Source organism: Haliea sp. (assembly GCF_040221975.1).
Lineage (GTDB): Bacteria > Pseudomonadota > Gammaproteobacteria > Pseudomonadales > Halieaceae > Haliea.
Map to the genome: position 1 here is coordinate 1 of NZ_JAVJWR010000019.1, position 114495 is coordinate 114495.

A 114495-nucleotide genomic window follows, 5' to 3' on the forward strand; every position below is an offset into this window, starting at 1 on the left:
AACCAGGGATCGGAAATGCCGAGGATACGTTCATAAAGGGTAACTTCGTCCATCGCCCAAAATAGAAAAAGGAATGATGGATAAACCATACCCAAGATGGGAGGGGAACACTACGTTTCCACACGATTCGGGGAAGACCCACGCCGAGACTATCCTGGCCAAAGTGAAGAGAGCCAAAGATGCATTACCTAATTAACCGCATGGCCCACTAGTGACAGTTCGCGTTGCGGAACTGTCTGGATTTATAGGCTGAGCACTTGCAGCGGGCTGAAGACCAAAAACGTCTTGTCAACAGACAGATATAGTGATAATTGGTTGTTAGCGTAAGAGATGCGCTAGCGAGATGCAAGAGGTTCATAGCCGTGTTTGAACTACCGAGGTCTTTGTCATACTGGGTCCTGACGGTCCTGTGGATGGCAATTTTTGCATTTTTCCTCAGTGCTTGGCGTCGCGCGAAGTTTGTCGAAAACACTGTCACGATACTGGTGACGATTCTTTCTATCGATGCATTCCGCACGCTCTTCGAGAGCGCTTACTTGGGTCCTTACTTCAATTCACTCTATGGTCTTGCACCTCCTGCAGTCATTGATGTGCTTGGCCAACCACAATGGGTTCTCGTTCCGAAAGGTGTCACCCTACTCGCGGGATTGATTATCCTGTTTATTCTGATTCGAAGCTGGCTCCCGGCGAGCTTAAGAAATAAGCAGGTGGCTGACGAAGAACTCCAGCTGGCAGCAAACGTATTCGTTCACTCGAATGAGGGTATTGTCATCCTTTCGCCAGAGGGCATGACCTTGGATGCCAACAATGCGTTCACGACGTTCAGTCGCTTCAGCAGCAAAGAATTGCTCGGCCGCAGTATTAATATGCATAGATCTGGAGAACACTCGGATAGTTTTTATGCAGATCTCTTGGATGCAGTACAGAGGAATCGCTCTTGGTCAGGGCAAATTTGGAACCGAAGCAAGAGCGGACTGGTCCATCCCGCACGATTTGATGTGTTGACAGGTTTACCGAACAGGAGCCTCCTGGCTGACCGATTATCTCAAGCGAAGCTGCAGAGCAAGAGACGCGGCAGTTCTCTCGCGGTGTTGTTTATCGATCTCGATGGTTTTAAACAGATCAATCACGATTATGGCCATGCGATTGGAGATACAGAGAGTGCGTTCGCCTACATATCACCGGCTACTTCGCGTAGTTTCTGAGAAGGGATTCGTCAGATGACACATGGCTCTTCGAAGCCGTCGTTACCGAGTGTTATCACCACCCCATTGCACCGCGTGGGCAAACGGGTGTTCGCCTATGCGATCGCGGGCTTGCTCTTTTTTGTCGGCGGTGTGGCTATCTACACAGGCATTGAATATCGGAGGAAAGTCCAAGTCGAGACTGAGCGAGTGGACCAGCGCCTCGCAGTCGGAGCACAAGCGCTCTATAGCATACTTGGGTCCGAGTATTTTGAGCGAGCCCGCCAGCCTGATTCCGTCAGTACTGAAGAAGATTGGGACAATATCCGCAAGCTCAGCGATTTCAACGAGACAGCCGGTCTGGCCTTCATTTATTCGGCAGTACTGGTAGGCAATGACATTCACCTCACCTCATCAAGTGCAACAGCGGAGGAAGTGGCTAACGGAGTTGAAGTACGCTATTTTGACCGCTACGACACGGCCAGCGCTTCCCTTCATCAAGTTTTTCGCACTCCTGAAAGAAAATACGCCAACTACACCGATAAATGGGGGACTTTTCGAGCTCTCTATGTGCCCCATAAGCTGACAAACAATGCCACCGCCGTGCTTGTCGCCGAAGTTGAGCTCCACGAGCTGACGACCCTGCGCAGGCAACTTATCCGCAAACACGTTTTGGAGGCATTCATCTTCCTGGCTTTCGCGATGCCGTTGTTCGGTGCAGTCGTTTACACGCAACGCAACGCGAATGCTGCCCTCCTTCGACAAAATCGGACAGATGCCCTCACCGAGCTGGGTAATCGTTCCTGCTTTTTAGAAGCGCTTGCGCAAGCAGTTACCGTCGGCGCACGAAATCAGGCAACCTTTGGGCTGCTATTCCTGGATCTGGATGGGTTCAAAGAAATCAATGATGGCTTTGGGCACTTAACCGGTGACCGGATGCTAGTCGCAGTCACGCGGGTGTTGCAAAGCAAGCTTGGGCCCCATGACCAGCTGTTTCGGGTAGGCGGAGACGAGTTTTGCGTTCTGGTACAAGGCGATCGCCATCGCTGCGAGGATCTGGCGGAGAGAATCAACCATGGATTCAAGCAGAGCATTTGCGTCAATGACTATGAGCTCTTTCTCACCTGCTGTGTAGGCATCAGCCTTTTCCCGGAACACGGCAAGGATACGACTGAGCTGCTGAAGCGAGCCGACCTAGCAATGTATGCCGCAAGAGGTCTCGGCCTGAATCAGTACAGCGTGTATTCCGAGAGCATGTCTGGGCAAGCCGAGCGCCATGCCATTCTGCGCCAACAGCTCGAGGCCGGGTTGATCCAACAAGAGTTCTTTTTTCTCTACCAGCCACAAGTTCAGATTGCGACGGGGCGAATTGTCGGCGTCGAAGCTCTATTGCGATGGCGGCGGGGAGCAGATGAGTACATGGTGCCACCGGAAGAGTTCATTCCTTATGCCGAAACTACTGGGTTGATAGACGATATCTTCGAGCGGACTTTGGGATCGGCTTTGGCCAACGCTGCTCGCTGGAATCGGGCGACGGTCCAGCCATTCAAGGTCAGTATCAACTATGCCTCTCAGCAGCTCTTTCGACCGAGTTTCGACGACATGCTAATAGCAAAACTGGCTGAATACCATTGCGATCCCCATTGGTTGGAGCTGGAAATTACTGAGCGTTCCATTGTGCGGCGGAGCGATAATCTACTGCAGTTACTACAGCGTCTTCGCGACCGCGGAATCACTATTTCGGTCGATGATTTTGGCACCGGATATTCATCGCTGTCGTATCTCAAAGACTTACCTGTCGACAAAATCAAGATCGACAAATCGTTCGTCGACAACTTGCCCTACGACCAGGGGGCTGTGGCCCTGACGCGGGCGATCGTCGAACTCAGCCTGGGTCTGGGGTTATCGGTCATCGCCGAAGGCGTGGAACGACCAGACCAAGCCGATTTTCTGGCCAATATCGGCTGCCCCTATGTGCAGGGCTACGTTTTTTATCGCCCCTTATCTGCCGCCGAAATCACAAATCTGGTTGACGCCGGGCAATCGAAGTAACACTGACCCGGTAGGCCTCTCTCAGAGCAAATGTAGTGGTCAACTAATCCCGGACAGTGAGTTACGTTTTTCTTCTGCTATCGCGGTGGCCAGGCCATCGTCAGTTGGGTTAAGCCATGTTGCTGGAAGGTTATTTGGCGAACGGCAGGATTTGAATTGCAGGCCTACACCGAGGGTCAATGTAGTAATACAACTCCTCCAGGTCCCGAGAAATGGACCCCGTAAATTGGACAGCCGGATAAGTGCATCCTCGGGTCATGCCGCCAGCCTGGCAGCGTCCTCATAGTACACATTGTCCGGCGTGCGCCGGTCAAGAGACTGGTGCCTCCTTTTCGAATTGTAGTAAGTAAAGTATCGGCCCAGGGAAGCCCGTGCGGCACCGATGCAGTCGTACGCCTTCAGGTAGACCTCCTCGTACTTCACGCTGCGCCACAGTCGCTCTACGAAAACATTGTCGACCCAGCGCCCCTTGCCGTCCATGCTGATCCTGATGCCGTGTTGCTTGAGAACGTCGGTAAAATCATCGCTGGTAAAGATACCGCCAGAGGTACCGTCAAATTGTCGGTATCTAGTCAGATGGTACCGGACGGCGGCAGACAGAGTTGTGCAGAAAAGCGGCCCATCCCCCGTTAAGTGGGTAGAGCCCCTATGTGACCGGTAAGGACCAGTAAAATATGGTCGGGACGGCAGGATTTGAACCTGCGACCACCACACCCCCAGTGTGGTGCGCTACCAGGCTGCGCTACGCCCCGAGAACTCGCTTTCGCGAGGGCGGCATTATACTGAATGGGGCCCTGAAGACAAACCCTATTTGCCGGGAGCCAGGACCTTCAGCACATCCTCCAGCTCCTCGATGGTTTCCTTGATCACAGCCTGCATGTCCAGCTGCAGGGGGTCCGGCTCTTCCGTGGTCATGCGCTGGCGGGCGCCGCCGATGGTATAGCCCTGGTCGTACAGCAGGGCGCGGATCTGGCGAATGGTGAGCACGTCTTCGCGCTGGTAGTAGCGGCGATTGCCGCGGCGCTTGACCGGTTTCAGCTGGGGAAATTCCTGCTCCCAGTAGCGCAGGACGTGCGGCTTGACTGCGCACAGTTCGCTGACCTCACCGATAGTAAAGTAGCGCTTGCCCGGGATCGCCGGCAACTCGTTATTGTGACTCGGTTCCAACATATTCTTCTACCCGCGCTTTCAGCTTTTGCCCCGGGCGGAACGTGACCACCCGCCGTGCAGAAATTGGAATCTCTTCCCCGGTCTTGGGGTTGCGACCGGGACGCTGGCTCTTGTCCCGCAGGTCAAAATTGCCGAAACCGGACAACTTGACCTGCTCGTTGCCCTCCAGGCTGGCGCGTATTTCCTCGAAGAACAGCTCAACAATCTCCTTGGCTTCCCGTTTGTTGAGTCCGAGCTCTTCAAACAGGCGCTCGGCCATTTCGGATTTTGTGAGAGCAGCCATCGTATCTACAGTGCCTGGTTCCTGAGCTCAGCGTTATAGTTTTTTTCCAAGGAATCAATCACTTGATCCATGGCCTGGTTCACTACATCGTCGCTTAGAGTGCGCGATCGATCCCGGAATGTCAAACCAAATGCGAGGCTTTTTCTTTTAGGATCAATGCCTTTCCCCTCATAGACATCAAACAACCTTAACTCACGCAGGTAAGCCCCCGCCGCTGCTGTGACATTCTCCATCAGGGTGGCTGCGGGCACACTTTTATCCACCACTATCGCCAAATCCCGGCGAATCTCGGGGAAGCGCGACAATTCAGTGAATGCGGGCAGCTCACCCTCCAGCAGTGCTTCCAGGTCCATTTCGCAGACCAGTACGGGACCATTGATGTCCAGCGCTGACAGCACCGCCGGGTGGAGGGCGCCGATATGGCCTACCACCTGCCCCGATCGGCTTATCTCGGCGGTCTGGCCGGGATGGAGGGCGGGATGCCCGGCCGCGCGGAAGGCAAACTCGCTCTGGCAGCGCCCCAGCCCCAGCACGCTTTCTAGATCGCCCTTGAGATCGTAAAAATCCGCAGCGGCGGATGCCACAGACCAGGACTCGGCGAAACGCTGGCCACTGATGATCATGGCCAGGGTGGGCACTTGCCGCAGCTCCGCCAGACCCGCTCCCGGAGCACCGGGGACAAAGCGCAGCCCGGTCTCGAACAGGCGCACCCGGCTCTGCTGGCGATGGGCGCTGCGCTGGACCGCACTGGCCAGCCCTGGCAGCAGGCTGCTGCGCATCACCGCCATCTCCGCGGAGATCGGGTTCTCCAGCGCGACCGGCTCTACCGCGGGCTCAAACAGCCGCTGCAGCTTGGGGTCGATAAAGCTGTAGGTGATCGCCTCGCGGTAACCGCGGGCACAGAGGTGACGACGCAGGCTGCGCAGCGACAGGCGTGCCTCGGGCTTGGGCGGAATCACCAGATCGGCCTGGATATGGCTCACCGGCAGCCGGTTATAGCCGTACACCCGCGCCAGCTCTTCCAGCAGGTCGGCCTCAATACTGATATCGAAACGCCAGCTGGGAACACTGCACAGCCAGCCGTCGGCGCTTGCGGTCACCCCGAGACCCAGCCCGGACAGGATCCGCTCGACATCCGCATCCGCCAACTCAAAACCCAGCAGGCGAAGAATACGCGCGCGACGCAGCGCCACATCCGGGCGCACCGGCAACTCCGCTTCCGCCACTGCTTCGATAACCGGACCAGGCTCGCCGCCAACAATGTCCAGCAACAGACCGGTGGCGCGCTCCAGGGCCCTGCGTTGCAGCCGGAAGTCCACACCGCGCTCAAAGCGGTGGGAGGAATCCGTGTGCAACCCGTAGCTGCGGGCCTGCCCCGCCAGGGGGCCCGGCGCGAAAAATGCAGACTCCAGGAACAGATGGCGGGTGCCCTCAGCCACCGCCGTCGACTCGCCACCCATGATTCCGGCCATGGCTACCGGGCCATTGTGATCGGCAATCACCAGCGTGTCATCGCGCAACTCGGTGGTCTGGCCATCCAGCAACGCCAGACTCTCGCCCGCCCGTGCGGTACGTACCACGATCCCGCCCTGCAGCCGATCAAGATCGAAAGCGTGCATGGGCTGACCCAATTCCAGCAGTATGTAATTGGTGACATCCACCACCGCGTCGACGCTGCGCAGGCCGCAGCGGCGCAGTTTTTCCTGCAGCCACAGGGGTGACGGGCGCGAGATGTCAATGTTGCGGATGACTCGGCCGACGTAACGCGGGCAGCGCTCCGGAGCATCCAGTTGCACCGGCAAGGTGTCCTCGATCACGGCGGCCAGTGGCTCGCAGCTGACCTCATTCACCGGCAGCTTGTTCAGCAGGCCGACCTCGCGGGCAATACCGGCGATGCCCAGGCAGTCCGCCCGGTTCGGCGTGAGGCCGATTTCAATCAGATGGTCATCCAGCTGCAGGTAATCGCGCAGGTCGGTTCCCACCGGCGCTTCCGTAGGCAGCTCCATCAGGCCGGCGCTCGCATCGGACAGGCCAAGCTCGGCCTCCGCGCAGAGCATGCCCTGGGACTCGACCCCGCGCAGCTTGGCCTTCTTGATCTTGAAGTCGCCCGGCAGTACCGCGCCGACCCGGGCCAGCGGCGCCTTCAGCCCGACACGGGCGTTGGGTGCGCCGCAGACAATTTGTACGGTTTCCGCACCCGTGTCGACCGTGCAGACGCGCAGCTTGTCCGCATCCGGGTGCTGTTCGGCATGGGTGATTTCCGCTACCACTACGCCGCTGAAGGTGCCGGCCACCGGCTCCAGGGCATCGACCTCCAGACCGGCCATGGTGATCTGGTGGGCCAGTTCGTCACTGGACAGGGGGGGATTTACCCACTCGCGCAGCCATTGTTCGCTAATTTTCACTGATCGGTCTCCGTGGTCTGCTAGAACTGCTCGAGGAAACGCAGGTCATTTTCAAAGAACAGGCGCAGGTCATTGACGCCATAGCGCAGCATCGCCAACCGCTCCACCCCCATGCCGAAGGCAAAACCGGTGTAGCGCTCGGCATCAATGCCGGAGGTCTCCAGCACCCGCGGATGCACCATCCCGCAGCCCATGACTTCCAGCCAGCCGGTCTGGCTGCAAACCCGACAGCCGGCACCACCGCAGTTCACGCACTGGATGTCCACTTCCGCGGAGGGTTCGGTGAACGGGAAATAGGAGGGTCGGAAGCGCACTTCCAGATCCTTCTCGAAGAACACCCGCAGGAAATCCTCGATCAGGCCCTTGAGGTCGGCAAAGCTGGAACGCTCGTCCACCAGCAGCCCCTCTACCTGGTGGAACATCGGCGTGTGGGTCAGGTCCGAGTCACAGCGATATACCCGCCCGGGGCAGATCACCCGCAGCGGCGGCTGGTTGTTCTCCATTACCCGCACTTGTACCGGCGAGGTGTGGGTGCGCAGCACCGTGGTGGGGTCGACATAGAAAGTATCGTGCATGGCCCGCGCCGGGTGATGGGCGGGAATATTGAGGGCCTCGAAATTGTGGTAGTCGTCCTCGATCTCCGGACCCTCCACCACCTCGAAGCCCACTGCGCCGAAGAAGTCCTCCATCCGCTCAATGGTACGGGTCACGGGGTGGATGCCACCGGTGCTCTGGCCGCGGCCCGGCAGGGTAACGTCGAGCGTCTCCCGCGCCAGCTTTTCGGCTACCGCCGCCGCTTCCAGCACCGCCTTGCGCTCCGCGATCAACTCCTGCAGCTCCTGCTTGGCCACGTTGATCTGGGCACCCGCCGCCGGGCGCTCCTCGGCGGACAGCTTGCCGAGGCCCTTGAGCAACTCGGTGACGCGGCCTTTCTTGCCCAGGAAGTCGACCCGCAGCTGTTCCAGCGCGGCGCTGTCGGTGGCGGCCGCAATCGCGGCCCTGGCTTCCTCGGCGAGGGGTTTCAGGTTTTCCATCTGTTCTGCTTCCGCCTTTTTCTGCCGGTACTTATTTAAGGACCGGAGCTCTGTTCACGCCCGCAGTGACGGGATGGGGGTTCCGGGACACGCCGTGAACCCGTCCATGGGGGCTTGTGTTCGACATCCATGTCTCACACAGTCCCGGAACCCCCATCCCGCCCCTTCGGGCTCGATTTGGTGCCTCATCCGCAACTGAAATCTTCCGCTCGCAGCCTGCCACCCTCGCGCCAGCCCCACCACCCCGGCAACTTTTTGTTTGGTGCCTGCTCAGTGCGCCGAAGGTAGTCCGGTGCGTGGCTGCAGGGGTTGCCCGGACCGTCGGCGGCCAAGGACGGCCGCCGCCGAGCCTACACGGACGTACTTGCGGCGTGTCCGGGCAAGCCCTGGAGGCACGCGCCGGACGAGAATCACCCACCGAACCAAAGCCAAACAAAAAAGGGAAAGAGCTGTGCCCTTTCCCTTTCGTGGTCTTGCAAATGTAGCCAGCGATCCGCGCCAAGGCGCGGCCAGGGTGGGCTCAGGCCAGTGCGGCCTTCGCTTGCTCCACAATCGCTGCAAAAGCCGGCTTGTCATGTACCGCCAGGTCGGAAAGGACGCGACGGTCCAGGCCGATATCGGCTTTCTTCAGGCCATTGATCAGGCGGCTATAGCTGAGGCCGTTGGCGCGGGACTGGGCGTTGATACGCGTGATCCACAGCGCCCGGAACTGGCGCTTGCGCTGGCGGCGGTCGCGGTAGGCGTACTGACCGGCCTTGGTAACAGCCTGCTTGGCAACACGAAACACACGGCTGCGGGCACCATAGTAACCCTTGGCCTGCTTCAGAATTTTCTTGTGACGGCGATGCGCCGTTACACCACGTTTTACGCGGGGCATAGTCTTCTCCTAATTCTCGATAATAACCGTCAGCAGGCCCGCAACATGCGGTCTACGTGCACTTTGTCACTGGCGTGGACCAGGGAGGTCCCACGCAGTTGACGCTTGCGCTTGGTGGTCATCTTGGTCAGGATGTGGCTCTTGTAAGCGCTCTTGCGCTTGTAGCCACCAGCCGTTTTCTTGAAACGCTTGGCAGCCCCGCTGTGAATTTTTGCTTTTGGCATCGTCAGATACTCCGCATTGGCATCAATAAAAGTGAAGGGAAAGGGCATTCACGGGCCCTAGCTCTTCTTCTTGGGTGCGATCACCATGGTCAGCTGTCGCCCTTCCATTTTCGGAAATTGCTCGACAGCGCCCAATTCGGCCAGATCGGCTTCTACCCGCTTGAGTAGCTCCATGCCGATTTCCTGGTGAGCCATTTCACGACCGCGAAAACGCAGCGTGACCTTGGCCTTATCGCCTTGCTCCAGAAAACGCACCAGGTTGCGTAGCTTGACCTGGTAGTCTCCTTCCTCCGTCCCTGGACGAAACTTCATTTCCTTTACTTGTGTTCGCTTCTGCTTCTTCTTCTGCAGATTCTTTTGCTTCTTGGCCTCGAACACGTGCTTCCCGTAGTCCATAACCTTGCAGACCGGGGGCTCTGAATCAGCAATCAACACGAGATCCATGGTGGCCGCTTCCGCCGCCGCCAGTGCCTCTCGCAAAGACACAATGCCTACCTGTTCACCGTCGGCGCCGATGAGGCGCACCGGGTCTGACGTAATCTGGTCATTGATCAGGGCTTTCTTGGAGGCGCCCTTGCCGATATCTTTCTTAATGCTGATTCTCCAATACAATACGGCCGTGACGTGCCACATCGTCCGCGAGCAGCGCTGCCAGCGCATCCAGGCTCACTGAACCCAGGTCCTCGCCACGACGGGCCCTCACGGCCACAGTCTGTGTTTCCACCTCTTTGTCCCCCACCACCAACAGGTAGGGAACCTTCTGAATAGTGTGCTCGCGGATTTTAAAGCCGATTTTCTCATTTCTCAAGTCCGAATGGACCCGAAAGCCTTTGTTTTTCAACGAATCTTCCACAATACCGGCATATTCGGCCTGTTTGTCGGTAATATTCAACACAACGGCCTGGTTCGGTGCCAGCCAGGTGGGGAACACGCCCTCGTAGTGTTCGATCAGGATGCCGATGAAACGCTCGAAGGATCCGAGGATCGCCCGGTGCAGCATCACCGGTACCTGGCGCGAACCGTCTTCGGCCACGTACTGGGCGCCGAGGCGACCGGGCATCGAGAAATCCACCTGGATCGTGCCCAGCTGCCAGACGCGGCCGATGCAGTCTTTCAGGGAAAATTCAATCTTGGGGCCGTAGAAGGCGCCCTCCCCCGGCAGTTCCTGCCAGGGCAGGCCGTGAGCATCCAGAGCATCCGCCAGGGCTTTTTCGGCCCGGTCCCAGTCCCCGTCGGAGCCCACCCGCTGCGCGGGCCGGGTAGAAAGCCGATAGATCACCTCGGTAAAACCGAAGTCCGCATAGACCGCATGCAGGAAGTCGATAAAGCTGGCGACCTCGGATTGGATCTGGTCTTCGGTACAGAAGATATGGGCGTCGTCCTGGGTGAAACCGCGCACCCGCATGATACCGTGCAGGGAACCCGAGGGCTCGTTGCGGTGGCAGCTGCCGAATTCCGCCAGTCGCAGTGGCAGGTCCCGGTAGGACTTCAGGCCCTGGTTGAACACCTGCACGTGGCAGGGACAGTTCATCGGCTTGACCGCGAACTGGCGTTCCTCTGACTTGAGGGTAAACATGTCATCGCCGAACTTGTCGGCATGGCCGGAGCGCTCCCAGAGGGACATGTCCACCAGCTGCGGGGTGCGGATCTCCCGATAGCCATGCGCGCGCTGGGCCTGACGCATGTACTGCTCGATCACCTGGTACAGGGTCCAGCCATCCGGGTGCCAGAACACCATACCCGGCGCTTCTTCCTGAGTGTGGAACAGTCCCAGTTTCTTCCCGATCCGGCGGTGGTCGCGCTTCTCCGCCTCCTCAATACGGGTGAGATACTCCTGCAGCTGCTTTTTGTTGGCCCAGGCGGTGCCGTAGATACGCTGCAGCATCTCGTTGCTGGAGTCGCCGCGCCAGTAGGCGCCTGCGACCTTGGTCAGCTTGAACGCCTTGAGCTTGCCGGTGCTGGGCACATGGGGGCCGCGGCAGAGGTCCATCCAGGGGCCCTGCTGGTAGATGGAGAGTTCCTCGCCCTCGGGCAGGTCCTCTATAATCTGTACCTTGTAATGCTCGCCCATGTTGCGGAACAGCTCTATGGCGCGCTCACGGCTCATGACCAGGCGCTCTACTGTCAGGTCGTCCTCGACGATCTGCTGCATGCGCTGCTCGATCTTCTCCAGATCTTCCGGGGTGAAGTGGTGGCCACTGGCGAAGTCGTAATAGAAGCCGTCCTCGATCACCGGGCCGATCGTCACCTGGGTACCGGGAAACAGCTCCTGCACCGCCATCGCCAGCAGGTGGGCGGTGGAGTGACGAATCACCTCCAGACCAGCGTCGTCGCGCTCGGTGATGATCGCCAGACTGGCGTCCTGCTCAATGACATGCGAGGTGTCCACCTCGCGACCGCTAACCACACCCGCCAGGGCGGCCTTGGCGAGGCCGGGGCCAATGGCGGCGGCCACCTCGTGCACGGAAACGGGCTGGTCAAAGTGGCGTTGACTGCCGTCAGGCAGGGTAATCGCGGGCATGCGCTTTCCTTGTGTCAGTGGTGGCCCCTACCAAAGGCCACGTGAGTCAGCTGCAATCAGAGATCGGGGGCTGAGGTTCGTTGTTGTCCCGAACCGGTCAATTCAGGGGCGCGTAGTGTAGCACAGCTGTCAGCTCAGGTGACAAGCACGCTTACCAGCAGCAAACTGACCAGGCCGATCAGGAGCAGCACGAGATAGCAGAGGCCCAGACAAAAGCCCTTCCACAGTGTCATGCGCCAGGATTGACCGTAGACCACCCGCAGCGACAGGAGGAAATGGGCCGGCACCCAGAACAACAGCAGGACTTCCAGCAAGCCCAGCAGATGGCCCAGCCACTGCAGGGAAAGGCTGGCGGATGCGGACAGCCGCGTATTGCCGAAGTCCAGCCCTATCACCAGCAGCACCACCAGGAACAAAAAGGCGTGGCCGTACAGGGCGTGAATCAGATGCTCCACGTAGTAGCGGCCGGTGAAGAGATAGGCCAGCTTCATCAGTAGGGCAAACAGTGGCACCAGCAACAAGGTGGTTTGCGGAATGTTTTCCAGCACGTCGTTGGCGAAGTCATTGGGGTCGCTGCGAATTTTGTCTACACTCTTTTCCAGCCGCGCCTCCAGCTTGCCGGTGTCTTCCTCTGACAACCCGGGCAGCGCGAGCGACAAACCCTCTTCGGTATAGGTGGCGCTCACAATTCCGGGGGCCGACGGCTCCGTATTTCCCGCTTCCGCAACAGAAGACTCCGCCTTGCCGCCCTCCAGCGCATTTTCCAGCCGCGCCAGACGCGCCTCCAGCTCGGCGCGCTCGGCTGGCTCGAGTTGCTCCAGCTCGACTCCCGAGATACGCTCCAGTATCTGCCGGCGCTGCTCAGGGGCCAGCTCACCGTTCTCCGTGGTCAGTTCACCGGGGCCTACGACCAACTCCCGTTCACCGGTGATATTGAGCAGCCAGATCGCGAATATGCAAACCAGGCTGGTAAAGAGAAACAGGCGTAACGGCGGCACATAACGTTTGCGCTGCCCCCGCAGGTAGGCATTGGTGAGAAATCCGGGGCGTGCCAGCAGGGCGACCAGGGTGCGCATGGCACGGGAATCCAGGCTGATCGTTTCCTGCAGAAATTCCACCACCAGCGCCCCAAAGGACCGAACCACGGGCGCGGCTGGCTGCCCACAGTGGTGGCAGTAGGGCCCCATCAAACTGGCCCGACAGTTCTGGCACTGCGCCTGCGCGCTGGCCGATTCCTCCCCGGTCATCTCCCGCCCCCGTGTTTTTCTGGCCTAACATACACGATCCGAATACCTATGGGGAAGACGAGGCTGGGGCAGCGATTGCAGGCGGAGTGCGCTATAGTCATACTCCGGCACATTCGACAGAAGGAGAGCCCATGAGCACCTGGCTACTTGTCGCCAACGCCAGCCGCGCCCGCCTGTTTGCAACCCAGGCGCGCCCTCGCACCCTCACCTTGCTGGAGGAATTCAGCCACCCCCAGAGCCGGGAGAAAAACGAGGACCTCAGCTCAGATCGCCCGGGGCACTTCCAGACCACATCCCAGGGCATGGATGGCGCCAATCGCGGCGCCTTCGCGGAGCCTACCAACCCGAAGGACTACGAGCACGAGCGCTTCGCCGCAGAGCTTGCGGAGCACCTGAACGAGGGCCGCACCAGCAACCGCTATGACAACCTGATGCTGGTTGCCTCACCACATTTTCTCGGGCTGTTGAACCAGCAATTGAACGAGCACGTTGCCAAACTTGCGACGGTGCATGTCAGCAAGGACTATACCGCCCTGGATGAGGCGGCATTGGTCAAGAAGCTGGACCCGCTGGCATGAGTGACTGGCGGCCGCGACGCCGTTCCGGGCGAGGCAGCGACCTTGGCCACTGAACCGCTCCCGGAGCAGTACCGGCAAGAAGAGTTCCTTGAGGCCCTGTTCGAGGCCATGCCGGATCTTTACTTCCTGCTCGAGCACGACGGTGTGATCCGGGATTTCCGCGGCCATCAGTCAGAGGAACTGCGTGTACCCCCGGAACGTTTCCTGGGCAAGCGCATGGCCGATGTACTGCCCGTGGATATTGCCGCCAGCTTCACCGCAGCGATGGAGCAGGCAACGGCCTCGGGCGAACTTGTCACCCTCGAATACCAATTGCAGATCAGGCAAAGCATGCCCTGGTACGAAGCCCGTATCGCTCCGATCCGCGACCACAATCAGCTGGTGTGCCTGGTGCGCAATGTCACCGAACTGCATGTTGCCCGCCTGCAACTGGAGGCCGTGGCCCACTACGATCCCCTGACGGGTCTGGCCAACCGCAGTCTGCTGGACAACCTGCTGGAACGCAGCATCCTCACCGCCCGGCGTAATTGCAAGCGCCTGGCCGTCATGTTCATTGACCTCGACCGGTTCAAGGAGGTGAATGACACCCTTGGTCACGCAACGGGTGACGAGCTGCTGCAGCAGGCTGCCCAGCGCCTGCAGGCCGCGCTCAGGGACAGTGACATTCTGGCGAGGATCGGTGGCGATGAATTTATCGCCGTGCTGGATGAACTGGAAAACACCGATGACGCTTCAGCGGTGGCCTGCAAGCTGATGGACAGCATTTGCAGCCCGTTTCATATCCATGACACCGAGGTCTTGCTCAGCTGCAGTATCGGCATCAGTGTCTACCCGGATGATGCGGAGACCGCCACCCGGCTGCTGGGCTACGCGGACACTGCCATGTACGGCGCCAAACAGGGCGGTCGCAACGACTGGCGTTTCTATACCGCGGACATGACCCAGGCCGCCATGGAGCACATGGCGCTGGTTGAGGCTTTGCGGGCAGCGCTCGATAGCGGCTCCCTGACCCAGGTCTACCACCCGCAGATCGATTTCGTGAGCGGCAGGTCAGTCGGTTTTGAGGCGCTCGCGCGCTGGAACACTCCCGATTCCAGCACTGTTCCTCCCAGCCGTTTTATCTCCCTCGCAGAGCAGGCGGGGCTAGTGCGGCGGCTCGACCTGTGGTCCCTCAGGGCCGCCTGCTGTCAATTGCGCGAGTGGCTGGATGAGGGCCTGGACCCCGGCCAGGTCAGTATAAACATCAGCACTCACTCGCTGCATGGCGGCAGTTTCCCCGAGGAACTCGCACAGGCAATGAAGGAGTACCAGTTGCAGCCGCACATGCTGCAGGTGGAAATCAAGGAACTGGCGCTGCTCAGCAGCCGCCCCCGTGTACTGGAGCGCCTGAGCACCATCATTGAACTTGGGGTCGATATAGCCGTGGACGACTTCGGCGCCGGTTACGCTGCTCTGGAATACCTGGGCAAGCTACCCGTCAGCACGCTCAAGATAGACCCGGCGTTCATGCAGCGTGTTCCCGAAGATAACGAGCAGACGATCATCGCCGACAGCGTAATTGCGATGGGCCGCGCCCTCGGGCTGAAGGTCGTCGCCAAGGGCATTGAAAGTGTGGCTCAGGCCGAGTTTGTACGCAGTCACGGCGACATCCTGGGCCAGGGCTTTTATTTCAGTCAGCCGCTGGCAAGCGACGAACTGCGTCATTTGCTTGGGCCATAGACCACCCGCGCCGAGACCAGATAGCGCAGCGGCCCGTTCGTCGCCACGCTGACAAAGGGGTAGCAGGTCACCAGCAACAGCTGCGGGCCACCTGCGGCTGGCGGATCCAGACTCTCGCGACGACTGTCCACCACCCGCGTTGACTGCACCTCGTACTCCAGCAATTCCCCATCGGGCCGTTCCAGCGACACGAGCATGCCTGGCAGCAGCGCCCGGAGGAAGCCGAAATGGGTGTCGCGATGCCCGGCCAATACGGTCCAGTTGCGAGCGCCCCCGGCAAACACCTCGTGCATCCCAGGCCCAAAGGCCAGGGCCTGGCCACTGGTGCCCGCCAGCACATACTGCTCGACCTGCAAACCCGGCACCCGCAGCACGGCGACCGGCCAGGTGTCCGCCCAGGGCCAGGGTTTTTGCGCAACACCCGTGGCCGCGGATTCCAGCCAGGCCCGGGCGAGCAGGTGCTGGGCCAGCATCGCCTTGACGTGTATCCACCCGGCACCCGCCAGCTGCCAGCCCGCCAGCAGCAACAGCCCCGTGAGCGCGAGGCGACGCATGCGCCTACTGGCGCGGATCGGGAGCACGGTCCACCTCCGGGCCCCGCATGACCCAGAACAAGAGGGCGACAAACAGCAGCAGGCAAGCCAGGAACAGCTTGGCAGCGGCAGTGGTGGCGGTTTGCGGGTAGGCGAGTGCCTGTGGACTCTGGCCCCGCGGCCGGGTGCCGGGGACCGCGACTGCCCGCAGGGGCAGGTCCCGGGCACGCGACACTGCCTGTTCCACGGCAACGAAACTGGTAAAGGGGCTCAGCAGTCGGTGTCTCAATGCCAGCGACAGCACCTCGGCGCGCACGCTGTCCTCGTGCAGGCCCTGATGGCGTTGCTCGAGGATCTGCTCCATGCGTTCCCGCGCCCAGAGGCTGGCCACGCCGGGCGCGCTGGCGCCACCGGAGCCGTCAGTACCAAGAGCAAGCTCCTGTTGCCAGGGCACCCCGGCCAGCTCCCCCGAAACCCTGATCACACCTGGCTGGGGTGGGGTATTGAAGCGCACCAGCCGCAACAAGGGTGCACCCGCGTACAGGTCGGGGACCGGACCGCCGGCAGCCACCACGGTCTGCGGCCAGTCCACGCGGATATCAGTCAGCATCGGCGCGGACAGATAGTCCAGCAGGGCCGCGACCCGGGCGCTGATCTCGGACTGGTCGCCAATGTGCAAATGGCGGCCCCGTCCAAGCTGCGCCACCTTGCGCAGGAACCAGCTATTGGGTGCGGAGCCCAGACCGAGAGCGAACAGGCGGCTGTCGCCGACTTCCGCGGCGATGGTATCAATAATGGCATGCTCATTGCCCACCGCACCATCGGTCATGAAGATCACCTGTCGCAACCGGCCGCCACTGTCGCCGGCAGTCGACACTGCCAGCGCGCGTCGCAGGGGTGGCAGCATTTCGGTGCCACCCGCTGCGCGAATCTGGCTGATAAATGCGCGGGCCTGCTGCAACGTACGCGGACCGACCGGCATGGCGTCGGCAAACAATGTCCGGTAACTCTGATCAAAGGCAATGATGTTGAAGCGGTCCCCGGGCCGCAATCCATCCAGTGCCGCCACCAGACTCTGTCGCAGCTGCTGTATCGGCACCCCGCCCATGGAGCCCGAGGTGTCGACCACGAACACCAGCTCGCGGGCCCGGATTTGCGGGCTTTGGGTCAACGCGGGGGGCACCACCAGCAACAGCCCGTAGTGCTCCCCGGCCACCTGTTCCGTGAACAACGCGGCCCCGGGCTGGCTGCCGGTAGCCGGCTCCCAGTGGAGTACAAAATCCCTGTCCATTTCACTGCTGCCCCGCGCCAGGCGCAGCTGGTAGCGGTTGCCGTCCCGACGCAGGTGCATCTCGTGGTAGGGGGTATCAACCCGCGCCAGCGGCAGTCCCGCGTTGAGATCCACGACAATGGTGAAAGGATTCAGCGGCGCGGCATCAGAGCCGGCCCGGAAGTGCTGCAGCGTCGCCAGCAGGGGCGCATCGGGGACCTCGTCCGTGGCCGGGAAGTAGCGCAGATAGTCGGGTATCGACAAGGAACTGGCGCTTGCAGCGAGGGGCCGACCCGGAATGTAGCGCGGCGTCAGGGTCATGGGAAGGCGCAGACCAAAGACCCCTTCGGCATAGGTCACCGGTTGCACAAACTCCAGCTTGACCGCGACGGTTTCGCCAGGGCCCAGGTTGGCGATGCGGTTGCTGAACAAATTGGGCCGCTGCTGCACTACCAGGCTGGCCTTGCGGCCCGTATCCCGGGCCGCAGCGTACACCGCCTCCGCTTCCTCCCGTTCGCGGATCTCGCCGATGATCCGCCGCTCACCGACGCGCATTTCCAGGGCACGGACTGCGGCCTGCCCCGGCAGCGGAAATACGTAGACCCCCTCCACCCACTGTTCGCTGTTGTTGCGAAACGTCTGTTCCAGCGTCACCACCGCCACCATGCCGGAGACACTGACCTGGACCGCGCTATGCTGCATGACTGCAGGTACGGGCGGCAGACCGGGGCCCTGCAGCAGCAGATTTCCCGCGCCCGGGGCAGCAGCGTCTGCCGCCCGCGCCACGCTGGCATTCAACAGGATCAGGCCCAACAGAAAAGCGATCAGTGCCGGCAACACGCGGAAACAGAACCACAGGCCCGTCACGACCTCGCGCTGGTCGGGCAAATCGCTGATGCTGGATGTGTTGGTATTCACGCTATTCTCCTGCCGTTGAAGGTAGGAGTATTGAAGCGCGCCGGGCTGGCATTCCGGTGGCGCAACTGTGGCAGGGTTCTGCGCAATCGTGGCGAATTGTGGCAGCAGCTTGAGTGCGGCCCGGGATTCTGGAACCATGGCCGCTTCCCGGCTCCCGGTAATACCCTGCATGCCCCACCATATCGCCATCGTCGAAGATGAAGCCGCTCTGGCGGCAAACTACCGCGATGCCCTGCAGCGCCAGGGATTCCGGGTCTCAGTCCACCGGGACCGTCAGAGCGCCAGTGCGGCCTTCCTGCGCCAGCTGCCTGATCTCGCCATTATCGACGTTGGCCTCGGGGACGATATCGAAGGCGGATTCGAGCTCTGCCGCGAACTGCGCAGCCTGTCACCGGAACTGCCCATCGTCTTCCTGACCGCCCGGGACAGCGAACTGGACATCATCTCCGGGCTGCGACTCGGTGCCGACGACTACCTGACCAAGAACATCAGCCAGACGCACATGCTGGCACGCATCGTGGCCCTGTTCCGCCGTGTCAGGGCACTGCGAGAGCCGGAGCTGCGCGAGCATGTGATTGCGCAGGGAGCACTGACGCTCAACCTGGAGCGGATGACCGCACAATGGGCGGGGCAGCCGGTGCCTCTGACGGTCACCGAGTTCTGGATGGTGCACACCCTTGCCCGTCACCCCGGCCACGTCAAGAACCGGCAGCAGCTCATGGAGAGCGCCAACGTGGTCCTGGACGACAACACCATCACCTCCCATGTCAAACGGATCCGGCGCAAGTTCGAAACCCTCGACGCCACCTTCAGTGCCATCGAAACCGCCTACGGCATGGGCTATCGCTGGCGCGGGGACTGACGCTTGAGCCTGCGCCGCCAGCTGGTCCTGGTCAGCCTGTTGCTGTTGACCCTGCCCTGGGCGGGGTGCCAGTTCCTGCGCGAGATGGAGGGTGCCCTGCGCGAAGGTCAGGGCCGCGCTATCGCCGCCACCGCCGATGCCATCGCCGCCAGCCTGTCGGACCAACCGCTGATGCTGTATCCCGACCCCCAACGCCTGCGCACCGCCGATGACCTGGGCAGATCGATCTATGCCCCGGCACTGGCATACGAGCCAGTGCTGGACGGCTACGAGGACGGCTGGGCGGAAACCATCCAGGGCAGCTTCGAGAACCTCGATACCCGAGTCCCCGCATTGCGCTACCGCGCCGGTGTGCGCGACGGCAGCCTGTACCTGATGCTGCAGATCAGGGATGACAGTGTCACCTACCACGACCCGGGCCTGAGCCCCGAACCCAATGGTGACCGGCTGCTCCTGGTGACCTGGCTGGATGGCCGGCGACAGGAGTACGTGATAGCGACTCCCGCTCCGGGTAGCGTGGTCGCCCAGTACGCCGGCAGACGTCACCCGCAGGTAAACGCCGGCAGGATACGGGGCTATTGGCAGGATACCGCCGAAGGCTACGCCATTGAGCTGGCCCTGCCGCTGGCACTGACCGGCGGGCGGCTGGGCCTGTACGCAGTCGATGTGGCCGACCATCGCAGTCGCGGCTGGCGCACCGCGGGCAACACCGGCCCCCTGACCCAGGCAGCACCACCCTGGCTGATTTATCCACCGGCGGAGCTGGAGGCACAGCTGGCGCGTTTTGCAGGCGGCGGGCAGCAGTTGCTGGTAACCGACCGGCATACCCGCCTGCTGGCTACTGTCGCGCCCGCTGCCGACGATACCGCTGCCCCGGCAACGTTCTGGCTGTTGCGGGCGCTGTACCGGCGCATACTTGCGGACCCGGACCTGGATACCCTGCCGGAGCCGGCGGCAAGCGGTACTGTCGACGGTGAGGAAATCAGCGGCGCCCTCCGCGGCCACCCCGAGCGACGCTGGTATCGTACCAATACCCCCGGCCGCAGAACGCTGTCTGCGGCGGCACCGATACGCAACCGGGGTTCCGTGATCGGTACCGTGGTCGTACAACAGGGCAGCGAGCAATACCTGTCCCTGACTGACCGCGCTTTCAGTCGCCTGCTGGGCTACAGCCTGCTGGCCCTGGGCGCGGCTGCACTGGGCCTGCTGGGGTTCGCCAGCCTGCTGTCCTGGCGCATTCGCCGGCTCAGCCGCGCCGCCGACCGGGTACTGGGCCATCAGGGCATGGAGCTGGACAACTTCCCCCGCAGCCGCGCCCGGGATGAAATCGGCGACCTGTCCCGCAGCTATGCCCGCCTGCTGGATGAACTGCATGACTACAATGAGTACCTGCGCACCCTGAGCCGCAAACTGTCGCACGAGTTGCGTACACCCCTCGCCGTGATCCAGTCATCGCTGGACAACCTCGGCTCCGGGGCAGGTAATGCAGCGGACAATGTCTATGTCAGCCGCGCCCGGGAGGGGCTGGAGCGGCTCAGCCATATCCTGAACTCGATGACGGAAGCGAGCCGGCTGGAGGAAACCATCGGCCAGCGCGAGCACACGGTAATTGACCTGAGGCCGCTGTTGCAGGAAGTGTGCGCGGCGTATCGCGACATCTATCCCGGACACCGGCTGCTGCTCCACTGCCCGCCCGGCCCCGCCCGGGTCCACGGGGCCGCCGACCTGCTGGTGCAGGCACTGGACAAGCTGGTTGACAATGCCGCGTCATTCGCACCGGGGGGCAGCGATATCATGATCAGCCTAACACCCCGGGGCCGCGACTGGGCACTGGCTGTCAGCAACACCGGGCCGCCACTGCCCGCGGACCTGCAGGGGCGCCTGTTCGAAGCCATGGTATCGCTGCGGCAGCGCCAATCCGCCGACTCAGTGCACCTGGGGCTGGGGCTGTATATCGTCAAGCTGGTCGCGGACTACCATCACGGCAGCGTCCGCGCCGACAATCGCGATGACGGCAAAGGAGCGGTATTCACCCTGCTCCTGCCCGCCGCTAATTAAGGAAGGCCAGTTGCCGCACCTGCGCCAGTTGGTCGCGCATGGCCGCTGCCTGCTCAAACTCCAGATTGCGGGCATGTTCCTGCATCTTTGCCTCCATCTGCTGCAGTTTGCGGGCCAGGGCCGCGGGGCTGAGATTCGCAACCTCGGCGCTGTAGGCGAGTGACTCCTCCGCCACCTTGCGCCCTTTGGCTCTGGCTTTGGTAGGCATGCGCCGGGCGCCTTCCATGATGTCCTGAACCGACTTGAACACGCCGGCGGGCGTTATCCCGTGCTCCAGGTTGTAGGCGACCTGCTTCTCGCGCCGGCGGGCGGTCTCCGCCATCGCCCGCTCCATGGAACCCGTGATCTTGTCCGCATAGAGAATTGCGCGGCCATTGAGATTCCTGGCCGCCCTGCCAATAGTCTGGATCAGGGAGCGATCGGAGCGCAGGAAGCCCTCCTTGTCGGCGTCCAGAATCGCGACCAGCGATACCTCGGGCATGTCGAGCCCCTCCCGCAGCAGGTTGATGCCCACCAGCACATCGAATTCACCCAGGCGCAGGTCGCGGATGATTTCCACCCGCTCCACCGTTTCAATATCCGAGTGCAGGTAGCGCACCTTGATCCCGTGCTCGGCCAGATACTCGGTGAGATCCTCGGCCATGCGCTTGGTCAGGGTGGTCACCAGCACGCGCTCGCCCAGCGCAATGTTCTTGTGGATTTCCTGCAGCAGATCGTCCACCTGGCTGCTGGCCGGGCGTACTTCCAACTCGGGATCGATGAGGCCGGTCGGGCGCACCACCTGTTCCACCGTGCGCCCCGCGTGTTCCAGCTCATAGGGACCGGGTGTCGCCGAGACAAACACCGCCTGGGGCACCAGTTGCTCCCACTCCTCAAAACGCAGCGGCCGGTTGTCCAGTGCGGAGGGCAGACGGAAGCCGTACTCTACCAGCGTCTCCTTGCGTGAGCGGTCGCCACGATACATGCCCCCGATCTGGGGAATGGTGGCGTGGGATTCGTCGATAATCACCAGGGCATTGTCGGGCAGGTATTCGAACAGGGTTGGTGGCGGCTCGCCGGAGTCGCGACCGGACAGATAGCGTGAGTAGTTCTCCACCCCGTTGCAGTAGCCCAGCTCGCGGATCATCTCCAGATCATAGCGGGTGCGCTGCTGCAGGCGCTGCGCCTCTACCAGTTTCTCATTGTCCTTGAGCTGCTGCACCCGCTGCTCCAGCTCCACCTCGATCTGGGCGACCGCGTCGAGCATGACGTCCCGCGTCGTCACGTAGTGGCTCTTGGGGAAAATCGTCACCCGCGGCACCTTGCGCTCGACAGCACCGGTCAGCGGGTCGAAGAAGTAGATGTTTTCGATTTCCTCATCGAACAATTCCACCCGTACCGCCTCGTGCTCGGAATCCGCCGGGAAAATATCGATCACATCCCCCCGCACCCGGTAAGTGCCGCGATGAAAGTCGACATCATTGCGGGTGTACTGCAGCTCCGCCAGATGCCGCAGCACCTGGCGCTGGTCGATAATTTCTCCCCGGGAAAGGTGCAGGATCATCTTGAAATAGGATTTGGGATCACCCAGGCCATAGATTGCGGATACGGTCGCCACCACCAGGCAGTCCTCCCGCTCCAGCAGGGCCTTGGTCGCGGACAGGCGCATCTGTTCAATGTGCTCGTTGACCGAGGCATCCTTCTCGATGAAGGTGTCGGAGGACGGCACATAGGCTTCGGGCTGGTAGTAGTCATAATAGGAAACGAAGTACTCGACCGCGTTGTCCGGAAAGAACTCCTTGAACTCGCCGTATAGCTGGGCGGCAAGGGTCTTGTTGTGCGCCATGACAATAGTCGGCCGCTGTATCTGCTCCACCACGTGGGCCATGGTGAAGGTCTTGCCCGACCCGGTCACGCCCAGCAGGGTCTGCGACGCCAGGCCCGCGTTGATCCCCTCCACCAATTCGCGAATGGCCTTGGGCTGGTCCCCCGTCGGGGAATAGCTGGAATGAACCTTGAACCGTTTTGCCATGGACTGGGGACCTGCTCTCTGCAACCAACCGCGTATTATGGTGCAGTGAGCCCGGAAATGCAGCCGCGGAGCCGCCGCCGAAGCCTGCGCTCGATTAATCGGCACAGTTGCAGCATTTGACAATGGCTTCGCGTACTGTACCTGCGAAAAATACCGCACCGACGGTTGACCTGCCCGGGGCTCATCATTAATATACGCGGCCTCGGTTGACACCATTCCGCCTTAGCTCAGTTGGTAGAGCAATTGACTGTTAATCAATGGGTCGCTGGTTCGAGCCCAGCAGGCGGAGCCATATTTAGATGGAAATCAAGGGGTTACAGGAATGTGGCCCTTTTTTTTTGGTCTGTTGGGAAGTGGGCAGACGACGAGCGGGCCAGGGCATTGCCGGGGGCCTGAGGGCACAACCGGGACTACGGGCAACCACCCCTGAACTGACGTCAGTCACTTACCTAACCAAACAACAGACAAGGATACTATGCTCACAGCCAATAAGCTTGAAGCCATCATGGAACTGGAGAGCAATCTCCGCGACCAGTACCAGGAACAGCTCGACACCAAGACCGCCGAGATCGACCGCCTCAGCGCCAGGGAGTCAGAACTCCAGGCCGCCATCGACAAGCAACTCGAAACCATCACCGAGCTGACCAGCAAGGCGACAGACAGCCAGAAGGCCGAGCAGCGCGCCCGTGAGCTGCACAACCGCAGCGAGCGGCTGGTGGCGGAGATCGCCGAACTGAAACAGCGGATAAAAAGCCTGCAGAAGGACCTGGCTGCGGTGCGCGAGGAGAACAAGACCCTCACGCAGTTCGACCCAGTGCGCATGAAGAAGAACCTCGACGCCAGCAAGAAGAAGCTGGCGGACAAGACCAGCGCGGCCGACCTGTTGCAGAAGACGCTCAGCGAGACCAAGAAAGAGAATGCGGAATTGCAGCGGAAGGTCGCTGAGCTGGAAGCGAAAGTCGCTGAGTCTGAGGCTGAAGCCACCGATGCGCCTGAAAGCGAGGCCAAGGAAGAGTCGGCGGCTGCTTGATCTGCCAGCCGGAGCAAGCCTGGTCGGGCCGATAACCGTCAGATCAGGTTGCGACTGTTACATCTAGGTAGGCCAACAGACCGTGTTACGTCCACTTTCTTTTGCGCGATACAGTTGTTTGTCTGCCGCCTCGACCAAGTTCCTGGGAGATTGATTCGAATTCCTTTTAGCATCGATACAAGCTACACCGGCGCTGATCGTTAGTTTCTCCGGGGCGGCCCCAGCGACAGGACGGAAAGCAAGGGCCTCGACTGCAACACGCGCCCGTTCAGCGATCTGCAACGCGGCCGCCAAATCTGTATTACCAAGTACAATCGCAAATTCCTCGCCGCCATATCGCGCCGTGAAATCATTTGGGCGAAGTGCTACCGAACTGAGTGTTTCAGCTATTTTACGCAGGCAATCATCACCAGACAGGTGGCCATTGGAGTCGTTGTAGATTTTGAACAAATCGATGTCTAACATTATCAGCGATATAGGCTGCTCAAATCGGCAAGCACGCATATATTCATTGTTCAGAAAATCATCGAAAGCTCTTCGATTGGGAATTTCTGTCAGGGCATCCACCATCGCCATCTGTTCTGCAGCAAGTTCAGCGAGCTTTCGGCCAGTTATATTCTCGTGGACAATGGTAAGGTGACGCCCACCACTCCACTCGATTGGTCGAACGTGCATCAAAAACCATCTCCACTCCTCCGGACTATGGCAGGGGTACTCGTGCGTGAATTCGTCCAAGTCGCTACAAAGCACTTGTCGAATTCCGTCTAAGGCAGACTTGGCATAAGGTTCGTCACTTACTACTGCTGAACTACAAATTTCCAAGTAATTAATACCCGCCCATTCTTTGTCTTGCATACCTCCGTTATCGCGAGAAAAAATTTCCCACGCCTGGTTTACCCAGTCAATATAGCCTCGATCATCAATGACTGCTATTTGCTCATATAATGAGTCGAGAATAGCCTCGTAAAAGTCATTTGGTTTGGGCTTATGTTTAACAGGTTTCGTCATTTTTCTCGATTAGTAATCTACGGAGCAACATGAGGATTTCTTTGTACCGTGGAGCATGTGGCGTGTATTACCTTGTTTATAGGAGCGCTCGCCCATCTGACTTTTGTCGAATATCCATTCCACCCGACTAATCCTCCGCTGGCGAACCCGCTGATGGTGTTCATTAAAGTGCCTGCAAAACCTGGATAGAACCCGTGTGCAACCATAGGTAAGCAAGCTACAACTCAACAAAAAAGCAATTTCTTGGCATGGGTCAGCGCTTCTTATAGCGAATAATAATTGCTCAATGTACCTCGAATGTACGGCCCGCTCAATACATGTTGGCGAGAAGGTCGCAGTTCGCATACCGTTGTATTTACCTGATGCTCTTTACCTAAAGCGTTAACAAAATGCCCATGGAATTAACTGTGGACGCTCACTTATCTGACATCGTCGCCAAATTAATGGCCGCCCATCACGAGTTAACGCTGGAAGATAAAATAGATATGGATGCGCCTCTATCGCAGTTTAGTTTAACTACCCCTATCATCACGACTACATAGTGAAATGATGCATGACCATCAGAATCAGCAGCTCAGGGCATGTCTAGTCGATGAAATATCGAACCCTACGGCTCGCTGATTACAAAACCCTGTTCCTTGAATATTCTCTGACAGGCAGCCGCCACATGCTCATCATAAAGCTTTCCTGCACCCTTGTTGATCTCTTCAAGTGCGGCGTCAATTCCCAGACTGGCACGATAAGGGCGGTGAGATGACATCGCCTCTACCACATCAGCGACCGCTAAAATTCGTGCTTCCAGAAGTATGTCCTCTCCCTTCAGCCCCCGGGGGTAGCCACTACCGTCCATTCTTTCATGATGTTCCCAGGCAATTTCTGCCACGGGCCACGGAAACCGGACGGCCCTGAGGATGTCGTAACTGGATTGTGCGTGGGTTTGGATGAATTGCAGTTCTATTGGTAACAGGCGGCCAGGTTTCGACAATAACTCTGAAGGAATAGAGATCTTGCCAATATCGTGGAGAAGTCCGGCAATGCCGATACCCTCTATGCGTTCTTCATCGAGACCCATTTCAGTAGCAATGGCCACAGCAATTTTGGAGACCCCACGTTCGTGACCCGTCGTATAGGGGTCGCGCATTTCGCCAACGGACATGACAACGTCGACTGTACTCATAAACGCAAGTTTAAGTTGCTCAACGTATTTGGCGATTTTTACATCCGCGCGATGTTTCTCGGAAATGTCTTGCATGACACCAAGCAATACAGCTTTGCCTTCATGCTGAGCTAGCGATCCCTGAGCACCAACACGAATCTTTTCGCCCGAATTCTGAACGGCATCGAACTCAAGGTTCGCCTTGGAATTTTCGCCAGAAATAGCTGCTCTTATCTCTTCGAATATCGCGGTAAGCTCGTTTGGACCAATAAACGCTTCAAGATCAACAGCCTCGAAATTCCCTTCCGGCAGGCCAAGGATTTGCGCCGTACGTGGATTGGCGTACAGCAGTTTCCGCTCATCAAGCATAAATATGCCTGCCACAGACTGCTCAACGAGATGCCTAAATTTCTCTTCGGCCTCGGCAAGCTGCAAGAGTGACTGCTTTCGTTCAGTCACATCTGCTGCCATACTCATCACCATTCGTCGTCCATCAGTGAGACTACCCAGAGCAACGGAGCTAAAGTCCCACGTCCTGATTTCCCCATTCTTACAGCGAACAGTGAACTCTCCTTCGTCTTTCCGACCGTCCAAACGATACAGGGAATTGATTTCTTCGCGCACCACCGCCCGACTTTCGCCGTAAGCCAGCATGGTCCACTCGGCAATTGTGGCCATTTCATCCAGAGTATAGCCCGTAATCTCAAGCCATGACTTATTACAAATGAGCACCTCACCATCTTCAGCATGGATAAGGATGGGGAATGGGGCTTCCTGAATTGCACTGCGGAACTTCTCCTCACTGGCTTCCAGAGAGCGTTGGGACTCAAGACGAGATTGTTGTTGCGCGAGGTTATCCAAAGCAAAGCCGATGTCGAATGCCATTTCATCTAATAGGGAGATTGCGTCTTCGGAAAAGTATTCAGGTCCTTGGGCATAGACACAAAAGACGCCGAAAACACCGTTCGAATCAACGATTGGGAAACTGGCAAATGCCTTGACACCACGGTCCAGCAGTGACGTTTTCCAGGGGACAGCCGTTTCATCATGTTCCACGTCACGCACAATAAAGTGTTTTCCTGTGCGAACTGCATGACCAGCTGGACCATCGCCCTGGGGATTTCCCTGATTGCTTGAAACATTGACACTTTTGACGTAGCCGTCATCGCTGCCATACATCGATACGGGTTTCACAGTTTCCGACTCGGTATCCAACTCTCCAATCCATGCATACAAAAAGCCCGCGTGCTCAACAGCGGCCTGGCAAATATTATGAAAAACTTCCTGCCGACTATCCGATCGACCGATTGCGTGGTTGGATGCCGATAATGCTGCATATAGATTTTTCTGTAAATTGAGCGCTTTCTCTGAATACTTGCGTTCGGTGATGTCCTCTATGGTCGCCAGGAAAAAGTCGATTTCCCCAGATGATTTCCGAATCACTCTGACATCTATTGTAGCGTATATTATTGTCTTATCGGGTCGAACAAAACGTTTGTCCATGCGATAGCCTTCCGACTCACCTGCCAGAATCTTGTTAAAATTACTTAGATCGGCACCAAGGTCGTCAGGGTGAGTAATGTCCGGCCAAGACAGTTTTTTCAGCTCGTCTCTTGGGTAGCCAAGAATCTCGCAGAGACGATCATTGACCCGAACCCATACCTTGCTCTCCAGTGAGGTGATGGCCATTCCCACAAAAGGAAGTTCAAAGAAAAGGTTCAGCATCGACGAGTCTTGTCGGGCCTGAGTGACATCCGTCAGATATAGATCACAGTCCCCATTAGGTTTTGAAACAGCAGAAACCAGCAGAACCTTATCCTGAAGATTAAGCTCGCTGGTACCGGATTTTGACTGACCCGAAATACGCACCAGTTCTGTTCTAAGTTTCTGCAGTTCGGGCGAGGCTTTCAATGAATCAAGCAACCGCACTGCAGACGGATTGAGAAACGTATAGTTGCCCTCTGGAGAGAGCCTGAGGACTGGGTTGATATTGTTCATCGGGAAGCTAGCTAACATGGTCACTTCTTTTTCAAGTGATTCGCTGGCTCTGTACTGTCTTCCAAGCAAATAGAGGATACCAAACAGCAGCAGCGACACACCGAAATATCCGAACAAGCTGGCGTTGACGATCGCCTGAAAAGCTTCAATACGGCCTTCGAGTGGTATTTCAACAATCACTTTAAAGCCTGGAAATGATTCAAGGTGCACAGCGGCTACCAGACTTAATTCCCCCTTCGTATTCTCGGCTCTGGTTATCGAGGGTTTGTCTGTTGTCAGTGCAAGCGAACTAATGGTGTTTTCGGTTAGGCGATGACTGCCTGAATTGCTGAGCAGTATGTCGTTTTCCTTATTCAGCAAAGATACGCCTACCATTCCATGGTCCGCTGGTAGTTGCCAAAAATCGGCAAACTTCGCCTGATCCAATGCCGCACAGGCAACCCCTAGAAACTTTCCATCGCTATCCCTTATTGCACGTGAGGCAGAGACAAAATGAGAGCCTGTAGCGCGACTGAGAATAGAACTGCCAATAAACAGGCCGGTGTTGCCGTTTGTTGCGTGATGGATAAAGTATGCTCTATCGGAGGAATCGGTTCCGATATTCCCGGTATCGGAGGTTTCAAGGATTATCCCATTTTCACCGATCAGCCAGATGTCCCGAACATAGTCGTCTGCTAACCGCTGGAGTCGCCTGAGTTCGGATTCAGGCACGTTGACATTCTGGCGTCTGTTCTCGACTGCCTCGTGCAAGATCAAATCCACGGTTTTAAGCGAAGCGTTAATTTGTGCGGCGACGGAATAAACGAGGGTTTTGGCGCCTTGCTCCTCCTGCTGTAACGTCTGTTTACGTACAAGCGTTAGGGTCAGATAAGTCGCGAGGCAAATCGCGAGAGTGACAATAACCACCGCAGTGGGGAGCGCCCAGTAGAAGCGTCGACGCATCTCCTGCCAGCGATCCAGGTTGGAGATATATTCAGCAACAGCGACAGATTTGGAAACTTCGTTACTGCGCATACTCAACAGCACAGAAACCAAAATCGCGGTGATAGCGACAAAGACAAGACCCTTGAACAGTTCAAATAGCGACGTTTCTCGCTGCGTATAAAGCAGGTCTGAGATGAAGAAGCCGCCAACTATCCAGCCGACTCCAAACAATAGGTAGATGAGTGTTCCGGTTTGATTGCTGAAATGTAGATGCCGTGGCAACTTCATCCAACCAGCACTTCGTCATTTATCATTGCGCCACTTATCAACATTCGATCAATCAGCCTCTCTGCGCTGACGTCCCTCCCGTTTAACTGCGGTAAAAGAGACTGATCCAACCCACCGCAAGTGGACATGCCCCTAAGCGAGCAGTTTTGCCTTAATCGCTGTCGGGCTGATATCGCCATTGGCGCTGTATCGGAAGTCTCGATTGTAGTCCACTTGAATGTACTCGGATACCGCTTGCCTCATATGTTCTCCTGTGTCGAAAAGTTCCCCACGAATTGCCTCCTCCCTGAGCCAATGAAAGAAGCTCTCAGCACACTCGTTATCATAGCAGTTGCCTCTGCCGCTCATGCTGGAAATCAGGCCATACTCTTCAAGCAGTGTCTGGTAAGACTTTGAGAAATACTGGCACTAAGCAGACACGATCTTCGACTATGCGGTTTCCCGATTTTATCCAATCTGAAGTGTGATAAGGGACCTGCCGCTTCGGGGCTGTCGGCCAGTCCACGATTCGGATTCAGTTCGGAGTTCGGTCGTAGGAATCCGTTGAGAAATTTGAGGTTACGGGACACAATCCCGGCCGCTGGACCGCCACAGGTTCGGCATAGGGGTCGAGCTCGGAGAACCGGAATAATGTCTACCGTCAAAATTGTTGATAATCTGCCAATTAGCCGTTATATGTCGCGAATGTCTTCGATACTGTTAATCAATGGGTCGCTGGTTCGAGCCCAGCAGGCGGAGCCATATTTAGATGGAAATCAAGGGGTTACAGGAATGTGGCCCTTTTTTTGGTCTGTTGGGAAGTGGGCAGACGACGAGCGGGCCAGGGCATTGCCGGGGGCCTGAGGGCACAACCGGGACGACGGGCAACCACCCCTGAACTGACGTCAGTCACTTACCTAACCAAACAACAGACAAGGATACTATGCTCGCAGCCAATTAGCTTGAAGCCATCATGGAACTGGAGAGCAATCTCCGCGACCAGTACCAGGAACAGCTTGATACCAAGACCGCCGAAATCGACCGCCTCAGCGCCAGAGAGGTAGAACTCCAGGCCGCCGTCGACAAGCAACTCGAAACCATCACCGAGCTGACCAGCAAGGCGACAGACAGCCAGAAGGCCGAGCAGCGCGCCCGTGAGCTGCACAACCGCAGCGAGCGGCTGGTGGCGGAGATCGCCGAACTGAAACAGCGGACAAAAAGCCTGCAGAAGGACCTGGCTGCGGTGCGCGAGGAGAACAAGACCCTCACCCAGTTCGACCCGGTGCGCATGAAGAAGAACCTCGACGCCAGCAAGAAGAAACTGGCGGACAAGACCAGCGCCGCCGACCTGTTGCAGAAGACGCTCAGCGAAACCAAGAAAGAGAACGCGGAATTGCAGCGGAAAGTGACAGAGCTGGAAGCCAGGGTGGCGGAATTGGCACCGGAAGACGCTGAGGCGGAGGCCAAGGAAGAGTCGGCGGCTGCTTAATCAGTCTGCCCGGGCAAGCCTGATCGGACGGATAGCTGTCAGATCAGGTTGCGGCCGTTACAGCTAACAGCCCTCGATCGAGCGTAATATGAACAGACTAGAGAAGCTCAAGAACGACGTGTACAGCTTTGAAGAGCTGGATACCCTGGAGAAGAACGCGATCAAATTGCGTGATCAGGAAACTCTGAGCCTGATTATTCTTAGCCGCGCCTCAAAGACTGCCAAGGGCGAGAAACCGAAAAGTACTGTTGGTGCAGATGGTAAACCGCTGACCAAAAGGGCTCGTCGTGATGAAAAAGCCAAGCGCTAGGTGTTAGCTGGCTCCAAATCAGCTCCCATAAGCCCAGAACGCCGCAGCACTTGGTGCAGTTCTTCCAAGTTACAAAAAGACACACTACCGACTCATTCGCCACCGAGCCTGAGCGCGAGATCCAAGGACAAGCACCGAGCAGACCAACAACACAACACACAGGCCCATGGCGGAAGTGTTGCAATAGACTCAGCAAACGGAACCACAGCCGTCACCGGGTCAGTAATTGAGCCGTTGACCAGCCCATCAGCGTCCAAAGGCCCGCCATCGGTTATCGAATAGCTAATCGTGTTGCCAGTAATCACGGCTCCCGTAATCGGGGTCCACTCTCCTGAAACACTTCGCTTGTAAGCCTTTGCACCCGCCGGCAGATCATCACCGAACTTCGCGGCGATCTCCACAGAACTGCCGCATCCGTCGATTTGAAACGCTAGCTGTAACGCAATTGGCGTACCCGGGGCGCCCTGCCTGGGGACCGAGAAGGACGATACCGACCCATTGAATACGCACGCGTCCTCAACACAACACCAATGCCAGTGCCACCCGCATCGCCATTTTCACCGATACCGTCGTTATCAGAGTCAAGCGTCTCGACAGGATCATTCGGGAACGCATCCTCATCATCTGCCACACCGTCGCCATCAGTATCATTAAGCGGCGTGACCGCATTACTGGCATTTGATGGCAAACTATCCCCTTTCGCGTTAGTCGCGGCCACAGTGAAGGTGTACTCGGTGCCATTCGTGGTGTACTCGGTGCCATTCGTAAGGCCCGTTACCGTGCAGGGTGAGCCAGCGCACGCGAAACCGGCAACATCCCCTGGGGTACTCGTCGCCTTGTAGCCGGTGATAGCAGAGCCCCCATCATCGCCTGGCACATCAAAGCTCAGCGATGCAGTCGTATCTCCCGCAGTGGCTGTTGCATTTGTCGGCGCGTCAGGAACAGTCAAGTTTTCGACCTCGATGCTGTCGACATTGTCGCCAATAGGGTTTAGGTCCGAAAGCTCGTTTAGCGATAGATCCGTGATGTTCTGCGTTGACGAATCAATGGTAACGGCAACTATGCCATTTAGATCTGCAAGATCACCGCCAGTCAATGTAAGGTCAATTACTCCAGCTCCGTCATTTGAAACCGATAAGGTCGCAGTAGTGCCCGTTACCGTAAAATCTGACGCTTCAACACTAATCACAGGCTCGGTAAACGTCCAACGCCAACTAACCGTGTCTGCGTCTGTAGGCGAACTCGATGGAGACAAGCGCGCGATGGATCGTATGCGCGGAGGGGTACCGTCAGGAGCAAACACACCGGTAATTGTCATTGGCGTGCTCTGGACCCTGCCCTGGGCCTCTTGTAGTTCCCACGATGTTCCGGAGTTGTAGCTTAAGTAGTACTCACTGCTGTCAGGCGCTTCCGGCGTGATCAGGGCAATGAGCCGTTGCCCCCCCCTGGCGCTGGATTTTTCATAACCACCCACAGGGTTTGTGCTGGGCTTGGAAGAGTACAGGAGCCATTAAACTTGAGGGTCGCGGACACCGGCCACGTGGGCTCACTCTGCGATGTCGTGAATGACCCAGAGCACACGGGGCCGGGAGCAGTGCCAGACTCATTATCATTACATATGACTACAGGTACAGCCGTGGGAACCACACCTGGAAGATTCCTTAATCGTAGCGACACCGAATTGATGCTCTCGACGTCAGCGGAAAAAGTTACGCGTTGCGCGCCCATCTGCCCTGAGGCAAGACCAAGACCTGCATCAACGTCCTGCATGGTGTCGAACAGCGTTTCTGCACTGCTTGCGAAGGAAACTACCGAGATAACCAGGGCAAACACGACTGATGACAACATTTCGGCAGGGCGGGAGCCGAACCCGCCGGTCGATACTGACCGAGACACTTGGTCCATTTCTTTCCCTCTCTTCAGGAGTCGATAAATAAACCAGTAAAACTGGTCGTAGCCACACAGGGCCACTTGATCAGGAGCGCGAACTCTATTCCCATGCGATCGAGATGACCAAGGCGGTCGAGGAGATGGATGGAAGTTTGGTACTGAAAGGCGTCCAGGCGCGGAGGGTAACAGCTTATTCCCGCCGCTTGTTGATCTGTAACAACTAAAACCGGATGCCGTCAGATTAAATGCTCCAGACTGGAGAAATCCTGCCCCCTCGCATGAAGAAGAACCTGGACGCCAGCATGAAGAAACTGGCCGAGAAGACCAGCGCGGCCGACCTGCTGCAGAAGACACTAAGCGAGAACGCCGTTGAGGTCTTCCAGTAGCGCCCGGATACACTGATTCAGTTCCGCCAGGGAGAAGAAGCTGTGATGGCGCAACCGGGCCAGTATCCAGCGCTGCACCACCAACACGGCATTCTCCGCCTTCGCCTTATCTTTGGGCTTGTAGGGCCGCGCTGGAACCACCGCGACCTGGTAATGTTCCGCCAGCTGTTGGTAGCTGGGATTGAGGTCCGGATCGTAGCGGCAGGCCTTGCTGACGCCACTGCGTAGATTGTCGGGGACGATCATATCGCTACAACCGCCGAAGTACGTCAGCATCCACACATGGCTCTGTAGCCAGTCGGGGAGCGACTGAGTCCAGGTGGCCTCGGCGTAGGAGAAGTTGGAGGCACCCAAGGTGGCAACAAAGATCTGTGCCTGGCGGATCTCGCCGGTCATGGCATTGATCACCGGTACGGTGGAACCGCCGTAATCCACAAAGCACTTCTCGCCGGCCCGGTGGTGCTGGCGCATGGAGCGCTTCTGTTTGCCCTGCCACCGCCGGAACCGATCACAGAACTGGGAGTAGCTGTAACAGCAGTTGGGGTACTTCTGGGTGTACTCCTCCCACAGCAACTGCTTGGTCATATGGGGCCGTTTGAGCTCCTGGTGGATGACCGGCCAGTCCGGCGTTTGGTGGCGGCGGGAAGTGCGGGTATCAGCCGCCGGGTAGAAGAGGTTGGCGAGTTGGTTGTCATCCAGGTCGTCGGGCAGAGGCCAGACCAGTTCCAGGTCTTGGGCCCGGGTGAGCAGCTTCTGGATACCGCCGACACTCAGCTTGGTGCTGCGACTGATCTCGCGGATAGACAGGCCGCCGGAGAGCCGGAGCCTGAGGACGTCTCGTATTTTACGCATTGCAGTTCTCTTGCCTGGCATGGCGGCTCCCCAAAAAAAGCGGGGGAGCTTACCAAATCATTTAAAGATCAATGCGTTGAGAGGGATTCCGGTTGAACGTGAACAGTGATTCCGGGATGGTGAACACCCATTCCGGAAATCCCCGAAAAGTGTTCACGTTCAACCCGCAATGGGTGTTCACGTTCGTCCAGAATAGGTGTTCACGTTGAACCGGAATGGGTGTTCACGATGGGCCGGAATATGCAGTTAGCGGCGTCTTTGGTTGGATGACGGCTTCCGACCAATTACGGATGATCAGCGATAGCGAGGTGTCAGGGTTTTTTACAAAGCAAGGAAGTGGGGCTACTGCGTATATTTTTAAATCCCTAATTCTTATCAGATAATCAGGTTTTGGCATATCTATTGCTTTTACTCGGGTCACACTAGAACGAATTCCTAACAGATAAGGGGACCGGAAATGATCAAATTTATATGTTCTGCGATGATGCCGTTTTTCATACTTGCAGCATTGCCATCTGCGCACGCGGCCCCCATGTTTTTTTCAGATAGAGCACTGTTTGATTTGGCGACAGGTGGCGGACTCAACTTCGAGAGTTTTGAGGCTGATTTTCTTGTTTCCGATACACTTCCGTTTACGGGCTTTACCGCAAGCGAAACTGGTGGCACCAACGGTATGGGGCAGCTGCGTGACTTTCCTACGCTCGTGCCTGGCGCGATAACAGATGGCTCTGGCGGCCTCGGTTACGATGACAATGGCAGTAGCCTTGGAAACTTCTTGTCGTTTACAACCCCGATCACAGCCTTTGGCTTAGATGTAACGACCTCCGAGGCGAGCACAGTCCTTATATCAGGTAGCGTTAGTAGCTCAGTAGGTTTGGCGGCTGGAGTTCCATCATTTTGGGGCGTCGTCGAAACGGCGGGAATAACGAGCCTCAGCTTTAGCGCGTCGGGCGACCCTAATGTCGGATTTGACGCCGTATCCTATGGGCTTGCTCAGCCGAGCGTCGTGCCCGCTCCAGCAAGCTTGGCATTGCTTGGTCTTGGCATTGCTTGCCTTGGCTGGTCAAGACGCAAGAAAGTGTAAACAAAACCCTGATACTCAGTCAGCCCCGTGATGCGGGGCTTTTTATTGCCTGAGATTTGGTGCAGATAATATCCCTTCGTGGCATGGACAGGCCCCTAATTTGGCCCAAACCAGCCCCATGCTAAGAGCCGTTGTGAGGTGCAAGCGGCCAGGTCCACCGACGTTGGCATTCTCAAATCTGAGCCCATCCAGGGCCCACCGAAGCGGGCTGAGTGCTGCGTTCTCACGATCACAGCAGGACGACCATGGCACTCGACACCCCGCCCTTATTCAACGCTCGCGATGGGAGCCAATTCAAGGACAAGAGCCAACTCATCCAGATTTTCATGGCCATGGCGGGGGAAGTGTTAGACTGGGACTTGATGGCGGCGCACCAGCGGCGCTGTCAGCCCAAAACTTGAGACAATCGCTCCGATGAAAAAGCCCAGTGAGACCCGAGATAGTGCCGCAGATAAGCGGGAATCTGCAGGTGGCGAGCGGGATGATGTCGCCGACAAGCGAGACCGGGACGCAGATTTGCGGGATCGGGCGGGCCAGGTACGTGATGACGAGCTGGATATATGCGATCTGGCGGGTCAGGCACGAGACGGCGCTGGGCACGAGCGCGATCACGCCGGGGAAGTCCGCGATCACATGGCGGGACTGCGCGACTCTGCCGCTGAACAGCGTGACCGGACTGCCGTGGAGCTTGAGTCACGGAACCGGATCCGGTCTCCAAATCGAGTTCTTCGCTCAGAACTCGCTCGTCGCGAGGCGACCTCCGACCGGGAGGCCGCGTTCCAGGATCGTACCGCCAGTGCGCAGGAGCGGACAGAGGCCCAGCTCGATCGCGGTGCGGCACTGGCAGATCGGCACGCCGGTGCCCGTCAGCGTACGCTCGCCGAAGCCGACCGCAACACCGCGTCCAGCGACAGGGACGCCGGTGCATCTGAACGCGCCAACGCTCACCTTGACCGGTCAAGCTCACACTTTGACCGCGAAATGTCAGCGGTCGATCGCGAGCACGCCGCTATCGACCCGCTCACCGGGGTGATCCTCCGCGGCCCGGGCTTCCTGGCGCTGAACCGCGATATATCCCGGGCCAGGCGCACGAAGACCCAACTCGTGGTCGGCTTCATCGACGTCGATCATCTGAAGACCGTCAATGACGGGCAGGGCCACGCAGCGGGCGACCAGATGCTACTAAACGTGGTGAACACGTTGCGTAGCCGACTGCGAGCTTCCGACCTCATCTTCCGCTATGGCGGTGACGACTTCATTTGCGTTCTCCCCGAATCGGACATGGCCTTTGGAGAGTTACGGCTGGCGCAGGTGAATGAGGAACTGGCGCGTGGCCCGTCGCCTTCGTCTGTGACTGTCGGGTTCGCTGAGCTGAGACCAGAGGACTCGAGCGAGGACCTCGTGGCGCGCGCGGATGCTGAGCTCTACAGGAAGCGTGCGCTACGCTGATCGAGGGATTCGCGAACGCTTGACCGATCGATCAGTATAGGGCCGTACGTATGACCGCTGTGAGGTGTGAGAAGGGGTCGTCGGCTCGTGCTGGCGTTGATGGCCACAACCCCGAGCGATCATTTCTTCTCTTCAACGAAAATATCTGACGGTAAGATGGCGGATACGTCAACATTCGGAACATCGACCAGCTGTCCGATGCGCATGTCGACCGCGACGCGGGCAACCATGTAGGCTTGGGCGCGGTCATAACCGTACTCAGACACGATGTAATCGATCATGACGGCAAACGCGTTGCGCGCCGCCAGGAATAGTGCCCCAAGAGTGGTGTAGATCTTCACAGTGAAGTGGCGGCCGCCGTGGAAGACCCACGCTCAGTTCGGCCAGTCTTTTGTCCGCCCCGCCCCGGCCCAGCAAACGAAGCCGTATTCTGTTAGACTCCATGGGTCACAGAATTATCGTCCCTGCCTGTGCCCCAAGAAGCCTCATGCATTCCCTGCCGGAACCCGGTTTCCTCGCTCACACAGCGTGCAGGCAGTCCTCCATTCCTTGCGATCATCCTACTGAAAGCTTTTCAGGTAACCAGCAATGAAAACAGTCGACATCAATAAAGAACCCGTCGAACTCTACAAGATTCTCAAGTTCGAGGGATTGGTTACCACTGGCGGCGAGGCCAAGCTGTTCATCGGGGACGGCCAGGTGCGGGTGAATGGCGCAGTGGAAACCCAGCGGCGCAAAAAAATTGTGCACGGCGACGTCATCGAATTCCGTGGAGAACGACTTCAGGTCAGACGGACATAAACCGTGGGAAGCGGCATTGGCCGATACCATCCATGCAGAGGTGCGGGCAATGGTCTACCCTTGATGACAGAGAACCTGCTCGCTGAACAGGAGACAGCATCCATGGCAACCGCGACTGACAAGAGCACGAATGCGAAGCAACAAGAACTGGACTCCGGCAAGGAAGCGGTGCAGGCTGCGTATCGCAATATGATGGAGGCGCAGGAGCATTTCCGCCACGCCGCCGAGGCGGCGGGTGTGGACCTGAAGCACGACGCCGTGGCCCACTTGCGCAGAGGCAAGGACAAGGCCGATGCCGTGGGACAGGACCTGGAGCGATTCGTACACGAAAAGCCGCTGGCGACGCTGGGGCTTGCTTTCGTGACTGGCCTGCTCGCAGCACAACTGCTATCCCGGAAATAGGTCAGGTGCCCGGGGCTACCGTAGCTCATTCAGCACAGGCGGAGCAAGCAGAAGCGGCGGAGCCGGAACAGGCTTCACAGCCAGGCCGGGACCAGCGAGAGAGCGAACCGGCACCCGCCGCTGCAGAAGCGCAGCTTCAAGCCTGGTTCACGCTGCTACAACTGGCCCAGGCAACAGGGCGCCAGCTGTCCACGCTACTACAGCTCGAGCTCAAGCTCGCCCTGGCAGATGGCCAGCGCCTGCTGGGGGTTCTTCTGGCCATGGTACCGCTCGTCATCCTGGCATGGACAGGGCTGTCTGTATTGCTTGCGTGGCTGGTTTTCCTGGGCAGCGGTTCGGTCAGCCTGGGTTTGGCAGGGTTTGTCCTGTTACAGCTATTGGCCCTGATGCTGCTGTGGCGGGCAGTGCTTGTTTTCAAACGCAGCCTGGGGCTTCCCGCTACCCGGCGTCAATTGCGGGCAATCATAGGAGCTGGGGACAGTAATGGGGCGAAAACAACAGATTCGTGAGCTGCAGATTGCGGAGGCAGAGGTGGTCTTGTGCCGACAGCAGCTGCAGCAATGCGCTCGACAGCGCATTGACCACTTGCGCGCGCTGGGTCCGTACTGGCTGATCGGTGGCGGGCTTGTTGCAGGTGTTGTCGTGCAGCGGGGCGACGCCCTGCTGGGCGGCCACGGCGCTGGCTCATCGCTGTCGCTGGTGTTGCGCCTGTGGTCGCTGCTGTCTGCTGGATTGTCTTCCGGTCTGGCCGCGAGTGATGCGTTGAAGTGAATAAAGCGGCCCCGCCCAATAACGCAGACGCCAAAGCGGCAGAGCCGGCATCTGCCGGCTCACCGAAATCGTCACTGGCCTTTCGCTGTCTGCTGGCGTTGGCGCTGCTATACACCGTCTATTTTGCCCAGTCGCTGCTGAAACCCCTTGTGGTCGCGCTACTGTTTGCCCTTCTGCTCAGCCCATTGGTAAATCTGTTCAAGCGATTCCATATTCCCCGCACGATTTCGGCCGTGCTCCTCTTGAGCCTGATTGGAGGGCCACTGGTTTTGCTGGCCAGCCAGCTGGCGGAGCCAGCCCAGCGCTGGGCCAAGGCCATTCCCGAACTGACGGAGCAATTCACCCAGCGAGTTGATCAACTGACCGACTCCCTTGCACCGGAGCCGATGCCGACCGAGCCACCGAAACCCAAAGGCTTCACATTCTTCGGCCTGTTCGGCGACAACAGCGACGCCGACACAGACGATACCGCTGCAGAAAAACCTGAGGACAAGGAGGACAACCGGGTCAGCGAGAAACTGAAACAGAGCGGGCTGGAGATGGTACTCACCATGCTCGGCAGCGCCCCGGTGATGATTGCCCAGCTACTGACGACCGTGATGCTGATCCTGTTCCTGCTGGTATTCGGTCCCGGCCTGTTCGTCAGCTTTGTGGACATTTTCCCCCGGATACAGGACAAGCGCCGCAGTATTGTGCTGGTGAAGACCATCCAGATGGAGCTGTCCCGGTATATTCTGACGATCAGTGCCATCAACACCTGCCTCGGGCTCGTCACCGCCGGCGCACTATGGCTGCTGGGGGTTCAAGACGCGCTGCTCTGGGGCGTACTGGTGGCGATGCTGAATTTTGCGCCCTATGTTGGCCCCCTGTTCGGCGTGATCATTCTCCTGCTCGTGGGCATAGTCCAGTACGGCACCGTGGCCGGGGCAACAGTGCCGGCGCTGGTGTATTTCAGTATCAACCTGCTTGAAGCGCAATTCGTTACACCGCTGATTCTCGGCCGCAACATGCGACTGAACCCCCTGGTCATTATTCTGTGGCTGGTGATCTGGGGCTGGCTGTGGGGAGCGATGGGCGTACTGCTGGCGATGCCGCTGCTGGTTTGTCTCAAGATCACAGCCGACCAGAGCAGGTTTCTCCACCACTGGGTGCAAATCATCGAAACGCGACCCTGATACGCTACCGGCAATAACTCCCGAAATATTATGCCTGGAGTTTTTCTTTGCTTATGCTTTTGCGGGAAATATAATAACGGCCTGTTTTAACCAGGAGTCATTCATGAAAGGCAAAAACTCAGTACTCAGTGTTTACGCAAAATCCAAGACCAGGACAAGCGCCGAGGCTCGTCGCCTGTCACTGGCAGAACTTGAAAATCTTGTTGCCAATCTGACTGCCACCCTCGCCGCCGAAAAAGAAAAACTGAAAAAGAAGGAAGCACAGGATCGCCTGGCTACCATTCAAAAAGTGAATGATCTCCTCGCCGAAAGTGGTTTAAAGCCAGAGGACCTCAAGAAGGCTCCCCGCAAAGCCAGCGCCAAGCGAACCGCCACGACAAAGCGCGGCAAGAAAGCGAAAGTACCCCCCCGCTACCGGCTGGAAATTGACGGCAAGGAATATCTCTGGTCCGGGCGAGGCCGCACTCCCAGGGTTTTCCAGGAGTATTTTGATGCCGGCAACAGCAGGGAGAGCTGCGAAATAGCCGCCTGAGGTCATCTGCACATTGCCACCGACCCCGCTGCGCTCGACATCCTCTATCAGGATGACTCGATCGTGGCGATCAACAAACCCGCCGGCCTGCTGGTGCATCGCAGCCCCATTGATCGACATGAGACCCGCTTTGCGCTGCAACTGTTGCGCGACCAGTTGGGGCGCCGGGTCTACCCGGTCCACCGCCTGGACAAGCCAACCTCGGGCCTGATGTTGTTCGCACTGAATCCCACTGCAGCCCGACTGCTGGGCGAGCAGTTTGCCACTCACCGCGTCGAGAAATCCTATATTGCCATTGTGCGCGGGTGGTGCCCGTCTGAGGGTCGCATTGATCACCCATTGCGTGAGCAGCACGATGCGGCGGACCCCGCGGGCTCGCGCAAAGCAGGGAGAGTGCAGGTTGCGCTGACAGACTACCATCGGCTGGCGACAGTCGAGCTGGATGTCGCGGTGGATCGCTATCCAGGCACCCGTTACAGCCTGGTGCTGCTGCATCCACGGACGGGGCGCAGACACCAGCTGCGCCGGCACATGAAGCACATCAGCCACCCGATCATTGGCGACGCAAACCACGGCAAGGGCATCCACAACCGTTTTTTCCGCGACACACTGGGCTGCGATCGACTGTTGTTGGCGAGCGTGGCGGCAACCATCCGGCATCCGCTCAGCGGCCAGCAGCTGCGGTTGACAGCCCCGCCCGGCATCGAGTTCGAGAAGCTGGCGACGAGATTCGGCTGGGAAGCGGAACTCCTGTCCTGCAGCGAGGGATAAGCCGACTGCCGCAACCGCAAACCAGGTCCCGCCGTGGTGTTTTACTCTCTGCTGTACTAACCTGTGAATATATCAATGATTGTCGGGTGGCGTGCGCACGCCCCGGCAAGGCGAGAGGCAAACCCACGTGCGAATCCGCCCTACCCCCGGCAGCCCTGCTGTCGCAGACACTCTTCCCGGCAGGCCGTGAGCCCAGCCCAGATTTTCAGGGCAACCTCCAGAGTTACCCTCATATACTTTTCTGTCGGAGCCCTCTGGATCCTCCTGTCGGATCGCGCATTGCTGATGGTATTGCCTGATGCCACGGCGGCAGACATCTCCGCCCTGCAGACCTGGAAGGGGTGGCTGTTCGTGCTCCTCACCAGCTTGCTGCTGAGCATACTGGTTCGGCGTGCCCTGCTGCGACAGGCCGTCATCCAGACGCAGTTGGACCAGACCCAGATGGATTATCTGCAGCGACTGGCGCAGCTGGAGGTGGGGATCTATGAGACCAACCCCGATGGCGGCATACGCTACGCGAACCACGCTGCAGCACGGCTTGCAGGCTTGCGCCCCGGTGCCAGCCGCGGCGACTCGTACTTCCAGCAGCTGCCGTCCCCCCAGCATCGCGAGCGGGTACACGAGCGCTGGCGCGCGGCCTTGGGTCAGCAATCCGATTTTCTTGAACGGTATCCGGTGCAAGACAGCTCCCGGGGTGGCATGCGCTGGCTGGTGGACAGCGCTTATCCGCGTTACCGCGATGGCGTGTTCAGCGGCCACGAGGGCACACTGACAGATATCACCGGCTTGCACGAGGCCCATGAATATGGACAGACGCTGGAATACCGCCTGCAGCTGACCCTGGCCGCCAGTCCCACCATCACCTACACCATGGACGTCCGCGGGGAGGAGTATCGCCTGGTCTGGGTCAGCGACAACATTCAGCGTATTCTCAAAGTGGACGCCAGCACGATCATGGGCAGCGACTGGTGGCAGCAACACATCCACCCGGATGACTTGCCCGTCGTTCTGGGGCTGCTGGATCAGCTGCGCGATGGACAACAGAGCGAGGTTTCCAATCTGTTGCGGGTTACCGATGGTGAAGGCGAATTGCGCTGGATCCGTAATACTTCCCGCTGCTTTGCCATTCCGACTGGTAATAGTGGTGCCGTTCATATTGTCGGCTGCTGGGTCGACATCACCGAGTCAAAGCAGGACCAGGAGCGTCGCGACCTGTATGCCGCCGCCATTGCCGGCTTATCGGAAGGGGTCCTGATCGTCGATCAGGACCATATCGTACTGTCCTGTAACGCCGCCTTCGCCTCGATCTGTGGGCGCCAGGAAGCCGAACTGGCCGGGCGCTCCCTGGATCAACTGCGCGGCAATGACACCAGCAGCAACTTCCGTGACGTCATGGACATGCTGGACAAGCAGCCGCGCTGGCACGGCGAAATTGTCTACCACCACCCCGGTGGCCGAGACGTTCCGCTGACAGTCACGGCCAGCGTGGTTCACAGCAGCGCCATGGATAGCCACAAGCGGGTACTGATCTGCCGCGATATGAGCCAGGAAAAGCGCTTCGAGGAGGATCTGGTACACCTGGCGCATTACGACGGGCTCACCAACCTTCCCAACCGCCTCCTCCTTGTATCGCGACTGGAACACGCTATTGAGCGGGCACAGCGCAAACAGCAGCAGCTGGCGGTATTGTTCCTCGATCTGGACGACTTCAAGACCCTGAATGACAGTTATGGTCACGTGATCGGGGATGAAGTGCTGGTCGAGGTGGCGCGTCGGTTGCAGCTGGGCATGCGCAAGTCGGACACCCTGGCGCGCCTAGGGGGCGACGAGTTCGTCTGCCTGATGGAGGATATGGATTCCGCCGATGCGGTGGCGCAAAAAGCGTCAGATCTGATCGCCTCGATCACCAGGCAGCACACGCTTTCCAACGGCCGCGAGTGTTTTCCCGAGTGCTGCATCGGCATCAGCATATTCCCGGAAAATGGCGACAGCTGGGAAGAACTGCTGCGCAGCGCGGACACCGCCATGTACCGGGCCAAGAGCCTGGGCAACAACCGCTTCTGCTTCTTTACCGAGGACCTCGGCACCTCCGCCGTCGAGCGCATGGACACGATCACGCAACTGCGACTGGGCATAGAAAAGGGTGAACTGCTGCTGCATTACCAACCGCAGATCTGCATGGTGACAGGTCTCGTTGTCGGTGTGGAGGCCCTGGTGCGCTGGGAGCAGCCCGGCAATGGCCTGGTGCCGCCGGCACGCTTTATTCCCCTGGCGGAAAGCTCGGGGTTGATCAACGCGATCGGCGCCTGGGTAATTGACGAGTCAGGGCGCCAGGTCAGAAGCTGGCGCGATCAAGGGCTGGCGCCGGTGCCAGTCTGCATCAATGTTGCCGCACGCCAGTTCCAGGACCAGAACCTGGTTGCCCTGATGCAGGACATGTTGCTGAAACATGATTTGAGCCCAGCTGACTTCGGGCTGGAAATCACCGAGTCGGCACTGATGGCGCACCCGCAGGAGGTGGTGCGGATACTCCAGGAACTCCACGACATGGGCCTGCAGATAGCGCTGGATGACTTTGGCACCGGCTTCTGCAGCTTTGCCTATCTGACCAGCATGCCCATCGATGTACTCAAGATTGACAAGCAGTTTGTCGACGACATTGATTGTTCCGAGAAGGGCAACCAGATTGTGCATGCCATGCTGGAGCTGGCCTCCAACCTGGGCATGACCACGGTCGCCGAGGGCGTGGAAACAGAGGCCCAATACAAGTTTTTGCGCAGCAGTGACTGCGATTGCTTCCAGGGTTACCTCGCCGCGAGACCCATGCCCGAAGCTGAATTCCGTGCGCTGCTGCAACAGCAGCAAGGATAATGGCGTGAAAAAAAAAAGCCGCCCCGGGGGGCGGCTGCAGCATGGACCTGTCACTATGCGGCCGGGGCTCAGTGGCTCAAGGTTACCGGGTCCGCACCCTCGAAGCCCCCCAGGTGCAGGGCAACACCCTTGCGGTCCTGGAAACGCACCGTGTCGTCCTCCACCAGGCAATTCACCACCAGCCTTTCACCTGCGGCCGGGACAACCAGTATCCGCATCTCATCCGGCCCTTTCCGGCGCTTGATGCCCACCAACCTGCTGCGGGCATCGTCGCCAAGCGCCATTTCGATCTCCGCCTTGCAGAGCCCCAGATGGCGACTGTCATCCCGGGCCGCCCAGGACGTCAGTGAGGTAGACGCCAGAACCAGACCCATCATCATTACTGTCAACGTTTTCATCGTGCTCCCTCCTTCAGGGGTTACCGGAACCAAGCTTACCCGTTACGATTTTCAGGGGAACTGCCCGCCGATGATCACTCGCGTTGCATTTTCGGACAGGCCAGGAGCACTCCCTCCGGGATACCGGACTGCGGCGCGTCCCCTGAGGTACACTGCGCACATTCGCTCAACAACAGGAACAGACAGACAATGAAGCGCCTGGCCTCACTCACCTTGCAGGGACTGGTTGCGGTGCTGCCCGTGGGCCTGACCCTGTACCTGATCTACTGGTTGTTGTTGGCCATGGAAAGTATCGCCGGGACCGCCCTGCGCGCCGTGCTGCCCCGGGACTGGTATGTCTCGGGCCTGGGGCTGCTCTCTGCCCTGCTCCTGCTGATGCTGGTTGGCCTGCTGGTGAACGCGTATGCCATTCGCCACCTGCTGCGGCTGGGCGATACATTGCTCAGCAGCATCCCGCTGGTGAAATCCGTGCACGGTGCGATCCAGGATGTGCTGCGGGCTTTCAGCATCGCCGACAAGAAACAGGCGGACTCGGTGGTGCTGGTGGAAGTACAGGAGAATGTGCGCCTGATAGGGTTCGTTACAGCCCGCTACCCGCCGGACAAACTGCGCCGCGCACTAGGGGAAAACATTATCGGCGTGTACCTGCCGATGAGTTACCAGCTCGGTGGATATACCGTCTATCTTGCCGCGGACCAGGTACAACCCCTGGACATCAGTGTCGAGGAGGCCATGCGTATCGCGGTCACCGGGGGCATCCAGAGTCCGCAGGGCGATTGAGGTCGAGCACCATCAGCGGGTGTCCAGCTGGGTTGCCACCTTGGCGAACTCTTCGGCAATGACCTCACGCAGAGCGCGCAAACGCGCACTCAGACGCAGGTCACGGTGAGTGAGGACCCAGATATCGGAGCTGTGCACCACCGATGCGCCCGGCACCCTGACAATATCGGGTTGGCCAAAAGCCAGGAAACAGGGCATGAAGACCAGGCCCATGCGGCACTTGGCCGCCATCTGCATCAGGCTCAGATCGCTGATGGCATGGCGCACCGGGCGGTCGGGATGTTGCGTATGCTGCAGCCAGTCCTCGCGCTGACCCGCAGGATAACGGCCGACCCAGGACAGGTGTGAAACATCCTCAGGCGCGTCCGCGCGCAGCAGATCGCGGTGCACATAGGTCGATGAGCTGAGAGGGCAAAGATGCCGACCTATGAGATACTCTGGCGGCTTGCCACCCGCCGGAAGCACACGAATGGCGATATCGGCCTCGCGTCTGCTCAGATCCATGGGAATATCGCTGGGCATCAGTTCCAGCTCGATACCGGGATACTCTTCCGCAAACCGGGCCAGGCGCTGCATCAGGAAGTCCACCCGATCCGGCATGGTCAGACGAATGCTGCCCTCCAGATGCTGGTCGGTGCCGGTGATCCTGCGCTCGGCCGCCAGGACCAGATCTTCAATATGCTCGGCCACCGGCAGCAGTGCCTCCGCCGAGGCGGTCATCCGATAACCGTCGGGCGTGCGATCAAACAGCTGGGTTCGCAGTGATCGCTCCAGCTCATCCAGGCGCCGGGTTACGGTGGAATTGCTGACACCGAGGTCCTGGGCGGCACCCCGTGCAGAACCCCGACGCCCCAGGGCCAGCAGAATCTTCATGTCATCCCAGTCCATGACATCACTCCTGGCTGCAGGCTGATCCCCCGACCGGGCCGCAAACGGTCAGGCGTAGAAAGCCGCAATACGCGCAATAAACCCGGGCAGCTGGGCCGCTGGCAGCTCGTTGATCCCGGCAGCCGCGGCGCGCCCACCGCCCGTGGGAAATTCCCGGCACAGAACATCGGCGCCGGCCTTGTTGTTCAGCGGGGCCCGCACGCTGACCAGAAAATTGCCATCGGCCCGTGCCGTGACCACCGCGTGCGCCCGGTCCGGATCGTTGTTGGCCAGATCGTTGCCGAACACCCCGCTCACCCGCCGTGCCCAGGCAGCATCGGGCAGCAGGTAGATCGCCGCCGCTGCATCCTGGTATTCCGGGGCAAGGGCCGCTGCCGCTGCCATGTCTTCCCGAAAACCGCTCTGCAGATGCTGGAAATGTTCCCCTTCCGCTGCCATGAAGGCGAACGGATCATCATAGTGGCTGAGCAGCCGATACAGCTCTGCCGGATGAAAGTGCAGGTCTTCCAGCGTTGGTCCGTAACCATTGTAGTTGATGTAAATGCCCAGTTGCTCCAGCTGTTCCAGCTGTTCCAGGTTGAGGCCCAAGGGTCGGGCCAGCCGTAGTGCGCTATCCCGCAGGTTGTCGCCAAAGGTACCTACCACGGCCCAGGATGGGAAAGCTCCCTGCAGGTGACCGTTGACCAACAGGCTGGTACAGACATCCGCAGCGGGATTGATCAGGGTCTGCAGCTGTGCGCTCTGGGGGATATCACCAGCGAAATGATGGTCGCAGTAGAACACTTCCGCTCCAGCCGCGAGCAGGCGCTCCAGATCGCTGCGATTTTTATCCAGGGACACATCGAGCACTGTGATCTGTGATCCGTGTTCGGCATTCACCTGCTTGAGCAGGGAGGTATCCCGCTTGACTCCGGTAACGAGAACCGCATCCCGGGGTTGTGCCCGCCGCAGCTGCACCAGCGCACAGATTCCGTCGGCGTCACCATTGAAGACGTCGTAGTGTTGCATTCGATTACCTTACGGAAAGCCTCAGGACTTTTCCGGAAACAGTTCCTGAACATTGGAAAGACCCAGAGCCGGGCCGATCTTGGGCTTGGGCTTGGGCTTTGCCAACAGAGGCCCGCCAGCCATGCCCTGCTTGCGCCAGACGTGGTCGTAGCGCACCTCGTGGCTGTTGAAGCCACTGACCACGGCATTCAGCACGGAAGTGATCCCCGCGCAGTCCATGCTGTCGCAATAGCCTTTCAGCTCGGTCAGCATGCGGTGGATCTGGCCATAGGACAGGCACTCTTCCTCGGCGCGCATGATCATCGGATGACCGGTACCGGTAACATTGCTGCCCAGCAGCAATTCCTCGCGCAGCTTTTCACCCGGGCGCAAACCGATGAACTCGATCTGTATGTGATCCTGGGCGTGACTGTCGTGCTGCATCTCGTACCCGCTGAGGCGGATCATGCGCCGCGCCAGATCGACAATGCGCACCGGTTCACCCATATCCAGCACAAACACGTCGCCGCCGGTGCCCATCGCCCCGGCCTGCAGCACCAGTTGCGCCGCTTCCTGTATCGTCATGAAGTAGCGCGAAACCTCCGGATGCGTCACCGTTACCGGTCCGCCGGTTTCGATCTGCTCCCGGAACAGGGGCACAACAGAGCCCGACGACCCCAGCACGTTGCCGAACCGCACCATGCAAAAGCGGGTGCGGGTTTCGCGCTGGGCCAGGCCCTGCAGTACCAGTTCGGCGAAACGCTTCGAGGCGCCCATGATATTGGTGGGGCGGACGGCCTTGTCCGTCGACACCAGGACAAAGGTTTCCACCCCCGCCTTGCGCGCGGCCTCGGCCGCGTACCAGGTGCCGAAGACATTGTTGGCAACACCTTCCGCGACGTTGTACTCCACCATCGGCACATGTTTGTAGGCCGCTGCGTGATAGACCGTCTGTACAGCGAAGGTGCGGTACACGGTCTCCAATCGACGCTGGTCCTGCACTGAGCCAAGCAAGGCAATGATTTCCACCCTGGAACCAAGGGCCTGCCTGGTTTCCCGCAGTTCGCGCTCCACGCTGTAGAGTGCGTATTCGGAATTGTCCAGCAACAGCAGCTCGCGCGGTCCGGAGGTGAGGATCTGGCGGCACAGTTCGGAGCCAATGGAGCCACCAGCACCGGTCACCATCACCACCTTGTCGGTGATACAGCGATCAATCAGTTCCGGGTGGGGAGGTACGGGATCGCGACCCAGGAGATCATCCAGGTCGATGTCCTGGATCTGGTTGACGCTGGCGCGACCGGCCACCAGCTCACTGATTTTCGGAACTGTACGCACATGCACGGGCAGGCCGACCAGGGAATTGATGATCTCGCGCCGGCGCTCGGATGACGCCGAGGGTATCGCCAGCAGCACCTGGGTAATGTTGTGCTCACCGATGAGGCGCTTGATTTCCTCGGGCCTGGCCACCTGCAGACCGTTGATCACGGAGTGCTGCAGACGCGGATCGTCATCCACAAACACGACCGCGCGATACTGGTCGCCGTGGTGCAGAGCCGTCAGCAGCTGTCGCCCTGAATCCCCCGCACCATAGATAATGACATTGCGTGACAGGGAGCGCAGCTTGGCCTGATAGTAGGCGCGCACGGTGAGCCGCGTGCCCCCGATCAGCAGCAGCGCGATAACCCAGTAGAAAAACGGCATTGCCCGCGGTACATCCGCCTGCAGCAGGAATACGGTAGATGCCAGCACCAGGGTGGAATAGGTCACCGCAGTAATGACAGCCCAGATCGCCTGCTGCCCCATGAAGCGGATTACCGCACGGTAAAGGCCCAGGCGCAGGAAAATGATGGCGCTGACAACAATGGTGATCGCGGCGCAAAGGACCTCTATAGAGCCGGGAGCAAACTGACTATTGCCGTAGCGCAGAATCACGGCGCCCCACATGGCAGCACTGACAAAGACCATGTCAAGTGCCAGTAACAGCGCCTGCTTGATATTGCGGGGAAGTTCTACCAGTTTTTCCACAGCGTCACGCACGGTTCCCATCATCCGGGAGATCGCTTGCAGCACACCATCGCCAAGCCGATTAAGCAAATTTCCTCCCACTCCGGATGGTCGTGACAGGCCCGCTTGCAACCGGTATATATGGTGCGAACCCCTGCTGCCAATACTACGGCAAACCCTTCATCTTGGCCATGCCAAGCAAAAGCGGAAGATATGCCAAAATTACCAATAAAAGCTGGAATTCAGGCCAGCGCCAGATCGTCCACGCGATTGGGAACAGCCACAGTGCGTTGAGTGCAAGCAGCAGGAAGTCAACCGCCGCATGCGAGTCCCAGTGTCGGCTCAGGCGCTGATAAGCATGCTCCCTGTGGGCCTCCAGCAACGGCGCGCCACGCAGCCAGCGCACCGCCAGGGTCCAGCTGGCATCGGTGACGAAACCCGCCAGCAGCACCAGCCAGCAAGCCGGCGGCAACGCACCCGAACCGGCGCCGTGAAGAGCAAGCCCACCCAGCAGGAAACCAAGCGGGACGCTGCCGGCATCACCCATGAACAGCCGTGCCGGTGGCCAGTTCCAATACAGGAAACCCAACTGGCAGAGGGCCAGCAAGGTACAGAACAGCGCGAATTCGGGCGCACCGGCGAGCAGTGACAGAAGCGCCGCGCTACCGGCCGCAAGGACGCACTGCAACGCTGCGATACCGTCGATCCCATCCATGAAATTGTACAGATTAAGCAGCCACAGCAGTCCAAGCACCAGCAAAGGCCACAGCACCCAGCCAGGGATTGCCGGGTCAGGGGGCAGGCCCGGCGCCAGCCCCCAGACCAGGGCGCCACAGCAGAGCCCGTAGACACCCAGCCGCAATAGTGCCGGCAGGTTGCAACGATCATCGACCATGCCCACCAGCATCAGCACCAGGGCGAGGCCCAACAACAGCCAGTAGGCTGCAGACCAGCCGACGCCGCCCGCCGCGGCAACCACTACCGACAACACCAGGGCAAGAATAATGCCCGCCCCGCCACCACTGGGCGTGGCCCGGGTGTGGGAGCTGCGATGCCCGGGATGGTCCAGCCAATTGCCGCGCTGCGCCCAGCGCAGCCAGATCCCGCACAGCAATGCCGATGCCAAAGGCGCGACAAGCATTGCCAGCATCATGTCGCAGCGGCCGGACGAGCGACCATGGCGGGAGCGACACTGGCAAGGGTTTGCTGTGGCTGCCAGCCCGTCGCTCGCAACAGGGCGTGATTGTCATAGCGCTCTGCCCCGAACAATTTGCCGTAGCTGCTGCCTCCCGGCTGGCGCTGCAAAAGGTCCAGCGCCGAGGCGAGCATGCGCCAGCACCAGCTCGGCAACTGTCGTCCACTACCGCGCCCGAGAGCCGCCCGCAACACCTGGTAGACATGGCGGGTGGTATAGTCCTCCCCGTCCGTGACGATCCAGGTGTGTACGCCCTCGCCAACGACCTGGGGCAACCGCAACAGGAGCCCGGCGAGATCCTCGACCCCTATCATGGAGCGAGCCCCGCCTTCGGGCGGAGCAGGCACGCCGACGCGCGCTGCACGCAGCAGCCACTGCAGGTTGCCCCGGGGCCGGGGTCCGTAAACCAGCGCCGGCCGCAAAATCACCACGGCCATGGCGCTGGCCGCAAAATGCTCCCGCAGTGCGCACTCCGCCCTCCATTTCGATCGGCCGTAGGGAGCGGATGGAACCGCCACCTCATTCTCGCGTCGAGGTTCGCTGCCGGCGGCAGGTCCCATTGCCTTGACACTGCTGAGATAGATGAACAGGCGTACACCGGCGCGTTCCGCCGCTTCGGCCAGGGCAAGGGTGGCCCGATAGTTGACCTCCTCGTGGAGTTGTGCCGGCGCCTGCTGATGGGCAATACCCGCGAGGTGATACACCACATCAACACCTTCCAGCAAGGCGCCGGCAATCGGTCCCTGGCGCAAGTCCGCGGCGCGGGTAACGCGCCCACACGGCAGGGTGCCCCCGCTGCAGCTGAGCGGGAGAAACGCGCGCCCCGAAGCCGTCAGCTGGCGACAAAGCTCCCTGCCGACGTACCCGGTAGCGCCGGTCACCAGTGCTTGCATTCCCACCTCACCGCCAATAGCGGACAACGTAAAAAGGGGCCGAAGCCCCCTATGATACGGATGCCCACAGCCTATTCCAGTGTTATAACAGCTCGGTTTTTGTCCAGCGTTGCCTGGCCGATACCTTTCACATCAGCCAGCTCCTCCACGGTGCCGAAAGGGCCGTAGGTTTCCCGGTAGCGGATAATATCCTCTGCCCGGGACATGCCTACACCCTGAAGACCCGCCGCCAGCGCAGCGGCATCCGCGGTATTGATATTGACCAGTTGCACCTGCACCGCCGCCGCAGTTGCCGGCGGCTCAGTGACAGTTTCCGCCTGCGTCAGCCCGGGCATCAGCCCCAGACCCAGCAACGCGGCCAGCAATGGTGCGACCGGCCAGGATGCGACCGGCCAGGATGCGGCCGGCCATGGTCCATGGCGGCGGTTTTTCAGCGGGCGTCCGGTCAAACCGGCACCCGATACAACTTGAGACGAGTTTTCGAGGTATGTCATGGCGTAATCTCCGTTTACGAGTCGGCATCCTTGCGCATCCGTATCGGGAAACAGTGTAGCAATCGGCAGGAGATGGCCAAGCCCATTGGCCACATTTGATGTTACGGGGCGGAGAGGCCGAGCTCCGAGTGCACCCGCTGCAGCGCCGCCAGCGGATCCCGCGCAGCGGTTATGGAGCGGCCAATGACCAGATAATCTGCCCCCAGCTCACGCGCATCGGCCGGAGTAACCACCCTGCGCTGGTCTCCCGGCGAGTCTCCCGCCAGGCGAATCCCCGGTGTCACCAGGCGGAAATCGGGACCGTGCAGCTGCCGCAGCAAAGGCGCCTCCTGCGCCGAACAAACCACCCCATCCAGGCCGCAATCCGCGACCAGGCCCGCCAGGCGCTGCACTCGCTGCAGCGCGGTTTCCACGTAACCCAGCTCGGCCAGGTCCTCGTCAGTCATGCTGGTCAGGACCGTGACGCCAATCAGCAACGGCGGCCGATCATAGACCTGCAGTGCGCTGGCAGCGGCCTCCAGCATCCGGCGGCCACCGCTGGCATGCACGTTCACCATCCACACACCGAGATCGGCAGCGGCTCGCACGGCACCGGCGACAGTGTTGGGGATGTCGTGGAATTTCAGGTCCAGGAATATCTCGAAGCCGCAGTCCTGCAACCGCCGGACCAGGCCTGGTCCGGCACGGGTAAACAGTTCCTTGCCGATCTTGAGGCGACACAACTGCGGCGACAGCTGCCCGGCCAGCGCCAGGGCCGCGGCTTCTTCGGCGTAATCCAGTGCCACCAGAACAGGGGAGTCCATGCTTCCTACCTTTGATCTTGCGCGGGCCGCTATCAGTCGACACGGTTGCCGCGGATGGATTTTACGGTGCCCCAGTGCTTGCAGCCGGGGCAGAACCAGTGCAGTTGGCGGCCAGCGAAACCGCAGTGACTGCAGCGATAGGTCGGACGCTCGGCGAGCAGGCGCTCTACCAGGCGCTCCAGCAGACTGAGATTATCCCTTATCTGACCTTCGGTATTGTTCATCTGCAAACCGATCAGGCGTGACAGGCCACGCAGGGACGGATATTTTGCCAGCTGCGCCGACAGGAATGTCGCCGCCGCCTGGTCGCCACTGGTGCTGCGTATGTCGTCGGCCACCGCCAGTACCAGCGGCGCTGCGGGAGTCGCCTGCAGACACTCTTCCAGGTACTGGCGCAGAGTCTGCTCCTCTCCCAGTTGCCGATACGCCTCCTGCAGCGTCGGTATGGTTTCGGGAATATACTCCGGGTCCTGCTGCCTGACCTTGCGCAGGGCCTTGACGGCCTGGCGGTAATTGCCGGCCTGGCACTCCAGCTCGCCGATCATCAACGAGGCGCGCACGCAGAGCCGGTCGTGGACCAGGGCTTGCTGCAGCTCCTTGCGAGCACCCTGGATATTCCCCTGCTTGAGCAGCTCCGCTGCCAGCTCACAGTGGTAGTGCGCCAGCGCCACCGCGACCGGCTGGCGGCTGGCGCCAAGCGGGGCGGGCCCGGTCTGGCTGAGCAGTGACTTGCGCGGCAACAACGCGGTAGCGACCTGAATGGCATTGGCCCACTCGCGCTGGCTCTGAAAGATCTCCAGCAGATGACGCTGGCTGGCCCGGCGCTGTTCCGGGGAATCCTTGACCAGGTCCAGCAACAGCCGCTCCGCCCGGTCAAACAGGCCGGCACTGATATAATCCCGGGCGAGCTCCAGGTGGGCCTGGTGCACCTGCTGCCGGGGCAGGCTGGGCCGGGCCAGCAGGTTCTGGTGAATACGGATGGCGCGGTCCACCTCGCCACGCTTGCGCAGCAGGTTACCCAGGGCAATGTGGGTCTCCAGGGTTTCGGTGTTGACTTCCAGGGCATTGATAAATGCGTCCACCGCACCGTCCGGGCGGCCATCCAGCAGGTAGTTCAGGCCCTTGTAATACTGGCCGGGGAGATCCGTGGTGGCGATGCGAACGCTGCGCCTTCCCAACCACCAGCCAATGCCGATAGCGGCAAACAGCAGCAGGAAAACCAGCAGATCAGTCACCGTCTTTGATTCCGGCGACCCGCAACCGATCCAGTTCCACCTTGCACTTGTCGAGCTTGCGCTGCGCGATCGCCAGCCGACCGCGCAACCTCAGAATAATGACGCTCGATACCAGCAGCCCCAACACGCCACCCAACGCAAGTGCCGCCAGCAGCCACAGAGAGAGACTCCGCGGCGCGAATTCATGGACCAGCAGATCGAGACCGATCGGCTGGTGATTCTGCAGGGCAAACAGCACGCCCGCTGCCAGCATCGCCAGAATCACCAGCAGGGAAACCACCTTGCGCAACACGTTCATATGCCTGTCCCCCGACTTCCTTCCCAAGTCCCGCTCAGAACCCTGCCTGCAGTCCCAGGTTGACGCGTTCGCGCAACTCCTTGCCCGGCTTGAAGTGGGGCACATACTTGCCCGTGAGCTCGACCGTATCTCCGGTCTTTGGATTGCGGCCGCGACGGGGCTCGCGGTAGTGCAGGGAAAAACTCCCAAAGCCACGGATCTCGATACGCTCTCCCGTCGCCAGCGCTTCCGACATGTGTTCGAGAATGGTTTTGATCGCGAGTTCCACGTCTTTCAGCGACAGTTGGGTCTGCCGTGCAGCGATTGCCTCGATCAATTCACTTTTGGTCATTGTGCCTCCGCCCCTGCACTTTTTTTAAGCTCGGCCACGGGCGCACAGCGCGCCCTTTTCGGCCATTGTGACGCTGCCGGGACAATAGCGCAACTTGTTATTTTATAACGAAAAAAGGCCCACCCGAGGGTGAGCCTTGTGCTTTGGGAGCGCAGTCTTTGTGGGAGCGCAGTCTCTGCGCGATCGCCCGCAAAGCGGGCTCCCACAATGGGCGATCGCCCGCAGAGCGGGCTCCCACAATGCGCGATCGCCCGCAGAGCGGGCTCCCACAATGGGCCGTCGCCCGCGGAGCGGGCTCCCACAATGGGCCGCCGCCCGCGGCGCGGGCTCCTGCCGTGAGGTGGTTACTTTTCCATCTGCGCCTTGATCAGGTCGCCGATGGTAGTGGCGGAGGATGTGTCCTCCTGCTCCTTCAGCGACTTGACCGCATCTTTCTCGTCGTCGAAATCCTTGGCCTTGATGGACAGTGCCAGGCCGCGGTTCTTGCGGTCGACGGAGATGATCTTGGCTTCGACGCTGTCACCGACCTTGTACAGGCTGCGAGCATCGTCCACCTTGTCGCGACTGATATCGGAGGCCTTGAGGATACCCTCGACCTCGTCCGCCAGCTTGATAGTGACCGACTTGGCGTCGACGTCGACAACTTCGCCAGTGACGATGGATCCGCGATCATTCTCGGCCACGTAGCCGGAGAAGGCATCGTCTTCGAGTTGCTTGATACCCAGGGAGATACGCTCACGCTCGGGGTCGATGGAGAGGATAACCGTCTCGATTTCATCGCCCTTCTTGTAGTTGCGCACCGCTTCCTCGCCAGCTTCGTTCCAGCTGATGTCGGACAGGTGTACCAGGCCGTCGATGTTGCCTTCCAGGCCGATGAAGATGCCGAAGTCGGTAATCGACTTGATGCTGCCGGCAATCTTGTCGCCCTTGCTGTACTGGGAGGCGAAAGCATCCCAGGGGTTCTGCTGGCACTGCTTGATACCCAGCGAGATGCGGCGACGCTCCTCGTCGATATCCAGCACCATGACTTCCACTTCGTCACCCAGCTGGACGATCTTGGAGGGGTGCACGTTCTTGTTGGTCCAATCCATCTCGGACACGTGCACCAGGCCTTCCACGCCCTCTTCCAGCTCGGCAAAGCAGCCGTAGTCAGTGAGGTTGGTGACGCGGGCCTTGACCCGGCTGCCCTCGGGGTAGCGGTTGGTGATTTCCACCCACGGATCCTCGCCCAGCTGCTTGAGGCCCAGTGACACGCGGTTGCGCTCGCGGTCGAACTTGAGGATCTTGACGTCGATTTCCTGGCCCACTTCGACAATCTCGGAGGGGTGCTTGATGCGCTTCCAGGCCATGTCGGTAATGTGCAGCAGACCATCGACGCCACCCAGATCCACGAACGCGCCGTAGTCGGTGAGGTTCTTGACGATACCCTTGACGGACATGCCTTCCTGCAGGGACTCCAGCAGGGCTTCGCGCTCGACGCTGTTGGCCGCTTCCATCACCGCACGGCGGGAAACCACCACGTTGTTGCGCTTCTGGTCCAGCTTGATGACCTTGAATTCGAGTTCCTTGTTTTCCAGGTGCGCAGTATCGCGAACCGGGCGCACATCGACCAGCGAGCCGGGCAGGAACGCGCGGATGGTGTTGATATCGACGGTAAAGCCACCCTTGACCTTGCCGTTGATGACACCCTTGACCACTTCGTCCGCCTCGTGCGCAGCTTCGAGCTCTTTCCAGGACTCGGCGCGCTTGGCTTTCTCGCGGGACAGCTTGGTCTCGCCGAAACCGTCTTCCACGGTTTCCAGGGCGACCTGGACCTCATCGCCAATGCTCAGCGAACAGTTGCCGGCGGCGTCGAGGAATTGGGCACGAGGAATCACGCCTTCAGACTTCAGGCCTGCGTGGACGGTGACCCACTCGTTATCGATGTCGATGACCACACCGGTGACAATGCTACCGGGCTCCATTTCGACAGTTTTCAAGCTTTCTTCAAAGAGTTCAGCGAAGGATTCGCTCATTACACATTACCTGTCAGTGAGATTACGGCGGAAATCCGCCTTGCCATGCCTCCAGCTGGCACGGGTCATCCAGTTTAAACCACCCCCGTGCCACTTCTGGAACCGGCGTCGGGAGCAGTGCTTGCAAAACCATTTTCGTCACACCAGGCGACGGCGATGAGCTCAGGCCAGGCCTCTCTCACGCGCCGCTGCCATGACTGCGGCAAACACATCGGCAATCGGCATGTGGCTGCTGTCGATGACAATGGCGTCTTCAGCGGGGACCAGCGGGGAGACGGAGCGGCTACTGTCGCGCGCATCCCGCTCCTCGATATCCTCAAGAAGGCGCGGGAGACTAACATTTTCCCCCTTTTCGAGCAACTGCCGGTATCGGCGCCGGGCGCGCTCCTCACTGCTGGCAGTCAGGAAGATCTTCAGCGGCGCATCGGGAAACACCACCGTACCCATGTCGCGACCGTCGGCGACCAGGCCCGGAGGCCGCAGGAACTCGCGCTGGCGCTGCAGCAGGGCCTCGCGGACCGCGGGAATGGCGGCCACCGTTGAGGCGCCGCGGCCGCCCTCTTCGGTGCGGATCTCCCGGCTGACGTCAGTACCCTTATACAACACGCGCACCTCGCCGTTGCCGTCGGTAAAGAATTCAACCTGCAGGTGCCGGGCCACTTCCGTCACCGCTGCCGCATCCTCCCAGGACACCCCCTCCATCACGCAGGCCTGGCCGGTCACGCGATACAGGGCACCGCTATCGAGGAAATGCCAGTGCAGGGTATCCGCCAGCAGGTGGCTGAGGGTGCCCTTGCCGGCACCGCTGGGGCCATCGACCGTGATTACTGACAGCCGGGGCATCAGTCGACCCGGGCCGAAATCTGCAGGCCCAGTCCCCGCGCCAGGGCGTCGAAGCCGGGAAACGAGGTGGCGACAGGGTCGCAATCGAGGATGCGAATCTCGGCGCTCGCACGCAGGGCCGCTATGGCGAAGGACATGGCGATGCGGTGGTCGTGACAGGTGTGGATGACACCGCCACCCAGAGCACCACCGTCAATGATGATGCCGTCCTCCAGCACCTCGTTGTGCACGCCCAGGGTGTCCAGGCCCGCCGCCATGGCGGCGATGCGGTCGCTCTCTTTCACCCGCAGCTCCTCGGCGCCGCGCAGGACGGTGCGGCCACTGGCGCAAGCCGCGGCGATGAACAGGGCGGGGAACTCATCGATGGCCAGTGGCACCTGCTCGCGGGGGATCTCGATACCCTGTAGCGGCGCGTGGCGCACGCGGATGTCCGCAACGGGCTCGCCGCCCACCTCGCGATGGTTCTTCAGGGTAATGTCGGCGCCCATCAGCCGCAAAATGGTGATGACTCCATCGCGAGTGGGGTTGATGCCGACGTGGGTCAGCAGCAGGTCGGACCCCGGCGCGATACTGGCCGCGACCAGGAAAAATGCCGCCGAGGAAATATCGGCAGGCACATCGATCTCCGCCGCCTGCAGGCGGCCGCCACCCTCCAGGCTGATTATCCCGGCCTCTGTGGCCACGCTGTAGCCGAAGCCGCGCAGCATGCGCTCGGTGTGGTCGCGAGTGGGCGCCGGTTCAGTCACCGAGGTACTGCCCCCGGCGTACAGACCCGCCAGCAGGACACAGGACTTGACCTGGGCGCTGGCCATGGGCAGGTCGTAGTGAATGCCGTGCAGTGCCTGGCCACCGCGAATCCGCAGCGGCGGCCTGCCCTCGGCTGTACCCTCAATACTCGCGCCCATCAGGCGCAGCGGCTCGATCACCCGGCCCATCGGCCGCTTGCACAGGGATGCATCGCCGGTCAACTCGCTGTCGAACCCCTGCCCCGCCAGCAGACCGGCAATAAGCCGCATGCTGGTGCCCGAGTTGCCCATGTCCAGTGGTGCCGCAGGCGCCTGCAGACCGTGCAGGCCAACACCGTGCACAGCCACTTCTCCATCCTCGGGACCGTCGATGACCACGCCCAGGGCGCGGAATGCCGCCACGGTCGCCAGGGCATCTTCACCTTCGAGGAAGCCGCTGACCCGCGTTGTACCCTTGGCGAGAGCGCCGAGCATGATCGAGCGATGGGAGATGGATTTGTCCCCGGGCACCCGCGCTTCGCCGCTGATGACACCGCCGGGCAGTAACTGGAATTCCATGGCTGGTCTCTTCTCTCTCGGGGTTGGGGATCGCCGGGTTCAGGCGGGCCGCTGGCCGCGGGCGGCAAGCTCCGCGGCAAAGGCATCGCGGGCATCCTTGGCCCGACTGAAGGTCTCCAGCAAGGCATCCGACTGCTGCTGGTCAATGGCCGCACGCAGCTCCTGCAGATGGTCGCTGAACAGGTCGATAGCCTGCAGCAGTGCCGGCCGGTTGGCAATGGCGATATCCCGCCACATGACCGGGTCACTGGAGGCGATGCGGGTAAAGTCGCGAAAACCGCCGGCGGCAAAGCGGAAGATGTCGGCGCTGGCATCGCTCCGGGCGAGCGCATCCACGAGGGCGTAGGCGAGCACGTGCGGCAGGTGGCTGGTGGCGGCCAGCACCCGATCGTGCTCAGCCACCGCCATGTCGACGACCTCGGCGCCAGTACTGGCCCACATGGCGCGCACCAGCTCCACAGCCGAGGCATCGTTGCCCGGTACCGGCGTCAGGATGACCCGATGATGCAGAAACAGACCGGCATCGGCGGCATCGACACCGCTGCGCTCGGACCCGGCGATCGGATGACCCAGCACCAGTCGCGGCGGCATGCCGCCCCATACGGCTTCGGCGGTGCTCTGCAGGTTGCCCTTGACGCTGGCGACGTCGGTGATAACCGGCGGCTGGGCGCGGCCCTGCAGACGCGGCAGGATTCGCTCCAGCATCTGCGCCGCCACCAGAGTCGGCGTGGCGATGACCAGAATATCGGCGGCATCGACCGCCGCTTCAAGATCCAGGGTGTAGCTGTCGATAATACCCAGCTCCACTCCCCGCTGCAAGGAGGCCTTGCGATGACCCCAGCCGATGCAGCGCCGGCAAAAACCGTTGCCACGCAATGCCGCGGCCAGGGAGCCACCGATGAGGCCCAGTCCCAGCACGACGACGGTGGGGCTGCTGGCTTGCCGTTCTGACCCTGACTCAGCCACGACTACAGCACAGCCCGCGGGTAGGACCCGAGCGGTTTCAGGAGGATGGATTGCTCCTCGAGATCGGCGACAATGCCACGGATGGCTGCATCCTGCATGTGGCCCTCGAACTCAATGAAAAAGACATAGGCCCACTTCTCCGTGCGCGAGGGCCGGGTGTCGATCCGGGTCAGGCTGACGCCGGCGCGACGGAAAGGGTCCAGCAGGGTGAAGAGGGCGCCAGGCTTGTTGCGACTGGAGACAATCAGGGAGGTCTTGTCACGGCCGCTGGGAGGCACTTCCTCGCGCCCCACCACCAGAAAGCGGGTGGTATTGTCCGGGTAGTCCTCGATATGCTCGGCGAGTTTTTCCAGCTGGTACAGCTCCGCGGCCATGTCACCCGCGACGGCAGCCATGCCCGGGGTGGTCGCCGCCAGCCGGGCGGCTTCACCGTTGCTGCTGACCGCCTCGCGCTCAACTTTCGGCCAGTGGCTGTCGAGCCAATTGCGACACTGGGCCAGCGCCTGCTGGTGGGCACAGATGCGGGTGATGGATTCCTCCCCGGTACCGGGAGCTACCAGCAGATGGTGGACGATGCGCATCTCCACTTCGCCGGAGATCTTCAGCGGCGAGTCCATGAAGTTGTCCAGGGTATGACTGACCATGCCCTCGGTGGAGTTCTCCACCGGCACCACACCGTAGTTGCATTCACCGGACTCAACCTGGGAGAACACGCTGTCGATGGTGTTCTGGGGTACGCAGATGGCGGCGTGGCCGAAATGCTTCAGCGCCGCAGCCTGGGTAAAGGTACCCTCGGGACCGAGATAGGCCACCTGCAGCGGCCGCTCCAGCGCCAGGCAGGCGGACATCACCTCGCGGAAAATGTGCGCAATCGCAGCCCCTGTCAGGGGGCCTTCGTTGCGGTCGATAATCCGCTGCAGGATCTGGGCCTCCCGCTCCGGCCGGTAGAAGACCACCTCGGCCACCGGTTCGCCGCGCTCCTGCGCCGCCAGCACTTCCGCCAGCTTGATCTCGGCAACACGCTGGGCACAACCGGCGCGACGCTGGATCAGCGCCTGGATTTCCCGGTCGATGGCGTCGATGTCCGCCCTGACCTGGTCGAGATCCCTGGTATCTGCCATCAACCTGCCCGCCGCCTCAGCCCTTGCGTTGCTCGAAATCCCGCATGAATGCGATCAGGGCATCCACCGCTGCCTCCGGCACCGCATTGTAGAGGCTGGCGCGCATGCCACCCACCGAGCGATGGCCGGCCAGATTCAGCAGCCCAGCGGCCTCCGCTTCCTGCAGGAAGACCTTGTCCAGGTCTGCATCGGCCAGGGTAAAGGGCACGTTCATCAACGAGCGACTGGGGATCTCCACCGGGTTGGAATAGAAGGCGCTGTCGTCGATGGCGGCATACAGTTTCTCCGCCTTGCGGCGGTTGCTTGCAGCCATCGCCCCAAGACCACCAAGATCCTTGAGCCAGGCAAAGACCAGGCCGGCCAGGTAGAGCGCGAAGGTCGGCGGCGTGTTGTACATGGAGTCGTTGTCGGCCGCGGTTTTCCAGTCCAGCATGGCCGGACAACCCGGGCGCGAGCGGCCCAGCAGTTCGCGGCGCACAATCACCAGGGTGAGGCCCGCCGGGCCAATGTTCTTCTGCGCGCCGGCGTAGATCACCCCGAACCGGGAGACATCCAGCGGCTGCGATAGAATCGTCGAGGACATATCCGCCACCAGCGGCGCCGCCACCTCGGGTACCCAGTGAAACTCAACCCCGCCGATGGTCTCGTTGGGTGTGTAGTGAAAATAGGCAGCGTCCGCGGACAGCTGCCAGCTGTCGCGGGGGGGGATGGTACTGAAATTGGTATCCTCGGCGCTGGCGGCAACCCTGACGGTACCGAAACGCTTGCCCTCGGCGATCGCCTTCTTCGACCACTGACCGGTGTTGAGGTAATCGGCAGCACCGCCTTCCGGCATCAGGTTCAGAGGCACTGCGGCAAACTGGGTGCTGGCGCCGCCCTGCAGAAACAGGACTGCATAGTCATCCGGTATCGCCAGCAGCGCCCGCAGGGTCGCCTCCGCCTGTTCGGCAATACCGACAAACTCCTTGCTGCGATGGCTCATCTCCATCACCGACAGGCCGCGGCCGTGCCAGTCCAGCATGTCATTGCGGGCGGTTTCCAGCACCGGCACCGGCAGGGCAGCGGGGCCGGCGCAAAAGTTGTACAAGCGCGTCATTGCGGATATTTCCTCAGGTTGCAGGGAGTGCCGAACGCCTCATTCCGTGGCGTCTTCGGCCCCTTCAGTCACATCGATTTCCGGTTCGGCGATACGCTCGCAGCTGACCAGGAATTCATCCGGCCGGGTGCGGATCACGCGCACACCCTGGGTGTTCCGGCCCAGCACGGACACCTCTTCGGCCCGCGTGCGGACCAGGGTGCCCTGGTTGGAGATCAGCATCAGCTCGTCGCCATCAAACACCTGTACGGCGCCGACCAGGCGGCCGTTGCGGGCGCTGGTGGACATGGCGATAACGCCCTTGTTGCCGCGACCCTTGGTCGGGAACTCGGCCGCGTCGGTGCGCTTGCCGTAGCCGTTCTCGCTCACGGTCAGGATACGCCCGCCCTCGCGCGGGACAATGATAGAGATCAGCTGATGACCTTCGCCGAGACGTATGCCACGCACGCCGCGGGCGGTGCGTGACAGGTCGCGTACATCTTCCTCGCGGAACCGCACAGCCTTGCCCTCGCTGGAAAACAGCATCACGTCGCAGGTGCCGTCGGTGATGGCGGTGCCGATCAGCACGTCGCCCTCATCAAGCGCCAGGGCCCGCAGGCCGACACTGCGCGGACGGGAGAAGGCGGTCAGCGCGGTCTTCTTCACCGTGCCGTTGGCAGTGGCCATGAAGATAAACCAGCCTTCGGTATATTCGTTGACCTGGAGGATGGACGTGACCCGTTCGCCATCCTCCAGCGGCAGCAGGTTGACCATGGGCCGGCCGCGGGAGTTGCGCCCCGCCAGCGGGATCTGGTAGACCTTCAACCAGTACACCTTGCCCATGTTGGTGAAGCAGAGGATGGTGGCGTGGGTGCTGGCAATCAGCAGGTGCTCGACGAAATCCTCGTCCTTCACCGCAGTGGCGGTGCGCCCGGTGCCGCCACGGCGCTGGGCCTGGTAATCGGACAGGGGCTGGGTCTTGGCGTAGCCGCCATGGGAGATGGTGACCACCCGGTCTTCCTCGGTGATCAGGTCTTCCACGGTCAGGTCGTGCTGGGAGGCGCTGATAACGGTCAGGCGGTCGTCGCCAAACTCGGTGACGATGGCTTCCAGCTCTTCGCGGATCACCAGCTTGAGGCGATCGGGATCGTTGAGGATCTCCAGATAATCGGCGATTTCGCGCAGCTTCTCGTCGTACTCGTTGAGCAGCTTTTCATGCTCGAGGCCGGTCAGGCGGTGCAGGCGCAGATCGAGTATGGCCTGGGCCTGGGCCGGGGACAGGAAGTACTGCCCCTCGTGAAGCCCGTACTGCGGCTCCAGTTCATCCGGACGGCAGGCGTCGTCGCCCGCGCGCTGCAACATGGCAGTCACCTCCCCCGGCGACCAGGAACGGGCAATCAGCCCCTCTTTCGCCTCGGAGGAGCTCGGGGAGGCCTTGATCAGCTCGATGATCGGGTCGATATTGGCCAGCGCCACGGCCAGGCCTTCCAGCAGGTGACCGCGCTCGCGAGCCTTGCGCAACAGGTAGACCGTGCGCCGGGTTACCACCTCGCGGCGGTGGCGGATAAAGGCTTCCAGGATCTGCTTCAGATTCAGCAGCTTGGGTTGGCCGTCGACCAGGGCCACCATGTTGATGCCAAACACCGCCTGCAGCTGGGTCTGGGCGTAGAGATTGTTGAGGACCACATCGCCGATTTCGCCGCGGCGCAATTCGATGACCACCCGCATGCCGTCCTTGTCGGACTCGTCGCGCAACTCGGAAATGCCTTCGATCTTCTTTTCCTTGACCAGCTCGGCAATGCGCTCGATCAGGCGCGCCTTGTTCAGCTGGTAGGGCAGCTCGTGAATGATGATCACGTCGCGGCCCTTGCTCTCCTCGCGGATCACCTCGGCCTTGGCCCGCACATAAATGCGGCCGCGACCGGTGCGGTAGGCCTGGATGATGCCTGCGCGACCATTGATGGTGGCGCCGGTGGGGAAATCCGGCCCCGGAATATGGTCCATGAGCTCGTCGACCGTCATGTCCGGATTGCCCATGAGGGCCAGACACCCGCTGACCACTTCGCGCAGGTTGTGCGGGGGAATGTTGGTGGCCATGCCGACCGCGATCCCGGAGGAGCCGTTGATCAGCAGGTTGGGCACCCGGGTGGGCATGACTGCCGGAATCCGCTCGGTGCCATCGTAGTTGTCGACAAAGTCGACCGTTTCCTTGTCCAGGTCCGCGAGGATCGCGTGGGAGATCTTGCGCATGCGGATTTCGGTGTAGCGCATGGCGGCCGCGGAATCGCCGTCAACCGAGCCGAAGTTGCCCTGGCCGTCCACCAGCATGTAGCGCATGGAAAAGGACTGGGCCATGCGCACGATGGTGTCATAGACTGCCGAGTCGCCGTGGGGGTGGTACTTGCCGATCACGTCACCGACGATGCGGGCCGACTTCTTGTAGCCCTTGTTCCAGTCGTTGTTGAGCTCGTTCATCGCAAACAGCACGCGCCGGTGCACCGGCTTCAGGCCATCGCGCACATCCGGGAGGGCGCGGCCCACGATCACGCTCATGGCGTAATCGAGGTAGGACTGCTTGAGCTCGTCCTCGATGTTGACGGGAAGAATTTCCTTGGCTAATTCACCCATGTACCACAGCTTCCTTGTATGACCGCGTTGAGCGTTCCGGGTACGGTGCGCGGAACGTCTCCGGACAGGTGCCCGGAGGCCGGCTGCAGGCATCAGCCAGCGTCCGGCGCAAACCCGGAATTATACGGGAGAAGGGTGGTTGTGGCCATGTTTTTGCAGATTTTGGCGGCCGTTCGGGCAGTGATCGGGGATTTCCGGTTATACTGGCCCGCTCGCGAGTTGCGGCGGCCAGAACCTGCCTGCAGCGGGCGCCGACAGCGTTCACGACAATCCCGGATCGAGGCTTCATGACCGCGCTACCAGACACCGTCGACACCCTAATCCACCCGGGCTGGATCGTACCCGTCGTGCCTGCTGGCGCCGTGCTCACCGGCCACAGCCTGGCAATCAGTGGCGGCCGCATCGTCGCCATCCTGCCGCGGTCAGAGACCGCCCATATCGTCGCCCGGGAGGTCTTCGAGCTGGCTGACCACGCGCTGCTCCCCGGCCTGGTCAACGCCCATGGCCACGCGGCCATGTGCCTGCTGCGGGGCTATGCCGACGACCTGGCACTGGCACCCTGGCTGGAACAGCACATCTGGCCCGCCGAGGGGCGGCACGTGAGCGATGCGTTCGTCAGCGACGGGGTGGAGCTGGCCATTGCCGAGATGCTGCGCGCCGGCACCACCACTTTTTCCGACATGTACTTCTTCCCCGATGCCTGCGCCCGGATCGCCCAGGCCCGGGGCATGCGCTGCCAGATCACCTTCCCCATCCTCGACTTCCCCACGCCCTGGGCCCGGGATGCCGATGAATACATCAGCAAGGGCCTGGCGCTGCGGGACACCCTCAAGCACAGCGAGCTGGTCACGCTCGGCTTCGGCCCCCATGCGCCCTACACGGTCAGCCAGCCCACCCTGGCCCGCGTCGCCACCCTCGCCGCGGAGCTGGATGCGCCGGTACAGATTCACCTGCACGAGACCCGCGGCGAAGTGCTGCAGGCAGTGGAAGCCAACGGTGAACGGCCTCTGGACACCCTGCACCGCCTGGGCCTGCTGGGGCCACGCACCCAGTGTGTGCACATGACCGACATCGGCGACCAGGACATCGCCCTGCTCGCCGAGACCGGCGCCCATGTGGTGCACTGCCCCCAGTCCAACATGAAACTGGCTTCCGGCAGCTGCCCGGTGCACAAATTGCTGGCCGCCGGCGTCAATGTCGCGCTGGGGAGCGACAGCGCCGCCAGCAACAACGACCTCAACCTGTTCGGAGAAATGCAGACCGCGGCACTGCTGGCCAAGCTGAACAGCGGCGACGCCAGCGTCCTGCCCGCCGCGGAGGCCCTGACCATGGCGACCCTGGGCGGCGCCCGCGCCCTGGGCCTGGAGGAGCAGATCGGCAGCCTGGAGCCCGGCAAGCTGGCCGACATGATCGCGGTGGATCTGGGCGGCCCGGAAACCCAGCCTCTTTACAACGCGCTCTCGCAGCTCGTTTATGCCTGCAACGGCAGCCAGGTGACCCACAGCTGGATCGGCGGCGAGCTGCGACTGCGCGAGCGGCAGCTGACCGGTTTTGATCTCGACGCCCTGAGCCAACGTATCGGCCACTGGCAACAACGGATGACAGGAACAAGCGCATGACCGCACGAGCGAACGTCGACCCCGGGGAAATCGCCAAGTTCGAGGCGCTGGCCTCGCGCTGGTGGGACCGCAACAGCGAATTCAAGCCCCTGCACGACATCAATCCCCTGCGGGCCAACTACATTGACGAACATTCAGCGGTGGCCGGCAAGACCCTGGTGGATGTGGGCTGTGGTGGCGGCATCCTGGCGGAGTCCATGGCCCATCGCGGTGCGCGGGTCACCGGCATCGACATGGGCGAGGCACCGCTGGCGGTGGCGCGCATCCATCAACTCGAGTCCGGTGTCGAGGTGGACTACCGCCAGACCACGGCAGAGGACCTGGCCACGGAGCAGCCCGGCCACTACGAGGTGGTCTGCTGCCTGGAGATGCTGGAGCATGTACCCGACCCGGCCGCGATAGTCGCGGCCTGCGCGGCGCTGGCAGCACCCGGTGGCTCGCTCTACTTCTCCACCATCAACCGCAATCCCAAGGCCTTTGCCTTTGCCATTGTCGGCGCCGAGTATGTGTTGCAGCTGCTGCCCGCCGGCACCCACGAATACAGCAAGTTCATCAAGCCCTCGGAACTGGCGGCCTGGATCCGGGCGGCAGGACTGAGCCTGGAGGGCATGACCGGCCTGGTCTACAACCCCTTCAGCAAGCAGTATCGGCTGCACCCCCGGGACGTGTCGGTGAACTACATGGTGCGGGCCGTGAAACCGGCTGCGCCATGACGCGGCCGGACCCGGCCGCGCTCAGGGCGGTCATATTCGACCTCGACGGCACCCTGGTGGATACCGCCAGCGAGTTCGTGGTGGTGGTACAGGCGCTGCGCGCGGAACATGACCTGCCGCCGCTGGAGCCAGCACGCATCTGCGCCAGCGTATCCAATGGCGCCCGCGCCCTCGTTACCCTGGCCCTGGGCACTGTGGAAACCGATCCGGTCTTTGAGCAGCAGCGATTGCGACTGCTGGAGCTGTACGGCGAAGTGCTGGGCAGCAGTGCGCGGCCCTACCCCGGTATCGAAGCCTTGCTCGCAGAGCTGGCAGCGCGCGGCATCGGCTGGGGCGTTTCCACCAACAAGCCCCGCGCCTATGCCGCGCCGTTGCTGGAGCGGCTTGCGCTGCAACCGCCACTGGGCAGTCTGGTCTGCCCCGATGATGTCAGCGAGCGCAAGCCGCACCCGGAATCACTGCTGCGCAACTGTCGCGAGCTGGGCTGTGAGCCGCAGCAGGCGATCTACGTCGGTGACCACCAGCGCGACATCGAGGCTGGTTTGCGCGCGGGCATGTTCACTATTGCGGCCCTGTACGGCTACATTGAAGCCGACGACGATCCGGCCCTCTGGGGTGCGGATGCCAGCGTCGACTGCAGCACGCAACTGCAGGGCCTGATCCTGGCCCCCCACTGAGCACCGGAGCAACCATGCACAGTCCCGTCATACCCACCGACTACAGCCCCGCGCAAGATCTGCTGCAAGGCAAGGTGATCCTGGTCACCGGCGCCGGCGACGGCATCGGCCGCGCCGCCGCCGAAAGCTATGCGGCCCACGGCGCCACCGTCATCCTGCTGGGGCGCACCCTGGCCAAACTGGAAGCAGTATACGACGCCATCGAAGCCGCTGGCGGTGCCCAGCCCGCCCTGTTTCCGCTGGATCTCGCCACTGCCAGCGAAGCTGACTATGCCAACCTGGCAGAGGCCATGGACAGCACTTTCGGGCACCTCGATGGACTGCTGCACAATGCCAGCCTGCTGGGGGAGCGGCGCCCGATCGCCAGTGCGACCTGGCCCGCCTGGGCGGAAGTGATGCAGGTCAATGTCAACGCCCAGTTCCTGCTGAGCAGGGCCCTGCTGCCGCTGCTGGAACAGGCGCCGCAGGCTTCGATTGTCTTTACCTCATCCGGCGTCGGCCGCCGCGGTCGCGCCTACTGGGGGGCCTACGCGGTATCGAAGTTCGCCACCGAAGGGCTGATGCAGGTGCTTGCGGACGAACTGGAGAACACGTCGAGAATCAGGGTCAACAGCCTCAACCCCGGCGCCACCAACACGGCCATGCGCCGCAGCGCCTACCCGGCGGAAACCCCCACCGTCAATCCTGCGCCGCAGGATCTCATGCCGGCCTATCTGTACCTGATGGGCAACGACAGTCTCGGCGTGACCGGGCAGGCCCTGAACGCCCGGGCCTGAGCCCGGGTCGACCTATCTCTTGCCCGGTTTGCGCGGTGAGCGTCGGCCGGGCGCGGTGGGCACCGGTCCCTTGCGCTTGCCGAACTGGCGCTCCATGACTTCCTTTTCCTTGATCGTGTTGCGCTTGACCTTTTTCGGCTCCAGTTTGGCCAGCTGGTACAAGGCCTTCACTTCCTTCGGCTCCATCTCCGCCCACTGGCCCTGCTTGACCTTGGAGGGGATAAACACGTTGCCGTAGCGCACCCGCTTCAGGCGCGAGACCGTCAGCCCCTGGGACTCCCACAGCCGCCGTACCTCGCGATTGCGGCCCTCCATCAAGACCACGTAGTACCAGTGGTTGATACCGTCGCCGCCACCGTCCTGGATATCGGTGAAGCGGGCAACGCCGTCGTCCAGCATCACCCCTTCCAGCAGGCGTGCCAGGACATCCTCGTCCACCGCCCCCATCACCCGCACCATGTACTCGCGTTCGATATTGGCAGAGGGGTGCATCAGGGCATTGGCGAGCTCGCCATCCGTGGTGAACAGCAGCAGGCCGGACGTATTGAAGTCGAGGCGGCCGATGGAGATCCAGCGCCCGGACTTGATCTTGGGCAGGCGCTCGAATACCGTGCGCCGGCCCTGCGGATCCTTGCGGCTGCAGACCTCGCCGGTGGGCTTGTGGTAGAGGATACAGCGGGTCTGTTCAGCCGGCACGGGCTCCAGCGGCTTGCCATCGATGCTGATGCGGTCGCGCTCGCTCACCCGGTCGCCCAGCGAGGCGCGCTTGCCCTCCACCTCCACGCGGCCCTCTTCTATCCAGCGCTCCATCTCGCGGCGCGAACCCAGGCCGGTGCGGGCCAGGACTTTCTGCAGTTTCTCCCCGGGGACCGTGGTCGCTCCGGGAGCAACCTGCGCTGCCGGTGGGGCTTCAAGCTTGCGTTTGCTCAATGGATTTGTTCCGGGTCGGGTGGCGGTTCATGACTGGCAGCGGCGTCAGCGACTGGCTCGACTTCCGTGGCTGCAGGCGTGTCCAGGAGGCCGGCATCAATGACGGCGGCCTCCAGGGGATCGTTGAAGCCCAACTCGGCGTTCAGGGTCTCCAGGTCGCGAATCTCCGCCAGCGCCGGCAACTGGTCCAGGTTCTTGAGATTGAAATAGTCCAGAAACTGGCGGGTGGTGGCGTACATGGCGGGGCGACCGGGCACATCGCGATGGCCGACGACGCGGATCCACTCGCGCTCGTGCAGGGTCTTGATGATGTTGGAACTGACCGCCACGCCGCGGATCTCCTCGATTTCACCGCGGGTAATGGGCTGGCGATAGGCGATCAGTGACAGCGTTTCCAACAGGGCACGGGAGTATTTCTGCGGCCGCTCCTGCCACAGGCGCGCCACCCAGGGTGCCAGGGACTGGCGCACCTGAAAGCGGAATCCGCTGGCGACCTCGCGCAGCTCATAGCCGCGGTCCGCACAGCGCTCGCCCGCTGCCGCCAGGGCCTCGCGGATATCTGCGGGCGCCGGCCGTTCATGCTCTTCAAACAGCTCCCCCAGCTGGGCCAGGGTCAGCGGCCGGCCAGCCGCCAACAGCGCGCCCTCGACAATCTGCACCAGGGTGGAATCGGTTTCCGCCATCTTACTCGGACCTTGCCTTGACATGGATCGGGCCAAAATTCTCGGTTTGCACAATCTCCACCAGGGACTCCTTGATCAGTTCCATCACCGCGAGGAAGGTCACCACCACTCCCAGACGGCCCTCCTTCGCGGAAAAAAGTGCCACAAAGGGGACGAACTGACGCCCCGCGAGCTTTTCCAGCACCTCCGACATGCGCTCCCGGGTGGACAGGGCCTCGCGCTGGATGTGGTGGCTCTCGAACATGTCCGCGCGGCGCAGCACCTCGCTCAGGGCCAGCAGCAGCTCGCGCATGTCCACATCGGGATCGGGTCGTGCCCGGTCAAGATCCGGCGGCTCGGCGCTGCCCACCCAGGTATCCCGCTCCAGCCGCGGCAGTTCCTCAATGTCTTCCGCGGCCTTCTTGAAGCGCTCGTACTCCTGCAGGCGGCGGATCAGCTGTGCCCGGGGATCCTCTTCATCCTCCTCCACACTGGTGGCCCGGGGCAGCAGCATGCGCGACTTGATCTCCGCCAGCACCGCCGCCATCAGCAGGTACTCGGCCGCCAGCTCGAACTGCATGGCATCCATGAGCTCGACATAGCGCATGTACTGGGCGGTAATTTCGGAGACGTCGATCTCGAGGATATCCAGATTCTGGCGCCGGATCAGGTACAGGAGCAGGTCCAGCGGTCCCTCGAAGGCTTCCAGAAACACTTCCAGCGCCTGCGGCGGGATATAGAGATCCCTGGGCAGCTCGGTCATGGCCTTGCCCAGGACAACCGCAAACGGCATCTCCCCCTGCTGCGGGCGCTGGGCGGCAGCGGCTTCAGTGCCTGCAGGGGGTGTTACCGGCGGCGTATCGTTCACGGGGCTTCCTGTACTCATCAAGGACGCGAGTATACCCGATCAGGACTCAAATGGGGTCACATCGCCCTTGCCCGCCCGCAGGATTACCGGCACGTCATCCACCAGGTCGACCACGGTAGTGGGCTCGAGGCCGCAGTAGCCGCCGTCGACAACGAGGTCGACTTCATGCTCCAGCAGCTCGCGGATGTCGTAGGGATCGATGAGCGGCAGCTCGTCTCCGGGCATGATCATGGTCACACTCATCAGTGGCTCGCCGAGGTCCGCCAGCAGGGCCATCGCGACCGCATTGTCGGGGATGCGCAGGCCCACGGTCTTGCGCTTGGGGTGCATCAGGCGCCGCGGCACCTCTGAGGTCGCGCGCAGGATAAAGGTGTAGGGGCCTGGCGTACTGGCCTTGAGCCGCCGATAGGCCGTGTTGTCCACCTTGGCGTAGTTGGCGATGTCGGAAAGGTCGCGACACACGAGGGTAAAGTTGTGGCGATCGTCGAGGCGACGAATACGGCGAATCCGGTCCAGCGCGGCCTTGTCGCCGATCTGGCAGCCGAGGGCATAGGCGGAGTCGGTGGGGTAGACCACCACCCCGCCGGCACGGATGATGTCCGTGGCCTGGCGGACCAGCCGGGCCTGCGGGTTGTCGGGGTGAATCTGGAAGAACTGGCTCACGATGCTTCTCCTGGTGAGCGGGTAGCGGGCAGCCAGCGCTCCCATACGCCGCGCAGATTGCCCAGGTGGCGCAATTCTACACCCAGTTCCGGGCCCCAGGGGCTGTCCCGGTGAAAATCACTGCCAATGGACACTTCCAGTCCATATTCCAGCGCCAGCCGGCACAGCTGCCGGGTCTGGTCCGGCGTCTGGCGACCATTGATCACCTCCAGAGCCTGGCCACCGGCGTCCCTGAAGTCCACCACCAGCCGCTGCAGCTTGCTGCGGGTCAACTTGTACTTGAGCGGATGGGCCAGCGCGGCAACCCCCCCGGCCGCGACAATCCACTCTGTCACCTCCGTCAGCGCCGGCCAGAAGGCCTTCACGTCCCCGGGCTTGCCCCGACCCAGGTAGCGGTCAAAAGCCGCACCCGTGTCCGCGACATGGCCCTGCGCCACCATCCAGGCCGCGAAATGCGGCCGCCCCAGCTGGCTCTCGCCCGCTTCCAGCAGGGCACCCTCCAGGCTCCCCGGAAAACCGAGTTTCGCCAGCCGCTCAGCGATCACCTCGCCCCGGTCGCAACGGGCAATTGCCAGTCGCGCCAGGCCCTGCTCAAGAACCGGGTGGGCGCAATCCACCCCGAGGCCCACCACGTGAATGGTCGCCCCGGACCAGACACAGGAAAATTCCAATCCCGCCACCAGGCTCATTTCCCCGTCACAGGGGCTATAATAGGCTGCCGCGGCCTCGTAGCCGCTCACGGTGTCATGATCGGTGATGGCAAACAGGCGGAGACCCCGGCTGCGCGCCCTGTCCACCAGCTGCTCGGGGCTCAGAGCGCCGTCCGACGCGGTGCTGTGGGTGTGGAAGTCAATCAGCACAAACTCTACACTCCGTGATCGCTGCAACTGTTATGGCCTGATGCGGGCCCGGCAGTGCCGACCCTTACACCCATCGTAACACGCTGGAGCCAGGTCATTTTTCATGAGACAACTACTGGAATTCGTTCCCATCGCCCTGTTTTTCATCGTCTACCAGATGGACGGCGACACCGTGTCCCTGTACGGCTGGAGCCATACGGTGGACGGCATCTTCAGCGCAACCGCGGTGTTGATGATTGCCACCGTGATCCAGGTGCTTGCCACCTGGGCACTGACCCGGCACCTGGAGAAGCGCCTGCTCTGGGTCGGCCTTGCCGCCTGCGGTTTCGGCGCCCTGACCCTGCTGTTGCGCAACGAAATGTTCATCATGTGGAAGCCGACCATCTTCAACTGGGTGCTGGCACTGGTTTTTGGCGCCTCCCAGTTCATCGGCCAACGCAACCTGATGGAGCGCACCCTGGGTAGCCAGATCCAGCTGCCACACCGGATCTGGGCCCGGCTCAACCTGCTCTGGGTAGCCCACTTCACTGTCGTCGGGGCCCTCAATCTGGTGGTCGCCTACGGCTACAGCGAGGCCACCTGGGTCAGCTACAAAATGTACTCTGCCATACTGTTCACAGTGGTTCTGAGCGGCCTGACCGCGTGGATGGTTGCGCCGCACCTGAAAGAACAGCCCGCCAGCAACCAGGAGTAGCGAACGGATGCTTTACGCGATTCTCTGTGAAGACGTCGACAACAGCCTGCCCCTGCGCCAGCGGGCACGCCCGGCGCACCTGGCGCGGATCCAGCAGCTGGTGGACGAGGGGCGCCTGCTGGTCGCCGGCCCGCACCCGGCCCTGGATACCGAAGACCCGGGTGAAGCCGGCTTCACCGGCAGCCTGATCATCGCCGAGTTTGCAAGCCTGGAGGCCGCCACCGCCTGGGCCGACTCGGATCCCTACGTCGACGCCGGCGTGTTCCGCCGGGTCACGGTCAAACCCTACAAACGGGTGCTGCCCTGAAGCCGCGACAGCGTGGTAAACTCGCCAGCTTTATCTTCAGCCCCGCCAAAAAGGACAGCGTTTTGCGGTACACCCTGATCATCTCCCTGCTGGCCCTGCTGCTCACCGAGACAGTGCAGGCACAGGACGTGCGCTATATCAGTGACACACAGTATGTCCCCGTACGCAGTGGCGCGGGCAACGAATTTCGCATCGTCCACCGCGGTATTCCCTCGGGTACCCGGCTAACCGTCAGTCGTGTTTCGGAAGACGGGGAGTGGTCCGAAGTCACCACCGGGAGCGGTACCAGCGGCTGGGTTCGAACCCAGCATCTGATGGCCGAACTTCCGGCCAGGAACCAGGTCGAGCAGGCGGTCGCGCGAGCCGAAAAGCTGGCTGCGGAAAACGCGGAGCTGGCCCGGGAACTGGCCGAACTGAAGGCCGTGCGCACTGAGCTGGAGGGCGACGTCGACAGCGCCGACAGCTCCCTGCAGGCCCTGACCGAGGAACTGGCGCAGCTGAAACAGATTTCCGGGCGCTCGCTGCAGCTGGATGCGGACAACCGGCGCCTGGTGGAAGAAGCCGAAAACCTGCGTGCCGAGGCCGACATGCTCGGCGCCGAGAACCAGCGGCTGCAGGAGAACCTGCGCAGCAGCGCGTTCCTGGACGGGGCCCTGGCAGTGCTGCTGGGGGTTGTCATCACCCTGGTGGCACCCCGTCTCTGGCCCAAGCGCCGGCGCAATGACGGCTGGGGCTGAGAGCCGCCCAACAACCTGCAACGAGAGGACCTGACCATGTTTCGCGCCCTGAGCCTGGCCCTGCTGTTTCTGCTGCCCCTGTCAGGGGCAAGGGCAGAGGAAACGCCGCTGCCCAACCCGCAGGTGGTGATCAAGACCAACGAGGGCGAGATCACCCTGCGCCTGTTCCCCGACAAGTCACCGATCACCGTGGCCAACTTCCTCGCCTATGTGGACGCGGGCCACTACAACGGCACCATTTTCCACCGCGTGATCCCCAACTTCATGATCCAGGGCGGCGGTTTCCTGCCCGACATGACCGAAAAGGAGACCGGGGCACCCATCGTCAATGAGTCGCGCAACCGCCTGCACAATGTGCGCGGCACTATCGCCATGGCCCGGACCGGCGACCCGGACTCGGCCGCGGCGCAGTTTTTCATCAACCAGCGCAGCAATTTGAGGCTGGACTGGTCACCCGGGCAGGAGGGGTATACCGTCTTCGGTGAAGTGACGGACGGCATGGCGGTGGTCGACTACATTGCCTCCAGCCCGGTGCAGACTCTCAATGGCCACCGCGACGTCCCGGCAGAGCCGATCGTCATCACCGAAATTGTCCGCAAGTCCCTGCCATGACCGCCCTTAGCGTCAACCTGAACAAAATAGCCCTGATCCGCAACTCCCGGGACACCCGCAACCCGGACATCCCGCGGCACGCGCAGATCTGCATCGACGCGGGGGCCGACGGGATCACCGTGCATCCACGGCCCGACCAGCGCCACATCCGGGTGCAGGACTGCCACGACCTGGCCGCCATGCTGAGCGTTGAATTCAATATCGAAGGCAACCCCATGACTGGCCCGCGCAAGAGCGACCGGCAGGGCGTCAGTGATTACCCGGGTTTCATGGCCCTGGTCAGGGAAATCCGCCCGGCCCAGTGCACCCTGGTGCCCGATGGCGACAACCAGCTCACCTCCGACCACGGATTTGACCTCAAGCGCGACGGCGACACCGTTGCGCCCCTGGTGCAGGAGCTGCAGGCCCTGGGGATCCGCACCAGCCTGTTCATGGACCCGGACCCGGAGCAGATACGCCTCGCAGCCCAGACCGGCACCGACCGTATCGAGCTGTACACGGAAAGTTTTGCCCGCGCCTTTGCCACCGGCCAGGATGTGGATGCGGTACTGCAGCGCTATATCGAGGCGGCCGAAGTGGCCGCGGAGGTCGGGCTGGGTCTGAATGCCGGCCACGACCTGGACCTGCACAACCTGCCGCTCTTTACCCGGGTCCCGGGTTTGCTGGAGGTGTCCATCGGCCACGCGTTGACCGTCGACGCCCTGAGCATGGGCCTGGCCCGTGCTGTCGCCGCCTATCAGCGCGCCCTCGGCAAAACCGTACCAGCACCGGCTGCATGAGCCGGGCCAACATGGACGAGGAACTGCCGCCTTATCTGGTCCCTCACAGCCAGGAGCCCATCCACATCCTGTATCAGGACGAGCACCTGTTGCTGGTCCGCAAACCCCACCTGCTGCTGAGCGTACCGGGGCGCCACATCCTCAACAGGGACTGCCTGGTAACCCGGCTGCAGCAGGACTTCCCCAGTGCCAGCATCGTTCACCGCCTCGATCTGGACACCTCCGGGATCATGGTCGTGCCGCTGGACAAGCCCACCCACGCCCACATCAGCCGCCAGTTCCAGGAACGGCTGGTCTACAAGCAGTACGAGGCGGTCGTCTGGGGGGTGGTCACAGCCGACAGTGGCGAAATCAACCTCCCCATCGTCAGTGACTGGGAACGGCGGCCACTGCAGAAGATCTGCCATGCAACCGGCCGCGAGGCGATCACCTGGTTCGAGGTGCTGGAGCGCGGACCGGATCGTACCCGGCTGCAACTGACACCACAGACTGGCCGCTCGCATCAGCTGCGCATCCACTGCCGCGAACTCGGCCACCCCATTCTCGGCTGCGACATGTACGCCCACGAGGCAGCGCTGGCGCTGTCACCGCGTCTGCTGCTGCACGCCACCGAGCTTGGATTCACCCATCCTGTCACCGGTGCCTGGCTGCAGGAGGCATGCCCGGCGGACTTCTGAACGTCAGTCCGGGGATGCCAGATAACTGCACCAATCGGACCAGCTGCCCGGGTAGAGCAGGGCGCCGTTGTCCCCCAGCTGTGCCAGGGCATACAGATTGACGCAGGCGGTGACCCCGGAGCCGCAGTACACTATCCGCGGCGCCCCCCCGGGAACCGCGGCAAAGTGTTCCGCCAGGGCAGCTGGATCGCGCAAGTGGCCCCGCTCATCACTGACACGCTGCCAGGGCACATTGAGGGCGCCCGGAATATGGCCCGCTACCGGATCAATGGGCTCCTCCAGACCGGCATAGCGGCGCGGCTCGCGGGAATCAAGCAGGACTGCCCCGGCAGCCTGCAATTGTGCCAGCTCGCCAATGTCACAACAGCCCGCATAGCCGCCAACGGCGGGCTGGGGACAGGGTCGGGGCGATGGTACATCCGTTGCCACGGCACCCCCCGCGGCCACCCAGGCCTGATAACCGCCATTCAGCAAGCTGGGCGGCCGATAGCCCAGCGCCCGCAGCAGCCACCAGAACCGGGCAGCGAAGGCGAAGCGGGAATCGTCGTAGGCCACCACTGGCGTTTCCAGGCCAATGCCCAGACCCGCGAGCCTCGCCGCCAGGGTACCGGGGTCGGGCAGCGGGTGACGCCCGCCGTGGCGAGCCACGGGCCCGGAAAGATCATCCTCCAGGTGCAGGTAATGCGCGCCGGGAATGTGGCCGGCAAGGTATTGCTCGTACCCGGCCCCGGGCTTGCCCAGCACAAACCGGCAATCGATGATGACAGCATCCACTCCGGCAACCAGTTCCTCCGTATCCAGCACAATGCATTACTCCCCGCAATCTGACGGCCAGGTGTCCGCCTGGAACCGGCAGTGTAGCCGCGAGCGCCGGACGGCGCGAGTGCTACCGGCAGGCCGCACTGGCACTGAACAAAAGGCGGACACTGCTGCCAGTGACCGGCGACTGTACTAGAATTGCCGAAAGTGTCAGGAGAGTTGCCGTGGTCATCCGCAGCAGCGACGGCAGCACCGTCACCATCGTCGCCAAACCCAACCAGTCCGCGACCTGGCGCAGCAACAAGCTGGTGTTGCTGGCGTTGTCGGTGCCCTCCCTGGGCGCCGCCATCGCCTTTGCCCTCGCCGGTGCCTGGCCCATCCTGCCCTTTGCCGGCCTGGAGCTTGCGGCCCTCGGCAGCTCGCTCTACTACGTCAACTGGAAGCTGCAGTATCGGCATGTGATTACGCTCGCGCCCGACGCCGTGCACATCGACAAGGGCCATTACCTGCCGCGCCACAGCTGGACCTTTGCCCGCAACGCTACCGGCCTCGGCATTGAGCCCGAGCGCCACCCCTGGGACGCCCCCGGGCTCAGCCTGCAGTGTGCCGGCGAGCGCATCAGCGTCGGCGAGTTTCTCAACCGTGAAGACGGACTGGTCCTGCTGCAACACCTGCGCAAGGAGCTGCGTGTACTGGGCCACGGCGCACAGGCCAGTCACGCCTTTTGACCACCCCCTGAACCCGCCCCTCAGGGCCATTGGGTGAGACCGCCCGCACCTGTATAATCGGCGGCCCTATAATTCCCCGGATTACCGCCATGTCCAGCAACAAAGTCGGCTTCGTCAGCCTGGGCTGCCCCAAGGCCCTGGTTGATTCCGAACGCATCCTGACCCAGCTCAAACTGGATGGCTACGATATCGTGCCCAGCTACGAGGACGCCGAACTGGTGGTGGTCAACACCTGCGGCTTCATCGACAGCGCCAAGCAGGAGTCCCTGGACGCCATTGGCGAGGCCATCAGCGAAAACGGACGGGTGATCGTGACCGGCTGCATGGGCAAGGGCGCCGATGCCGAATCCATCCTGCAGCTGCACCCCAAGGTTCTCAGCGTCACCGGCCCCGCCGCCTACGAGGAAGTGGTCAGCGCAGTGCATCAGCATGTACCTCACATTCAGGTGCACGATCCCTATGTGGACCTGGTACCGCCCCAGGGGGTCAAGCTGACCCCAAGGCACTACGCCTATCTGAAGATTTCCGAGGGCTGCAACCACCGCTGCAGCTTCTGCATCATCCCGCACATGCGCGGCGACCTGGTGAGCCGACCTATCGGCGAGGTGATGGAAGAGGCGGAGCGCCTGGCCAGAGCCGGAGTGCGCGAGCTGCTGGTCATCTCCCAGGACACCAGCGCCTACGGTGTGGACCTGAAATACCGAACCGGCTTCTGGAACGGACGCCCGATGAAGACCAGCATGCAGTCGCTGTGCGAAGGCCTGGCGGAGCTCGGCATCTGGGTGCGGCTGCACTATGTCTACCCCTACCCGCACGTGGACAATATCCTGCCGCTGATGGCGGACGGCAGGATCCTGCCCTACCTCGACATCCCCTTCCAGCACGGCAGTCCCAGCGTGCTCAAGCGCATGAAGCGCCCCGCCGCAGCCGAGAAGTCCCTGGAGCGGATCCAGCATTGGCGCCAGATCTGCCCCGACATCACCCTGCGCAGTACCTTTATCGTCGGCTTCCCCGGGGAAACCGACGCCGACTTCGAGGTCTTGCTCGACTTTCTCGAGGAGGCACAGCTGGACCGGGTCGGCTGCTTCCAGTACTCGCCCGTCGCCGGCGCGCCTGCCTACGATCTGCCGGATCAGGTAACGGAGGCCGTCAAGCAGGAGCGCTGGGACCGGTTCATGGCCCTGCAGCAGCAGATCAGCGCAACCAAACTGCAGGCCAAGGTGGGCCGCAATATTGAAATACTGATTGATGAAGTGGACGACGACGGCGCCATCGGCCGCTCCACCGCAGACGCACCGGAAATCGATGGCAAGGTGTACCTGGACGGGATTACCGGTCTGCAGCCCGGCGATTTTGTCGAAGCCGAAGTCACCGCCGCCGACGACTACGATCTCTGGGCCGGCTGAACGGTGAATCTGCTGCTGTTCGCCGCCGGCGAATGCACTGGCGCTGGCCTGTTGCGTCTCACCGGGCGGCGCGCCGCACACCTGCGCCAGGTCCTACGCGCCAGGCCGGGTGACGAGTTGCAGGTCGGCGAGATTGATGGCCGGATTGGCCAGGGCACTATCACCGCGATCGACAAGCACAGCGCCGAACTGCGGGTGACGTTGCACGCTGCGCCACCACCCAAACTGCCCGTAGTCCTGCTGCTGGCCCTGCCCCGGCCGAAAATGCTGCGCCGCATCCTGCGCGCAGCGGCCGAGTTCGGCGCCGCGGAGATCCATCTGCTCAACAGCTACCGGGTTGAAAAAAGCTACTGGCAAACCCCGGTGCTCGCCCCAGCCACCCTCCGCGAGTACCTGCTACAGGGTCTGGAGCAGGCCCGCGACACCAGACTGCCGCCAGTCCACCTGCACCCCCGCTTCAAGCCTTTCGTCGAGGACCAGCTACCCGGCCTTGTCGCCGGCCGCGACGCCCTCCTCGCCCACCCCGGCGACGCCCCTCTCGCGCCCACCGGGCTCGACCGTCCGACACTACTGGCAGTCGGACCCGAGGGCGGCTTCATCCCCTACGAAGTGGACAAACTGCTGGCCGCAGGCTGCCGCCAGGTCTCGTTGGGGCCGCGCATCCTGCGGGTGGAGAACGCCGTCGCGGCGCTGTTGGGAAGAGCGTTGTGAGAAGACCCTCGCGGGGCGAAATCTCGAGGACCGTCCGGGAGACCGTGGTGGGGTCCGGGGACTCGCCGCAAGTACATCCTTGTAGGCTCGTATCGCGCATCCATGCGCTCAACGGTCCCCAGACCCCACCACGGTCCCCCGGACTTTGGCACCCAGGAGGCGTCCCTCCGTGGGTTCGTTCTCAGAACCGGTACTGGATCTCCGCGCCATACATCCGCGGCGGCGCCACCGCGAAACCGCCGGTGCCCGAGGACTCCACCAGCGCGGTGCCGCCGTTGATGTAGTCCTCGTCGGTCAGGTTGGTGCCGAACAGGGACCCGACCCAGCGTTCATCGGGAGAGACCCACCCCAGCCGTGCGCTCAGCTCGAACTGCTCGTCTTCAAACCAGAGGCCGGTGGTGCAGCTCAGCGCGTCAAAGCAGAACTCCATGTCGAGCTTCCAGCTCGCCTGCAGGCGCGGGGTGAAGGTGCCGTAAGCGGTTTCCAGGTTGTACTGGGCCGACAGCAGGTAGGTCTGTTCGGCCAGCCGCGGCAGATTCTCACCGGAGCGATCATTGGGGCAGGAGTCAACCTGCAGCAGGGTCAGGTCGGCACGCACGCAGCCGGGGCCCGGGGGTACGGAGGCATCGGCAATCGTGATCTGCTCGTCCATGAACTCCTTGATATCACCATCGGTGATGGTGACGTTGAAGCCGATGATCAGGTTGTCCGTGGCCAGCCAGGTGCTCTCCAGTTCAAAACCCTTGATGGTGGACTCGGCCGCGTTGATGGTGGCTGGTGAGGGAGAGTTGACCTCCGGGTTGATAACCAGAGTGGTAAGCTGGCGATTGGTGTAATCCGTATAGAAGAAGGCGCCGTTGAGGCGCAGGCGACGCTGCAGCAGATCGAGCTTGAACCCCAGCTCGATATTCTCGACCTCCTCGGGCTCGAAGCGCTCCAGCTCGCCGGTCGGGGATTCGGACAAGCCGCCGGACAGGAAGCCCTCGCTGTAGGTTAGGTAGAAGCTGCCCTGATCCAGCCAGCTGTTGCCGTCGATCAGGTATTGAATGCTCGCCATCGGGGTCAGGTCGTTGTTGGAGACCTTGCGCTGGCGCACCCCGTCTTCGACCAGGGCAAACCCGGGGTTGTACTCGAACCCCGGCCGCTGGACCACGAACAGGCCACCGCCCACGGGAATTGCCGGACCACCGTTGAGATCGAGAGTGGACGGGTCGATCGCCAGGTCCTGGATTTTCAGCTCCCGGCTCTCGTCGGTGTAGCGCAAGCCCAGGGTTGCCCGCCACTGGGGATTGAATTCCCATTCCAGCTGGGCGTAGGCCGCCACCGCGTCGTTGTTGGCGGTCTGGGTGTCTGCGGAGAGGTTCAGAAAGAACAGGTTGGCGATCGCGGGATCGAAGGGCCCAAGGAAGCTGATGCTTTGTCGCCCCTTGCTCTCCTCCTCGAACCAGTAAAGGCCAGTGACATATTGCAGGCGGTCGTCAAAGGCACTGCCAATGATCTGGAACTCCTGACTGAACTGATCGCTTTCACCGGCGCCTCCCTCGGGGTGCACGGTATTGGTGCGATGCAGGAACGGGATACCGGTGTGATCCAGCTCGTCGTTCTGCGAGGCCTCGGTGTAGCGATAGCCGCTGATGCTCTTGATTGACAGGTCAGTGCTCAGCGCCCACTCAGCGACCAGCGAGGCCCCCCGGTTCTCGGCCTTGTACTCTCCGCCGAGGTCGGAAATGACCGTGCGCATATCGCCGCCACCGGCGTCGGCCGCATCCTGGCAGAAATCCGCCAGGGTGCGGCCCGTCGAAGGACCAATGGCCAGCGCATTGAACAGCGTCGCCTGCCATCCAGTATCGTTGACATTGGCGCACTTCATGGGCCGCATGCGCTGGTCGGTGTCGGCCCAGTTCAGGTTCAGGTCCAGGGTGAGGTCGTCGCTGGCAACCCAGCGGGTCTGCCAGATAATGCTCTGGCGGTCCTCATCCATGTAGTCCTTGCCGTCAAACAGGTTCTCGATATGGCCATCGCGCTTGCGGGTAACTCCGGAAAACCGCGTCCACAGCGTGTCGGTCAGCGGCAGGTTGAGGACGAACTCGGTATCGAGGCGGTCGTAGTTGCCGACCCGAACCCCAACCGAACCCTCGAATTCCTCGACCGGCTTGTTGGTGGTGAAGACCAGGGCGCCGCCGGTGGTGTTCTTGCCGAACAGGGTGCCCTGGGGACCGCGCAGTACCTGCACCGACTGGATATCGTTGAGATCAAGCAGGGCGCCATCGGGACGACCGAGGTAGATGTCGTCGATGTAGATACCGACCCCGGAATCAATGTTTTCGCCGGTATTGCGCTGGCCGACACCGCGGATGTAGACACTGGCGAGAGGCGCCGCGCCATTGGCCTCCACCACGTCGATATTGGGGGCCAGGCTATTCAGATCCGCCAGATTGCGGACTCCGGCCTCCCGCAGGCCCTCTGCGTCCAGTGCCGTCACCGCCAGCGGAGTCTCCTGCAGGCTCTCCGCACGCTTGCGGGCAGTTACCAGCACTTCCTCGAGCACCATGCCCTGGGCCAGCACCGGCAGCGGTACCGCACCGGCAAGCGCAGCGGCAACCGCAAGGGACATTACGGACGAAGGTCTTGCACCACGCTTAGACATCAACTGTACCTCTCTGATTATAATTATTGATCGCGCCACTAACGACGGTTAGTTTCGATTAAAGCAGTCTTTCCGGCACAACGGCAAGACGGCAAATTACCGCGATCGGGAATGCCCGTTGCACGCAGTCGGTTTAACGCGGCTGGTTCAACTTACACTACTGGTAGCGAGCCCGGCCGGACAGGACACCCCGGTGCCATCCAGGCCGCAATAACCACCGGGGTTCTTGGCCAGATACTGCTGGTGATACTCTTCGGCATAGTAGAAAGGTGGCGCGGGCAGGATCTCGGTGGTGATGGCGTCGTAGCCGGCGCCATCCAGGGCGGCCTGGAACTGCTCGCGGCTGAGTTCGGCAGCCTGCTGCTGTTCGGCGCCATAGGTGTAGATCGCCGAGCGATACTGGGTCCCCAGGTCATTGCCCTGGCGCATGCCCTGGGTGGGGTCGTGTCCCTCCCAGAAGTGCTGCAACAGCTCGGCATAGCTGATCAGCGCGGGATCAAACACCACCAGTACCGCTTCCGTATGACCCGTCTGGCCGCTACACACTTCCTGGTAGGTAGGGTTGGGTGTATGGCCTCCGGCATAGCCGGCCGCCGTGGTAAATACCCCGGGCAACTGCCAGAACAGGCGCTCCACGCCCCAGAAACAGCCCATGCCAAATACCGCCTGCTGCAGGTGGGCGGGGAATGGCCCGGACAACGGGTGGCCATTGACGTAGTGCGCGGCGGGTACCGGCATTGGCTCCGACCGGCCGGACAGCGCCGAATCGGGGGTGGGGATAGCGCGTTTCTTGCGAATATCGAACAGGCTCATCGTCGTTACCTCGTTGCTGCACAGGAGCCAGTGTACTGCCCTTCCCCTCGCCCGTGTAGCCGGTGTAAGCTCGAATCCACGTCGATTTCCGGTTGCGCCACATGACTGTCATGTTTATGCCCTAGTCTGCAGCGATCCGGAAACAACCGGGCCACGAACCAAAGCAGTCTGGCGTGGTCTGAGCTGGCGAGTAAAAGGAATAAACCATGACAATACACAACACCACATTTGACCCGGGCGAATTCTGCAGCCGCAAGCTCTGGCGCATCGTGACCGGCCAGGAAAGCCAGCAGTCTCTCGACAAAGGCAGCCTGCAGAAGGCCGTTGCCGAACTCGCCGAGCGCCGCCACTACCTTGCCGAGCTGGAGCGACTGGGCAAACTGGAACACCGGCACTAGCCCTGAGACACGATGGCAAAAACCCCGGCCCGCAAGGCCAACAGCAAGGACGTGCAGGCCTTTCTCAGCAAGAGCAAGGCCGTGGCAACATTTGCTGAAAAATACCCGCGCCTCCTGTTTGCCATCGATGCCACTGCCAGTCGCGAACCCACCTGGAGCATCGCCCGGCAGCTGCAGTCGGACATGTTTGCGAGCGCCGGTCGCATAGCCTCACTATCAGTACAACTCTGTTACTACCGCGGCTTCCAGGAATTCCACGCCAGCCCCTGGCTGCGCGACACCCAGGCTCTGGCCCGTCAGATGGCGGCGGTGCGCTGCGAGGGCGGACATACGCAGATCGGCCGCCTGCTGCGCCACGCCCAGCAGGTGCACCGGGAGACGCCAGTGCGTGCTCTTGTCTTCATCGGCGACGCCGTGGAAGAATTGCCCGACAGCCTCTGCAACCAGGCCGGACAGTGCGGCCTGCTGAAAATGCCGCTATTCCTGTTTCAGGAGGGCGACGACCCCCTCGTACGCCGCACCTTCCAGAGCATGGCCCGACTCAGCGGTGGAGCCTGGGCGCGCTTTGACCATCGCAGCGCACACACCCTGGCGGAATTGCTGGGCGCGGTCGCACGCTATGCCGCCGGCGGCCGGGCTGCGTTGGAGAATAACCCCGGGGAGGGTGCTAAACTGCTGCTCCAACAACTCAAACCCTGAGGACCGACGTGCCGAAACTCTTGCTGCTGCTGGCCATCGCGCTCGCCCTCTACATCCTGTTCATTCGCGCCCAGGCCCTGCCTCCCCACCAGCGCAAGGGCCAGTACCTGAAACTGGGGATCGGTATCGCCGTGGCTGCCGTCGTCTTCCTGACCGTAACCGGGCGCATGCACTGGGTCGGCGCCGCGTTAACCGGTCTGCTGGTCGGAGCGCGCCAGCTGCTGCCGCTGCTGGTACGCCTGTTCCCCATGTTGTCGGCCCTGCGCAACAAGTCCAGCGCAGCGGGTCCGGGGCAGCACTCCACGGTGGAATCAGTCATTCTGCGCATGCACCTGGACCACGAGTCCGGCAAACTGAGCGGCGAAGTGCTGCGCGGTCCGCTGCAGGACTGGCGGCTGGACGAACTGGATCGCAGCCAGCTGGAGGGCCTTCTGCTTTTCTGCCAACAGGAAGACAATGACTCGGTACAATTGCTGGTCAGCTATCTGGAGCAGCGCTTCCCCGGCGAATCCGACTTCGGCAAACAGCAGCAGACGGCACCGGATTCCGGTGGCGGACTGTCCCGTACCGAGGCATTGGCGGTACTGGGTCTGGGCGACGACGCCAGTGACGAGGATATCGTGCAGGCACACCGGAAACTCATGCAGAAACTGCACCCGGACCGCGGCGGCAACGATTACCTGGCCGCCAAGATCAACCAGGCCAAGGATTTCCTGCTCGGCTAGAATGGCCGGCAGCAGGCACCCGACACCACAGAGGAACACGACTTGCCATGAGCGACGTATTTGTCATCCGCAATCAGCTGGGTCACTACTGGGGCAAGAGCAAGGCCTGGGTCGACGGCCGCGATGCCAGGGCAGTGCAGCGCGTGAAGCATCAGGACGAGGCGGTCAACCTGCTGTTCGAACTCAGCAGCAAGGATGTCGACCTGCGCGGCGAGGTCGTCACCGCGGCGGTGGACGAGCGCGCTGAACCACTGCTCGAGCCCAGCAGCAATCCCCTGCCCCAGCCGGCTGCGACAGACCCGTCAATATCTGCTGGCGCCACGGAACAGGACGCACTGGTTGACGGTCAAACCGGGGCTTGAACAACCACCACCACGAGGTGCAACAGCAACATGAGAATCCTGCTTTTCCTGGCGACCAACATCGCGGTACTGGTACTGGTCAGTCTTGTCTTCAGCCTGCTCGGGCTGGACGGCATCCTCGCCGCCAATGGCGTGGACCTGAACCTGGGTTCCCTGCTGATCTTCTGCGCCCTGTTCGGCTTTGGGGGCTCGCTGATCTCCCTGTTCCTGTCAAAGTGGATGGCGAAGCGCGGCACCGGCACCCGGATCATTGAGAACCCGCGCACCCGCGATGAACAGTGGTTGCTGGACACCGTACGCGAACTGGCCCGGGATGCCGGCATCGGCATGCCCGAGGTCGGCATTTTTCCCTCCGAGGCTGCCAATGCCTTTGCCACAGGCTGGAACCGCAACGCCGCCCTGGTCGCGGTCAGCAGCGGCTTGCTGCAGCGTTTCAGCCGCGAGGAAGCCCGCGCAGTCATGGCCCATGAAATCGGCCACGTGGCCAATGGCGACATGGTGACGCTCACGCTCATTCAGGGCGTGGTCAACACCTTCGTGCTGTTCTTTGCGCGGATTATCGGCCACACGGTGGACCGGGTGGTGTTCAAGACCCAGAACGGCTACGGCATAGGCTACTACGTGGTGACGATCGTCGCCCAAATCGTGCTCAGTATCCTCGCCAGCATGATCGTGTTCTGGTTCTCGCGCTGGCGCGAGTACCGCGCCGACGCCGCTGGCGCCAGCCTGGCGGGCAACGCGGCCATGATCGGCGCCCTGCAGCGGCTGCGGGCGGAACAGGGCCTGCCCCAGGACCTGCCCGGTGAATTGACGGCTTTCGGGATCAGCGAGCAGCTGAAAGAGGGCCTGTCCGGCCTGTTCCGCTCGCACCCGCCGCTGGAGGACCGGATCAGGGCCCTGCAGCAGCGCTGAACAGGTATTCGCTCATGGGCACGACATCGATTTTGTCGAAGTCGATGAAGCGGGCACAGCTCTCCATCATCGCGGCTTCATGGGCCGCCAGCGTCGCGTCATCAGCCGCTGCGTAGAAAGCGTGCTTCGAGGTCATCGCCGCGTCGGGGAAGTTCTCCTCGACGATGGCGTGCAACAGCGGTGCGTCATCATCCAGCGCACACACCACCAGGTTCTGGCGGTAGGCAAAGGTGGCCTGGGTGTCGATTGCCACCTGGCCGTGACTGCCCTTCCATATCCCCAGCCAGCTTTGCTCATCCAGTCGCGGCGGCCGCTGCAGCAGCGCCACCTGGCAGAAGCCAGGCACCCGGGCATCGGCCCCGGGGGGCTGCGTGCTGTTGACAATAGGCTCGGCCTCGGACACCAGCCAGGCGCAGCTGCGGGCCACCAGCTCCGGCACCAGCACCGCGGGGTCCGGCCGCCGCCAGGCATCATCCAGCCACAGCGACAGCAATGCATCGGGCAGTGGCCCGCTGGTCTGCATGCGCTTGTCGTCGGCTGCAGCGACCGCGCTGTCCACCACCGCCAGCCGCAGCCCGCGCAGCGCTGCCAGAGCCTGCAACTGCGGCACCAGCTGCTGTCGCAAGCCCGCCCCGAAGTCATCCGCCGCGACGGTGTCCTGGTGCCACAGACAATAGATTACCTTTTCCATGATCGACCCTCAGGACAGGCCGAGCGGCGGGGTAATGGTGGCGCAATTGTCGATCAGCATTTCCGTCCCGTTCACGAACCATGACTCATCCGCCGCCAGGTACAGCACCATGTGCGCCACGTCTTCGGGGTTGCACATGTTATTGCCCTGCAGGGAGGCCAGATCCTCGGCGCTCACTGCTTCCTTGCCGGTCGCCAGTTTCGCCACCATCGGGGTTCTGACGCCATCGGGATGCACCGAGTTGCAGCGGATGCGGTTGCCCTTTTCCTTGCAGTACATGGCCACGGATTTGGTCAGCGAGCGCACGGCGCCCTTGCTGGCGCTGTAGGCTGCAGCAAAGGAGACGCCCTGGATCGCCGCCACCGAAGACATGTTGACGATGGATCCGCCGCCACTCTGCTCCATCGCCGGAATGGCGTGCTTGCAGCCCAGGAAGACACCTTCGGAATTCACTGCCTGCACCTTGCGGAAGGTGGCGAGATCGGTATCCACCACCGAGGCCGCAGTCAGCAGGCCGGCATTGTTGACCAGGATATCAAGGCGCCCGAACGCTTCCAGGGTGGCGGCGATCACACTGCTCCAGTTGTCTTCATCGGTGACATCCAGACGCATGAACCGGGCCTGCTCACCAATGCTTTCCGCCACGGCCTTGCCATCGGTCTCGTTGAGGTCCGCTATCACGACCGATGCGCCCTCCTGAGCCAGCAGGATCGCGTCCGCCTTGCCCATGCCACTGGCCCCACCCGTGACGATCGCCACCTTGCCTGCCACTCGTCCCATCTAAATGCTCCCTGGCCCCGGTGGGGCTTGTTCTGGTGTGTGAGCGCCGGAGTTAAGCAAATGACCCCGCAAAGCTCAATCGGACAACGGTAAAAGCGAAGCCCGTGACTGCTCTGTTGAACCGGCGTCGAACCTCGCACCTGGCGCGCAGTAATAGTATTCTTGCCAACCCGGATCATTTGTGGAGTATCCTCATGCAACAGTCCCCGGATTCATCGCGACTGCTTACGGTACTGACCTATATCGCGCTGGCCCTGTTGCTGGCCCTGCCGCTGGCAGTGCTGACGGTAAGGGCCGGCTTCTGGCAACAGGGGTTGCTGCTGTACGCCATCAGCTGCCTGGCCGCGGCCGTTGTGCTGCTGCTGTTTGTGCTGCTGCTGGCCCTGCCAAAGTACCGGCAACGGAAGCGCCAGACAGGACTGGGCGTACTGCTGGCCCTGCCCGGCACCCTGCTGTTCCTGTCATTGCTGGCAACCCGGGGCGACTACCCGCCGATCCACGACATCACCACCGACCTGAGCGATCCGCCCGTGTTCACCCACGCGCCCTCTCTGCGTGGGCCGGACAGCAACACCCTGGCAGTCAAGCCCGACACGCTCGGCGTGCAGCGCGAGGCCTACCCGGAACTGGAGAGCCTGCGCAGCGAGCGCACGGTCGACAACGCCTACCGGCACGCTCTGGAAGTGGCAGCGGGACTGGGCTGGGACATTGTCTGGCAGGACCCCGAATCCGGCTACATCGAAGCCGTGGACAGCACTGCAATCATGGCTTTCAAGGACGACATCGCCATCCGCGTGCGTGCCGCTGCCGAGGGCAGCGTGATCGACCTGCGCTCCGTGTCCCGGGTCGGGGTCGGCGATATCGGCGCCAACGCCAGGCGCATCCGTGCCTTCATTACAGCGTTCAGTGAACGCGGGAACTGATTCCACATGACTGTATCGATTCCGGGATTCCGCGGCCTGCCGCGTACGCTGCTGCAAAGGCTGCTGCTCACCCTGCTGCTGGTGCCCGCTGCCGTGGCGGCAGAGGTGGATTACCTGAGCTTTGCCACCGAGGACGAGGCCAACAGCACCGAGATTTTCCGGAAGGCGAGCCCGGCGGTGGTATTCGTGACCAACAAGGCCCTGCGCCGGGACATGTTTTCGCTCAACGTGCACGAGATTCCCCGCGGCTCCGGTAGCGGCTTTGTCTGGGATACCAGTGGTCTCATCGTCACCAACTACCACGTCATCGCCGGCGCCCACCGCCTGACTGTCACCCTGCAGGACCAGAGTGAATTTGATGCCGAAGTGATCGGCGTGGCGCCGGAGAAGGACCTCGCCGTACTGCGCATCGAGAACCCGCCGGCCGGCCTGATCAGGCTGCCGGTGGGCGATTCATCCGAGCTCAGTGTGGGACGCAAGGTGCTAGCCATTGGCAACCCCTTTGGCCTCGATACCACCCTCACCACCGGCGTGGTCAGCGCTCTCGGACGCGAGATTCGCGCCCCGGGCAACCGCACCATTCGCGGCGTAATCCAGACCGATGCGGCGATCAATCCGGGCAATTCCGGTGGACCACTGCTGAACTCCCTGGGGCAACTGGTCGGCGTCAACACCGCCATCTACAGCCCCAGTGGTGCCAGTGCCGGCATCGGCTTTGCGATCCCGGTGAACACGGTAAGAGAAGTGGTGCCCCAGCTGATCAGCTACGGCCGCATGCTGCGGCCAATCATGGGCCTGGAACTCGCCAGTGACCGCTGGATCCGCCGCTACCGAATCGAGGGCCTGCCGGTAGTCCGGGTCTTCCAGGGCCTGCCCGCGGAGCAGGCAGGCATTCGCGGGGCGTATCGCAACGCCCGCGGCGAAATCCTGCTCGGAGACATCATCGTCGCCGTCAATGGCAAGCCGGTGCGCAGCAATGACGATTACCTGAGCCTGCTGGAAGCCCAAAAACCGGGCGATGCGGTGACGGTGACCCTGCGCAATGGTGACCAGCAGCGGGTAGTCAGCGTCACCCTCACCGAGTCACAGTAGACTCAGGACAGGGTGCCGCCGTCCACGCGGATGTCCTCGCCGGTGATGTGGACGCCGTCTTCCGAGGCCAGCAGGGCAATGACCCCCGCCATCACCTCAGGGCTCTTCGGACCCGACAGCGAGGAAATACGCCCGATCAGCTCGAAATCCATGTTCGGGGGCCACTGGATATCCACCGTCATGCCGGTGTTGATGTCCCCCGGGCAGACACAATTGGCGCGCACACCGCGCTTGGCGTATTCCACGGCGATACTGCGGGTCATGGCGAGCACTCCACCCTTGCTGGCGGAGTAGGCAGCGCCGCAGGGAAGACCGGCCAGGGCGGCCGTGGAGGCAGCGTTGACGATGCTGCCGCGGCTAGCCAGCAGGTGCGGCAGCACCTCGCGGCAGAGGATCATGGTGCCGGTCAAATTGACGTCCAGAACACGCTGCCAGGCGCTGGTTTCGAGCGCGTCGGTGTCGTCGAAACGGAGGATTCCGGCCATGTTCACCAGTGCATACAGGCTCCCGAAGCGATCAACGCAGGCCGCTACCGCCGCCCGCACCTGCGCCTCGTCGGCGATGTCACACAGCTGCGCAGCAGCATCACCACCCTCCGCCGCGATCACGGCGAGGGTCTCATCCAGGCCCGCCTGGTTGACGTCCAGGCAGTAGATACTGCCACCCTCGGCGGCGATGCGCAGTGCCGCCGCCCGCCCGATGCCGCTGCCGGCGCCCGTCACCAGCACTACCTTGTCCGTGAATCGCTGCATCGCCCGGTTCCCTTTGATATTAACCAGCGCGGAGCATGACCACAGCGGGCGCGGTGGTCAACGCAGGCAGTACACGGCGCTGAACCCGACGCGAAAGATTGCCCGGGTAGCGCGGGTTTGCTGCTCTATACCAGGGCGGGATCTGGGCCGGTGTCAGCGGCAAAGGTCGTTGCTTCTGGCTCCGTGGCCATTACCCTTGGCAACCGGCCGCACAACAGGAGACAGCACGTGGACGATCTGGACCAATTTCGCGAGGAGACGCGGCAGTGGCTGGAGGCCAACTGCCCCCCCTCACAGCGCCAGCCCAATACTCCCGAGGAACAGTACTGGGGCGGCCGCCGCGGCCAGTTCGCCAGCGAAGACGCCCGGCTCTGGTTTGAGCGCATGCGCGATCGCGGCTGGACTGCGCCAGAGTGGCCGACTGCCTACGGCGGCGGCGGTCTCACCCCGCAACAGGGCCAGGTGCTGAAAGAAGAAATGAAGCGCATCCGTGCGCGCACCCCCCTGTACAGCCTGGGCCTGTGGATGCTGGGCCCGGCCCTGCTGGAGTACGGTACCGAGGAGCAGAAGCAGAAGCACCTGCGCGCCATCGTCGATGGCGAAGTACGCTGGTGCCAGGGCTATTCCGAGCCGGGCGCCGGCTCTGACCTCGCCAGCCTGCAGACCCGCGCGGAGGACAAGGACGACCATTTCCTGGTCAACGGCAGCAAGATCTGGACCACCGCCGCCGACAAGTCTGACTGGATCTTTTGCCTGGTGCGCACCGACCCGTCGGTAAAAAAGCAGGAAGGTATCAGCTTCCTCCTGATCGACATGGCCAGCCCCGGCGTCAGCACCACACCGATTGCGCTGATCAGCGGCGAGTCCGAATTCTGCCAGACCTTTTTCGACAATGTGGCGGTGCCCAGGGAGAACCTGGTCGGCGGCCTGAACAAGGGCTGGTCGGTCGCCAAGGCCCTGCTGGTGCACGAACGCAAGCTGATGGCAGAAATCGGCAGCGATTCACCGCGGCAGGAAGTGCCGCCGGTGCAGGCTGCGCGCGACTACCTGGAGTTTGTTGACGGGCGTATCGCCAACAGCCAGCTGCGCAGCGACCTGGTCAGCTTCGAAATGCGGATGCACGCCATCGCCCTGACCCACATGCGCGGTTTCGAGGAGCGCGCCCATGGCCTGCAAAGCACTGTCGGCCTGAGCATGAAGTACCTCGGCACCGAGGCGATCAAGGACAAGAACGAACTGCTGCTGGCCATCATGGGCAGCCGCGGTCTGGGCTGGGAAGGAACCGGATTCACCTCCGAGGAACTGGACACAACCCGTTCCTGGGCTGGCTCCAAGGCCATGACCATTGCCGGTGGTACCACTGAGGTGCAGCTCAACGTGATCGCCCGCAACGTCCTGCAGTTGCCGCAGGCGCCGAAAGCCGCGACAGAATCCTGAGGAAATCGACATGGCATTGGTATTAAACGAAGAGCAGCGCCTGCTGGCCGAGACCGCGCGGGAATTCCTTGGAGAACACGCCCCCGTTGCCGCCCTGCGCACCCTGCGCGACAACCGCGATGCAACCGGCTATAGCCAGGCGCTGTGGCGGCAAATGGCGGAACTGGGCTGGGCCAGCGTGATCCTGCCGGAAAGTTATGGCGGCCTGGAATTCGGCTTCACCGGTATCGGCGTATTGCTGCAGGAAACCGGGCGCACCCTGACTGCATCGCCACTTTTTGCGACCACCGTGGTCGGCGCCTCTGCCATCCTGCTGGGGGGCACGGAGACGCAGCGGGAGGACTATTTGCCGCGGCTTGCGGCGGGTGAACTGACCCTGGCCCTGGCCCTGGAGGAAAGCCACCACCACCGCCCCTACCACAATGCAACCCGCGCCGAGCTCAAGGGCGACAGCCTGCACCTCAACGGCGAGAAATGTTTCGTCCTCGATGGCCACTCGGCGGACCTGCTGCTGGTAGTGGCGCGGACCGCCGGTGAACCGGGCGACCGCGAAGGCCTGAGCGTAGTATTGGTGCCCCGGGACAGCGATGGTGTCGACTGTCAGCGGACGTTGATGGTCGACAGCCGCAATGCCGCCAATATCCGCTTTGACAACGTTACCCTGCCTGCAAGCGCCATCCTCGGCGAGCCGGGTACTGCCGGCGACTGGCTGGACGCGGTGCTGGACCGGGGCCGCGTCGCGCTGGCGGCGGAAATGCTCGGCAGCACAGAAGAAGTCTTTGCCCGTACCGTGGCCTGGCTCAAGGAGCGGGTGCAGTTCGGGGTCCCCATCGGCTCCTTCCAGGCCCTGCAACACCGGGCTTCACGCCTGCAGGCGGAGCTGGAACTGGCCCGCTCGGTCGTGCTGCAGGCCCTGGCCACGGTGGACGACAACCCGCAGCAACTGGCGCTGGTCGCAAGCCTGGCAAAGGCGCAGCTGAACGAGCTGGTCAAGCTCGCGACCAATGAGGCCGTGCAGCTGCACGGCGGTATCGGCGTTACCGATGAACTGGAAATCGGTTTCTTTCTGAAGCGGGCCCGTGTCACCATGCAAATCCTTGGCGATACCGGGTTTCACAAGGATCGCTACGCCAGCCTCTGTGGCTACTGACCTGCGACAACAATAACCCACACGGGAGAATGGTATGGACAACAGCGACAAGATTGCCATGGTAGAACGCTACGTGGAAGCCTTCGAACAGGGCGATGTAAACATTATCCGTGGCATGTATGCGGAAGACGGCGTGGTCGAGGATCCGGTCGGCACCGAACCGCACCGTGGCCTGGAGGCAATCTGCGCGTTCTATGCAGGCGCCCTGGGTGCCGGGGCCAAGCTGAAGCTGACAGGCCCCGCGCGCTGCGCCGGCAACGCCGTGGCGTTCCCCTTCCAGGTGCTGATGCCGGGAATGCAGATGGATGTCATCGACGTGTTTGAATTCAACGCCGACGGCAAGATCAGCAGCATGAAGGCCTACTGGGGACCCGACAACATGCAGACCGAGAGCTGAAAGCCCGCCCGCCGCCGGGAGTCCGCTGGAGGGCCTACTCCAGCGGCAGCACCTGCTCCCCCGGCGCCAGGCCCGATACGACTTCAGCGCGACCATCCGGCAGCTCCCGGCCCAGGCGCAGAAAACGGCGCTCGGGCCCTTCCGGCCCCGAGACACTGACCACCCACAGCTGACCGACCCGGGCCAGCAGCGACGTCGGCACATACAGACGCTGCCCGGATCCCGCGGGCACCGAGACACGGGCGTACATGCCGGGCAGCAGGCGCTCATCGTAAGGCAGGCGAATCTTCACCTGAAAGCTGCGTGAACCGGGCTCGGCGGCCGGCACTATCTCCTCGATGGCGCCCTCTATATGAAGATCCAGTGCCGGCAGGCTCACCGGTATGGGCTGACCGATAGCCAGTGCCAGGGCCAGCTGTTCCCGCACCTGGGCTTCAACCCGCAGTGACAACGGGTTATACAGAGAGATCAGGCGCGAGCCGGGCGCGGCCGTGTCGCCGGGCTCGGCGAACCGGTCCACGACCCGGCCGTCAATGGGCGACTGGATGGATGCGTAGGCCAGCGCTGCCCGGGACTCTGCCAACACCTGTTCGGCGCTCTGCAACTCCGCCTGCAGGGTATCGCGATTGGCCTGGGCTGCGTCCCTGTCCGCCACGGACAGCAGGCCACGCCCCTGCAGTTCCACTGCCCGCTGCAGATTGCGCTCGGCTTCGGTCAACCGCGCCCTGACTGCGGCGATCTGGTCGATGGCCTGCGCAACACGGGCCTCGAGATCGGATTTTTCCAGCTCTACCAGGACCTGGCCTTCGCTGACCTGGTCACCGGAGCGTACATGGATCTTCTGAATCCGGGACATGATGCGCGACGATACAATGGTGGCCTGCTTGGCCTCCACGGAACCGGCCACCGGCTCACTCACGGGCACCACCTCCGGTTCGACAAGGTAACCAGGCTCCGGCCCCACAGCCTGCTGTTCTTCCAGCCCCGGTGTCAGCCGCTCGCGGAACAGGCCCGCCATCCAGGCCACCAGCAGTACCAGAAGCACTACCGCGCCCAGAGCGGGCAGCCAGGTACGCATTCTATTCATTGGCAACAGCCTCCTCGGCAGGTTTGTCAAAGACCAGCAGGTACACCACCGGCACCACCACCAGGGTCAACAGGGTGGATGCGACAATGCCAAAAATGATGGCCAGGGCGAGGCCACTGAATACCGGGTCGAGAATGATGACCAGGTTGCCCAGCATGGTGGTACCAGCCGTCAACAGTACTGGTCGCATGCGCACATGCCCCGCCTCCAGCAGAGCCTCGGTCACACTGGCCCCACGGTCCCGGGCCTGGGTCACAAACTCCACCAGGATCAGCGAATTGCGCACCACAATCCCCGCCAGCGCAATCATGCCGATCATCGCGGTGGCGGTGAACAGGACCGGATCCGGTGCCCCGGCCACCTCCCGCTCACCGATCAGGTTCAGCAACCAGAAGCCCGGCATGATCCCTATCACCGTCAGTGGAATGGCGGCCATGATGATCAGGGACAGGGCCACCGACGCAGTCTGTATTCGCAGCACAAAGAAGATCGCCACCAGGGCGAAAGCAAAGGCCAGGCCCATGTCGCGGAAGACGTCGACGGTAATGCGCCACTCCCCTTCCCCGGTCCAGCGCACTTCGATATCGTCCGGCAGCTGCCAGCCGTCACCGCCGCCGGGGCTGAGAAAACTGCGTCCCTGCCACGCATTGGCGGTACCCGCGTCGCCGCCCCTGTCCGCCACCAGATCAGCAATGACATCCGCCGGCGGGCGCCCGGACAGCTCCGCGGTAACATACACTACCGGACGCAGATCCTTGCGCTGGATGGCCTGTTCCGCGTCGCTACGCTGAAACTTTCCCAGCTCGCCCAGTGCCACCAGTGGTTGCGGCGCGGCATCCAGGCCCTGGGCGCTGCTGGCCTGGGTGATACCCGCCCTGCCCTTGACCTGCAGGCGCTCGAAGTCGTGCAGGGACACTCGCTGCTCGGGCGCCAGGCGCATCAACACCGGCAGCGGCAGCGCCTCGCCCGACAGCTGGAGGTGTCCCGCCACATATCCCCGATTGGCCATGGCGATAATCTGGTTGATATCGGTGGTGGAGACACCGGAGAGCGCCGCCTTGGTCTTGTCGGTAACAAAGCGCACACGCTGATGTGGATCCTCCACCGAGGTATCCACCTCCACCACATGCGCTTCGCGCTGCAACCGCTGCGCCAGGATCAGCGCTGCCTGCTGCTGGCTGACATAGGGGGTCAGCGTATCGCCATAGATTTCGGCGACCAGTGTGCTCATGACTGGCGGCCCCGGCGGTACCTCCACCACTTTCAGTCTTACCCCGTCGCCCTGCAGAGGTTCGAGCAACTCCCGAATGCGCAGCACCACCGCATGGGACTGGTGTTCGCGGTCGGCCTTGTCGACCAGAGTGATGCGCAGATCTGCGAGATACGGCGCCTGACGCTGGTAGTGGCGCCGCACCATGCCATTGAAGTCGATCGGGGACGGCTGGCCGACAAAGGCCGCCACCGCGCGCACCTCCGGCACTCGCAGCAACGCCTGCGAGACCCGCTGGCTGACTGCAGCGGTGTGCTCCAGAGTAGCGGACTCCGGCATATCCACCAGCACCTGCACCTCGTTCTTGTTGTCGTAGGGCAGCAGCTTCAGCGGTACCAGCCGGAACAGGGGCAGACTCGCCGCCAGCACGAACAGCACCACGACCACCCAAACCACAATTTTCGCCTTGCCGCGCCCGGCCAGTATCGGCCGCATCCAGCGGGCGTAGAGCCCGTCGGCGCGGGGATCGGCAGGAGCGCTGGTCAGGGCCTCCAGTTCGTCGCTGTCCACCGAGGGCAGGAACCGGCTGGCCAGCCAGGGCGTGACCATGAAGGCCACGGCAGTACTGCTGATCACCGCCACCGGCACGTTGAAAGCCATGGGGGCCATGTAGGGGCCCATCATGCCGGTAATGAATGCCAGCGGCAGGAACGCAAAGACAATGGTGAGGGTCGACATCAGCAGGGGAATGCGAATCTCTGCCATGGCGTCGACAATACGGCGGGCCCGCGGGCCCCGGCCCTCGGCAAAGTTGCGGGCGATATTGTCGACGCCGGTGATCGGGTCGTCCACCAGCAGTCCCAGGGACAGGATGAGGGCAAACAGGGTCACCCGATTGATGGTGTAGCCAAAGGCCATGTCCAGGGCCAGGGTGATGCCGTAGCAGATCGGTACCGCAAGGCCGACCACCAGACCTGCCCGCCAGCCCAGGAACACACTGATGAAGACCACCACGGTGACAATGGCAAAGCCCAGGCTGCTGGTGAGATTGTTGACCTTCTCGTCCGCGGTCTGGCCATAGTCGCGCAGCACTTCCAGGTGCAGGTCAGCGGGCAACAGCTCCCGCTGCAACCGCGCCAGTTCCCCGTGTACCTGCTGGGCAACCCTGACCGCGTTGGTGCCGGGCTTCTTGGCCACATTCAGGGTGACCATGGGGTAGCGCTGGCCGCTGGTCACTGCTGCTCTCGATTCGCGCTCGGAGAACGCTATCCAGGTGTAGGCCGCGGGCTCCTCGGGACCGTCGACGATCCGCCCCACCTCCTGCAGGTATACCGGCGCGCCGTCGATCACATTGATCACCAGGCCGGGCAGGTCAGCGGGACTGCGCAGGGCGTCGCCGCTTTCCAGCAGGATCGATTCATTGTTGAACGACCAGCGACCTGCAGGCTGCAGCTGGTTGGATACCGTCAGCGCGGATACCACATCGGCGGCGGTGGTCCTGCGGGCGGCCAGCGCCTCCGGATCCAGCAGAATCTGCACCTGCCGCGCGCGCCCACCGGTCACCGTGACTTCGCCCGAGTCCGGTATCCGCTGCAGATGGGTGGAGAGCTCATCCGCCGTGCGTCGCAGGTCGTGGTCACTGTACCGCTCCGGGTTGCTGGACCACAGGGCCAGCACCACGATCGCAACGTCATCCACTTCCACCGGGCGCAGATACCAGTCACTTACCACGGCGGGCATCTGCTGCTGGTTGGAGTACAGCTTGTTGTAGGTATTGAGCAGGGATTCTTCGCGATCCTCGCCCACAAAGAACGCCAGGGTGACCGCGGTGCGTCCGGGCGAGGTGGAGGAATAGACATGCTCCACCCCGGGGATCTGGGCCAGCAGCTTCTCCAGGGGGATGGCGACCTGGCGCTCGACCTGGCGGGCGTCCAGGCCGGGCGCCTCGACAAATACATCCACCACCGGCACCACGATCTGCGGCTCTTCTTCACGCGGGGTGTACAGCAGCGAGATGAAACCGACCAGCAGGCCGACGAAGAACAGGGCCTTGGGCAGACCTCCACCGAGTGTGTACGCGACCAGTCGATCCAGGGGATGTGTCAACGAACCACCCTCAGTCGGCGCAGTAAAGTGTGTGCAGCACGTGCAGGATAGCGGGCGCCTCGTCCCCTGCCAGCGCGTAGTAGATCAGCTGGCCGTCGCGGCGCGGGGTGACCAGGCCGGCCTCGCGCAGGCGCGCGAGATGCTGTGACAGGGCAGACTGGGACAATGCCACGCTGGCGTTGAGTGCGCCCACGGATTGCTCTCCCTGCACCAGCGCGCAAAGGATCATGAGGCGCTTTTCATTGGCCAGTTGCTTGAGCAACTGCGCTGCTTCTCCAGCGCGAAGGGCCATGGCATCGGCGTCTATCATCACTACTCCCTCTCTGTATGCCAGGCGAGTCGAAGGCCAATAATATTAGGCTTCTATAATATACAAAAGACCACCATGACAACAGAACCCCGGAAAAGGATTACAATGCATACGGAGCATAGCATGGAGCAATATCATGGCCACGGCCAATAAGATCATCATGAGCCGGGATACCAGCGGCATGGGGGGCGAGGATGCCGCCTGGTTCAGTTTCCAGCCGCTTTACGACGTCATCCTTGCCGAGCAACCCGGACTCCCGGGCTAGCGCCAGAGGAAACTTGCATGTCTCGCAAAACCTGGCTGCAAATTCTCTGCGCCGCTTTCCTGCTGGCAATTGCGATCATCCAGTTCATTCCACCGCCGGCCTAGCGGGCACCGCTGGCTCAATCGCGCCAGGCCCGCTCATCAATATCCAGATCGCTCCAGTCCTGCAGCCGCAGGCGCGGCTCGTTGCCTGCGCGCAGCTGGGAGTCGTAATCCCCCAGCAGCCGCATCCCGATCCTGTACATCCATACCAGGCCCACCAGGTTGACCAGCGCCAGCAGGCCCATGGTAAGTTCGGCGAATCCGAATACGGTGCTCAGATCCTGTAACGAACCCCAGAATACCAGCCCCAGTACTGCCACCCGGAACACGTTGGCCACCGCGGGATTGTCGTGGCTGAAGAAACTGAGGCTGTTGTCACCCAGATAATAGTTGTACATGATCGAGCTGAAGGCAAACAGCACCAGCGCCACTGAAACGAAACTCGCTCCCCAGGCGCCAACATGGCTGCCCATGGCGGACTGGGTAAGGATTACCCCGTCCACACCCGCAGCACCCGGCTGGTACACATCCGAGAGCAGGATGATGACTGCCGTACAGGTACACATGATCACGGTGTCGATAAAAACGCTGAAGGCCTGGACGATACCCTGGTTGGCCGGGTGCGGCACATGGGCGACAGCGGCCACGTTGGGAGCGCTACCCAGTCCCGCTTCGTTGCTGAACAAGCCGCGCTTGACCCCCTGCATGATCACCGCGCCGAGGCCGCCGCCCACCGCCTGCTCCAGGCCGAAGGCACTTTCGACGATGTACCAGAGCGCCGCCGGCACTGCACTGATATTGAGCACAATCACCAACAAGGCAGCGAGAAAATAGGCCAGCGCCATCAGCGGCACGATCACTTCCGCGACCAGGGCAATGCGTCGGATCCCGCCAAAAATAACCACCCCGAGAAACGCCACCATCACCAGCCCGGTCACCCAGGTCGAGACACCGAACGAGGCCTGCAGCGATGTCGCCACCACATAGGACTGCACCGCGTTGAATCCCAGCCCGAAGGTCACCAGCAGCAGCACCGAATACACCGCAGCGAGCCCGCGCTGACGAATACCGTGGGTGAGATAGTAGGCTGGCCCGCCGCGGTAGGTTCCGTCCGGCTCGGCGCGCTTGAACAGCTGCGCCAGTGAGCACTCGAAGAAGCTGGTGGCCATCCCCATCAGCCCGATGACCCACATCCAGAACACGGCGCCCGGGCCGCCGAGGGTAATGGCGACGGCCACACCCGCGATATTGCCGCTGCCGACCCGGCCCGCGACCGACACCACCAATGCCTGAAAGGAAGTGATATGACCGTGTTCGTGGTGCATTCCGCCGCGCAGCACGCCGAACATGCGGCCGAAATAGCGGAACTGCACCCCGCGGGACCCAAGCGTAAAGAGCAGCCCGACACCCACCAGGACCGCGATCAGGATCTGGCCCCAGAGAAAATCATTGACCATGTTCAGCATGGAGACTCCGGACTCAGTGTGGGCGGCGCGGGGCGGGCGTAACTCAGCCGCCGATACCCGAGATGAAAATGATCACCAGTGCCGGCGGCACCACGAAGCGGATCATGAAACGCCAGAGCTCATACGCGCCGCTACTCATGCTCCAGAGTTCATCGCGACTGGCATCGCGGGTCATTGCCCAGCCGGCAAAAACGGCAATGAACAGGCCGCCCAGGGGCAACAGGATCTGGTTGGAGAAATAATCCATGGTGTCATTGAAGTTGCGGCCGCCAAAACTGATATCGCCAAGCACGTTGTAAGAAAGGATACTGAAGATGCTCAGCACCGCCACCGAACCGATCACCAACACCGCGCTGCGATGCCGTGGCATGCCAAAGCGCTCCTCGATCCAGGCGTTCACGCACTCCACCAGCCCGACCATGGAGGTAATACCGGCTACCGCCAGCATGGTGAAGAACAGGACACCGAACAGGTGCCCGCCGGGCATCTGCGCAAACGCCACCGGCAGGGTCTGGAAAATCAGTCCAGCTCCGGCCGCCGGATCCAGCCCGTGGTGGAACACGGCGGGGAATATGACCAGGCCGGCCAGCAGGGCCACGGCGGTATCGGCCACCACGATAATCAGTACGGACTGGCCGATGGATATGGACTTCGGCAGGTAGGAGCCATAGATCATCATCCCGCCCATGGCGACGCCGATGGAAAAAAAAGCCTGGCCGATGGCCACCAGGAATACATCCGGCCCGATCTTGCTGAAATCCGGGGTAAACAGCCAGGTAACCGCCTCGCGGAAACCGCCGACGAAATAATTGTAGGTCGCCAAGCCCACCAGCAACAGGAACATCAGTGGCATCATCACCACCACGGCGCGCTCGATGCCTTCCTTGACCCCGGCGTAGATGATCAAGCCGGTGATCAGCAGGCCTACGAGGGTCCAGAACAGCATGCCCGCGGTGTCATCCAGCACCGCCGCGAACTGGCTGCTGGCATTCAGGGCATCCACATCGGCAAAGCCGGTGGTAACCGCCTTGTACAGGTACCACAGCACCCAGCCGACAATGGCGGCGTAGACAATCTCAATGCTGTAGGCAGCCAGCAGTCCCATGCCCCCCACCCACTGCCACTGGCGGCTGCGCCGGCTTTCTGTCGCGACCACCGCCACCGCTTCCGGCGGGCTGGACTGGCCCCTGCGACCCACCATCAGCTCGGCAACCAGGATAGGGACCCCAATCGCGAACGCACATACCAGGTAGATAATGACGAAGGCGGCGCCACCATTTTCCCCCGTGATATAGGGAAAGCGCCAGATATTGCCAAGGCCGACCGCGAAGCCGACTGCGGCCATGAGGAAGGCAAAGCGCGATGACCAGTGGTCTGCTGCCGCTATGGCCATAAAGTCAAACTCCAGCTGTTGTCGTTATGGTCGCAAGTGTACACAAAAGCCCGCCGCCGATCAGCTGCGGGCGGCTAGCTGTCGACGGCAAGCGGTGCACAGGCCTGCTGCAGCCAGGCCTGCTCCGCAGCCGGCAACAGCGGCCCGACGGTGCCAGCGACCTGGGCGTGGTAGGTATCCAGCCACTGCAGCTCCCGGGCGTCCAACAGGGACAGGTCCAGCAGGCGCCGGTCGAAGGGAACCAGCGTCAACGCTTGCAATCCGTACATCGGCTTTTCCATGTCGCCCGCCACCTCGGCCACCACCACCAGGTTTTCACAGCGGATACCGAAAGCACCGTCCCGGTAGTACCCGGGCTCGTTGCTGATGATCATGCCCGGCTGCAGGGGCACCGGCGCCCAGGCCTTGGCAATGCGCTGGGGTCCCTCGTGGACGCTGAGGAAGGCACCGACGCCGTGGCCGGTACCGTGATCGTAGTCATGGCCCTCCCGCCACAGATACTGTCGCGCCAGCACATCGAGATGGGTGCCGGTGGTCCCCTTCGGAAAGCGCGCCTGGTCCAGGGCGATATGCCCTTTCAGTACCAGCGTAAACAGGCGTCGCACCTCGGCACCGGGGTCACCAATGGCCACGGTGCGGGTGATGTCGGTGGTGCCGTCGATGTACTGGCCACCGGAATCGACCAGATACACCGAGTCCGGCTGCAGCCTGGCGGGGGTGCCATTGCGATGGTTGTAGTGGCACATGGCGGCATTGCTGCCAGCGGCCGAGATGGTGTCAAAGGACGGCCCCTGGAAGTGCTCCGCGCCGGATCTGAAGTCCAGCAAGCGTTCTGCCAGTTGCGCCTCGTCGTACAGACGCCCCTCGGCCTGCTCGCCATCGAGCCAGGCCAGGAAGCGCACCACAGCGACTGCATCGCGGACGTGGGCGGCGCGGGCGCCGGCAATTTCCACCGCATTCTTGCACGCCTTGGGCAGGAGTACCGGGTCGGTGCCCGCCACGAGTGTGGCACCGCCCTGTTCCAGCAACTGCTGTGACCAGGCATTGGCGGTCACCGGGTCCGCCAGCACCCGTTTGCCCGCCTGTGTGCCGAGCAACGCCTCGGCCTCCGCCGGTGTGTGCAGGCGCACGTTCGCGCCACAGTGCTGTTGCCAGCCGGTCGGCATCCGCGCCGGCTCAACCATCAGATCCACGGAGCCGTCTGTCCACAGCAAGGCGAGGGACTGCAGCACCGGGAGACAGGGAACGTCGCGCCCGCGCAGGTTGAGCAGCCAGGACACGGAATCGGGGGCAAATATCAGGGCGCCGTCCGCGCCCAGCGCCTTGACCGCGGCACCGATCCGGTTCCGCTTGCTGACGCTGGATTCGCCAGTGTGCGATTCGTCCAGCAGCAGCGCGGGCTGTACCTGCGCGGCCGGGCGATCGTGCCAGCAGCGATCGACCAGGTTATCGGTATCCAGGCACAGCACCAGATCCGCAGCCGCCAGTTCGGCCTCGGTCTCGCGCAGCCACTGCAGATTGTGCAGGCGCGGATCCACCGCCACCCGGGCACCGGGCTGCAGGCAGGCCAGCAGCCACTCCACTGGCGGCTCCTCGAGTAGATGGTGGTAGCTGAAGTCCCCAGCGGGCACCTGCTGCCGTACCTGTACCGTGTAGCGGCCGTCGACAAAAATCCCGGCCCCATCGCGGAGGATCACAGCCATGCCGGCGGACCCGGTAAAGCCGGTCGCCCACAACAGGCGCTCATTGTGCGGGGGAATATATTCGCCCAGGTGCTCATCCGCCCGCGGGATCACGAGGGCGTCATAGCCGCGCGATCTCAGCAGTTGGCGCAGGGCAGCGAGCCGGGTGGCTGTTGGCATGGTCAATGTCCAGTGGGGTGAAGGAGCTCAGTCTTCCATCAGGTCAAAATCGGATTTGGAGATACCGCAATCAGGGCACTCCCAGGTCTCGGGCAGATCTTCCCAGCGCGTCCCGGGGGGAATACCGTCCTCGGGAATTCCCAGTGCCTCATCGTAGATATAGCCACAGATCACACACTCGTATTTGCGGTAGTCAGCATCGCTCATCGGCGCAAGTTCCTTGTCAGGGTTGGAAACAGGTGACACCTCTACTCAGGCGCCGGGTACTGGCAGCTGGCCTTCCAGGCGCAGGTCGTAACCTTCCGCCACCGGCCGCGCCAGCAGCGAGAGCGCTTCCTGCAGCTGCGGCTCCCAGCGCCCGTCGTGGCTAATCAGCACCGCGATGCTATAACTCGACCGCGCCAACTGCAACTGACCGGTGGCGCGCACCGGGCCTTCCAGGGTCAGCACTGTGCCTGCCAGGTCGCCGCCACGAGGCTGGGAAACCTCCACCACATAGCTGCCCAACGGCAGGATGCCGCGGGGCGCATCCCAGGCCGCCTGCTGCCACAGCAGGCGGCCCTCTGTCGTCTGTACCGGGAGACCATCGCGCAGGCGCAGCTGCGTTGCCTGCAGGGAAACAACTCCCTGCAGCGCAACCGGGGCCAGGTGACGCAACAGCGCTGCGTTAAAGCTGGCATCAAGATTCTCCAGGGTAATGTCGCTGCGCCCGCGGATTTGCAGCTCTGCCTGCAGGCGCTGACCACCCCAGCGGCTGCCGACTTGCAGCCGCGGCGCCAGCGCCAGCAGCGACCAGGGCCGCAGCGACCAGCTGACCTCCCCCAGATGCAGCAGACCCGCATCCGTGGCCACCAGCACCCGGCCCGCACGCCCTTGCCAGATCGTACCCTGCAGGGCCTGCGCCGTGACCGGTGTGTTTTCCAGCACCCGCAGCAGCAGGTGGGCGGGAGCGCTGCTGGCCAGCAATACCAGCAACACGAACAGGGCCAGCGCCCCGGCCAGCCAGCGGCCCCCGATCACAAGCCCTGGCCGATGCGGACGGTGGCGTTGACAAAACCGGCACTGCCGGCCTGGGTAATCGCCACCTCTTCCAGCAGCAGGCCCTCACCCAGCTCCAGCTGGTGCAGCCAGGCAATCAGGTCGGCAAACCGCGCATTCTCCAGCCGCACCTGCAGGTCGCCCCGGCTACCGGGCTGGAGTCGATTCACGGGCAAACCGAAACGACCGGTACTCTGGTTCACCACCGCCGCCAGGTTGCTGCGCTGCCCACCCGGGCCCGAGGATGCGCGGGCCTGCTGCAGTTCGGCGACCAGAGTATCGACCCGCACCAGGGCTGCAGCGGTCGCCGCGTTCTGCTCCGCGATGCGATCGCGCATGGCGGAAACAGGCGACCACAGCAATACCCACAGCAGATACAGGCCGACAACTGCGGCCAGCACCAGCACACTCAGTTGTTCGCGACGATCCAGACGCGCAAACCAGGCTTGCATCAGGCGCCCCCTACCCGAATTCGGGCGCGGACGCCGTCACCCTGGGCGCTGCTGCTTTCCATGACCGCCGCCAGGCCGGCGTCCGCCAGGCCAGCGCGCAGCTGCTCCACCGCCGCAAAGTCATTGGCGACCAGGTTCAGGCGCATTTCACCGCCGCGCTGGTTGTAGTTGATGCTGACGATACTGGTACCCGGGCGTTGGGCAATGATGCCGCCCGCCTGCTCCAGCAGACGCACAAAGCCACCACCACCGCCACCGCCGCGCAGGCCATCCAGCTGGCGCCGCAGCTGGCGTTCCGCATCTACCAGCGCTCCCTCGGGCACGGCTTGCCGGTAGCTGGTTTCCACCGCCGCGCGCAGTGCCAGATTTTCATTGCTGAGCGACCGGTAGTCGGCCCAGGTGGCAAGCAGTTGCAGGGCAAACGCGACAGCCAGCACCATGGCGGCCACGCGCCACTGCTGCCACCAGCGCGTCAGCGGCAACCGCGCCGCGTAGGGACCCTGGCGCAGGTTCAGAGGGTGCTCATCCCGCGCCAGCATCAGGGCAGAGCACAGGTTGCCCTGACGCCATTGCACCCGATCCTGCAAGGCCATGGGGATCAGTGCCAGCTCGCGCTCCCGGTCGCCGCCGTAGACTACCAGTGCCCGGGGTGGCGCCGCCTCGGCCGCAGCTGTCAGCAGCATCGGCAGCAGTTCCGGCTCAACCGTGTAGCCCTCGCATTCGCCGCTGCGCACGATCACCGCATCCGCCGCCATGACCAGGCACCATTCACCCGTCTGCCAGGGCAGCAGCAGGGGTTCCGGCAACCACTGCGGCAGCTCGGGCAGGTCCGCCAGCAGGTCCTCCCAGGCAGCCATTGCCGAGTGTCGACACACAGCGACCCCAAAGGTGGTCTTGTCCAGCGGGCAGGTCGCGAAATGCAGCTCTTCTATGTCTTCGGCGAGCTGCTCCTCCAGCAGGAACGGCAGCGCCTGCTGCAAGTGCTTTTTTTCCTCCGGGCTCACCATCACGTGCAGCAGGCGCACTTCTGCGCCCGGGGCGGCAAAGCAGGCCTGCAGGCGCGAGCTTTTCAGTGTATCCCGGAACCGGGCCCGCGCGTCCGGGCTGTCGAGCAGGCGCGGCTGCTCACCGGCACCCGGCGGATACCAGGCGAGGACATCGTCAAGCAAGCGCACGACGGCTAGATTCTGCAAACCGTAATCTCCGTTGTTACCGTTGTTGGATACACCCGCCAGCCCTGCATCAGAGGCTGCCGGACGCGCGGGCCACAGCCCGTACCGTGCGCTCATCGCGGTGCAGCACACTGTACAAGCGCATGTTGCGATCGGCAACTTCGACCTCTGCGGTCAACAGAAACCAGGACGAGCTCTCGCCGAGCAGACTGCGCACTCCCTCCATGTTCTTGTCAGCGAAGGCCGGCGCTTCCAGCAGTGCGTCCAGGCTGGCGAAGCCACCCTCGCTGCGCTGGCGCTGAAACAGGGCCTCGGCCTCCATTTCGCTCAAGGGCACAAGCTCACCGTCGCCATTTATCGACCGCAGCAGCGGCAGCGCCGCCGTGTGAATATTCAGGGGCGCAGGTGTTTGCGGCCAGACTGTCACCAGGGGCGCCAGTGCGCGGTAAAGCTCCGGGGTCACATTGGCCACTGCCCGCAGCTCGCTGGCGCTGGCCATGGGGCGGTTGGCGGCGCGATAGGGAGGACTCTGGCCACTGTAGAAATCATCCTCGGCCCCGAACGGGCGGGTAATTGTATCCGGGTCCAGCCAGTCACCGATGGCCTGGGTCAGCGCTATCGCTTCGCGGGAGTCGAGCTGTAACTCCGGCAGCGCCTGCAGCAGGCGGATAAAGAAGGCCTGGGCGGGCGTGAAACGGGCGCTGTCCGTCCCGTCCTCGCCTGTACCGGTCACGGTGGCAGCCAGCAAATTCAGGTTGAAGCGCCCCTGCAGATCCTGCAGCGAGCCCACCAGCCAGCCTCCCTCGTCCAGCGGATAGGGCGTTGCCTGCTGGGCCCAGAACTCGCCGAGATCATCCCGCGGCTGCTCCCGGGACTGGTCGGCATCGTGGTCCATCACCAGCGCCAGCGTTGCCAGTTCTTCCGCACCACGCAGGTAGGCATGTCCCTGCTCGGCCAGGAACAGATTGGACCCGCGCTGGTAGAACAGGGTGAACTCGCTTTGCATGGCCACCAGCAGGGCCGCGGACAGGCCGAACACCAGCAGCGCCACCACCAGCGCCACACCGCGCTGGGCGTCGGGGTGGCGCGGCTCACAGGGGCGGCAGTGCATGCAGACTCCTCAGTTCGCCCAGATCTTCCAGTTCGAGGACCAACTCCACGGCCGCGGGGGGCGGCAGCGCGACGCCGGGCCGGCTGGTATCCGCCACCCAGTTTTCCGGCCAGTTGCGGGTCTCGACCACCGTCCCGCGAGCACCCGGGCGCAGGGACTCCGGGGTATCGAGGAATGACAGGCGCAGGCCCGTGACCCCCTCCAGCAACAACACGCGCTGCGGCTCGGTCACCGAGGCCCGGTCCAGCACCGGGTAACTCTCCCGCCAGAGGCTGTCGTCCAGCCACAGGTAGTTGACGCGCTGCAGGTTGCTCCTCGGATACTCGGCCGAATTGTGCCAACCGCTGCGGGTAAAGCTCAGCATGAAGCGGGCCGCCCGCCCGCCGATCAGTGCCGGCTCCTCTTCACCGAACTCGTCCCGCACCGGGCGCTCGACAAAATGGCGCAGGTCGCGGCTGACAATCATCAGGGCGCGGTTCACTTCCCAGGTGCGCTCGGCCACCGCCCGCGTACTCTCGACCCCGCTGATCACGGTCGACAGTCCGGTGTAGGACACCGCCGCCACGAAGGCGGTGATCGCCAGGGCGATCAGGACTTCCACCAGAGTGAACCCGCTACTCCTCACCGGGCACCTCCGGAGCCTGACGCCGGTCCTCGAACATGAAAGCGACCAGGGTATGCAAGGGCAGGCGGCTCTCGTCCTCGCCTGCGCGCACTGCAATCTCCACCCGGTAGAAGGACTGGACCTGGGTGGCGCTGCTGGCCAGGCGCCAGTGCCATTGCCGCCCGGCAAGTTCCTCAACGCCGCTGTCGACACCGCTGAAGAGTCCGGATCGGGCCGCGGTGAGCAGCCGCAGCTCCACCAGCTTGTTGTTGGCCACCATCTGCGCCAGAGACTTGTCACGCAGGTAGCCGGTGCCGTCCACCTGTTGATAGAGGGCAAACATCAGGGCCGGCAACGCCAGCGCGACCACAGCCAGGGCCACCATGACCTCCACCAGGGTGAAGCCGGGCTGGCGCAACGGCTTCCTAGGAGCGGTCAAAGTCATCTGCCACTTCACCGCGACGCAGCAGCGTCATCCGCCCCAGCAGGTCCCACTGCAGGCGCCAGAGAATCTCGCCTGTATCACGGCGGCGCAATTCCAGCTCGCCGGGAACGACCTCGCCACTGGCATGGAAGATCACCTGCGGCGCCGCATCCGCCGCCACCGGCGCGGGTTGCAGGTCGGTTTCCGGCACATTTTCCAGCATCAGTGCAAGGTCCACTTCCGCCGGCAGTGTCTGCTCGGTGAACACGTCAGAGGCTGCCAGCGGCGCGCGCCAACCTTCGGGGCGCCGTTCACGCCAGGCGTAGCCGTAGGTGGTTTCCGGGCCACGAGCATTCAGAAACAGCAGCAAACCCATGTCGCGACCCGACATCTGGGCCTCATCAAGCGCGAACAGGGCGATGTTCTGGATCTCGCGCACCTGGGCTTCCAGGCGCAGGTCCTGGTTGCCGGAGCCGACATTCAGCGTCGCCAGCGAGGTAATCAGCACCACCACGAACAACACCACCAGCAACTCCAGCAGACTGAAGCCGTGGGGCGGCCTTCCGTGGGGCGGCTTTCCGTGGGGCGGCCTTCCGTTGGGCAGCCTCCCGCGGGGCGCTCTGCCGCCGACCGGGGCTGCGCAGGCCGCCCGCTGCCGACGGCTCACGGAATCAGTCCTGCTCTTTCCAGTTGCCGACATCTGCATTCTGGCCCTCGCCCCCGGACAAGCCATCGGCACCCAGGCTATAGATGTCCACCTCGCCATGCTCACCGGGACTCAGGTACAGATAGGGGCGGCCCCAGGGGTCCAGCGGGACTTCCTGCAAATAACCGCCGTCCTTGAAATTCCGCGGCTGTGGATCGAGATTGCTGGCGGAAACCAGCGCCTGCAGCCCCTGCTCGGTCGTTGGATACACGTAATTGTCGAGCCGGTAGATCTTGAGCGCTGTCTCAATGGCCTTGAAGTCAGCGTGGACCTTCTGGATCCGCGCCTCGTCGGCACGGTTCAGCACTGTTGGCGCCACCACACTGATCAGCAGCCCCATGATTACCAGCACCACCAGAATTTCCACCAGGGAGAACCCCCCCTGCACACGTCTTGTCGGGATATTCATATCGCTATCGCACCATTGTATTGAGATCAAAAATAGGCAGCAGGATGGCCATGACAATGACCAGCACCATGGCACCCATGAAGACGACCAGCAGCGGCTCCAGCAGGCTCATCATGGTACCGAGCGTCATTTCCAGTTCCCGCTCCTGATTGGTGGCCGAACGCTGCAGCATGGTTTCCAGTTCACCGCTGGTTTCACCGCTGGCCACCATGTGCACCATCATCGGCGGAAAGCGGCCACTTTCGCGCAGGGCCCGGTGCAGGCTGCTGCCTTCCTGCACCCTCTCTGCCACCCGCGCACTGTCGTCCCGCAATACCAGGTTGGTCAAGACCTGGCCGGCGATATGCAGCGACTGCAGCAGCGGCACGCCGCTGGCCATCAGGATGCTGAGGGTGGAGGCAAAGCGGGCGGTATCCACGGCGGTGACCAGCCGGGAGATGCCGGGCAGGCGCAGCAGCAGGCCGTGCCAGCGCTTGCGCCGCGCGGGCAGCCGCAGCCAGCGTCGCAATCCGATGACGAGGGCCACCGCCGCCAGCAGAACCCAGAGGGCATAGTCGCGGGAGAAGTCGCTGGCGGCGATCAGGCCGCGGGTCAGCAGCGGCAGCTCGCGGTTGGTGTGGGCGAAAATCCCGATCAGCTCCGGCACCACGAAGACCATCAGCGCCACCACCACGGCGACGGCCACCCCCACGAGAATAAAGGGGTAGATCATCGCCATTTTCATTTTCTGCGCGGTGTACTGGCGCTGCTCATTGTAGTCCGCCAGCTGCGCCAGCACCGGTCCGAGGTAGCCCGCATGCTCGCCGGCATTGACCATGGCCCGGTACATTTCGTTGAACACCAGCGGAAACTCGCCCATCGCATAGGCCAGCGTGTGCCCCTCCGCCACTCGCGAGCGCACCTGCAACAGCAGGCCCTTGGTGCGCGCCTTGCGGCTCTGCTCGGCGGCGGCCTGCAGACACTCATCCAGCGGCAGGTTCGACTGCACCAGGGTCGCCAGCTGGCGGGTGACCAGCGCCAGCTCGGACACGCTGATCCGGGGCTGCAAGAACGCAAGGTTGAAGCGGGGCTGGTTGGCCGCCTGGCGATTGGCCACCTCCACCTCCACCGGCCGCAGCTTCTGGCTGCGCAGCTGGCTGCGCACCTGCCGCTCGGAGTCGCCCTCCAGCACGCCCTTGACCAGCTTGCCGCCAGGGTTGAGTGCCCGATACCGATATGCCGTCATCGCCAGCTACCGCGCTCAGGTGACTGCGGTGACACGCAGCACTTCTTCGATGCTGGTCTCCCCGGACAGGATCCGGCGGCGGCCATCTTCCTGAATGCCGGGATACAGCTTGCGCGCTTCCTGCAGCATCTGCTGCTCGCTGGCGCCCTCGTGAATCATCAGGCGCAGCGCGTCGTTGACCTCGATCAACTCGTAGATCCCGGTGCGGCCGCGGTAGCCGCCGTAGTTGCAGTGCTCGCAGCCCACCGCCCGGCAGATTTGCAGTCGGTCGCCCATGTCCTGATCAACCCCCAACAGCGTCCGCTCCGAGGGGGACGGTTCATAGGCCTGCTTGCAATCCCTGCACAGCAGGCGCACCAGGCGCTGCGCCATGACGCCGATCAGGCTGGACGACAGGAGAAACGGTTCAATACCCATGTCCTGTAGCCGGGTAACCGCGCCGATCGCGGTGTTGGTGTGCAGGGTGGACAGCACCAGGTGCCCGGTCAGGGACGCCTGCACCGCGATCTCCGCGGTCTCCAGGTCGCGGATCTCGCCCACCATCACCACGTCCGGGTCCTGGCGCAAAATCGCGCGCAGGCCCCGGGCAAAGGTCATGTCGACCTTGGGATTGACCTGGGTCTGGCCGACGCCGGGCAGCATGTATTCGATCGGGTCCTCGATGGTGAGGATATTGCGGGTGGTCTGGTTGATGTGCGACAGGCCCGCATACAGGGTGGTGGTCTTGCCGGAGCCGGTGGGGCCGGTCACCAGAATGATCCCGTGGGGACTGTGCAGCGCCTTTTCGTAACTCGAAAGTACCTGTTCGTTCATCGCCAGCTGCTTCAATTCCAGCTGACCGGCCTGTTTGTCGAGCAGGCGCAGCACCACCCGCTCGCCGTGCGCGGAGGGCATGGTGGACATGCGGATGTCCACCGCGTGGCCGGCAATGCGCACGGATATGCGGCCGTCCTGGGGCACACGCTTCTCGGCGATGTCGAGCCGGGCCATGACCTTGAGCCGGGACACCAGCAGCGGTGCCAGCATGCGCTTGGGGGAAAGGATTTCAGCCAGTACGCCGTCGATGCGGTAACGCACGCTGAGGCGGTCTTCAAAGGTTTCTATATGGATGTCCGAGGCCTGTTCACGCACCGCCTGGGAGAGGATGGCGTTGATCAGACGGATAATGGGGGCGTCGTCCTCGGCGTCCATCAGGTCGCCGCTATCGGGAATCTCGTCCGCCAAACGGCTGAGATCGACATCGGCACTGATGTCCTCCGCCATCTGCACCGCCGCATTATTGTCGCGCTGGTAGGCCTGGGAGAGCCGGCGCTGGAACTCCGCTTCGGCCACCGCTTCCAGGACGAAGGGAGCGCCCAGCCAGCGCCGTAATTCCAGCAACACCTGGGGCCCGGGCTCGGCGCGACAGCTGACCACAACGCCGTCCGGTCGGCCGTGCACCAGCACCCCATACTGCTTGGCGAACGCGAACGGCAACGCCCTCGGCGGCTCCGGGCTGGCCGCAGCTGCCACCGTCATCAGCGCTCCTCCGCGGCGGCAGGGGTGCTTTGCGCCTCGTCCCGGATGTCCTCCAGTTGCCGGATCTGCTCTTCCCACTCGGGCAGCACCGGCACATTGTCGTCCTCCAGGAACATCAGCCCGCGCTCGCGGCGCAGCAACTGCTGGTCGCGGATGAAACGGTACTTCTCCGCGGTGGCGCCGGCCAGCTGCCGGTCGTCGCGAATGATGGTGGGACGGATAAAGATCAACAGGTTGGTCTTCACCACCGACACCGCATCGCTGCGGAACAGACGGCCCAACAGCGGAATGTCACCCAGCAACGGCACTTTCTGGCTGCCATCCTGGACGTCATCCTTGATCAGGCCACCCAGCACCACCATGCGGCCATTCGCTGCCAGCACCTTGGTCTGCAGGATGCGTTCGTTGGTAATCAGGTCCGAGGCCTCCAGCACCGCCGAGGTATTGCTGAGGCTCGACACCTCCTGGGAAATATCCAGCACCACCGAATCCCCCTCGTTGATGTGAGGCGTGACTTTCAGGGTGATACCCACGTTCTGGCGTTCGATGGTCTGAAACGGGTTCTGGGCGCCATCGCCGGTACCGGTGCTGGTAAAGGAGCCGGTCACAAAGGGGACATTCTGGCCCACAGTGATGTAGGCCTCCTGATTGTCCAGGGTCAGCAGGCTGGGCGTGGACAGGATATTGGCGTTGGACTGACGGTTGAGGGCATTGAGGATGACCGTCATGGACAGGTCATCGTCGACCACGCCCCAGCCCAGGGACAGGCCAGGAGACTGGGCGATGGCCCCGGCCAGGGCGCCGACATTGAAATCGCCCGTGGTGGTGGCGCCATCGCTGCTGTCATCATCCGGCAGGATCGCGCCGGCAATCCGGCCCGCCCGGGGATCATCGGGGTTGATATTGCCGCCGTAGAAGCCGTCCTCGTTGGCGAACAGCCACTGCAGGCCGAGATCCTGACCGTCGCGGACCTCCAGTTCGACGATGATTGCCTCCACCAGCACCTGGGCCCGGCGGATATCCAGGCGCGCAATGACAGCCTCCAGCGATGCCATTTCATCGGCGGGGGCGGTGATAATGAGGGCGTTGGTGTTCTTGTCCGCCTCGATGGTGGCACTGTTGCTGTTGCTGCGCTGTTGCGCACCCCCCTCGTTCCCGTCCACGCGGGTAATATTCTGCATGACCCGGGTCAGGACGTCGGCGAGGTCTTCCGCCTTGGCATACTCCAGGTACAGCACCTTGACATTGCCACTCTGCTCCAACGGTGTATCGAGGTAGCGGATCAGGCGCGTCATGCGCGCCCGCTCCAGTTCATCGGCGCTGACCAGTACACTGTTGGTGCGGGTATCCGCCACCAGCAACACTTCCACCTCGCTGCCCTGCTGGGCCTCGGACTTGTTGAGTTGCTCCAGCATCCGCACCACGTCCTCGGCGACACCGTACTTGAGTTTGATGACCTCGGCTTCCTGCACCGCCGTGCGGTCCATGCGCTCGATAATCGCGGCGATTCGATCGATGTTCGAGGCAACATCGGAAATGATGATCGCGTTGCTGGGCGCATAGGCCGCCATGTGCGCCTGCTGTGGCACCAGCGGCCGCAGTACCGGAATCAGCTTTGCCGCGGAGATATTCTGCAGCCGCATGACCTGGGTAACGTACTCGTCATTGCCCCGCTGGCCCTCATCATCGCGCACCGTCACCGGTGCCGAGCGCGCATCCTTGCTCTGGATCACTCGCACCACACCGCCAGAGCGTACCGCCGTGTAACCGTGCACCTCCAGAATGGAGAGGAACAGGTCGTAGAGCTCGCTGCGGGACACTGGTTTGCTGGAGACGACCCTGACCTTGCCCTTGACCGCAGGGTCGACCACGATGGTGGTCTCCGTGGCTTCGGCCACGAACTTGATCAGCTCCTGAATATCGGTTTCTTTCAGATTGACAGTGAAATCCTGGGCCTTCGCAGCGCCGGAGCCCAGCGCGACGAGCAGAATAAGCAGTGGGGCCTGCAGTGCCCGCGACATGATTCTCACTGTGATGACTATCCTCGGTTTGCGTGTCGTGACTCTACCACTGTTCGCCAGTGGCAGCACCCAGACTGACGTTGACAGCGACGGCCTCGCCGCCGCGCAGCAGCTCGAACGAGGCTTCACTGGCGGAGCGCATGGCCTGGTAGAGTCGCATGGTATTGGCCGGGTCGGACAGGGGCATGCCGTTTACGGCCACCACCAGGTCACCGCTGCGGAAACCGAGCTTTTCAAACTGCTCCCGGTCGCGCCCTGGGGTCAGGCGATAACCCTGCAATTCGCCCCCATCCCGCACTGCCGCGATCCGCACCAGCTCCGCAAGGGATTGCGGATCTCGATACAACTGGTCGCGGTAATCGCTCGCCAGGGCCGTGGCGTCGGCATCAGCGCGCTTGTCCACAACCTGCACCACGGCGACAGCCGGCCGCGCGATCCTGGCGCGTGCGGACTCTTCCAGGCGCACTCCCGTCAGCTGCGCGTCCAGGGCGCTGGGTTGATACAGCAGCAGCAGCTCGTAAGTGCCGCCGTTGTCGAGCACCACCTGGGAGGGCATGACCTTGGCGAGGGTGACACGGCCGGAAGCCGGCAGCGTGTCATCCACCGCATACACCGCCTGCTGACCCCGGTGTTCGATAATCGCACTGCCCGCACCATCTGCGCTGAAGGCAATGATGCCGCGCAATACCAGATCCAGCCGTGTTTCCCGGGCGCCCTTCTCTATCCCCTCGCGTTCAACGCTGGCGGCA

General features: G+C 62.1%; 112 protein-coding genes, 2 tRNA genes and 2 pseudogenes (1 of these 116 only partly in view). 47 read left to right on the plus strand and 69 right to left on the minus strand.

All coding sequences use genetic code 11. The features are described from left to right. The first annotated feature begins 413 nt into the window (after positions 1-413). Positions 414-1205, plus strand: a complete 792-nt coding sequence (locus tag RLO07_RS07535; RefSeq protein WP_462291529.1) for a diguanylate cyclase domain-containing protein — start codon at positions 414-416, stop codon at positions 1203-1205. 15 nt (positions 1206-1220) lie between these two features. Then, on the plus strand, positions 1221-3236 hold the full coding sequence (locus tag RLO07_RS07540) for a putative bifunctional diguanylate cyclase/phosphodiesterase (protein WP_462291530.1): 2016 nt from the start codon (positions 1221-1223) through the stop codon (positions 3234-3236). A gap of 255 nt (positions 3237-3491) precedes the next feature. Here the strand turns inward: RLO07_RS07540 and RLO07_RS07545 are convergent. From RLO07_RS07545 to RLO07_RS07595, 11 genes and pseudogenes are all read right to left on the minus strand, one after another. Continuing rightward, a pseudogene (locus RLO07_RS07545) lies at positions 3492-3794 on the minus strand (integrase core domain-containing protein); the annotation flags it as partial. A gap of 117 nt (positions 3795-3911) precedes the next feature. After that, positions 3912-3988: transfer RNA gene (locus RLO07_RS07550), tRNA-Pro, on the minus strand. 55 nt (positions 3989-4043) lie between these two features. Further along, on the minus strand, positions 4044-4406 hold the full coding sequence (locus RLO07_RS07555; RefSeq protein WP_462291531.1) for a MerR family transcriptional regulator: 363 nt from the start codon (positions 4404-4406) through the stop codon (positions 4044-4046). Beyond that, positions 4384-4689, minus strand: a complete 306-nt coding sequence (ihfA, locus tag RLO07_RS07560) for an integration host factor subunit alpha (RefSeq protein ID WP_304705726.1) — start codon at positions 4687-4689, stop codon at positions 4384-4386. The genes RLO07_RS07555 and ihfA overlap by 23 nt, the downstream gene beginning before the upstream one ends. A gap of 5 nt (positions 4690-4694) precedes the next feature. Further along, positions 4695-7094, minus strand: a complete 2400-nt coding sequence (gene pheT / locus RLO07_RS07565) for a phenylalanine--tRNA ligase subunit beta (protein ID WP_462291532.1) — start codon at positions 7092-7094, stop codon at positions 4695-4697. Positions 7095-7114: 20 nt separating this feature from the next. After that, a complete protein-coding gene (gene pheS / locus RLO07_RS07570) occupies positions 7115-8128 on the minus strand; it encodes a phenylalanine--tRNA ligase subunit alpha (RefSeq protein WP_462291533.1) in 1014 nt (337 codons plus the stop codon). Positions 8129-8648: 520 nt separating this feature from the next. Beyond that, positions 8649-9005, minus strand: a complete 357-nt coding sequence (gene rplT, locus RLO07_RS07575) for a 50S ribosomal protein L20 (protein WP_027949006.1) — start codon at positions 9003-9005, stop codon at positions 8649-8651. A 29-nt stretch (positions 9006-9034) separates the two neighbouring features. Next, on the minus strand, positions 9035-9229 hold the full coding sequence (rpmI, locus tag RLO07_RS07580) for a 50S ribosomal protein L35 (RefSeq protein WP_462291534.1): 195 nt from the start codon (positions 9227-9229) through the stop codon (positions 9035-9037). A gap of 57 nt (positions 9230-9286) precedes the next feature. After that, positions 9287-9889, minus strand: coding sequence for a translation initiation factor IF-3 (gene infC / locus RLO07_RS07585; RefSeq protein WP_462291535.1), 603 nt, complete (start codon positions 9887-9889; stop codon positions 9287-9289). Then, the gene (gene thrS, locus RLO07_RS07590) at positions 9819-11750 is read right to left on the minus strand and encodes a threonine--tRNA ligase (protein WP_462291536.1); all 1932 of its coding nucleotides are present in this window, start codon (positions 11748-11750) and stop codon (positions 9819-9821) included. Before thrS ends, infC begins: the two co-directional genes overlap by 71 nt. 134 nt (positions 11751-11884) lie before the next feature. Next, the gene (locus RLO07_RS07595; RefSeq protein WP_462291537.1) at positions 11885-12997 is read right to left on the minus strand and encodes a DUF3667 domain-containing protein; all 1113 of its coding nucleotides are present in this window, start codon (positions 12995-12997) and stop codon (positions 11885-11887) included. 131 nt (positions 12998-13128) lie between these two features. Here RLO07_RS07595 and RLO07_RS07600 point away from each other — a divergent pair, with 131 nt between their 5' ends. Further along, positions 13129-13575 (plus strand): host attachment protein, encoded by a 447-nt coding sequence (locus RLO07_RS07600; RefSeq protein ID WP_462291538.1) that lies wholly within the window; start codon positions 13129-13131, stop codon positions 13573-13575. 42 nt (positions 13576-13617) lie between these two features. Then, positions 13618-15294: a putative bifunctional diguanylate cyclase/phosphodiesterase gene (locus tag RLO07_RS07605; protein WP_462291539.1), complete on the plus strand. Its 1677-nt coding sequence runs from the start codon at positions 13618-13620 to the stop codon at positions 15292-15294. Here RLO07_RS07605 and RLO07_RS07610 read toward each other — a convergent pair. Both RLO07_RS07610 and RLO07_RS07615 read right to left on the minus strand, forming a co-directional pair. Then, positions 15276-15875, minus strand: coding sequence for a class GN sortase (locus RLO07_RS07610; protein WP_462291540.1), 600 nt, complete (start codon positions 15873-15875; stop codon positions 15276-15278). The two genes, RLO07_RS07605 and RLO07_RS07610, sit on opposite strands and share 19 nt — an antisense overlap. Continuing rightward, on the minus strand, positions 15853-18015 hold the full coding sequence (locus RLO07_RS07615) for a marine proteobacterial sortase target protein (protein ID WP_462291541.1): 2163 nt from the start codon (positions 18013-18015) through the stop codon (positions 15853-15855). The genes RLO07_RS07610 and RLO07_RS07615 overlap by 23 nt, the downstream gene beginning before the upstream one ends. A 169-nt stretch (positions 18016-18184) precedes the next feature. Here RLO07_RS07615 and pdsR point away from each other — a divergent pair, with 169 nt between their 5' ends. Both pdsR and RLO07_RS07625 read left to right on the plus strand, forming a co-directional pair. Next, positions 18185-18877: a proteobacterial dedicated sortase system response regulator gene (gene pdsR / locus RLO07_RS07620; RefSeq protein WP_462291689.1), complete on the plus strand. Its 693-nt coding sequence runs from the start codon at positions 18185-18187 to the stop codon at positions 18875-18877. 3 nt (positions 18878-18880) lie between these two features. Next, positions 18881-20935 (plus strand): ATP-binding protein, encoded by a 2055-nt coding sequence (locus RLO07_RS07625; RefSeq protein WP_462291542.1) that lies wholly within the window; start codon positions 18881-18883, stop codon positions 20933-20935. On the opposite strand, the gene uvrB is transcribed toward RLO07_RS07625, so the two are convergent. Beyond that, complete coding sequence (gene uvrB / locus RLO07_RS07630) at positions 20928-22946, minus strand: excinuclease ABC subunit UvrB (RefSeq protein ID WP_462291543.1); 2019 nt, start codon at positions 22944-22946, stop codon at positions 20928-20930. The two genes, RLO07_RS07625 and uvrB, sit on opposite strands and share 8 nt — an antisense overlap. Before the next feature lie 216 nt (positions 22947-23162). On the opposite strand from uvrB, the gene RLO07_RS07635 reads away from it, so the two are divergent. Both RLO07_RS07635 and RLO07_RS07640 read left to right on the plus strand, forming a co-directional pair. Continuing rightward, positions 23163-23238: transfer RNA gene (locus RLO07_RS07635), tRNA-Asn, on the plus strand. Between the two features lie 183 nt (positions 23239-23421). Next, positions 23422-23976, plus strand: coding sequence for a hypothetical protein (locus RLO07_RS07640; RefSeq protein WP_462291544.1), 555 nt, complete (start codon positions 23422-23424; stop codon positions 23974-23976). A gap of 63 nt (positions 23977-24039) precedes the next feature. On the opposite strand, the gene RLO07_RS07645 is transcribed toward RLO07_RS07640, so the two are convergent. The 3 genes from RLO07_RS07645 to RLO07_RS07655 form a co-directional block, all read right to left on the minus strand. Further along, positions 24040-24984, minus strand: a complete 945-nt coding sequence (locus tag RLO07_RS07645) for a sensor domain-containing diguanylate cyclase (RefSeq protein WP_462291545.1) — start codon at positions 24982-24984, stop codon at positions 24040-24042. Between the two features lie 607 nt (positions 24985-25591). Further along, on the minus strand, positions 25592-29350 hold the full coding sequence (locus tag RLO07_RS07650; protein WP_462291546.1) for a PAS domain S-box protein: 3759 nt from the start codon (positions 29348-29350) through the stop codon (positions 25592-25594). Between the two features lie 132 nt (positions 29351-29482). Then, a complete protein-coding gene (locus RLO07_RS07655) occupies positions 29483-29698 on the minus strand; it encodes an IS3 family transposase (RefSeq protein WP_462291547.1) in 216 nt (71 codons plus the stop codon). 604 nt (positions 29699-30302) lie between these two features. Here RLO07_RS07655 and RLO07_RS07660 point away from each other — a divergent pair. Further along, positions 30303-30818, plus strand: a complete 516-nt coding sequence (locus RLO07_RS07660) for a hypothetical protein (RefSeq protein WP_462291548.1) — start codon at positions 30303-30305, stop codon at positions 30816-30818. A gap of 88 nt (positions 30819-30906) precedes the next feature. After that, a complete protein-coding gene (locus RLO07_RS07665) occupies positions 30907-31128 on the plus strand; it encodes a hypothetical protein (protein ID WP_462291549.1) in 222 nt (73 codons plus the stop codon). A gap of 92 nt (positions 31129-31220) precedes the next feature. On the opposite strand, the gene RLO07_RS07670 is transcribed toward RLO07_RS07665, so the two are convergent. Next, positions 31221-31529 carry a choice-of-anchor U domain-containing protein gene (locus tag RLO07_RS07670; RefSeq protein ID WP_462291550.1) on the minus strand — a complete coding sequence of 103 codons (309 nt, stop codon included), beginning with the start codon at positions 31527-31529 and terminating at the stop codon, positions 31221-31223. 29 nt (positions 31530-31558) lie between these two features. Continuing rightward, entirely contained in the window at positions 31559-32602 is a 1044-nt protein-coding gene (locus tag RLO07_RS07675) for a fibronectin type III domain-containing protein (protein ID WP_462291551.1), read from the minus strand. A 661-nt stretch (positions 32603-33263) separates the two neighbouring features. Here RLO07_RS07675 and RLO07_RS07680 point away from each other — a divergent pair. Next, positions 33264-33404, plus strand: coding sequence for a hypothetical protein (locus RLO07_RS07680; RefSeq protein WP_462291552.1), 141 nt, complete (start codon positions 33264-33266; stop codon positions 33402-33404). Here the strand turns inward: RLO07_RS07680 and istA are convergent. Beyond that, positions 33387-34277 (minus strand): annotated as a pseudogene (istA, locus tag RLO07_RS07685) (IS21 family transposase); the annotation flags it as partial. The gene RLO07_RS07680 and the pseudogene istA overlap by 18 nt on opposite strands. A gap of 436 nt (positions 34278-34713) precedes the next feature. Between istA and RLO07_RS07690 the strand changes: the two are divergent. The 3 genes from RLO07_RS07690 to RLO07_RS07700 all read left to right on the plus strand — a co-directional run bounded on the left by RLO07_RS07690 (position 34714) and on the right by RLO07_RS07700 (position 36789). Further along, positions 34714-35340 (plus strand): PEP-CTERM sorting domain-containing protein, encoded by a 627-nt coding sequence (locus tag RLO07_RS07690; protein WP_462291553.1) that lies wholly within the window; start codon positions 34714-34716, stop codon positions 35338-35340. A gap of 245 nt (positions 35341-35585) precedes the next feature. Beyond that, a complete protein-coding gene (locus RLO07_RS07695; protein WP_462291554.1) occupies positions 35586-35741 on the plus strand; it encodes a hypothetical protein in 156 nt (51 codons plus the stop codon). 13 nt (positions 35742-35754) lie between these two features. After that, entirely contained in the window at positions 35755-36789 is a 1035-nt protein-coding gene (locus RLO07_RS07700; RefSeq protein ID WP_462291555.1) for a sensor domain-containing diguanylate cyclase, read from the plus strand. 119 nt (positions 36790-36908) lie between these two features. Here RLO07_RS07700 and RLO07_RS07705 read toward each other — a convergent pair whose 3' ends face one another. Then, positions 36909-37130, minus strand: coding sequence for an acetamidase/formamidase family protein (locus RLO07_RS07705; protein WP_462291556.1), 222 nt, complete (start codon positions 37128-37130; stop codon positions 36909-36911). Between the two features lie 247 nt (positions 37131-37377). On the opposite strand from RLO07_RS07705, the gene RLO07_RS07710 reads away from it, so the two are divergent. From RLO07_RS07710 to RLO07_RS07745, 8 genes are all read left to right on the plus strand, one after another. Further along, positions 37378-37590, plus strand: a complete 213-nt coding sequence (locus RLO07_RS07710; RefSeq protein WP_462291557.1) for an RNA-binding S4 domain-containing protein — start codon at positions 37378-37380, stop codon at positions 37588-37590. 102 nt (positions 37591-37692) lie between these two features. Further along, positions 37693-37992: a glycine zipper domain-containing protein gene (locus RLO07_RS07715; protein WP_462291558.1), complete on the plus strand. Its 300-nt coding sequence runs from the start codon at positions 37693-37695 to the stop codon at positions 37990-37992. Between the two features lie 5 nt (positions 37993-37997). After that, positions 37998-38501, plus strand: a complete 504-nt coding sequence (locus RLO07_RS07720) for a hypothetical protein (protein WP_462291559.1) — start codon at positions 37998-38000, stop codon at positions 38499-38501. Further along, positions 38476-38763 carry a hypothetical protein gene (locus RLO07_RS07725; protein ID WP_462291560.1) on the plus strand — a complete coding sequence of 96 codons (288 nt, stop codon included), beginning with the start codon at positions 38476-38478 and terminating at the stop codon, positions 38761-38763. Before RLO07_RS07720 ends, RLO07_RS07725 begins: the two co-directional genes overlap by 26 nt. Next, positions 38760-39938: an AI-2E family transporter gene (locus RLO07_RS07730; RefSeq protein ID WP_462291561.1), complete on the plus strand. Its 1179-nt coding sequence runs from the start codon at positions 38760-38762 to the stop codon at positions 39936-39938. The genes RLO07_RS07725 and RLO07_RS07730 overlap by 4 nt, the downstream gene beginning before the upstream one ends. A 103-nt stretch (positions 39939-40041) precedes the next feature. Beyond that, positions 40042-40470 carry an H-NS histone family protein gene (locus RLO07_RS07735; RefSeq protein ID WP_462291562.1) on the plus strand — a complete coding sequence of 143 codons (429 nt, stop codon included), beginning with the start codon at positions 40042-40044 and terminating at the stop codon, positions 40468-40470. 63 nt (positions 40471-40533) lie between these two features. Beyond that, entirely contained in the window at positions 40534-41241 is a 708-nt protein-coding gene (locus tag RLO07_RS07740; RefSeq protein WP_462291563.1) for a pseudouridine synthase, read from the plus strand. A 285-nt stretch (positions 41242-41526) separates the two neighbouring features. Beyond that, positions 41527-44112, plus strand: coding sequence for a sensor domain-containing protein (locus tag RLO07_RS07745; protein WP_462291564.1), 2586 nt, complete (start codon positions 41527-41529; stop codon positions 44110-44112). Between the two features lie 68 nt (positions 44113-44180). Here the strand turns inward: RLO07_RS07745 and RLO07_RS07750 are convergent, their stop codons facing one another. Then, positions 44181-44510 (minus strand): hypothetical protein, encoded by a 330-nt coding sequence (locus RLO07_RS07750; protein ID WP_462291565.1) that lies wholly within the window; start codon positions 44508-44510, stop codon positions 44181-44183. Between the two features lie 189 nt (positions 44511-44699). Here RLO07_RS07750 and RLO07_RS07755 point away from each other — a divergent pair, with 189 nt between their 5' ends. Next, positions 44700-45290 carry a DUF502 domain-containing protein gene (locus RLO07_RS07755; RefSeq protein ID WP_462291566.1) on the plus strand — a complete coding sequence of 197 codons (591 nt, stop codon included), beginning with the start codon at positions 44700-44702 and terminating at the stop codon, positions 45288-45290. 12 nt (positions 45291-45302) lie between these two features. Here RLO07_RS07755 and RLO07_RS07760 read toward each other — a convergent pair whose 3' ends face one another. From RLO07_RS07760 to gyrA, 17 genes are all read right to left on the minus strand, one after another. After that, positions 45303-46178: a LysR family transcriptional regulator gene (locus RLO07_RS07760; RefSeq protein ID WP_462291567.1), complete on the minus strand. Its 876-nt coding sequence runs from the start codon at positions 46176-46178 to the stop codon at positions 45303-45305. Positions 46179-46226: 48 nt separating this feature from the next. Then, entirely contained in the window at positions 46227-47186 is a 960-nt protein-coding gene (locus tag RLO07_RS07765; protein ID WP_462291568.1) for a DHH family phosphoesterase, read from the minus strand. A gap of 21 nt (positions 47187-47207) precedes the next feature. After that, the gene (locus RLO07_RS07770; protein WP_462291569.1) at positions 47208-49259 is read right to left on the minus strand and encodes a polysaccharide biosynthesis protein; all 2052 of its coding nucleotides are present in this window, start codon (positions 49257-49259) and stop codon (positions 47208-47210) included. Positions 49260-49335: 76 nt separating this feature from the next. Beyond that, positions 49336-50322: an MraY family glycosyltransferase gene (locus tag RLO07_RS07775; RefSeq protein ID WP_462291570.1), complete on the minus strand. Its 987-nt coding sequence runs from the start codon at positions 50320-50322 to the stop codon at positions 49336-49338. Further along, complete coding sequence (locus tag RLO07_RS07780) at positions 50319-51257, minus strand: NAD-dependent epimerase/dehydratase family protein (protein ID WP_462291571.1); 939 nt, start codon at positions 51255-51257, stop codon at positions 50319-50321. The genes RLO07_RS07775 and RLO07_RS07780 overlap by 4 nt, the downstream gene beginning before the upstream one ends. A gap of 71 nt (positions 51258-51328) precedes the next feature. After that, complete coding sequence (locus RLO07_RS07785) at positions 51329-51751, minus strand: ComEA family DNA-binding protein (protein WP_462291572.1); 423 nt, start codon at positions 51749-51751, stop codon at positions 51329-51331. A 101-nt stretch (positions 51752-51852) separates the two neighbouring features. Next, the gene (pyrF, locus tag RLO07_RS07790) at positions 51853-52554 is read right to left on the minus strand and encodes an orotidine-5'-phosphate decarboxylase (protein WP_462291573.1); all 702 of its coding nucleotides are present in this window, start codon (positions 52552-52554) and stop codon (positions 51853-51855) included. A gap of 32 nt (positions 52555-52586) precedes the next feature. Further along, the gene (gene lapB, locus RLO07_RS07795; protein WP_462291574.1) at positions 52587-53789 is read right to left on the minus strand and encodes a lipopolysaccharide assembly protein LapB; all 1203 of its coding nucleotides are present in this window, start codon (positions 53787-53789) and stop codon (positions 52587-52589) included. Beyond that, positions 53782-54087 (minus strand): lipopolysaccharide assembly protein LapA domain-containing protein, encoded by a 306-nt coding sequence (locus RLO07_RS07800; RefSeq protein ID WP_462291575.1) that lies wholly within the window; start codon positions 54085-54087, stop codon positions 53782-53784. Before RLO07_RS07800 ends, lapB begins: the two co-directional genes overlap by 8 nt. Before the next feature lie 34 nt (positions 54088-54121). Further along, the gene (gene ihfB / locus RLO07_RS07805; protein ID WP_462291576.1) at positions 54122-54418 is read right to left on the minus strand and encodes an integration host factor subunit beta; all 297 of its coding nucleotides are present in this window, start codon (positions 54416-54418) and stop codon (positions 54122-54124) included. Positions 54419-54762: 344 nt separating this feature from the next. Next, on the minus strand, positions 54763-56433 hold the full coding sequence (gene rpsA, locus RLO07_RS07810) for a 30S ribosomal protein S1 (RefSeq protein ID WP_462291577.1): 1671 nt from the start codon (positions 56431-56433) through the stop codon (positions 54763-54765). A 162-nt stretch (positions 56434-56595) separates the two neighbouring features. Beyond that, complete coding sequence (cmk, locus tag RLO07_RS07815; RefSeq protein ID WP_462291578.1) at positions 56596-57276, minus strand: (d)CMP kinase; 681 nt, start codon at positions 57274-57276, stop codon at positions 56596-56598. Continuing rightward, on the minus strand, positions 57276-58580 hold the full coding sequence (aroA, locus tag RLO07_RS07820) for a 3-phosphoshikimate 1-carboxyvinyltransferase (protein ID WP_462291579.1): 1305 nt from the start codon (positions 58578-58580) through the stop codon (positions 57276-57278). Before aroA ends, cmk begins: the two co-directional genes overlap by 1 nt. A 39-nt stretch (positions 58581-58619) precedes the next feature. Continuing rightward, positions 58620-59546 (minus strand): prephenate dehydrogenase/arogenate dehydrogenase family protein, encoded by a 927-nt coding sequence (locus tag RLO07_RS07825; RefSeq protein WP_462291580.1) that lies wholly within the window; start codon positions 59544-59546, stop codon positions 58620-58622. 2 nt (positions 59547-59548) lie between these two features. Next, complete coding sequence (pheA, locus tag RLO07_RS07830) at positions 59549-60667, minus strand: prephenate dehydratase (protein ID WP_462291581.1); 1119 nt, start codon at positions 60665-60667, stop codon at positions 59549-59551. Between the two features lie 16 nt (positions 60668-60683). Next, positions 60684-61763, minus strand: coding sequence for a 3-phosphoserine/phosphohydroxythreonine transaminase (serC, locus tag RLO07_RS07835; protein WP_462291582.1), 1080 nt, complete (start codon positions 61761-61763; stop codon positions 60684-60686). Between the two features lie 39 nt (positions 61764-61802). Further along, the gene (gyrA, locus tag RLO07_RS07840; RefSeq protein ID WP_462291583.1) at positions 61803-64370 is read right to left on the minus strand and encodes a DNA gyrase subunit A; all 2568 of its coding nucleotides are present in this window, start codon (positions 64368-64370) and stop codon (positions 61803-61805) included. Between the two features lie 287 nt (positions 64371-64657). On the opposite strand from gyrA, the gene RLO07_RS07845 reads away from it, so the two are divergent. From RLO07_RS07845 to RLO07_RS07860, 4 genes are read left to right on the plus strand one after another with little or no spacing between them, the layout of a single operon-like run. Next, entirely contained in the window at positions 64658-65989 is a 1332-nt protein-coding gene (locus RLO07_RS07845; RefSeq protein WP_462291584.1) for a TRZ/ATZ family hydrolase, read from the plus strand. Beyond that, on the plus strand, positions 65986-66702 hold the full coding sequence (gene ubiG / locus RLO07_RS07850; protein WP_462291585.1) for a bifunctional 2-polyprenyl-6-hydroxyphenol methylase/3-demethylubiquinol 3-O-methyltransferase UbiG: 717 nt from the start codon (positions 65986-65988) through the stop codon (positions 66700-66702). Before RLO07_RS07845 ends, ubiG begins: the two co-directional genes overlap by 4 nt. Further along, entirely contained in the window at positions 66699-67379 is a 681-nt protein-coding gene (locus RLO07_RS07855) for an HAD family hydrolase (RefSeq protein ID WP_462291586.1), read from the plus strand. The genes ubiG and RLO07_RS07855 overlap by 4 nt, the downstream gene beginning before the upstream one ends. Positions 67380-67393: 14 nt before the next feature. Then, the gene (locus tag RLO07_RS07860; protein ID WP_462291587.1) at positions 67394-68155 is read left to right on the plus strand and encodes a YciK family oxidoreductase; all 762 of its coding nucleotides are present in this window, start codon (positions 67394-67396) and stop codon (positions 68153-68155) included. A 12-nt stretch (positions 68156-68167) separates the two neighbouring features. Here the strand turns inward: RLO07_RS07860 and rluB are convergent, their stop codons facing one another. From rluB to RLO07_RS07885, 5 genes are read right to left on the minus strand one after another with little or no spacing between them, the layout of a single operon-like run. Then, on the minus strand, positions 68168-69085 hold the full coding sequence (gene rluB / locus RLO07_RS07865) for a 23S rRNA pseudouridine(2605) synthase RluB (protein WP_462291588.1): 918 nt from the start codon (positions 69083-69085) through the stop codon (positions 68168-68170). Then, complete coding sequence (scpB, locus tag RLO07_RS07870) at positions 69082-69768, minus strand: SMC-Scp complex subunit ScpB (protein ID WP_462291589.1); 687 nt, start codon at positions 69766-69768, stop codon at positions 69082-69084. Before scpB ends, rluB begins: the two co-directional genes overlap by 4 nt. Position 69769: 1 nt before the next feature. Next, positions 69770-70615, minus strand: coding sequence for a segregation and condensation protein A (locus RLO07_RS07875; protein WP_462291590.1), 846 nt, complete (start codon positions 70613-70615; stop codon positions 69770-69772). Between the two features lie 39 nt (positions 70616-70654). Beyond that, on the minus strand, positions 70655-71278 hold the full coding sequence (locus RLO07_RS07880; protein ID WP_462291591.1) for an L-threonylcarbamoyladenylate synthase: 624 nt from the start codon (positions 71276-71278) through the stop codon (positions 70655-70657). Then, on the minus strand, positions 71275-72138 hold the full coding sequence (locus RLO07_RS07885) for a PHP domain-containing protein (protein WP_462291592.1): 864 nt from the start codon (positions 72136-72138) through the stop codon (positions 71275-71277). The genes RLO07_RS07880 and RLO07_RS07885 overlap by 4 nt, the downstream gene beginning before the upstream one ends. Positions 72139-72241: 103 nt before the next feature. Between RLO07_RS07885 and RLO07_RS07890 the strand changes: the two genes are divergently transcribed. The 6 genes from RLO07_RS07890 (at position 72242) to RLO07_RS07915 (ending at position 75944) form a co-directional block, all read left to right on the plus strand. After that, a complete protein-coding gene (locus RLO07_RS07890) occupies positions 72242-72832 on the plus strand; it encodes an inner membrane-spanning protein YciB (RefSeq protein WP_462291593.1) in 591 nt (196 codons plus the stop codon). Between the two features lie 7 nt (positions 72833-72839). Beyond that, positions 72840-73139: a YciI family protein gene (locus RLO07_RS07895; RefSeq protein ID WP_462291594.1), complete on the plus strand. Its 300-nt coding sequence runs from the start codon at positions 72840-72842 to the stop codon at positions 73137-73139. A gap of 62 nt (positions 73140-73201) precedes the next feature. Continuing rightward, positions 73202-73876 (plus strand): TIGR04211 family SH3 domain-containing protein, encoded by a 675-nt coding sequence (locus tag RLO07_RS07900; RefSeq protein ID WP_462291595.1) that lies wholly within the window; start codon positions 73202-73204, stop codon positions 73874-73876. 36 nt (positions 73877-73912) lie between these two features. Beyond that, on the plus strand, positions 73913-74488 hold the full coding sequence (locus RLO07_RS07905) for a peptidylprolyl isomerase (protein WP_462291596.1): 576 nt from the start codon (positions 73913-73915) through the stop codon (positions 74486-74488). Beyond that, positions 74485-75267 (plus strand): pyridoxine 5'-phosphate synthase, encoded by a 783-nt coding sequence (locus tag RLO07_RS07910; protein ID WP_462291597.1) that lies wholly within the window; start codon positions 74485-74487, stop codon positions 75265-75267. The genes RLO07_RS07905 and RLO07_RS07910 overlap by 4 nt, the downstream gene beginning before the upstream one ends. Then, positions 75264-75944, plus strand: a complete 681-nt coding sequence (locus tag RLO07_RS07915; RefSeq protein ID WP_462291598.1) for a pseudouridine synthase — start codon at positions 75264-75266, stop codon at positions 75942-75944. The genes RLO07_RS07910 and RLO07_RS07915 overlap by 4 nt, the downstream gene beginning before the upstream one ends. Positions 75945-75947: 3 nt before the next feature. Here RLO07_RS07915 and RLO07_RS07920 read toward each other — a convergent pair whose 3' ends face one another. Next, entirely contained in the window at positions 75948-76748 is an 801-nt protein-coding gene (locus RLO07_RS07920; protein ID WP_462291599.1) for a sulfurtransferase, read from the minus strand. 179 nt (positions 76749-76927) lie between these two features. Between RLO07_RS07920 and RLO07_RS07925 the strand changes: the two genes are divergently transcribed. From RLO07_RS07925 to RLO07_RS07935, 3 genes are all read left to right on the plus strand, one after another. Continuing rightward, positions 76928-77431 (plus strand): DUF2244 domain-containing protein, encoded by a 504-nt coding sequence (locus tag RLO07_RS07925; RefSeq protein WP_462291600.1) that lies wholly within the window; start codon positions 76928-76930, stop codon positions 77429-77431. An 89-nt stretch (positions 77432-77520) separates the two neighbouring features. After that, the gene (gene rimO / locus RLO07_RS07930; RefSeq protein ID WP_462291601.1) at positions 77521-78837 is read left to right on the plus strand and encodes a 30S ribosomal protein S12 methylthiotransferase RimO; all 1317 of its coding nucleotides are present in this window, start codon (positions 77521-77523) and stop codon (positions 78835-78837) included. A gap of 3 nt (positions 78838-78840) precedes the next feature. After that, complete coding sequence (locus tag RLO07_RS07935) at positions 78841-79548, plus strand: 16S rRNA (uracil(1498)-N(3))-methyltransferase (protein WP_462291602.1); 708 nt, start codon at positions 78841-78843, stop codon at positions 79546-79548. 181 nt (positions 79549-79729) lie between these two features. Here the strand turns inward: RLO07_RS07935 and RLO07_RS07940 are convergent, their stop codons facing one another. Continuing rightward, positions 79730-82162 (minus strand): TonB-dependent receptor, encoded by a 2433-nt coding sequence (locus RLO07_RS07940; RefSeq protein WP_462291603.1) that lies wholly within the window; start codon positions 82160-82162, stop codon positions 79730-79732. Between the two features lie 180 nt (positions 82163-82342). Then, positions 82343-83008, minus strand: coding sequence for a peptide-methionine (S)-S-oxide reductase MsrA (msrA, locus tag RLO07_RS07945; RefSeq protein ID WP_462291604.1), 666 nt, complete (start codon positions 83006-83008; stop codon positions 82343-82345). Between the two features lie 206 nt (positions 83009-83214). On the opposite strand from msrA, the gene RLO07_RS07950 reads away from it, so the two are divergent. From RLO07_RS07950 to htpX, 5 genes are read left to right on the plus strand one after another with little or no spacing between them, the layout of a single operon-like run. Next, entirely contained in the window at positions 83215-83406 is a 192-nt protein-coding gene (locus tag RLO07_RS07950) for a hypothetical protein (protein WP_462291605.1), read from the plus strand. A 12-nt stretch (positions 83407-83418) separates the two neighbouring features. Continuing rightward, a complete protein-coding gene (locus tag RLO07_RS07955; RefSeq protein ID WP_462291606.1) occupies positions 83419-84105 on the plus strand; it encodes a VWA domain-containing protein in 687 nt (228 codons plus the stop codon). A gap of 8 nt (positions 84106-84113) precedes the next feature. Then, positions 84114-84830, plus strand: a complete 717-nt coding sequence (locus tag RLO07_RS07960) for a DnaJ domain-containing protein (RefSeq protein WP_462291607.1) — start codon at positions 84114-84116, stop codon at positions 84828-84830. A 47-nt stretch (positions 84831-84877) separates the two neighbouring features. Beyond that, a complete protein-coding gene (locus tag RLO07_RS07965; protein ID WP_462291608.1) occupies positions 84878-85192 on the plus strand; it encodes a hypothetical protein in 315 nt (104 codons plus the stop codon). Positions 85193-85222: 30 nt separating this feature from the next. Further along, complete coding sequence (htpX, locus tag RLO07_RS07970; RefSeq protein WP_462291609.1) at positions 85223-86104, plus strand: protease HtpX; 882 nt, start codon at positions 85223-85225, stop codon at positions 86102-86104. Here the strand turns inward: htpX and RLO07_RS07975 are convergent. Next, entirely contained in the window at positions 86082-86795 is a 714-nt protein-coding gene (locus tag RLO07_RS07975) for a hypothetical protein (protein ID WP_462291610.1), read from the minus strand. The genes htpX and RLO07_RS07975 overlap by 23 nt on opposite strands. Before the next feature lie 9 nt (positions 86796-86804). Next, positions 86805-87575: a glucose 1-dehydrogenase gene (locus RLO07_RS07980; RefSeq protein WP_462291611.1), complete on the minus strand. Its 771-nt coding sequence runs from the start codon at positions 87573-87575 to the stop codon at positions 86805-86807. 194 nt (positions 87576-87769) lie between these two features. Between RLO07_RS07980 and RLO07_RS07985 the strand changes: the two genes are divergently transcribed. Both RLO07_RS07985 and RLO07_RS07990 read left to right on the plus strand, forming a co-directional pair. Beyond that, a complete protein-coding gene (locus RLO07_RS07985; protein ID WP_462291612.1) occupies positions 87770-88498 on the plus strand; it encodes a DUF1499 domain-containing protein in 729 nt (242 codons plus the stop codon). 6 nt (positions 88499-88504) lie between these two features. Next, positions 88505-89590: a S1C family serine protease gene (locus RLO07_RS07990; protein WP_462291613.1), complete on the plus strand. Its 1086-nt coding sequence runs from the start codon at positions 88505-88507 to the stop codon at positions 89588-89590. A gap of 2 nt (positions 89591-89592) precedes the next feature. On the opposite strand, the gene RLO07_RS07995 is transcribed toward RLO07_RS07990, so the two are convergent. Further along, complete coding sequence (locus RLO07_RS07995; RefSeq protein WP_462291614.1) at positions 89593-90342, minus strand: SDR family NAD(P)-dependent oxidoreductase; 750 nt, start codon at positions 90340-90342, stop codon at positions 89593-89595. A gap of 228 nt (positions 90343-90570) precedes the next feature. Between RLO07_RS07995 and RLO07_RS08000 the strand changes: the two genes are divergently transcribed. From RLO07_RS08000 to RLO07_RS08010, 3 genes are read left to right on the plus strand one after another with little or no spacing between them, the layout of a single operon-like run. Further along, positions 90571-91779, plus strand: coding sequence for an acyl-CoA dehydrogenase family protein (locus RLO07_RS08000; RefSeq protein WP_462291615.1), 1209 nt, complete (start codon positions 90571-90573; stop codon positions 91777-91779). A gap of 10 nt (positions 91780-91789) precedes the next feature. Continuing rightward, complete coding sequence (locus RLO07_RS08005) at positions 91790-92929, plus strand: acyl-CoA dehydrogenase family protein (protein WP_462291616.1); 1140 nt, start codon at positions 91790-91792, stop codon at positions 92927-92929. A 34-nt stretch (positions 92930-92963) separates the two neighbouring features. Further along, positions 92964-93326: a nuclear transport factor 2 family protein gene (locus RLO07_RS08010; protein ID WP_462291617.1), complete on the plus strand. Its 363-nt coding sequence runs from the start codon at positions 92964-92966 to the stop codon at positions 93324-93326. Positions 93327-93360: 34 nt separating this feature from the next. Here the strand turns inward: RLO07_RS08010 and RLO07_RS08015 are convergent, their stop codons facing one another. The 3 genes from RLO07_RS08015 to RLO07_RS08025 are packed head-to-tail and all read right to left on the minus strand — an operon-like array spanning position 93361 to position 98039. Next, entirely contained in the window at positions 93361-94413 is a 1053-nt protein-coding gene (locus RLO07_RS08015) for an efflux RND transporter periplasmic adaptor subunit (RefSeq protein ID WP_462291618.1), read from the minus strand. Further along, positions 94406-97729, minus strand: a complete 3324-nt coding sequence (locus tag RLO07_RS08020) for an efflux RND transporter permease subunit (RefSeq protein ID WP_462291619.1) — start codon at positions 97727-97729, stop codon at positions 94406-94408. The genes RLO07_RS08015 and RLO07_RS08020 overlap by 8 nt, the downstream gene beginning before the upstream one ends. Positions 97730-97739: 10 nt before the next feature. Next, positions 97740-98039, minus strand: a complete 300-nt coding sequence (locus tag RLO07_RS08025; protein ID WP_462291620.1) for an ArsR/SmtB family transcription factor — start codon at positions 98037-98039, stop codon at positions 97740-97742. Between the two features lie 136 nt (positions 98040-98175). On the opposite strand from RLO07_RS08025, the gene RLO07_RS08030 reads away from it, so the two are divergent. Continuing rightward, complete coding sequence (locus RLO07_RS08030; protein WP_462291621.1) at positions 98176-98304, plus strand: hypothetical protein; 129 nt, start codon at positions 98176-98178, stop codon at positions 98302-98304. A 118-nt stretch (positions 98305-98422) separates the two neighbouring features. Here the strand turns inward: RLO07_RS08030 and RLO07_RS08035 are convergent, their stop codons facing one another. From RLO07_RS08035 to gspC, 16 genes are all read right to left on the minus strand, one after another. Continuing rightward, entirely contained in the window at positions 98423-99811 is a 1389-nt protein-coding gene (locus RLO07_RS08035; protein WP_462291622.1) for an alanine/glycine:cation symporter family protein, read from the minus strand. 43 nt (positions 99812-99854) lie between these two features. Beyond that, a complete protein-coding gene (locus RLO07_RS08040) occupies positions 99855-101204 on the minus strand; it encodes a sodium-dependent transporter (protein WP_462291623.1) in 1350 nt (449 codons plus the stop codon). Between the two features lie 74 nt (positions 101205-101278). Beyond that, on the minus strand, positions 101279-103066 hold the full coding sequence (locus RLO07_RS08045) for a M24B family metallopeptidase (RefSeq protein WP_462291624.1): 1788 nt from the start codon (positions 103064-103066) through the stop codon (positions 101279-101281). Positions 103067-103093: 27 nt separating this feature from the next. Then, complete coding sequence (locus RLO07_RS08050; protein WP_462291625.1) at positions 103094-103273, minus strand: rubredoxin; 180 nt, start codon at positions 103271-103273, stop codon at positions 103094-103096. Positions 103274-103318: 45 nt separating this feature from the next. Continuing rightward, on the minus strand, positions 103319-104086 hold the full coding sequence (locus RLO07_RS08055) for a type II secretion system protein N (RefSeq protein ID WP_462291626.1): 768 nt from the start codon (positions 104084-104086) through the stop codon (positions 103319-103321). Beyond that, on the minus strand, positions 104083-104556 hold the full coding sequence (gene gspM, locus RLO07_RS08060; RefSeq protein ID WP_462291627.1) for a type II secretion system protein GspM: 474 nt from the start codon (positions 104554-104556) through the stop codon (positions 104083-104085). The genes RLO07_RS08055 and gspM overlap by 4 nt, the downstream gene beginning before the upstream one ends. Beyond that, complete coding sequence (gene gspL / locus RLO07_RS08065; RefSeq protein ID WP_462291628.1) at positions 104556-105749, minus strand: type II secretion system protein GspL; 1194 nt, start codon at positions 105747-105749, stop codon at positions 104556-104558. The genes gspM and gspL overlap by 1 nt, the downstream gene beginning before the upstream one ends. Before the next feature lie 49 nt (positions 105750-105798). Next, positions 105799-106839, minus strand: coding sequence for a type II secretion system minor pseudopilin GspK (gene gspK / locus RLO07_RS08070; RefSeq protein WP_462291629.1), 1041 nt, complete (start codon positions 106837-106839; stop codon positions 105799-105801). Then, on the minus strand, positions 106820-107464 hold the full coding sequence (gene gspJ / locus RLO07_RS08075; RefSeq protein ID WP_462291630.1) for a type II secretion system minor pseudopilin GspJ: 645 nt from the start codon (positions 107462-107464) through the stop codon (positions 106820-106822). Before gspJ ends, gspK begins: the two co-directional genes overlap by 20 nt. Continuing rightward, entirely contained in the window at positions 107454-107888 is a 435-nt protein-coding gene (gene gspI / locus RLO07_RS08080) for a type II secretion system minor pseudopilin GspI (protein WP_462291631.1), read from the minus strand. Before gspI ends, gspJ begins: the two co-directional genes overlap by 11 nt. Beyond that, the gene (locus RLO07_RS08085) at positions 107869-108534 is read right to left on the minus strand and encodes a GspH/FimT family pseudopilin (RefSeq protein ID WP_462291632.1); all 666 of its coding nucleotides are present in this window, start codon (positions 108532-108534) and stop codon (positions 107869-107871) included. Before RLO07_RS08085 ends, gspI begins: the two co-directional genes overlap by 20 nt. 4 nt (positions 108535-108538) lie before the next feature. Next, positions 108539-108982, minus strand: coding sequence for a type II secretion system major pseudopilin GspG (gspG, locus tag RLO07_RS08090; RefSeq protein WP_462291633.1), 444 nt, complete (start codon positions 108980-108982; stop codon positions 108539-108541). Positions 108983-108986: 4 nt separating this feature from the next. Beyond that, a complete protein-coding gene (gene gspF, locus RLO07_RS08095; RefSeq protein ID WP_462291634.1) occupies positions 108987-110207 on the minus strand; it encodes a type II secretion system inner membrane protein GspF in 1221 nt (406 codons plus the stop codon). Between the two features lie 15 nt (positions 110208-110222). Beyond that, positions 110223-111725 carry a type II secretion system ATPase GspE gene (gene gspE / locus RLO07_RS08100; RefSeq protein ID WP_462291635.1) on the minus strand — a complete coding sequence of 501 codons (1503 nt, stop codon included), beginning with the start codon at positions 111723-111725 and terminating at the stop codon, positions 110223-110225. Further along, positions 111725-113746: a type II secretion system secretin GspD gene (gene gspD / locus RLO07_RS08105; protein WP_462291690.1), complete on the minus strand. Its 2022-nt coding sequence runs from the start codon at positions 113744-113746 to the stop codon at positions 111725-111727. The genes gspE and gspD overlap by 1 nt, the downstream gene beginning before the upstream one ends. 43 nt (positions 113747-113789) lie before the next feature. Beyond that, a protein-coding gene (gspC, locus tag RLO07_RS08110; protein ID WP_462291636.1) for a type II secretion system protein GspC crosses the window boundary here: on the minus strand, positions 113790-114495 show its 3' portion. It continues 347 nt past the right edge of the window; the window shows 706 of its 1053 coding nt (coding positions 348-1053); its start codon lies off the right edge, out of view; the stop codon is at positions 113790-113792.

Bases quoted from the DNA above. Each gene is read 5' to 3' on its own strand.
- uvrB (WP_462291543.1), bottom strand. From the start codon at position 22,946: ATGGCAAAACGGTTCAAGGTTCATTCCAGCTATTCCCCGACGGGGGAC.
- pheA (WP_462291581.1), bottom strand. From the start codon at position 60,667: ATGGCAGATACCAGGGATCTCGACCAGGTCAGGGCGGACATCGACGCC.
- RLO07_RS07600 (WP_462291538.1), top strand. From the start codon at position 13,129: ATGAGCACCTGGCTACTTGTCGCCAACGCCAGCCGCGCCCGCCTGTTT.
- RLO07_RS07680 (WP_462291552.1), top strand. From the start codon at position 33,264: ATGCTCCAGACTGGAGAAATCCTGCCCCCTCGCATGAAGAAGAACCTG.
- gspM (WP_462291627.1), bottom strand. From the start codon at position 104,556: ATGCAAGCCTGGTTTGCGCGTCTGGATCGTCGCGAACAACTGAGTGTG.
- RLO07_RS07755 (WP_462291566.1), top strand. From the start codon at position 44,700: ATGAAGCGCCTGGCCTCACTCACCTTGCAGGGACTGGTTGCGGTGCTG.
- RLO07_RS07700 (WP_462291555.1), top strand. From the start codon at position 35,755: ATGAAAAAGCCCAGTGAGACCCGAGATAGTGCCGCAGATAAGCGGGAA.
- aroA (WP_462291579.1), bottom strand. From the start codon at position 58,580: ATGGAATTCCAGTTACTGCCCGGCGGTGTCATCAGCGGCGAAGCGCGG.
- RLO07_RS07750 (WP_462291565.1), bottom strand. From the start codon at position 44,510: ATGAAAACGTTGACAGTAATGATGATGGGTCTGGTTCTGGCGTCTACC.
- RLO07_RS07760 (WP_462291567.1), bottom strand. From the start codon at position 46,178: ATGGACTGGGATGACATGAAGATTCTGCTGGCCCTGGGGCGTCGGGGT.
- msrA (WP_462291604.1), bottom strand. From the start codon at position 83,008: ATGAGCCTGTTCGATATTCGCAAGAAACGCGCTATCCCCACCCCCGAT.
- thrS (WP_462291536.1), bottom strand. From the start codon at position 11,750: ATGCCCGCGATTACCCTGCCTGACGGCAGTCAACGCCACTTTGACCAG.
- RLO07_RS08045 (WP_462291624.1), bottom strand. From the start codon at position 103,066: ATGCCAACAGCCACCCGGCTCGCTGCCCTGCGCCAACTGCTGAGATCG.
- RLO07_RS08040 (WP_462291623.1), bottom strand. From the start codon at position 101,204: ATGGCCATAGCGGCAGCAGACCACTGGTCATCGCGCTTTGCCTTCCTC.
- RLO07_RS08025 (WP_462291620.1), bottom strand. From the start codon at position 98,039: ATGATAGACGCCGATGCCATGGCCCTTCGCGCTGGAGAAGCAGCGCAG.
- RLO07_RS07905 (WP_462291596.1), top strand. From the start codon at position 73,913: ATGTTTCGCGCCCTGAGCCTGGCCCTGCTGTTTCTGCTGCCCCTGTCA.
- pyrF (WP_462291573.1), bottom strand. From the start codon at position 52,554: ATGGACTCCCCTGTTCTGGTGGCACTGGATTACGCCGAAGAAGCCGCG.
- RLO07_RS07800 (WP_462291575.1), bottom strand. From the start codon at position 54,087: ATGAACGTGTTGCGCAAGGTGGTTTCCCTGCTGGTGATTCTGGCGATG.
- RLO07_RS07845 (WP_462291584.1), top strand. From the start codon at position 64,658: ATGACCGCGCTACCAGACACCGTCGACACCCTAATCCACCCGGGCTGG.
- ubiG (WP_462291585.1), top strand. From the start codon at position 65,986: ATGACCGCACGAGCGAACGTCGACCCCGGGGAAATCGCCAAGTTCGAG.
- RLO07_RS07660 (WP_462291548.1), top strand. From the start codon at position 30,303: ATGGAACTGGAGAGCAATCTCCGCGACCAGTACCAGGAACAGCTTGAT.
- RLO07_RS07985 (WP_462291612.1), top strand. From the start codon at position 87,770: ATGCAACAGTCCCCGGATTCATCGCGACTGCTTACGGTACTGACCTAT.
- gspD (WP_462291690.1), bottom strand. From the start codon at position 113,746: ATGTCGCGGGCACTGCAGGCCCCACTGCTTATTCTGCTCGTCGCGCTG.
- RLO07_RS07895 (WP_462291594.1), top strand. From the start codon at position 72,840: ATGCTTTACGCGATTCTCTGTGAAGACGTCGACAACAGCCTGCCCCTG.
- ihfB (WP_462291576.1), bottom strand. From the start codon at position 54,418: ATGACCAAAAGTGAATTGATCGAGGCAATCGCTGCACGGCAGACCCAA.
- RLO07_RS07595 (WP_462291537.1), bottom strand. From the start codon at position 12,997: ATGACCGGGGAGGAATCGGCCAGCGCGCAGGCGCAGTGCCAGAACTGT.
- pdsR (WP_462291689.1), top strand. From the start codon at position 18,185: ATGCCCCACCATATCGCCATCGTCGAAGATGAAGCCGCTCTGGCGGCA.
- RLO07_RS07725 (WP_462291560.1), top strand. From the start codon at position 38,476: ATGGGGCGAAAACAACAGATTCGTGAGCTGCAGATTGCGGAGGCAGAG.
- cmk (WP_462291578.1), bottom strand. From the start codon at position 57,276: ATGCCCCGGCTGTCAGTAATCACGGTCGATGGCCCCAGCGGTGCCGGC.
- scpB (WP_462291589.1), bottom strand. From the start codon at position 69,768: ATGGCGGAAACCGATTCCACCCTGGTGCAGATTGTCGAGGGCGCGCTG.
- rplT (WP_027949006.1), bottom strand. From the start codon at position 9,005: ATGCCCCGCGTAAAACGTGGTGTAACGGCGCATCGCCGTCACAAGAAA.
- RLO07_RS07735 (WP_462291562.1), top strand. From the start codon at position 40,042: ATGAAAGGCAAAAACTCAGTACTCAGTGTTTACGCAAAATCCAAGACC.
- RLO07_RS07785 (WP_462291572.1), bottom strand. From the start codon at position 51,751: ATGACATACCTCGAAAACTCGTCTCAAGTTGTATCGGGTGCCGGTTTG.
- gspI (WP_462291631.1), bottom strand. From the start codon at position 107,888: ATGACTTTGACCGCTCCTAGGAAGCCGTTGCGCCAGCCCGGCTTCACC.
- gspK (WP_462291629.1), bottom strand. From the start codon at position 106,839: ATGCACTGCCGCCCCTGTGAGCCGCGCCACCCCGACGCCCAGCGCGGT.
- RLO07_RS07995 (WP_462291614.1), bottom strand. From the start codon at position 90,342: ATGCAGCGATTCACGGACAAGGTAGTGCTGGTGACGGGCGCCGGCAGC.
- RLO07_RS07990 (WP_462291613.1), top strand. From the start codon at position 88,505: ATGACTGTATCGATTCCGGGATTCCGCGGCCTGCCGCGTACGCTGCTG.
- rpmI (WP_462291534.1), bottom strand. From the start codon at position 9,229: ATGCCAAAAGCAAAAATTCACAGCGGGGCTGCCAAGCGTTTCAAGAAA.
- gspE (WP_462291635.1), bottom strand. From the start codon at position 111,725: ATGACGGTGGCAGCTGCGGCCAGCCCGGAGCCGCCGAGGGCGTTGCCG.
- gyrA (WP_462291583.1), bottom strand. From the start codon at position 64,370: ATGGGTGAATTAGCCAAGGAAATTCTTCCCGTCAACATCGAGGACGAG.
- gspG (WP_462291633.1), bottom strand. From the start codon at position 108,982: ATGAATATCCCGACAAGACGTGTGCAGGGGGGGTTCTCCCTGGTGGAA.
- RLO07_RS07650 (WP_462291546.1), bottom strand. From the start codon at position 29,350: ATGAAGTTGCCACGGCATCTACATTTCAGCAATCAAACCGGAACACTC.
- RLO07_RS08050 (WP_462291625.1), bottom strand. From the start codon at position 103,273: ATGAGCGATGCTGACTACCGCAAATACGAGTGTGTGATCTGTGGCTAT.
- RLO07_RS08010 (WP_462291617.1), top strand. From the start codon at position 92,964: ATGGACAACAGCGACAAGATTGCCATGGTAGAACGCTACGTGGAAGCC.
- ihfA (WP_304705726.1), bottom strand. From the start codon at position 4,689: ATGGCTGCTCTCACAAAATCCGAAATGGCCGAGCGCCTGTTTGAAGAG.
- RLO07_RS07940 (WP_462291603.1), bottom strand. From the start codon at position 82,162: ATGTCCCTTGCGGTTGCCGCTGCGCTTGCCGGTGCGGTACCGCTGCCG.
- RLO07_RS07715 (WP_462291558.1), top strand. From the start codon at position 37,693: ATGGCAACCGCGACTGACAAGAGCACGAATGCGAAGCAACAAGAACTG.
- RLO07_RS07980 (WP_462291611.1), bottom strand. From the start codon at position 87,575: ATGGGACGAGTGGCAGGCAAGGTGGCGATCGTCACGGGTGGGGCCAGT.
- RLO07_RS07910 (WP_462291597.1), top strand. From the start codon at position 74,485: ATGACCGCCCTTAGCGTCAACCTGAACAAAATAGCCCTGATCCGCAAC.
- RLO07_RS07780 (WP_462291571.1), bottom strand. From the start codon at position 51,257: ATGCAAGCACTGGTGACCGGCGCTACCGGGTACGTCGGCAGGGAGCTT.
- RLO07_RS07765 (WP_462291568.1), bottom strand. From the start codon at position 47,186: ATGCAACACTACGACGTCTTCAATGGTGACGCCGACGGAATCTGTGCG.
- rimO (WP_462291601.1), top strand. From the start codon at position 77,521: ATGTCCAGCAACAAAGTCGGCTTCGTCAGCCTGGGCTGCCCCAAGGCC.
- RLO07_RS07745 (WP_462291564.1), top strand. From the start codon at position 41,527: ATGGTATTGCCTGATGCCACGGCGGCAGACATCTCCGCCCTGCAGACC.
- RLO07_RS08015 (WP_462291618.1), bottom strand. From the start codon at position 94,413: ATGAATAGAATGCGTACCTGGCTGCCCGCTCTGGGCGCGGTAGTGCTT.
- gspF (WP_462291634.1), bottom strand. From the start codon at position 110,207: ATGACGGCATATCGGTATCGGGCACTCAACCCTGGCGGCAAGCTGGTC.
- RLO07_RS07690 (WP_462291553.1), top strand. From the start codon at position 34,714: ATGATCAAATTTATATGTTCTGCGATGATGCCGTTTTTCATACTTGCA.
- RLO07_RS07965 (WP_462291608.1), top strand. From the start codon at position 84,878: ATGAGCGACGTATTTGTCATCCGCAATCAGCTGGGTCACTACTGGGGC.
- RLO07_RS07710 (WP_462291557.1), top strand. From the start codon at position 37,378: ATGAAAACAGTCGACATCAATAAAGAACCCGTCGAACTCTACAAGATT.
- RLO07_RS07655 (WP_462291547.1), bottom strand. From the start codon at position 29,698: ATGAGCGGCAGAGGCAACTGCTATGATAACGAGTGTGCTGAGAGCTTC.
- RLO07_RS07645 (WP_462291545.1), bottom strand. From the start codon at position 24,984: ATGACGAAACCTGTTAAACATAAGCCCAAACCAAATGACTTTTACGAG.
- RLO07_RS07665 (WP_462291549.1), top strand. From the start codon at position 30,907: ATGAACAGACTAGAGAAGCTCAAGAACGACGTGTACAGCTTTGAAGAG.
- RLO07_RS07535 (WP_462291529.1), top strand. From the start codon at position 414: ATGGCAATTTTTGCATTTTTCCTCAGTGCTTGGCGTCGCGCGAAGTTT.
- RLO07_RS07955 (WP_462291606.1), top strand. From the start codon at position 83,419: ATGGCAAAAACCCCGGCCCGCAAGGCCAACAGCAAGGACGTGCAGGCC.
- serC (WP_462291582.1), bottom strand. From the start codon at position 61,763: ATGACGCGCTTGTACAACTTTTGCGCCGGCCCCGCTGCCCTGCCGGTG.
- RLO07_RS08005 (WP_462291616.1), top strand. From the start codon at position 91,790: ATGGCATTGGTATTAAACGAAGAGCAGCGCCTGCTGGCCGAGACCGCG.
- RLO07_RS07915 (WP_462291598.1), top strand. From the start codon at position 75,264: ATGAGCCGGGCCAACATGGACGAGGAACTGCCGCCTTATCTGGTCCCT.
- RLO07_RS07555 (WP_462291531.1), bottom strand. From the start codon at position 4,406: ATGTTGGAACCGAGTCACAATAACGAGTTGCCGGCGATCCCGGGCAAG.
- htpX (WP_462291609.1), top strand. From the start codon at position 85,223: ATGAGAATCCTGCTTTTCCTGGCGACCAACATCGCGGTACTGGTACTG.
- pheS (WP_462291533.1), bottom strand. From the start codon at position 8,128: ATGGAAAACCTGAAACCCCTCGCCGAGGAAGCCAGGGCCGCGATTGCG.
- rpsA (WP_462291577.1), bottom strand. From the start codon at position 56,433: ATGAGCGAATCCTTCGCTGAACTCTTTGAAGAAAGCTTGAAAACTGTC.
- RLO07_RS07640 (WP_462291544.1), top strand. From the start codon at position 23,422: ATGCTCACAGCCAATAAGCTTGAAGCCATCATGGAACTGGAGAGCAAT.
- infC (WP_462291535.1), bottom strand. From the start codon at position 9,889: ATGCGCTGGCAGCGCTGCTCGCGGACGATGTGGCACGTCACGGCCGTA.
- RLO07_RS07975 (WP_462291610.1), bottom strand. From the start codon at position 86,795: ATGGAAAAGGTAATCTATTGTCTGTGGCACCAGGACACCGTCGCGGCG.
- RLO07_RS07775 (WP_462291570.1), bottom strand. From the start codon at position 50,322: ATGATGCTGGCAATGCTTGTCGCGCCTTTGGCATCGGCATTGCTGTGC.
- RLO07_RS07540 (WP_462291530.1), top strand. From the start codon at position 1,221: ATGACACATGGCTCTTCGAAGCCGTCGTTACCGAGTGTTATCACCACC.
- RLO07_RS07950 (WP_462291605.1), top strand. From the start codon at position 83,215: ATGACAATACACAACACCACATTTGACCCGGGCGAATTCTGCAGCCGC.
- RLO07_RS08030 (WP_462291621.1), top strand. From the start codon at position 98,176: ATGGCCACGGCCAATAAGATCATCATGAGCCGGGATACCAGCGGCATG.
- RLO07_RS08035 (WP_462291622.1), bottom strand. From the start codon at position 99,811: ATGCTGAACATGGTCAATGATTTTCTCTGGGGCCAGATCCTGATCGCG.
- RLO07_RS07855 (WP_462291586.1), top strand. From the start codon at position 66,699: ATGACGCGGCCGGACCCGGCCGCGCTCAGGGCGGTCATATTCGACCTC.
- RLO07_RS07890 (WP_462291593.1), top strand. From the start codon at position 72,242: ATGAGACAACTACTGGAATTCGTTCCCATCGCCCTGTTTTTCATCGTC.
- RLO07_RS07860 (WP_462291587.1), top strand. From the start codon at position 67,394: ATGCACAGTCCCGTCATACCCACCGACTACAGCCCCGCGCAAGATCTG.
- RLO07_RS07695 (WP_462291554.1), top strand. From the start codon at position 35,586: ATGGCACTCGACACCCCGCCCTTATTCAACGCTCGCGATGGGAGCCAA.